Genomic DNA, 111,892 nt, shown 5'->3' with positions numbered 1-111,892 from the left:
ATGGTAGCGTCGGACGCGGTACCTACACCGGCATCGACCAGCACCGGCACCTTGGACTCTTCCAGGATGATCTGCAGGTTGTAGGGGTTGCAGATACCCAGGCCGGTACCGATCAGGCCAGCCAGCGGCATGACCGCGATGCAGCCGGCTTCGGCCAGCTGGCGGGCGATGATCGGATCGTCACTGGTGTAGACCATCACGTCGAAACCGTCCTTGACCAACACTTCGGCGGCCTTGAGGGTTTCGATCACATTGGGGAACAAGGTTTTCTGGTCGGCCAGCACTTCCAGCTTGACCAGGTTGTGGCCATCCAGCAGTTCACGGGCCAGGCGGCAGGTGCGCACGGCTTCGACTGCGTCGTAGCAACCAGCGGTGTTCGGCAGGATGGTGTAGCGGTCCGGTGGCAACACGTCGAGCAGGTTCGGCTCGCCCGGGTTCTGGCCGATGTTGGTGCGGCGCACGGCAACGGTGACGATCTCGGCACCCGAAGCCTCGATGGCCAGGCGGGTTTCTTCCATGTCACGGTACTTGCCGGTACCGACCAGCAGGCGCGACTGGAAAGTACGCCCGGCCAGGGTGAAGGGCTTGTCGCTACGAACGTTGCTCATGGTTGTTCCTCGGGAATAGGTTGCTGGGCTTGCAGGTGAATCGCCGGCCGGAATCAGCCGCCACCGATGGCGTGGACCACTTCGACCTGGTCACCGTCGTTCAACAGCGTACTGTCGTGCTGGCTACGCGGCACGATATCCAGGTTCAGCTCCACCGCGACGCGGCGCCCGGTCAGTTCCAGGCGGGCCAGCAGGGCCGCGACGCTTTCGCCAGCGGGCAATTCGTAAGGTTCACCGTTCAGTTGAATGCGCATGCGCACGGCCACCATTGTTCTTTGGGGGCCCGCATTCTAGCGCCGAACCGCCCTGCAACCCAAGGGCGGTGCACGCCATTAGTCGCGATTGTGGACCACATGGTCAACCGAGCCGCCAGGCTGCAAGGCCCAGGCACAACCAGCCGGCGAGGAAGCACAGGCCACCAATCGGGGTGATGATGCCAAGCTTGCCCAAGCCACTCAGGGTCAGCAGGTACAGGCTACCGGAGAACAGCACTATCCCCAGGGCAAACAGGCCGCCAGCCCAGCCGACCAGGCGCCCCGGCAGGTGCACCGAGAGCACGGCGACGGCGAAGATCGCCAGGGCATGCACCAACTGGTAGGACACACCGGTCTGGAAGATTGCCAGGTAGTCGGCCGTCAGTCGGCTTTTCAGGCCGTGGGCGGCGAAAGCCCCCAGAGCGACACCGGTGAAGCCGAAAAAGGCGGCAAGCATCAGGAAGCTGCGAAGCATGGGACGACTCCTTGGATCGGGTCTGTATAATGGCCCCTTCAACCCGTACGGCCAAGCCATCGTCATGCTGCCAACCCTTCTCCGCCGCCTCTCCCGCGCCCTGCTCTGGTTCGCTGCCGGCAGCATCGTGCTGGTGCTGGTGTTCCGCTGGGTGCCACCACCCGGTACCGCGCTCATGGTCGAGCGCAAGGTGGAGTCCTGGGTGAATGGCGAGCCGATCGACCTGCAGCGCGACTGGGAGCCGTGGGAGAACATCTCCGACGATCTCAAGGTCGCGGTCATCGCTGGCGAGGACCAGAAGTTCGCCAACCACTGGGGCTTCGACATCCCGGCCATCCAGGCGGCACTGGCCTACAACGAGCGCGGCGGCAGCATTCGCGGGGCCAGCACCCTGACCCAGCAGGTGGCCAAGAACCTGTTCCTGTGGTCCGGGCGCAGCTGGTTCCGCAAAGGGCTGGAAGCCTGGTTCACCGCATTGATCGAGCTGTTCTGGTCGAAGGAGCGGATTCTCGAGGTCTACCTGAACAGTGCCGAATGGGGCAAAGGTGTGTTTGGCGCCCAGGCTGCAGCGCGCTATCACTTTGGCGTCGATGCCAGTCGACTCAGCCGACAGCAGGCGGCGCAGCTGGCAGCGGTGCTGCCGAGCCCGATCAAGTGGAGTGCCAGTCGGCCGAGTGCCTATGTGGCCAGCCGGGCCGGCTGGATCCGCCGGCAGATGAGCCAATTGGGTGGGCCCAGCTACCTGATGCAGCTCGACACTTCACGCAAGCTTTGAGGGCCTCTTCGCGGGCACGCCCGCCCTCATAGAACTGCACATGACTCATTGAATTAGCAGGGGCCCTGTGGGAGCGGGCGCGCCCGCGAAGAGGCCGGCAAAGCCAACACCAATAAAAAAGCCGCTCGCCCTATCCGGGCCAGCGGCTTTTCTTTGCAGGCAGGGCTCGATCAGACCGCGATCAGCGCCTTGACCTTGTTCATCGCATTTTTCTCCAGCTGGCGAATCCGCTCAGCCGAAACGCTGTACTTGTCCGCCAGCTCATGCAACGTGGCCTTCTCTTCCGCCAACCAGCGCTGGTAGAGAATGTCACGGCTACGTTCGTCCAGACCTTGCAGCGCTTCGTGCAGGTTGCTGGTGGAGTTGTCGCTCCAGTCGGCATCCTCCAGCTGCACCGCCGGGTCGTAACGGTGGTCTTCCAGGTAATGCGCAGGCGACTGGAAAGCGCTGTCGTCGTCAGCTTCCGCTGCCGGATCGAAGGCCATGTCCTGGCCGCTGAGGCGGCTTTCCATCTCGCGAACTTCACGCGGCTCCACGCCCAGGCTTTCCGCCACGCGGTGCACTTCGTCGTTGTTCAGCCAGGCCAGACGCTTCTTCTGGCTGCGCAGGTTGAAGAACAGCTTGCGCTGGGCCTTGGTGGTAGCCACCTTGACGATGCGCCAGTTGCGCAGGATGAACTCGTGGATCTCTGCCTTGATCCAGTGCACGGCGAACGACACCAGGCGCACGCCCATTTCCGGGTTGAAGCGCTTGACGGCTTTCATCAGGCCGACATTGCCTTCCTGGATCAGGTCAGCCTGGGCCAGCCCGTAGCCGGCATAGCTACGGGCGATATGTACGACGAAACGCAGGTGGGCCATCACCATTTGACGAGCGGCCTCGACATCCTGCTCATAATAGAGACGCTCGCCCAGATCACGCTCCTGCTCGACAGTCAGCAGCGGGATGCTGTTGACCGTGTGCACGTAGGCTTCCAGGTTTGCACCGGGCACCAGGGCATAGGCAGGTTGCAACGATGTGGTCATTCAAGAACCTCCGACTTACAAAACTCGCGCCTTGTGGGCGCTGCCAACATTGACCTGGAACGACGGTACAAGTTCCGTAGTGAAGAATTTGTCAATGCTGGCAGGTAAAAACTATCGCGGCGCCAGCTCGTTCAGGTGGCGGGCCACTGCGATCCATGCACCGATATACCCCAACAGCACCGCCCCGATCAAGAGGGACAGACCATCGGACGCCGGTACCCCGCCCAGGGCGAAGTCGCTGCCGTACAGCCCGGAAAGCCCTACCACCGCCTCGTTCAGCCAGTTCAGGCCAAACGCCAGGATGCCCCATGCGATCACGCCTGCACCCAGGCCATACAGCGCGCCCATGTACAGGAAAGGCCGGCGCACGTAGGCGTCGGTGCCGCCGACCAGCTTGATCACTTCGATCTCGGTGCGGCGGTTTTCAATGTGTAGACGAATTGTGTTACCGATTACTAACAGCAGCGCAGAAATCAGCATCACGGCCAGGCCGAAGACGAAGCGGTCACCCAGCTTGAGGATGGCCGCCAGGCGCTCGACCCACACCAGGTCGAGCTGCGCCGTTTCCACCCGTGGCAGCTCCGACAAGCGCTGACGCAAGGCTTCCAGGGCTGGTTTGTCGACCTCGGTCGGGGTCACCACCACCACGCCAGGCAGCGGGTTGTCGGGCAGTTCACGCAGGGCTTCGCCCAGGCCGGACTGCTGCTGGAACTCCTCCAGCGCCTGCTCGCGGCTGACATACTGCGCGTCGGCCACACCAGGCATGCCCTTGATCTCGTCGCGCAGCGCCTCGCCTTCGCGGCTGCCGGCATCGAGCTTGAGGTACAGCGAAATTTGCGCGGCGCGCTGCCACGAGCCGCCAAGCTGCTCGACGTTCTTCAGCAGCAACGACAGACCCATGGGCATGCTCAGCGCCACCGCCATCACCAGGCAGGTGAAAAAGCTGCCGATCGGCTGCTTGCCCAGGCGACGCAGGCTGTCGGCCATGCTGGCACGGTGGCTTTCCAGCCAGGCATGCAGCAGCGTGCGGAAATCCGGGCCGTCATCGTCGTCGCGCTTTTTCTTCGCCGGTTGCGGGTCGGCCGGTTTCGGCGCAACCCGCTCGGAAACCTTCGGCGTACGTGTAGTGCTCATTGCCCGGCCTCCCCATCGCCGATCAAGCGGCCGCGCTGCAAGGTCAGCATGCGGTGGCGCATGCGCGCAATCAGTGCCAGGTCGTGGCTGGCGATCAATACCGTGGTACCCAGGCGGTTGATGTCCTCGAACACGCCCATGATCTCCGCGGCCAGGCGTGGGTCGAGGTTACCGGTGGGCTCGTCGGCCAGCAGCAGGGCTGGCTGGTGAACGATGGCGCGGGCGATACCCACCCGCTGCTGCTGCCCGGTGGACAGGTCGGCCGGAAACAGCTCGCCCTTGTCGGCCAGCGACACACGCTCCAGCGCCGAGTCCACGCGCTTGGCGACCTCGGCCTTGGACAGGCCGAGAATCTGCAGCGGCAAGGCGATGTTGTTGAACACCGTGCGATCGAACAACAGCTGGTGGTTCTGGAACACCACGCCGATCTGCCGGCGCAGGAACGGGATCTGCGAATTGCTGATCTGGCCCAGGTCCTGCCCGGCCAGCATCAGCTTGCCGCTGGTCGGGCGTTCCATGGCCAGCAGCAGGCGCAGCAAGGTGCTCTTGCCCGCGCCCGAATGGCCGGTGACGAACAGGAATTCGCCCCGGCGCGCCCGGAAACTCAGCTCATGCAAACCCACATGACCATTGGGGTAGCGCTTGGCAACCTGTTCGAATCGGATCATGGTCAGTCTCGCTCGGCGAACAGAGCCTTGACGAACGGCTCGGCTTCGAAGGTACGCAGGTCGTCGATGCCTTCACCGACACCGATGAAGCGGATCGGCAGCTTGAACTGCTTGGCCAGGGCGAAGATCACACCGCCCTTGGCAGTGCCGTCCAGCTTGGTCAGGGCCAGACCGGTCAGCTCAACGCTCTGGTTGAAGTACTTGGCCTGGCTGATGGCGTTCTGGCCGGTGCCGGCATCGAGCACCAGCAGCACCTCGTGCGGCGCCTCGGCGTCGAGCTTGCCGATGACCCGGCGGACCTTCTTCAGCTCTTCCATCAGGTTGTCTTTGGTGTGCAGGCGGCCAGCGGTGTCGGCGATCAGCACGTCTACACCACGGGCCTTGGCGGCCTGTACGGCATCGAAGATCACCGAAGCGGAGTCGGCACCGGTGTGCTGGGCGATCACCGGGATCTGGTTACGCTCGCCCCACACCTGCAACTGCTCGACCGCAGCGGCACGGAAGGTGTCACCAGCTGCCAGCATCACTTTCTTGCCTTCAAGCTGCAGCTTCTTGGCCAGTTTGCCGATGGTGGTGGTCTTGCCGGCGCCGTTCACACCGACCACCAGGATCACATAAGGCTTGTTCTGCGCCTGTACCACCAGCGGCTGCTCGACCGGGCGCAGCAGCGCAGCCAGCTCTTCCTGCAGCGACTTGTACAGGGCATCGGCGTCGGCCAGCTGCTTGCGTGCAACCTTCTGGGTCAGGTTCTGGACGATGGTCGAAGTGGCTTCCACACCAACGTCGGCGGTCAGCAGGCGGGTTTCGATTTCGTCGAGCAGGTCGTCATCGATGACTTTCTTGCCCAGGAACAGGCTGGCCATGCCCTCGCCGATGCTGGCGCTGGTCTTCGACAGGCCCTGCTTGAGGCGGGCGAAGAAGCCGGGCTTGGCCTGTTCGGCCTGCGCGGCGACCGGGGCCGCAGCCACAGGGGCAGCAGGCGCTGGTGCAGGGCGCTCCGGGATGGCGGGCGGCGCTTTCGGCTCCAGGTCCGGCACCAGGGCCACGGGCTCTTCGGCAACCGGCAGCACCAGGTTGCTGACCGGCGCGACCGGCTCGACGACCGGGGCCGCCTCGACAGGGGCCGGTTCGACCAGGGCTGCCTGCAAGGGCATCGACGCGACCGGTTGCGGTGCAGGTGCCACCAACGGCCGGGACGCGACCGGTTCGGGCTCAGGGGCCTGCAACGGCTGGGAAGCAACCGGTTCGGGAACGGGGGCCTCGACTACCGGGGACAGGGCTGGTGCGGGGACCTGCTGCGGTTCAGTCAGCTGTGGGGCCGCAGGGGCCTGAACGGGCTCGGGGGCCTGTGCCACTTCGGCGGTAGATCCCTCGACCGGAGCGGCTGCAGGCTGCTCGACGGCGGGGGCTTCATTCGCGGGCACGCCCGTTGCCACAGGTTGCTGCGGTTTCTTGCGGAACCAGCTGAACAGGCCTTTCTTTTCGCCAGCCTCGGCCGGCGCTTTTTTGTCGTCGTTGGAACCAAACATGGAAGACGGCTATCTCAGGGTAGCGATGGGCCAGCTATGGCGCATCAGGAATTCTCTCTACGCAGAACAGACTATCTTGAAGCCGGCTGGTTCATGCGCAACGTTTTGTCTTAGTGTCCTGCGGGCCAGAACGGCGACAGGCATGGTCGCCAGGCAACCGGATCAGTATCCTAGCACCTCCTGGCCCGCCGACGCTAAACCCAGCGGGCCGTCGAACAGGTTAAACACCGTATGAATGCTCTAGCCCGCCGCGCCGCTGGCCTGTTGCTTGGCACGCTCTGCCTGCCACTCACGGCCTTCGCCGCCGATGTGCAACCCACCCACGAATTCATCCTCGACAACGGCCTGAAAGTGGTCGTGCGCGAGGACCATCGCGCCCCGGTGGTGGTCTCGCAGATCTGGTACAAGGTTGGCTCCAGCTACGAAACCCCGGGCCAGACCGGCCTGTCCCACGCGCTGGAACACATGATGTTCAAAGGCAGCGCCAAGGTCGGCCCCGGCGAGGCCTCGCGCATCCTGCGTGACATTGGCGCCGAAGAAAACGCCTTCACCAGTGATGACTACACCGCCTATTACCAGGTACTGGCCCGCGACCGCCTGCCGGTGGCCCTGGAGCTGGAGGCCGACCGCCTGGCCAGCCTGCGCCTGCCCGCCGACGAGTTCAGCCGCGAAATCGAGGTTATCAAGGAAGAACGCCGCCTGCGCACCGACGACCAGCCCAACGCCAAGGCGTTCGAGCTGTTCCGCGCCATGGCCTACCCGGCCAGCGGCTACCACACCCCGACCATCGGCTGGATGGCCGACCTGGAGCGCATGAAGGTCGAGGAACTGCGCCACTGGTACGAAGCCTGGTACGCCCCCAATAACGCCACCCTGGTGGTGGTCGGCGATGTCACCGCCGATGAGGTCAAGGGCCTGGCGCAAAAGTACTTCGGCAGCATCCCCAAACGTGCCGTGCCGCCGGCCAAGTTGCCGCTCGAACTGCCCAAACCAGGCCAGCGCCAGCTGACCCTGCATGTGCGCACCCAGTTGCCGAGCCTGATCTACGGTTTCAACGTACCTGGCCTGCCCACTGCCAAGGACCCGCGTACAGTGCATGCCCTGCGCCTGATCTCGGCGCTGCTCGACGGCGGCTACAGTGCCCGCATGCCGGCACGCCTGGAGCGTGGCCAGGAGCTGGTGGCCGGCGCTTCGTCCAGCTACAACGCCTTCACCCGTGGCGACAGCCTGTTCCTGATCTCGGCCACCCCGAACGTGCAGAAGCAGAAAAACCTCACCGATGTCGAGAAAGGCGTCTGGCAGCTGCTGGATGAGCTCAAGACCACCCCACCCAGCGCCGAAGAGCTGGAGCGCGTACGCGCCCAGGTCATTGCCGGCCTGGTCTACGACCGCGACTCCATCAGCAGCCAGGCCACCACCATCGGGCAACTTGAAACCGTCGGCCTGTCCTGGAAGCTGATCGACAGCGAGCTGGACGAACTCAGGCGCGTTACCCCGCAGGACATCCAGAACGCCGCGCGCACCTACTTCACCCGCGAACGCCTGAGCGTTGCCCATGTACTGCCCGAGGAGTCCGCTCATGAGTGATCGCCGCGCACCACGCCCAACCCTGCTGGCCACGGGCATCCGCGCACTGGCGCTGGCAGCGGTGCTGGCCACTCCGGTCATGGCCGACAACGCCGCCAAGGCCGACAGCAACGCGGCTCGCCCGGCCAACACCTTGCAGTCGCTGGCCGAGCTGGATGGCAAGGCGCCCAGCCGGCGCCAATTGAACATCCAGCACTGGAACACCGCCGAAGGCGCCCGGGTGCTGTTCGTCGAAGCCCGCGAACTGCCGATGTTCGACCTGCGCGTCACCTTCGCCGCCGGCAGCAGCCAGGATGGCGGCACCCCAGGCCTTGCCGCCCTGACCAACGCCATGCTCAACGAGGGCGTGGCCGGCAAGGACGTGACTGCCATCGCCGAAGGCTTCGAGGGCCTGGGCGCCGACTTTGGCAACGGTTCCTACCGCGATATGGCCGTGGCTTCGCTGCGCAGCCTCAGCGCCAGGGACAAGCGCGAACCGGCGCTCAAGCTGTTCACCGAGGTGGCCGGCAAGCCGACCTTCCCCGAAGACGCCCTCAAGCGCATCAAGAACCAGATGCTGGCCGGCTTCGAGTATGAAAAGCAGAACCCCGGCAAGGTCGCTGGCAAGGCCCTGTTCGCCAAGCTCTACGGCGACCACCCCTACGCCCACCCGAGCGACGGCACCGCCGAAAGCATCAGCGGCATCACCCTGGCACAGCTTCGCGCCTTCCACGCCAAGGCCTACACCAGCGGCAACGCGGTCATCGCCCTGGTCGGCGATCTCAGCCGCGCCGAGGCCGAAGCCATCGCCGCCCAGGTATCAGCTGGCCTGCCCAAGGGCCCCGCGCTGGCCGCACCGGCCCAACCCGGCGAAGCCAAGGCAGGCCTGACCCACATCGACTTCCCGTCCAAGCAGACTCACCTGATGCTGGCCGAACTCGGCATCGACCGCCAGGACCCGGACTGGCCGGCCCTGTCATTGGGCAACCAGATTCTCGGCGGCGGTGCGTTCGGCACCCGGCTGATGAGCGAGGTGCGTGAAAAGCGCGGCCTGACCTACGGCGTGTACTCGGTGTTCAGCCCGATGCAGGTGCGCGGCCCGTTCATGATCAACCTGCAGACCCGTGCCGAACTCAGCGAGGGCACGCTCAAGCTGGTGCAGGATATTCTCGCCGACTACCTCAAGGCCGGCCCCACCCAGCAGGAGCTGGACGATGCCAAGCGCGAACTGGCTGGCAGCTTCCCGCTGTCCAATGCCAGCAACGCCAGTATCGTCGGCCAACTGGGTGCCATTGGCTTCTACAACCTGCCGCTGACCTGGCTGGAGGACTTCATGCAGCAGTCCCAGGCCCTCACCGTCGAACAGGTAAGAACGGCCATGAACAAACACCTGTCAGCCGATAAACTGGTGATCGTCACCGCTGGCCCGAAAGTGCCGCAAAAACCGCTGCCAGCACCCACTGACAAGCCCTCCGAGCAGCCGCTCGGGGTACCGGAGCACTAATGCCAAGATCCACCCCTCCCGCCCGCCCGCAACCGGGCCAAAGCAAGGGCCAGGGCCACCTGCGCATCATCGCCGGCGAATGGCGCAGCCGCCGTCTGGCGGTGCCGGAAGGCGAAGGCCTGCGGCCAACGCCCGACCGCGTGCGCGAAACCCTGTTCAACTGGCTGGCACCCTATATCGAGGGTGCCCGCGTGCTGGACGCCTTCACCGGCAGCGGCGCCCTGGTGCTCGAAGCCCTGTCCCGCGGGGCCGAGGACGCCGTGGCGCTGGACAGCAACCCGGCGGCCATCGCCAACCTGAAGAACAACCTCGAGATCCTGCGCTGCCCGCGTGGGCAAATCCTGCAGACCGACGCCCTGCGCTATCTGCAAGGCCCGGCCAAGCAGCAGTTCGATGTGGTGTTCCTCGACCCGCCGTTCCACCAGGACCTGCTGGCTGACACCTGCAACCTGCTGGAACAGAACCAGTGGCTTCGCGAACAGGCGTGGATCTACACCGAAAGCGAGGCAGCGCCATCGACCTTGCAGTTGCCGGGCAACTGGCGCCTGCACCGTGAGAAGAAGACCGGCCAGGTGCACTACGCACTTTGGCAACGGGGTTGATCCGGTAACCCAGGGTTGCCGTATTTGGTTACCACAAACCTGCCCCCCATGGCTGAAGCTGCTCCTTCGTTTCCTGCAGGAGCACTTCAACCATGACCGCGCGCCCCCTCCCCACCTGCGCCAGCAGGCTTGGTCCACGCCACCACCGACCAATAGCGCAGGTACAGTGCCGCTGTTTCATGGCACTCTAGGCAGGCACATCACGAGTCGCCCAGCATGCCCAGCCCCAGCGCCACATTCCGCCCGGCCATCGGCCTGTCCAACCCCCACCTGCAAACCCTGTGGGGGCCACTGTGGCGCAAGCTGCCCGAACTGCAGCGCAACCGCGAGCGGCTGTGGCTGGCCGATGGCGACTTCATCGACCTGGACTGGCACGGCCCGCACCAGCCGCATGCGCCGCTGGTGCTGGTGCTGCACGGGTTGACCGGTTCGTCCAACTCGCCCTACGTCAAAGGCTTGCAGCAAGCGCTGCAAGGCCGCGGCTGGGCCAGCGTGGCAGTGAACTGGCGCGGTTGCTCGGGCGAGCCCAACCTGCTGCCACGCAGCTACCATTCCGGCGCCAGCGAAGACCTGGCGGAAATAGTCAACCACCTGCGCGCCCAGCGGCCGTTGGCGCCTTTGTATGCGGTGGGTTATTCGCTGGGCGGCAATGTGCTGCTGAAATACCTGGGCGAAAGCGGAGTCGCCAGCCAGTTGCAGGCGGCAGTGGCAGTGTCGGTGCCATTTCGCCTGGACCACTGCGCCGACCGTATCGGCCAGGGCTTTTCAAAGGTGTACCAGGCGCATTTCATGCGCGAGATGCTGGCGTATGTGCAACTCAAGCAGCGGCACTTCCACGACAAGGGCCAGCATGAACGGCTGGCGACGCTGCAACGGCTGGGGCCGCTGGGCAACCTGCGCACCTTCTGGGACTTCGACGGCAAGGTTACCGCACCACTGAATGGCTTTCGCGATGCCCACGATTACTACCGCCGTTCATCGAGTCATTTCTTCCTCGGCCAGAACCGCACGCCGACGCTGATCATCCATTCCAGCGATGACCCTTTCGTCGCCGGCCACAGCCTGCCAACTGCCCGCGAACTGGCGCCGCAGACCCGCTTCGAACTGCACAGCCGCGGCGGCCATGTGGGCTTTGTCGATGGCAGCCTGCGTAACCCGGGGTACTACCTGGAGCGGCGGATTCCACAGTGGCTGTTGGAAGGCACATAAACGATTGTTTTGCAGGAGCTCTGTGGAAGCGGGTGCGCCCGCGAACACCGGCGCAGCCGGTGCCAGCCACCGCGTTGCATGCTTCGCGGGCTCGCCCGCTCCCACAGGGCCTGGGCGATCTTCTACAGGATTTGACCGGCTTATTCGCCAGTGGCTACGCCATGCTGCGGATCGTTGATCCACTCACTCCACGACCCGGCATACAGCTTGCCCAGCGGATACCCGGCCAACGCCAGGGCAAACAGGTTATGACACGCCGTCACCCCTGACCCGCAATACGCCACCAACTGCTCCGGCGCCCGCCCGGCCAGTTTCTCGGCAAAGCGCTGTTTGAGCTGATCCGCCGGCAAAAAGCGCCCATCATCCCCCAGGTTGTCGGTAAACGCCGCACACTGCGCCCCGGGAATATGCCCCGCCACCGGGTCGATCGGTTCCACTTCGCCACGGAAGCGCGGCAAGGCACGCGCATCGATCAAGGTCAGGTCTGCGTCACCCAGGCGCTTGGCGAGGTGCTCGGCATCGATCAGCAGCTTGCCGTCCGGCTCACCGTTGAAGGTGCCTTCCCGCTTGAGCGGCGGGTCCAGGCTCAGCGGCAGGTGCGCCGCATGCCAGGCCTTCAGGCCACCGTCGAGGATCGCCACGCCGCTGCGCTTGCCCAGCCAGGCCAGCAGCCACCAGGCACGGGCGGCATAAGCGCCGGGGCCGTCATCGTACAGCACCACCTCGCTGTCGTCGTCCAGGCCCCACTCGCGCAGGCGCTCGACCAGCCGACGCGGATCCGGCAACGGGTGGCGCCCGGTGCGCCCCTTGCTCACCGGCCCGCTGAGGTCACGCTCCAGGTCGGCAAAATGCGCCCCGGCAATATGCCCCAAGGCATAGCTGCGTTGGCCATAGTCCACATCCTCGAGGGCAAAGCGGCAGTCGAGAATCACCAACTTGGGCGAGCCCAGACGCTCGGCCAACTGCTGCGGGGTGATCAATTGCGCAAGGGGCATGACAATCTCCTGATCGATGGCACTATCGATAGCACTGGGGCCCCGGGCTAGTGCTCCAGGGCCTGGTTGAACGGTACATGGAATTCCTGGCACAGGGCGTCCACGGCATTGCGGGCGTTATCGGTGACGAAGCCGAGCTCCAGCACCAGTACCTGGTAGACGCCACGCTTGAAGGCTTCTTCACCCAGGTGCGCGGAATGCTCCCGCGTGGTACTGAGAAAACGTACCCAGGACGTCAGCACGATCCAGGCGTTGATGGTCAGCGATTCGATCTGCGCCGGCGCCATGGCCAGGATGCCCGCCTCGACGAAGCCACGGTAGATCGCCTGGCCCTGGCGCAGGCAGCGCTCGGAAAAGCGCCGGTAACGAGCGGCCAGCTCCGGGTCGCTGTCCAGCAGGTGCTCCAGGTCGCGGTGCAGGAAGCGGTAGTTCCACATCGCCGCCAGCAACGCCTTTAGGTAGAAGCGCTTGTCCTCCACAGTCGGCGCACGGCCTTGTGGCGGGCGCAGGAAGCTGTCCACCAGTTCTTCGTACTGGCTGAACAACAGGGCAATGATCGCCTGCTTGTTGGGGAAGTGGTAATACAGGTTGCCGGGCGAAATTTCCATGTGCGCGGCAATGTGGTTGGTACTGACGCTGCGTTCGCCCTGCTGGTTGAACAGCTCCAGGCTGTTCTGCACGATGCGCTCTCGGGTCTTCATGCGCGGGGCCATGCTCAGCTCCCAGTCTGCGGGCCTTCATCAAAGGGTCATCTTACGGCGTATTGGCGGTGGAATGCACCGCTCGACAGCGCGGAAAAATTCGCACCATCGTACAAATTAGAGTATAGGCTCTAGGGATTCCCTGCCCGGACTCGAAGCCGCCATGAACTCGCCCAGTGCCTTGCCCCCTGTGCAATTCGACCTCGACCTTGCGGCGACGTTCGCCGCCCAGCGCCAGGCCTTTGCCGGCAACCCATTGCCGCCGGCCGCGCAGCGGCGCCAATGGCTGAAAAGCCTGCGTGCAGCCTTGCTGGCCAGCCAGGCCGAACTGATCGAGGCCATCGGCGAGGACTTTGAAGGGCGCAGCGCCGACGAGACCCTGCTGGCCGAACTGCTGCCCTCGGTGCAAGGCCTGCGCCACGCCGAAAAGCACCTGCAACGCTGGATGCGCGCCAGTCGGCGCAGGGTCGGCCTGGCCTTCCAGCCGGCCAGCGCACAGGTACGCTACCAACCCCTGGGCGTGGTCGGCATCATCGTGCCGTGGAACTACCCGCTGTTCCTTGCCATCGGCCCACTGACCTGTGCCCTGGCCGCCGGCAACCGGGTCATGCTCAAGCTCAGCGAAGCCACGCCTGCCACTGGCCTGGCGCTTAAGCAGTTGCTGGAGCGGGTGTTCCCCTGTGACCTGGTCAGCGTGGTGCTCGGCGAGGTTGAGGTAGGCCAGGCCTTTGCCCGCCTGCCGTTCGACCACCTGCTGTTCACCGGCGCCACCAGCGTGGGTCGCCAGGTAATGCTGGCTGCAGCGCACAACCTGACCCCGGTCACCCTGGAACTGGGTGGCAAGTCACCGGCCATAGTCTCGGCCGACGTACCGCTGGACAGTGCCGCCGAGCGCATCGCCTTCGGCAAGACCCTCAACGCTGGCCAGACCTGCGTTGCCCCCGATTACGTGCTGGTGCCGCGCGAGCGGCTGGAGGCCTTCAGCGACGCCTACCAGCGTGCCGTCCGCCGTCTGTACCCGCGCATCGCCGACAACCCCGACTACACCGCCATCATCAACCCGCGCCAACTGCAGCGTTTGCAGCACCTGCTGGACGATGCCCACGCCAAAGGGGCGCAGGTGCTCGACCTGTACCCCGGCGAAACCCGCCAGGGCCGGCGCCTGCCGCCGCACCTGCTGCTGGACGTGAACGACGGCATGCAGGTGATGCAGGATGAAATCTTCGGCCCGCTGCTGCCGCTGCTGCCCTACGACAGTCTTGAGCAGGCACTGGCCTACATCAACCAGCGCCCCCGCCCGCTGGCGCTGTACTACTTCGGCCATGACCGCGCCGGCCAGGAGCAGGTGTTGCGCCACACCCACTCCGGTGGAGTGTGCCTGAACGACACCCTGCTGCACGTCGCCCAGGACGACTTGCCATTCGGCGGCATCGGCCCTTCAGGCATGGGCCATTACCATGGCCATGACGGGTTCCTGACCTTCAGCAAGGCCAAGGCGGTACTGGCCAAGCAGCGCTTCAACGCTACCAGGCTGGTCTACCCGCCTTATGGCAAAGCCTTGCAGCGCCTGGTCTTCAAGCTGTTCATCCGCTGAGGGCCAGCCCATGCACCGCCGCGAACTGCTGCGCTTCAGCCTTGGTGCCAGCGTCTTTCTGGCCGGTACCAGCCTGGTCGGCTGCAGCGCACAAACAGCCGCGACCGGCTACCAGGTATTGCGCAACGACGACCTGCCGCTGTTGCGCGCGTTGATCCCGGTGGTACTGGCCGGTACGCAGGCCGCCGAGACCCTGGTGCTGCACAGCCTCGACCACAAGCTGGCGGCGCTGTCGCCGGAAATGCTCAAGCTCACCCGGCAGTTGTTCGACGTGCTCAGCCTGCCGCTCACCCGTGGTCCCCTGACCGGTGTCTGGGGCGCCTGGGACCAAGCCAGCGCCGCGCAGGTCACGGCCTTCCTGCAACGTTGGCAGGACAGCTCGCTGAACCTGCTGCGCATGGGCCACGCCTCGCTGCTGCAGTTGCTGCAGATGGCCTGGTACGAACGCCCCGAATCCTGGGCCGCCTGCGGCTACCCGGGGCCACCGAAAATCTGAAAACAATCAAGAGCAGCGCCAATGCCTGTCCCCGACCCGTTTCGCCAAGGCCTGGAAAGCGGCTGGATCACCCATGACGCCTCGCGCCTGACACACGATCTCACGCTGGAAGCCGACGTTGCCGTGATCGGCAGCGGTGCCGGTGGCGCTACCAGCGCGCAGATGCTCAGTACTGCCGGCTTCAAGGTATTGCTGATCGAAGAAGGCCCGCTGAAGACCAGCAGCGATTTCCACCTGCTGGAAAACGAAGCCTATGCCAGCCTGTACCAGGAAGGCCTGGGCCGCATGAGCAAGGACGGCGCCATCACCATCCTCCAGGGCCGCGCCGTGGGCGGCACCACGCTGGTCAACTGGACCTCGAGCTTTCGTACCCCGCCACAGACCTTGACGCACTGGGCCACGGCCCACAACGTGACGGGCCTGGGCGAGGCGCAAATGCGCCCCTGGTTCGAACGCATCGAGCAGGAGCTGGGCATCACCCCCTGGGCCCTGCCACCGAATGCCAACAACGACGTGCTGCGCCGTGGCTGCGAACAGCTGGGCTACCGCTGGGCGGTGATCCCGCGCAACGTGCGCGGCTGCTGGAACCTGGGCTACTGCGGCATGGGTTGCCCGGTAAATGCCAAGCAATCGATGCTGGTAACCCGTATTCCCGCCACCCTCGAACAGGGCGGCGAGCTGCTGTACCTGGCACGGGCCGAGCGCTTCGAACACAACGGCGAGCGCATCCAGGGCCTGACCTGCCAGGCGCTGGATCCCCAGGGCATACACCCCACAGGCCGGCTGGTTCGTGTTCGCGCGCGTCACTACATCCTCGCCGGTGGCGGCATCAACAGCCCGGCCCTGTTGCTGCGTTCCGACGCGCCCGACCCGCATGGCCGCCTGGGCAAACGTACCTTCCTGCATCTGGTCAACTTCAGCGCAGCACGCTTCAACGAGCGTATCGACCCCTACTACGGCGCCCCGCAGTCCATCTATAGCGACCATTTCCAATGGCAAGGCGGCAGCGACGGCCCGATCGGCTACAAGCTGGAAGTACCGCCCTTGCACCCGGCCTTGGCCAGCACCCTGCTGGGCGGGCACGGCCACGAGAATGCCCTGCGCATGGCCGAACTGCCGCATACCCACGTGATGCTGGCACTGCTGCGTGACGGGTTCCACCCGCAAAGCCAGGGCGGGGCCGTGGAGCTGCGCGGCGATGGCTCACCAGTGCTCGATTACCCGGTCACCGACTACCTGCGCGACGGCCTGCGCCGCGCCTACCGCAGCATGGCGCAGATCCAGTTCGCCGCCGGCGCCACCCAGGTTACCCCCGTGCACAGCGATGCCAGCGCCTCGTCCAGCCTGGAACAGGCCTTGGCCATGATCGACAAGTTGCGCCTGGAGCCGTTCCGCACACGCCTGGGCAGCGCCCACGTGATGGGTGGCTGCGCCTTCGGCGACGACCCGCGCCAGGCGGTGTGCGACAGCCTGGGCCGCCATCACCAGCTGGAAAACCTGTCGATTCACGACGGTTCGCTGTTCCCCACCAGCATTGGTGCCAACCCGCAACTGTCGGTGTATGCCATCAGCGCCAGGCTCACCGAAGCACTGGTCGCCCGCCTGGCACACAGCGCATGACAAGCAACTGGGCCCCTGTCTATAGTGCCATCAGCCGACCGCATGACTTGGCCGGGGCGCCGTCGCTGCGCTACCATCCGACTCCCCAACGCACTCCAGCCAGGATGACGCGATGAACCGAGTGTTGTACCCGGGTACTTTCGACCCCATTACCAAAGGCCATGGCGACCTGGTCGAGCGCGCCTCGCGGCTGTTCGACCACGTGATCATCGCGGTGGCGGCCAGCCCCAAGAAAAACCCGCTGTTCCCGCTGGAACAACGGGTGGAGCTCGCCCGTGAGGTCACCAAGCACCTGCCCAATGTCGAAGTCATCGGCTTCTCCTCGCTGCTGGCGCATTTCGCCAAGGAACAGGGCGCGAACGTCTTCCTGCGCGGCCTGCGTGCGGTGTCCGACTTCGAGTACGAGTTCCAGCTGGCGAACATGAACCGGCAACTGGCGCCCGACGTCGAGAGCCTGTTCCTCACGCCTTCGGAGCGCTACTCGTTCATTTCCTCGACCCTGGTCCGGGAAATTGCCGCGCTGGGGGGGGATATCAGCAAGTTCGTCCACCCGGTGGTGGCCGATGCGCTGACCGAACGCTTCAAGAAGTAATCTTTAGCGGCTGATCATCGCGCCCGCGTGCACTGCGGGCGCGAATGCGGCACAATTGTGCCCACTGCGTTGAACATGCCCGGGCGCTGAGCCCCGGCCGGAGTCCCCATGTCCCTGATCATCACCGACGATTGCATCAACTGCGACGTCTGCGAACCCGAGTGCCCGAACGAGGCCATCTCCCAAGGCGAAGAGATCTACGTGATCGACCCTAACCTGTGCACCCAGTGCGTAGGCCATTACGACGAGCCGCAATGCCAGCAGGTCTGCCCGGTCGACTGCATCCCGCTGGATGAGGCGCACCCGGAAACCGAAGAAGAGCTGATGGCCAAGTACCGCCGGATTACCGGCAAGGCCTGATCGCTGCCTGACCGCCTCCACGCGGTCCCTGTGTGGGAGCGGCCTTGCGTCGCGATGGGGCGCGAAGCGGCCCCAGGATTTCAGCTTCGCAGCAGAAACTGCGGGGGCCGCTGTGCGGCCCTTTCGCGACGCAAGGCCGCTCCCACAAGGGGTTCCGCGTAACTTGCCTTAGCGCTGGCAGCGCGGGCAATACACACTCGCCCGCTGCCCCAGCTTCACCTCGCGCAACTCCGTGCCGCACACCTTGCATGGCTGCCCGCCCCGCCCGTACACGAACAATTCCTGCTGGAAGTACCCCGGCTGCCCGTCGCCACCGATGAAGTCGCGTAGCGTGGTGCCGCCCTGCTCGATCGCCGCCGCCAGCACGCGCTTGATCTCGATCGCCAACTTCAGATAGCGCGCCCGGGAAATCCCGCCCGCTTGCCGACGGGGGTCGATGCCGGCGGCAAACAGCGCCTCGGTGGCGTAGATGTTGCCCACCCCCACCACCACCGCGTTGTCCATGATGAACGGCTTGACCGCCATCGACCGCCCACGGGACAGCTGGAACAGCCGCTCGCCGTCGAACAGGTCGGTCAGCGGCTCCGGCCCCAGGCGCAGCAGCAGTTCGTGGTTGAACGGGTCCAGGCTCCACAGCATCGCGCCAAAGCGGCGCGGGTCGGTGTAACGCAGCATCAACCCCGATTCCAGCTCGATATCCACGTGCTCATGCCTGGCTGCGGGCAAGCCCAGCTCGACCAGGCGCAGGTTGCCCGACATGCCCAGGTGACTGATCAGGGTACCGACCTCGGCATTGATCAACAGGTACTTGGCACGCCGCTCGACACTGACGATGCGCTGCCCTGACAGACGTACATCCAGGTCTTCCGGAACCGGCCAGCGCAGGCGCCGGTCACGCACCACTACCCGGCTGACACGCTGGCCTTCCAGATGGGGCGCAATACCGCGCCGGGTGGTTTCTACTTCAGGTAATTCCGGCATGTGTCAGTGCCCGCCCAACTCGCGAATGTTCTGCTTGAGGTTTTCGAAATCGTATTCCGACAAGCCAATGTAATCGAGCACCAGCGGGCCGACCACATTCCATTCGTGGTCCTCGGCCTGGTTACCCAGCACCCGGTAGGACGCGCAGATGTGCTCGGCCATCTTCAGCACCGCCAGCAGGTTTTTCAGCTGGCTCTGGGTATTGCGCGAGCTCTCGTCGCGGAACACCGCCAAGGCGTTGTGGTGGTTGGCGATGGCCGCGCTGAGGTGCTCGGGCAGGCGCCAGGACTTGGCAGTGAAATAGCCGACCACCGAATGGTTGGTGTTGAACACGCGGTTTTCGCTGTCGACCACGCGGGTTTCCTCGTCGGCCTTGGCATAGGCCTCCTCTAGCACATCCATGTAGTCGGGGAAGCGCTTGAGCATCAGCGGCACGCCACAGTCATGGAACAGGCCGAGGGTGTAAGCCTCGTCCGCCGCCTGGATGCCGGTGCGCTTGGCCAGGGTCAGACAGGTCATCGCCACATCCTGGGCGGTGTCCCAGAAGCGGTTGAGGGTGACGATGGTCTCGTCAGTCATCTCGCCCTTGATCGACTGGGCGTTGATCAGGTTGATGATCGAACGGCTGCCCAGCAGGTTCACCGCCCGCTGGATCGAGCCGATCTTGTTGGAAAGGCCGAAATGCGGGGAGTTGACCAGCTTGAGCAAGGCCCCCGAGAGGCCCGGGTCCTGGGAAATCAGCTTGGCGATGGTTTCCAGGTCCGGGTCAGGCATGTACTGCTCGAACTGCAGGTCGACCATGATCTGCGGTTGCGGCGGGATGGTGATGCCTTGCAAGGCTTGCTGGATCTGTTCGGCGCTGAGTTCCTGGGACATACGTACACACTCTTTTGGGACCCGCGATTCTAACCCTCTAACGCGGAATGGGACCAACCACTGAATGGTTGCAGCGATTTTTTACTTCACCGGCACAGGCCTGCGCGGATGTTGTGGGAGCGGCCTTGCGTCGCGATTGGCCGCAAAGCGGCCCCGGCAATCCATGCAGCGCCGCTGAAACCCTGGGTCTGCTGCGCAGCCCTTTCGCGACACAAGGCCGCTCCCACAACGGGCGCGCGGCCAGGCAACAGGTTATAATCCCGCTCTTTTTTCCCGGAGCGACGTCATGTCCCTGCCCAGCCTTCGCCTCAAAGCCAATGCCGACCGCCGCCTGCGCGCCGGCCACCTGTGGGTCTACAGCAACGAAGTCGACGTTACCGCGACCCCGCTGCAAGGCTTCCAGGCCGGCCAGCAGGCCGTTCTCGAGGCGGCCAACGGCAAGCCACTGGGTATCGTCGCACTGAGCCCGAACAACCTGATCTGTGCCCGCCTGCTGTCGCGCGACGCCAAGCTGCCGCTGGACAAGTCGCTGCTGGTGCACCGCCTGAACGTTGCCCTGTCGCTGCGCCAGCGCCTGTTCGACCAACCATGCTACCGCCTGGTCTATGGCGACTCCGACCTGCTGCCAGGCCTGGTGGTCGATCGCTTCTTCGACATCCTCGTGGTGCAGTTGGCCTCGGCCACCATGGAAGCGCACAAGGATGACGTGATTGCAGCCCTGGTACAGGTACTCAAGCCAAGCGGCATCCTGTTCAAGAACGACTCCTCCGCGCGTGACGCCGAAGGCCTGCAGCGCTATGTCGAGACCGTCTATGGCGAAGTGCCGGACTGGGTGCCGCTGGAAGAGAACGGTGTCAAGTTCGAAGCCCCGGTGCGTGAAGGCCAGAAAACCGGCTGGTTCTACGACCACCGCATGAACCGTGCACGCCTGGCGCCGTACGTGAAAGGCAAGCGCGTGCTCGACCTGTTCAGCTACATCGGTGGCTGGGGCGTGCAGGCCGGTGCCTTCGGCGCCAGCGAAGTGTTCTGCGTCGATGCCTCGGGCTTTGCCCTGGACGGCGTGGAGCGTAACGCCGCGCTGAACGGCATCAGCGAGAAGCTGACCTGCATCGAAGGCGACGTGTTCGAAGCCCTGCGCGAGCTCAAGGCCGCCGAAGAGCGCTTCGACGTGATCATTGCCGACCCACCCGCCTTCATCAAACGCAAGAAAGACCTGAAAAACGGCGAAGCGGCCTACCGCCGCCTGAACGAGCAGGCCATGCGCATGCTGACCAAGGACGGCATCCTGGTCAGCGCCTCGTGCTCCATGCACCTGCCCGAGGACGACCTGCACAACATCCTGCTGACCAGCGCCCGCCACCTGGACCGCAACATGCAACTGCTCGAGCGCGGCGGCCAAGGCCCGGACCACCCGGTACACCCGGCCATCGCCGAAACCCGCTACATCAAGAGCATCACCTGCCGGTTGCTGCCCAACAGCTGACCGAGAAGCAAACGGCCTGCACCGGCCCCATCGCCGGCAAGCCAGCCCCCACAGGATCACCACAGCCCTCGAGACCTGTGCAGTACCTGTGGGAGCTGGCTTGCCGGCGATGAGGCCGGTGAAACCAGCACGAGACAGTGTCAGATCCCCAACACCTGCGTCGCTATCCCGAAATACACCAGCACCCCCGCCGCATCGGCAATCGATGTGATCAGCGGCCCACTGGCCGTGGCCGGGTCCAGCTTGAAGCGGCTGAGCAGGAACGGCAGGCTCATGCCGATCAGGCTGCCTACCAGCACGATCACCACCATGCTGCTGGCAACAATCAAGGCGATTTGCGGCCCGCCGCGCAGCACTCCCAAAGACGCCACTGCAATGGCCATGGTTACGCCCAACGCCAGCGCCACGCCGAATTCACGCCCCAGCATGCGCCACCAGTCACGCATCACCACGTCCCCTGTGGCCAAGCCACGTACCATCAGCGTCGCCGACTGGGCGCCGGCATTGCCGCCACTGTCCACCAGCAACGGCAGGAAGAACACCAGGGCGATGTGTGCGGCTATGGTTTCCTCGAATGCGGCAATACCCGCCCCGGAAAACAGGTTGCCAAACACCAGCACCACCAGCCATAGCACACGCTTGCGGTAAAGCAGCCCAAGGGTTGCATCCCGCAGGTTTCCAACATGGTTGGTGATCGAAGCGCCTTTGTGAAAATCCTCGGTCGCTTCGCGCCGCTGCGCCTCAAGGGCTGCGTGGGTCTCCGGTTGAAGGATGTTTTTATCGATTTGATTTTGCATGAAGTTCTCCAGGCGCCGACCCAGGCGCCCACAGACTTCAGCCTTGCGGACTCAAGCCTTCGGCAGCCCTGGCGGCGGCGCGCTCAGTGCCAGATTGCAGGTTCGTGCGGAACCGGTAACTGGGAAGGTCCATTGAGGGGTATCTCGTGAAACCGCACATGCGGCGGCCGCATAATAGTTGTTCGAGGCGGGCCGGTCAGCCCCTTGGCCGCCGTTTCGGAAGCGTCCTACAAGTACCAGCCGTTAGGCCAAAGCCACCGCCTGGACACATCGCCATTCCCTCGCCGCGCCAGCGGTGTAGAATCGGCCTATTCATCGCCAGTCATCCCCGGCGGGTTTATGAGCTCTGCCCAAGCACGCGGCGATCCCGCGCGGTCTTCGGCCCCATCCGTGCCAGTGGCAACCGGCCTGCGGCGCAAAGGACAAGTGAAGCTCACTCCCCTTTTTGTGACCTGATTAAGCCGCCAGGAGTGTTTCATGCCTGATTATCGTTCCAAGACTTCCACCCAAGGCCGCAACATGGCCGGCGCCCGTGCCCTGTGGCGCGCCACCGGGATGAAGGACGAAGACTTCAAGAAACCGATCATCGCCATCGCCAACTCGTTCACCCAGTTCGTCCCGGGCCACGTGCACCTGAAGGACCTGGGCCAGCTGGTCGCCCGCGAAATCGAACGCGCCGGTGGCGTGGCCAAGGAATTCAACACCATCGCGGTCGATGACGGCATCGCCATGGGCCACGACGGCATGCTCTACTCGCTGCCAAGCCGCGAGATCATTGCCGACGCCGTGGAGTACATGGTCAACGCCCACTGCGCCGACGCCATCGTGTGCATCTCCAACTGCGACAAGATCACCCCCGGCATGCTGATGGCCGCCCTGCGCCTGAACATCCCGGTAATCTTCGTGTCCGGCGGCCCGATGGAAGCCGGCAAGACCAAGCTGGCCAGCCACGGCCTGGACCTGGTCGACGCCATGGTCATCGCCGCCGACTCCTCGGCTTCCGACGAAAAAGTCGCCGAATACGAGCGCAGCGCCTGCCCGACCTGCGGTTCGTGCTCCGGCATGTTCACCGCCAACTCGATGAACTGCCTGACCGAAGCCCTGGGCCTGGCCCTGCCGGGCAACGGTTCGACCCTGGCCACCCACGCCGACCGCGAGCAGCTGTTCCTCACCGCCGGCCGCACCATCGTCGAGCTTTGCAAGCGCTACTACGGCGAAAACGATGAGTCGGTACTGCCGCGCAACATCGCCAACTTCAAGGCGTTCGAGAACGCCATGATGCTCGACATCGCCATGGGCGGCTCGACCAACACCATCCTGCACCTGCTGGCCGCCGCCCAGGAAGCCGAGGTGGCGTTCGACCTGCGCGACATCGACCGCTTGTCGCGCAAGGTGCCGCAGCTGTGCAAGGTTGCGCCGAACATCCAGAAATATCACATGGAAGACGTGCACCGTGCCGGCGGCATCTTCAGCATCCTCGGCTCGCTGGCCCGTGGCGGCCTGTTGCACACCGACCTGCCGACCGTGCACAGCCGCAGCATGGAAGAAGCCATCGCCAAGTGGGACATCACCCAGACCGATGACGAAGCCGTGCACACCTTCTTCAAGGCCGGCCCTGCCGGCATCCCGACCCAGACCGCGTTCAGCCAGTCGACCCGCTGGCCGAGCCTGGACCTGGACCGCGCCGAAGGCTGCATCCGCAGTGTCGAGCATGCCTACTCGCAAGAAGGCGGCCTGGCCGTGCTGTACGGCAACATCGCGCTGGATGGCTGCGTAGTGAAAACCGCCGGTGTCGACGAGTCGATCCTGGTGTTCGAAGGCACCGCGAAGATCTTCGAGAGCCAGGACAGCGCCGTACGCGGCATCCTCGCCGACGAAGTGAAGGCCGGCGACATCGTGATCATCCGCTACGAAGGCCCGAAAGGTGGCCCGGGCATGCAGGAAATGCTGTACCCGACCTCGTACCTGAAGTCCAAGGGCCTGGGCAAGGCCTGCGCCCTGCTCACCGACGGCCGCTTCTCGGGCGGTACCTCGGGCCTGTCGATCGGCCACGCCTCGCCGGAAGCCGCTGCTGGTGGCGCCATCGGCCTGGTGCGCGACGGCGACAAGGTGCTGATCGACATCCCGAATCGTTCGATCAACCTGCAAGTCAGCGACGCAGAGCTGGCCGAGCGCCGTGTCGAGCAGGACAAGAAGGGCTGGAAACCGGCTGAAGTACGCCCACGCAAGGTGACCACCGCGCTGAAGGCCTATGCCCTGCTGGCGACCAGTGCCGACAAGGGCGCCGTGCGTAACAAGGCCATGCTGGAAGGGTTGTAAGGCTTTCTGGCGTTTGAAAAAGCCGGCGCCTTGTGCGCCGGCTTTTTTATGGCGCTAGAGAAATGCTGAGTCAAAGCTCCCCCCTCGAAGCACATTGGCGCAATTGCGCCAGCAGCAGGGCAACTGAGCGCTTCGGCTTCGCCACCGAGGTCAAAATGAACTGCGCTTGAGGAAGGGATGGCAGCGTTGGCACTTCCTGTAAACCTGCAGCCAGTGCGGACGACCGGGTGACTGGCGTTACACCCAGCCCACCACTGACAGCGGTTATCAGCCCCCCGGCACTTGGGCTCTGGCAAACGATCCGCCATTGTCGCCCCGCACGCGCCAGGGCTTCGATGGCGGCGGCACGGTAGGGGCATTGTTCGGAAAACACCGCCAAGGGTATTGGAGTGGTTGCATCATCGGTGGGCAGCGCAACCGGCCCTCTCGCCCAGACCAACGGCTCGGACCAAAGCAGTTCGCCACGTTCTTCGTCGCCGCAGCGGCTCCCCAACACGATATCGAGCCCACCCGATTGAACAAGTGCAAGCAGCTCGCCGGTCAGGCCGACTTTCAGGGAAACCCCTACATCGGGATGCGCCACCGAGAATCGACGCAGGCAGTCGATGATGGGGGCTTTCACCATCTCCTCGCTCAAGCCCACAAATACCATGCCTGAAACCCGACGGCCTACGCCAAGGCTCGCGCGAGCATCATCATGCAACGCCAGGATAGTGCGGGCATAACCTGCCAGCCGGGCGCCCGCTGGCGTCAGGCTGACCGAACGGGTCGTGCGCTCCAGCAATTTGTGCCCAGCTTCACTCTCCAGCCGCCTGATGTGAGCGCTGATCGCCGACTGCGTTAGATGCAGCCTCTGCGCCGCGCGCGTGAAACCACCGTTGTCGGCAACGGCAAGCAAGCTACGCAAAAGCACAGTATCGAACACAGATTAATCACCTATCTCACTCAATATGCAGAACATACGTCATTTCTATAAACAATCATTCTGAATCAGACTTTGCGCCAAGCACCTGTGCAGTCGAACGCCAGGGGAAGTGTCACCAACGCTGCCAAGGAGAAGCCCCATGGTTGAACGTATCTTGTATGTTTGTGCCTCACCGAGAGGAGAGCGGTCCGTTTCCACTCAGATTGCAGAAGTGTTCCTGACGGCATTGGCCGAGCGCAAAGCCGTGGTGATTGACTGCCTTGACCCTTGGGAATGCGAGCTCCCCGAAGTGGATGGCGCTTTGCTCGCGGCAAAGTACGCAGGGCTTGCCGATGCCCCACTGTCAACCGCCCAGGCTGCAGCATGGGGGCAGATCAAGGCACTCGCTGAACGGTTCCACCGGGCTGATACCTTGGTGTTCAGCGTACCGCTGTGGAATTTCGGCATCCCGTACAAGCTCAAGCATCTGATCGACGCAATTTCGCACAAAGGCGTCCTGTTCACCTTCGATGAGCAAGGGTTGAATGGCATGCTGGGCGGACGTCGGGCTGTTGCAATCTACTCCCGTGGACTTGGTTACGGCTCTGACTCACAGACACCCGACCAGGCTTTTGGCCTGGAAAAGCCCTTCATCGATACGTGGTTCCGCTTCGTCGGGATTAACCAGGTGCACAGTGTCGTGGTCGAACAGACGCTTGGCCCGGTGGGGGCCAGCGTCCGTGCAAGCGCCATCGAAGCAGTGACCTTGTTGGCACAGAACATCGATCAGGAAGCGGCCCGGACTCTCATCGTGGGCCGCAACGGCTGACAGGCCTCGTTACTGGATCTGCTCCGGTGTCACGATCACCCAGTTCTTGTCCGCTGTCACCGGCAACCCTTCCTTGGCCTGCGCCGCGGCATTCCGAGCAATCATCCCGTTCATCTGGTCCATGTACTTGGCCTTGCGGTTTATCCACAGGTGGATGCCGCCCTTGCTCACATCCACGCCATGGAACTGCATGTAGCCGTCGCTGGTTGGCGTATCGCCGCCCACCAGCACCGGCTTCTTCCACTCATCGATATAGGTCAGGATCGCCGCCTGCTTGCCCGCCATCCAGGTGGCAGGGGTCCACAGGTACGGTGTCAGCTCCAGCCCCAGGTTGGCCTTGGCATCATAGTGCCCGGCACTGATCTGCTTGCGCGCGGTGGTCAGCTGGCCGCTGGCGCGGTCCTTCAGCAGCAAGCTCACGCCAATCACATTCTGCGGCTTCACGTTGTAACCGTACTTGGGGTCCGAGGCGACCATGCGCACCAGCTCTTCGGAGGCCGCCGAAATCACATACACCTCGATACCGTTCTCCATCAGCTTGTTGTACAGCTCGGCCTGGCCCTTGAAGACCTTGGGTGGCTGCACCTCGATGGTCTTGACCTGGTCGCCTTCGTAGTAGGTGCTGGGGATCGGCTTGCCGGAAGCCATCAGTTCATCCACCTGCACCTTCAACTCCTGCAGGGTAAAGCCGGAGAACACCTGGGCTACCCACGGGTAGCAGACCATGTCGTCGACTTCGCACAGCCGGTAGTAGTAGCTGAACAGGCTTTCCTTGTGCTCGGCGGTGTCCTTGAACGGCATCAGCTTCAGCGAGGGGTCGAGCTTGTCGCGGCTCAACAACCCCTTGTTTTCCATGAACGGCAGCAAAGCCTCTTCAAGGTCATAACGGTAACTGGTGTTGTCCATGTCGAACACCGCGTAGTTACCCTTGTTGGCATTGGCGGCGATCATGCTGTCGAGCTGTCTGGCAGCCTCGGCAGGCCAGTGTTTGAGCTCGGTGGCGAAGGTTTCGATACTGAACAGCAGGGACAGGCCGATGGCGACGGCTTTCGGAGCGAATTTCATGCACGGATCTCCTGAAATGACCCACAAACGCTAGTGCAACACCCCCTACCGACAGCCCTCGATAACGACCTCCATGCAGTTGCAAACGCCGTGTTCATTGCAATCCGCGACACGCCGTTATTCCATAAACGACTATGCACATGCCATTTGGGTATAAATTCGTTTGTTTTCAGGCTGTTAGCATTTCCGTTCGCATTCGCTCACAGAGGCGATGCCTCTTTTGCCTTTACCGCTGGAGCTTCAATGAACCTGCCGCTGTCCCTTAACCTGCTGGCGTTCCTGGCCCTGTTGCTGGGCCTGGCACAAACCCGCCGCACCGACTGGAGCCTGGCCAAGAAAGTATTGCTGGGCCTGGTGCTGGGCGTGGTGTTTGGCCTGATCCTGCATACCGTCTATGGCGCCGGACACCCCGTACTCAAGGCCACCATCGCCTGGCTCGACCTGGTCGGCAACGGCTATGTCGGCCTGTTGCAGATGATCGTCATGCCGCTGATCTTCGCCTCGATCCTCAGTGCCGTGGCACGCCTGCACAATGCCTCGTCGCTGGGCCGTATCAGCGTGCTGAGCATCGGCACCCTGCTGCTGACCACCGCCATTGCCGCATTGATCGGCATCGTCCTGACCAACCTGTTCGGCCTCAGCGCCGAAGGCCTGGTGGCTGGCGCCCAGGAAAGCGCACGCATGCAGGTTATCCACAGCGACTACGCCGGCAAGGTCGCCGACCTCAACATCCCGCAGCTGCTGCTGTCGTTCATCCCCAGCAACCCGGTGGGTGACCTGGCGCGGGCCAAGCCGACCTCGATCATCAGCGTGGTGATCTTTGCCGTGTTCCTTGGCCTGGCTGCACTGCAGCTGATCAAGGACGATGCCGAGAAGGGCGAGCGCGCGCTGTCGGCCATCGACACCCTGCAGGCCTGGGTGATGCGCCTGGTGCGGGTGGTGATGAAGCTGACCCCGTATGGCGTACTGGCGCTGATGACCAAGGTGGTGGCCAGCTCGAACATGGAAGACATCCTCAAGCTGGGCAGCTTCGTGGTGGTGTCGTACCTGGGTCTGGCGCTGATGTTCGTGGTGCACGGCGTTATCCTCGCCGCCACCGGCGTGAGCCCGCTGCGCTTCTTCCGCAAGGTGTGGCCGGTGCTGACCTTCGCCTTCACCAGCCGCTCCAGCGCTGCCAGCATTCCGCTGAACATCGAAGCGCAAACCCGCCGCCTGGGCGTACCGCAGTCGATTGCCAGCTTCAGCGCATCGTTCGGTACCACCATTGGCCAGAACGGCTGCGCCGGCCTCTATCCCGCCATGTTGGCGGTGATGGTGGCGCCGGCGGTGGGCATCGATACCTTCGACCCGCTGTGGATCGCCACCCTGGTGGCCATCGTCACCCTGAGTTCGGCAGGGGTTGCCGGCGTAGGTGGTGGTGCGACATTCGCCGCGCTGATCGTGTTGCCGGCCATGGGCCTGCCGGTGGAACTGGTGGCATTGCTGATTTCGGTGGAACCGCTGATCGACATGGGCCGTACGGCGTTGAACGTGAACGGTTCGATGACCGCAGGGGTGGTGACCAGCCAGTTGTTGAAAGAGACCGACAAGGAAGTGCTGGCTGGCGATGAACATGCCGAGCTGAGCCATTCCTGATAAGGAAGGGGTCGCTATGCGGCCCCAATATCCAGTAACGCAATGGCATGGGAAGCAAGCAAGAGCTGGCTATTGGCGTTGCTATACTGACAGCCGGGCTAGCGAATGCGCCGATGGAAAGGAACCACCATGCAGCAGTACGACATGACCCAGGCAGAAGCCGAAAAAATCCGCATTGAGGTTGCCAAGATCCGCGTCGAAGTGGATAAGTTGATGGCCGAGACACGCAAGCTGAATGCTGAAGCCGGCAAAATGACCCGCGAAACCTTCTGGTACCCGGTTGCCATCGCCGTCGGTTTCGTCACCACGGTGGCTACTGTCACCGCATTGATCATCAAGCTGCTCACCTGAGCGCCGGACCGGTCGGAAAGGGCTGCAAGGCAGCCCCGGCAATCTCAAACCTTGTTCCAGACCTCGAAGTGATACCGAGGCTTGCCTTCCTCAGCCTGCGCCTCGCTCGACACCAGCTTCCACTGCCCCCGATCGAACTCAGGGAACCAGGCATCCCCCTCCGGCGACAACTCGACCCGCGTCAGGTACATGCGGCTGACCAGCCCTTTCTCCAGCGCCTGCCCATACAGCTGCGCCCCGCCAATCAGCATCAGCTCATCGACGCCCTGCTCACGCGCCCACTGCTCGGCCCGCACCAGCGCCTCTTCCAGCGAACCAAACACCTCGGCCCCCGCCAGTTCCAGCCCTGCCTGCCGGCTGACCACGATATTCAACCGCCCGGGCAAGGGCCTGCCCAGCGAGTCCCAGGTCTTGCGCCCCATGATGATCGGCTTGCCCAGGGTAGTGGCCTTGAAGTACTTGAAGTCCCCCGGCAAATGCCAGGGCATGGAGTTGTCGATGCCGATCACGCGGTTCTCGGCGTGAGCCGCGATCAGGCTGAGGGGGAGTGATGTATTCATGCCAGCGAGGATAGCACCGGGCGTGTGGGTTATGCTTCTGCCCTGACCTGTGCAATGGAAGACCTTGTGACTGCACCGACTTCACTGGACAAGCGCTGGCTCACCGAAGCGGTACGCCTGCGCGAGGAACATGCCGGCCCCCTGGAGGACCAGGAAGCCAACCGCCGCGCCCGCCAGGCAGGCGGTGACCTGGCCGCTCGCATCGAAACCCGTGCGCTGTTCCTGGCCGAACGCGACGGTATCAGCACCGCCCTGCGCCACTGGAAGCAGGGCGCACGCCTGGCGCTGCTGGCCTTGCTGCTGCTGGCCGTGCTCAGCGGCGCGGGGCTGGCACTGGCCGCCCTGGGCGACGGGCAACGCCCGGTGAATGTGTTCTGGGCGCTGGGCAGCCTGCTCGGGCTGAACCTGCTGATGCTGCTGGGCTGGGCCATCGGCTTTGCCGTGAGCGGCGAGCATGGCGCGGGGCTGGGCCGCCTGTGGCTGTGGCTGAGCGAGCGCTTTGCCCGTGATGCCAAGGCCGCGCATCTGGCACCGGCGCTGCTGGTGCTGCTGCAACGCCAGCGCCTCAACCGCTGGCTGCTCGGCCTGCTGGTGCACGGCCTGTGGCTGCTGGCGATGATCAGCGCGCTGGGCATGCTGCTGGCCTTGCTGGCGACCCGGCGCTATGGCTTTGTCTGGGAAACCACCCTGCTCGCCGCCGACCCGTTCATCCACCTGACCCAGGCCCTGGGCGCCCTGCCCTCGTTACTGGGCTTCACGGTACCCGACGAGGCCATGATCCGCGCCAGCGGCGACAGCCAGCCGGCCCTGGACCTGGCACGCCAGGCCTGGGCCAGCTGGCTGCTTGGCGTGGTGCTGGTGTACGGCCTGCTGCCACGCCTGCTGCTGGCCGCGCTGTGCCTGTGGCGCTGGCGCCAGGGCCGCCAACGCCTGTCGCTGGACCTCAGCCTGCCCGGCTACGCGCAGCTGCGTGAAGCGCTGATGCCGCGCAGCGAACGCATCGGCGTGCAGGATGCCGCGCCCGAAACCTTGCCGCAGTTTGCCGCAGGCCAGCTGGAAAGCGGCAGCAGCGGTGCCCTGCTGGTCGGCCTGGAGCTGGACGACCAGCAACCCTGGCCACCCGCCCTGCCGAAAAGCGTGACCAGTGCCGGCGTGCTCGACAGCCGCGAATCGCGCAACCGCCTGCTCGAACAGCTCAGCCGCTTCCCCCCGGCACGCCTGGCCATCGCCTGCGACCCGCGCCGCTCGCCCGACCGTGGCAGCCTGGCGCTGCTCGCCGAACTGGCACGCAACGCCGGTGCGACCCGCATCTGGCTACTGCAGCCCGCACCAGGCGAGGCCCTGGACGCCCAACGCCTGGGCGACTGGCACGAAGCCCTCGACCGCCTTGGCCTGGTGCATGCCGATACCTCGCCGCTGACCTGGCTGGAGCATGGTCATGACTGAGCCACTGAAACTGGCCGTGGTCGGCCACACCAACGTCGGCAAGACCTCGCTGCTGCGCACCCTGACCCGCGACGTCGGCTTTGGCGAAGTCTCCCACCGCCCCAGCACCACCCGCCATGTGGAAGGTGCGCGGCTGTCGGTGGACGGCGAACCCTTGCTGGAGCTGTACGACACTCCGGGCCTGGAAGACGCCATCGCCCTGCTCGACTACCTCGAACGCCTGGAGCGCCCGGGCGAGCGCCTGGACGGCCCGGCCCGCCTGGAGCGCTTTCTGCAGGGCAGCGAAGCGCGCCAGCGCTTCGAGCAGGAGGCCAAGGTGCTGCGCCAGCTGCTGGCCAGCAATGCCGGCCTGTATGTGATCGATGCCCGCGAGCCGGTACTGGCCAAGTACCGCGACGAACTGGAAGTGCTGGCCAGCTGCGGCAAGCCGCTGCTACCGGTGCTCAACTTCGTCGCCAGCCACCAGCACCGCGAACCGCAATGGCGTGAAGCCCTTGCCAGGCTTGGGCTTCACGCGTTGGTGCGGTTCGACAGCGTGGCGCCGCCAGAGGACGGCGAGCGTCGTTTGTACGAAAGCCTGGCGCTGCTGCTGGAAGACGCCCGCCCGGCCCTGCAGCGGCTGATCGACGACCAGCAGGCACAGCGCCTGGCACGCCGGCACAGCGGCAAGCGCCTGATTGCCGAGCTGCTGCTGGACTGCGCCGCCTGCCGGCGCAGCGTCGAGGCCGAACCGGCTGCCGAAGCCCGGGCCGTCGAGGCCTTGCGGCAAGAGGTGCGCCAGCGCGAACAGCGCTGCGTCGAGGCATTGCTCAAGCTGTATGCCTTCCGCCGCGAGGACGCCCATGCCACCGATCTGCCTTTGCTGGATGGCCGTTGGGGCGATGACCTGTTCAATCCCGAGACCCTGAAACTGCTGGGCGTGCGCTTGGGCAGCGGTGTAGCGGCCGGTGCGGCGGCGGGTGCCGGGGTCGACTTGCTGGTCGGCGGCCTTACGCTCGGTGCGGCGGCGCTGGCCGGGGCGATTGCCGGCGGCGCGCTGCAGACGGCGCGCAACTATGGTTCGCGGTTGATGGGCAAGCTCAAGGGCAAGCGCGAACTGACTGTGGACGACACGGTGCTGCGCCTGCTGGCCTTGCGTCAGCAGCAGTTGATGGTGGCGCTGGAAAACCGCGGGCATGCGGCGCAGGACAGCATTCGGCTGGGGGAACTGGACGAGAAGGCCTGGCGGGAGGGCAAGTTGCCGGAGGCGCTGGTGAAGGCACGGGCGCATCCGCAGTGGTCCACGTTGAACCCTGGGGCGAAGCTGAACCAGGCTGAGCGTCAGGAGCAGCTGGAGGCGCTGGTTTCACAGTTTTGATCAAGCAGGTCTGGCCTCTTCGCGGGTAAACCCGCTCCCACAGGTATCTCACATTCCTTGAGATGTGCACTATTCCTGTGGGAGCGGGTTCACCCGCGAAGAGGCCGGCACAGGCAGCCCATCTCTCAAAGCAGTGCCAAAGCCTTCTTCTTCAACCCATCCAGGTCAATCACCGGCACCCCGACCACTTTCGCCTGCTCATCCCACTCCCGCATCCGCAAGCTCACCTCGAACAGCGGGTCCCGCTCGAACGCATCCGCCTCGGCCTCGCTCATCACACCCCCCTGATACTCCAAGGTTCTCCGGCTCGCCTCGCTCAGCCGTTGGTAATACCCCGCCTGCCGCAAAGTCAGGTAACGCTTGGCCTCCACGTGATACTGCACCAGCCGCGCCATGCGCTCGCCAAAACCACAACGGCGCAAATACTCGGCCCCGATGCGTTCATGGCTGACCACACCGTAGCCGCCCATGCTGGCGTCACCGCCGCACAGGTGGCCAATGTCGTGGAAAAACGCCGCCAGCACCACTTCATCGTCGAAGCCTTCGGCCATGGCCAGTTGTGCGGCCTGGGACATGTGTTCGAGCTGGGTGATGGCTTCGCCGATGTAATCGCCGCTGCCGTGGCGTTCGTACAGCGCGAAGGTACTGTCGATGATCTGGGCTGGGGTGGGCATCACTGTCTTCTCCTGGCTGGATTGCAGCAGTGGCTTCTTCGCGGGCATGCCCGCTCCCACAAGGATTGCGCACAGTTGAAGGACTGCGCGGTACCTGTGGGAGCGGGTTCACCCGCGAAGAGGCCGGTGCAGGTTACTGTTGAGCCACCTTCTCCGACTTGCCGTCATAGCGCTTGCGCCACTCGGCCAGGATCTGGTCACGGTTCTTCGAGGCCCAGGCAAAGTCGTTCTTGATCAGGCGCTGTTCATAATCCGCCGGCAGTTCGGTCTGCGGCTTGGCAATGCCCGGCGCGGCCAGCACGGCGAAGTTCTCCTTGTACAGCTCCATGGCCGCCGGGCTTGCCGAGAAATCAGCCAGGCGCTTGGCCGCGTCCGCCTTGGGCGAACCTTTGATCACCGCAGTCGCTTCGATCTCCCAACCCAGGCCTTCCTTCGGCAGCACGATGTCCAGCGGCGCACCCTGGCGCTTGAGCTGCACGGCCGGGTACTCGAACGAGATGCCAATCGGGAATTCACCCGCTGCTGCCAGCTTGCACGGTTTGGAACCAGAGTGAACGTACTGGCCGATGTTCTGGTGCAGCGCATCCATGTACGCCCAACCCTGCGGCTCGCCAAAGGTCTGCAGCCAGGCGCTGACATCCAGGAAGCCGGTGCCGGACGAGGCCGGGTTCGGCATGACGATCTTGCCCTTGTACTCGGGCTTGGTCAGGTCCTGCCAGCTGACCGGCTTGCTCAGGCCCTGCTTCTCGGCCTCGATGGTATTGAAGCAGAGAGTCGCGGCCCACACGTCCATACCGACCCAGGCTGGCGGGTTGGCAGCATCGCGGTAGTTGCCGGCAATCTTGCCCAGGTCCTTCGGTGCATAGGCTTCGAGCATGCCGTTCTGGTCAAGGATGGCCAGGCTCGACGCGGCCAGGCCCCACACCGCGTCGGCTTGCGGGCGGTCTTTCTCGGCCAGCAGCTTGGCGGTGATGATGCCGGTGGAGTCACGGACCCACTTGATCTCGATGTCCGGGTTGGCCTTCTCGAAGGCCTGCTTGTAGCTCTTCAGCTGTTCGGCTTCCAGGGCGGTGTAGACCGTCAGCTGGGTACCAGCGGCCGAAGCCTGCAGGCTGAACACGGCGGAAACGGCAGCGGCAAGTGCAAGGTGCTTGTACATGGGTAGGTTCCTTACAGGTCAGACGGTCGCGGCGCGTTGGCGCCAGGCTTGGGAGCGGCGCAGCAGGCCGCGTGAGGCTGCGGCCAGCAGCAGTGAAGCGCCGGCACTGGTCAGCAGGATCAGGGTGGACATGGCGGCGGCACCACCGACGTTGCCGGCGTCGTCCATGTTCAGCACGGCGACGGCAGCCAGGATGGTGTCGGGGCTGTACAGGAAGATCGCCGCCGACACGGTGGTCATCGCCGAGACGAACAGGTAGCGAATGATGTCCAGCAGCGCCGGCAGGCAGATCGGCACGGTCACCCGCAGGAAGTGCCTGTACAGCGGCGCCTTCAGCGACAGCGCGGCAGCCTCGAATTCACCGTCGAGCTGGCGCAGGGCGGTGCTCGCGGTCATCTGCGCGGTGGTCAGGTAGTGGGCGATTGTGCACACCACCAGCAGCCCCATGCCGCCGTAGAACACATGCAGCGGGTTGCCGTTCAGGTTGAAGAAGAATACGTAACCCAGGCCCAGCACCAGGCCCGGCACGGCCATGGGGATGAAGCTGAGCAGGCGCAGCGCCTGGTTGAGCAGGCGTTGGCCCTGGGTCTTCTCCATCAGGTAGGCGCCGGTGAAGATCACCATGCTGCCGATCAGCGCGGTGCCGATGGCCATGGTCACGCTGTTGCGGTAGGCCAGCCAGCCGCCACCGGCGGTGTCCTCGAACATGTAGTGACGCAGCGACAACGCCAGGTTGTAAGGCCAGAAGGTGACCAGCGACGAGTACACAGCCATACCGATCACCAGCAGCAACGCCGCGCACACCAGCAGCACGATGGCCAGGAAGCAGGCATCGCGACCGCGTGATGGCTTGGGCTCGAACACCTGGGCACGGCCGCTCATGGCCTCACCCTGGCGCCGGCGCAGCCAGGCATCGACGGTAAAGCTGAACAGCGCCGGCAACAGCAGCACCATGCCGATCAGCGCGCCACGGCCGAATTGTTGCTGGCCGACCACCGCCTTGTAGGCTTCCAGCGCCAGCACCTGATAATCGCCACCGACCACGACCGGTACACCAAAATCGGTGATGGTCAGGGTGAAGACCAGGCAGAACGCCGCGAACACCGCCTGGCGAGTGGCCGGCCAGGTGATGCTGGAGAACGCCCGCCAAGGGCCGGCACCCATGCTGGACGCCGCGTCGAACAGGCGTGCATCGGCCAGCGACAGCGCCGACAACAGGATCATCAGGGCATGTGGGAAGGTATAGATGACCTCGCCCAGCACGATCCCCCAGAAGCCATAGATGTTGTCGCTGAGCAACCCGCGCAGCAGCCCCTGGTTACCGAACAGGTAGACCAGGGCGATGGCCGGCAGCATCGACGGTGCCAGCAGCGGCAGCAGCGAAATCCCCCGCCACAGGCCCTTGGCCGGAATCAGCGTGCGTTGCAGGGCATAGGCGAACAGGTAGGCCAGCGGAACCACGATGGCCGCCACCGTGAAGGCCACCGACAGGCTGTTGCCCAATAGCCAGTGGAAGTTTTCACTGGCGAACAGTTCGCGGGCCGCCAGCAGGCCGCCACCCTGGCCCGCTTCGGCACTGAAGCCGCGCCAGAAGATCGCCAGCAGCGGCAGCAGCACCGCCAGCACCAGAAGGATCAGCAGCAGGCTCTTGCCGCCGACGACGAACAACCGGTCACCCAGGGCGACGCCAGCACGCGGCGCGGCTTTGGCCTGGCTCAACGGCAGGGACATTGGCGCGGCCATCTCAGGCAAACACCTGCAGGCGCTGCGGCGGCAGCGCCACCCAGATGTCCTGCGAGCCCAGGCGCGGCATGGCCTCGGGGGCCAGCTCCGCCAGCAGTGCATGGCCTGGCAGGGCCTTGAGCTCGAAGCTCATGCGGCAGCGGTTACCGAGGAAGGTGATTTCGCGGACCCTGGCCGGGAACAGGTTTTCTTCGTGCACCACCGGGTTGACCGTGATCGCCTCCGGGCGGCAGAACAGCCGGCCGCTGCTGGCCCGGGCCGACCCCGGCGCCAGGCGCATGCTCATGCCGCCAACCTGGGCATGGCTGTCGCTGCTGCGCTGGAACGGCAGCCAGTTGCCCTGGCCGACGAACTCGGCAACGAACGGCGTGGCCGGCTGGTCGTAGATTTCCTGCGGGGTGGCGTACTGCTCGACCTGGCCGTTGTTCATCACCGCAATGCGGTCGGCCATCAGCATGGCTTCGTCCTGGTTGTGGGTGACCATCAGCGTGGTGATTCCCAGCTGGCGCTGCAGTTGGCGCAGTTCGGTGCACAAGTGCTCGCGCACCCGGGCATCCAGCGCCGACATGGGCTCGTCGAGCAGCAGCAGCGATGGCGACGGTGCCAGCGCGCGAGCCAGGGCAACACGCTGCTGCTGGCCGCCGGAAAGCTGGCCTGGGTATTTCTTCTCGCTGCCGGCCAGGCCCACCAGTTCGAGCATGTCGGCCACCCGCTGGCGGGCCTGCTCGCGTCCGCTGCCGGTCAGGCCGTAGGCGATGTTGGCTTCGACGGTAAGGTTGGGGAACAGCGCGTAGGACTGGAACAGGATGCCGTAGTCACGGGCCTGGGGTGGCAACTCGGAGATGTCGCGCTCGCCGATGTACAACGTACCCCGGTCCTGGCGCTCCAGGCCGGCGATGCAGCGCAGCAACGTGGTCTTGCCGCAGCCGGACGGGCCGAGCAGGCACACCAGTTCGCCGGCGGCGATGTCCAGCGAGACATCGTTGAGCGCCGTGAAGGCACCGAAGCGCTTGTGGATATTGCGCACTGTCATCTGTGCGCCGGGGGTGGTGTGGTTCATGGCTGGGCCTCATCGAAGAGATGGGGGCCATGCTAGGAAGGCTGTGCGAAGGTTCTGTGGCTTTAGGGCAAAAGCGGGTGATAGTGGTATAGGCAGATTTTGTAGTGCCCTGAGAGGGCCTCTTCGCGGGTAAACCCGCTCCCACAGGGATCGCGTCGCCTCTGAAGGCTGTGCAGTACCTGTGGGAGCGGGTTTACCCGCGAAGAAGCCAACACAAATCTAGAGGTGTGAACCGGCCACTTCCTGCGCCACCCCAAGGAAGGCCGCCGGCAACCGGGCCTGGCGCCTTTCCTTCAGGCAATACAGGTACTCATGCATCACCGGCGCGTTCTCCAGCGCCAGCACCCGCAAGTCGGGGTTATGCGGCACCTCATGGCGGGCAATCACGCTGATGCCGATATTGCGCAGCACCGCCTCGCGGATCGACTCGCGGCTGCCAATCTCCAGCAACGCCCCGGCCTTTACCCCGGCCTCCTGCATCATCTGCTCGGTCAGCTTGCGTGTGGTCGAGCCCTTCTCGCGCATCAAAAGGCAGTGCCCGGCCACCACCTCGATCGATACCGCCTGGCGATGGGCCAACGGGTGGTTGCGATGCACCGCCACCACCAACGGGTCAGTCCCCAGCACCCGCCGCACCAGCCGCGCGTCTTCCACCAGTTGCGACGAAGCGGCGATATCCACCCGGTAGTCCTCAAGCATCTCCAGCACCTGCTGCGAATTACCGATTTCCACCGCCACTTCCACCTGCGGCAGGCGTTCGCGGTAGATCTTCACCAGGTCGAGAATGTAGTAAGGCGCCGTTGCCGCAATGCGCAGGCTGCCCTGGGCCTGGCCGCTGTTGCGCAGTTCGAACTCGATGTCGGCCTCCTGCTGCAACAGTGCCTTGACCATCGGCAGCAGGCGCACGCCCTCCTCGCTCAGCACCAGGCGCCGCCCGCCGCGGTAGAACAGCTCCACGGCGTACTGGCTTTCCAGGTTGCGGATCTGCGTGGTCACCGTGGGCTGGCTGAGCCCGAGCTTCTTCGCCGCCAGGGTGATGCTGCCCAAACGGGCCACCATGTAGAAGGCTTTCAGCTCCGAACTCAGCATGCACGTCCTCTATTTGCGCAACAGGCGCAAGCCGTTGAACACCACCAGCAGGCTCACGCCCATGTCGGCGAACACCGCCATCCACATGGTGGCCATGCCGGCAAAGGTGATCGCCAGGAATATCGCCTTGATGCCCAACGCCAGAACGATGTTCTGCATGAGGATCGCCGCACTTTGGCGCGACAGCCTGACGAAGGCCGGGATTTTCCGCAAGTCGTCGTCCATCAGCGCCACATCGGCGGTCTCGATGGCGGTGTCGGTACCGGCCGCCGCCATGGCAAAACCGATCTCGGCGCGGGCCAGCGCCGGGGCGTCGTTGATGCCGTCACCGACCATGCCCACCCGATGGCCCTGTGCGTACAGGGCTTCGATGCTCTTGAGCTTGTCGGCAGGCAGCAGGTTGCCTTCGGCGCGGTCGATACCCACCACAGTGGCGATGGCCTGGGCGGTATGTGGATTGTCACCGGTCAGCATGACAGTCTTGATGCCCAACTCGTGCAGCTCGGCGATGGCATGGCGACTGCTTTCCTTGACCGTGTCGGCCACGGCGAACAGCGCCAACGGGCCGGAGCGGTCGAGCAGCAGCACCACGGTCTTGCCCTGGCGCTCCAGCGCATCCAGCTGGGCCTCGAGCTCGGGCGAGCACAGCCCCAGCTCCTCGACCAGACGGTGGTTACCCAGGTGGTAAACCTCACCCGCGATGGTGCCGCGCACGCCGCGCCCGGCCAGGGCGGCGAAGTCATCGACCTCGCTCAAGGCCAGGCCTTGCTCCTTGCCGAACTGGGCAATGGCGCGGGAAACCGGGTGGTCCGAACGCTCGCCCAGGCTGGCGGCCAGGGCTTGCGCGCGGCCTTCGAACAGCGGCTCCAGTACCTTGGCGTCGGTCTGCACCGGCTTGCCGTGGGTGATGGTGCCGGTCTTGTCCAGGGCCAGGAAGTCCAGCTGGCGCCCGCCTTCCAGATACACGCCCCCCTTGATCAGGATGCCCTTGCGCGCGGCGGCGGCCAGGCCGCTGACGATGGTCACCGGGGTCGAGATCACCAGGGCGCATGGGCAGGCCACCACCAGCAGCACCAGGGCGCGATAGACCCAGTCGAACCAGGCGCCGGCCATGAACAGCGGTGGTATCACCGCCACGGCCAAGGCAATGGCGAACACCACGGGGGTGTAGATGCGCGAGAAACGGTCGACGAAACGCTGGGTAGGTGCGCGCGCGCCTTGCGCCTCCTCGACGGCCTTGATGATACGCGCCAGGGTCGATTGACCGGCAGCAGCGGTAACGCGAAATTCCAGCGCCCCTGCCTGGTTGATGGTGCCAGCGAACAGCTTGTCGCCCACGCCCTTCTCCATGGGTAGGCTTTCGCCGGTGATCGGTGCCTGATCGACGCTCGATTGCCCGCTAGTCACTTCACCGTCCAGGCCAATGCGTTCGCCGGGGCGTACCCGCACCAAGGCACCGATGGCCACCTCCCGCACCTCAACTTCCCGCCACTGGCCATCAGCCTGGCGCACGGTGGCCATGTCCGGGGTGAGCTGCATCAAGCCACCAATAGCGTTGCGCGCGCGGTCCAGCGAGCGGGCTTCGATCAGCTCGGCAACGGTGAACAGCACCATCACCATGGCCGCTTCCGGCCATTGGCCGATCAGCACCGCGCCCGTCACGGCAATGCTCATCAGCGCGTTGATGTTGAGGTTGCGGTTTTTCAGGGCGATCCAGCCCTTCTTGTAGGTACCCAGGCCACAGCCAAGGATCGCTGCCAACGCCAGCGCCGCCACCACCCACTCCGGGGCGAGCGCGGCAAAGTGCACGATTTCGGCGGAGATCGCGGCAATACCGGACAGCGCCAGCGGCCACCAACGGGTCTTGACCACTTGTGGTGCGCTCCCGGTGCCATCGTCTGCGGCGCCAAGCGGCTCGGCTTTCATGCCCAGGCTGTCAATGGCCTGCTCGATTTCGGCGGTGCCACCCAGGGTGTGGCGAACGCCAAGCACACGGTTGATCAGGTTGAATTCCAGCTGCTCGATGCCAGCCAGCTTGCCCAGCTTGTCCTGGATCAGGGTCTGCTCGGTCGGGCAGTCCATGGCCTCGATGCGGAAACGGCTGAACTGGGCGTGGCTGCTGGCCTTTTCGCTCAGCTGGACCAGGGCTGGCGCAGCAGCGCCGCCACAGCAGCTGTGGGCGTGGTGATCGTGCTTGTGTTCGTGGCTGACAGGCTGGTTCATGGGGTCGTCCTTAATTTGCGCCTGTTGCCAAGTGAACACCCTGTAGCCACTATAGGGTCAAGCCACTTGCTGGAGAATTTCGTGATGAAGATCGGAGAACTGGCCAAAGCCACCGACTGCGCGGTGGAAACCATCCGCTACTACGAGCGTGAACAGCTGCTGCCGGAACCGGCGCGTAGCGACGGTAACTACCGGCTGTACACCCAGGCCCATGTCGAGCGGCTGACCTTCATCCGCAACTGCCGCACCCTGGACATGACCCTGGATGAAATCCGCAGCCTGCTACGCCTGCGCGACAGCCCCGACGATTCGTGCGGCAGCGTCAATGCGCTGATCGACGAGCATATCGAGCATGTGCAGGCACGGATTGATGGGTTGGTGGCGTTACAGGAACAGCTTGTGGAGCTACGGCGGCGCTGCAATGCACAGGGGGCTGAGTGCGCGATCCTGCAGCAACTGGAGACGAACGGGGCGGTATCGGTGCCGGATACCGAGCATTCGCATGTGGGGCGGAGCCACGGGCATTAGCCCAAAGCTTCGCGGGTAAACCCGCTCCCACAGGTACTGCACAGGCCTGAGCTTTGTGCGGTCCCTGTGGGAGCGGGTTTACCCGCGAAGAGGCCGGTACAGGCAATAGTGATCTGTCAGACCGCCATCGGCGCCGTCATCGGGGCATGGTGCTCATACCCTTCCAGCCAGAAATCGCTCGGCTCGATCTTCTCCAGCCACTCCGGCTCGTACTTGCCCGTCTCGGCAAACGCCGGCACGCGGTCGCTGATCACCAGCTTCGGTGCTTCGAGCGGCTCACGCTTGAGCTGCTCGTTGAGCATGTCCAGGTGGTTTTCATACACATGGGCATCGCCGATGAAGTAGGTGAACCAGCGCGGGGTGTAGCCGGTCAGGCGGCCGAACAGCGACAGCAGCGCCGCGCCTTCGGTGAGGTTGAACGGCGTACCCAGGCCCAGGTCGTTGGAGCGGATGTAGAGGGTCAGGGAAATCTCCCTGGTCTCCACATTCGGGTGGAACTGGTACAGCAGGTGGCACGGCGGCAGGGCCATTTCGTCCAGCTGCGCGCAGTTCCAGCCGTGGAACAGGATACGGCGGCTGCCCGGGTCGTTGGCAATGGTGTCCAGGCACTGGCGCACCTGGTCGATGGCCTTGTACAGGATGACGAACGCGACGCCGTTCTCCTCGTCCTGGGCGATGCGGCGGAAGCCCGCCTTCTCGGCCATTTCGATGGCCGCCGGGTTGCTCAGCGGGATGCGCTTGTAGCCCGGCCACTGGCGCCATTGCACGCCGTAGATCTCGCCCAGGTCGTCATGGCCCTGGCGGAACGGGTTGGCCAGCCACTGGGCGTTCTCGTTGGCGTTCTGGTCCCAGACCTTGCAGCCCAGCTCGCGGAATTCACCGGCGTTCTTCACGCCACGCAGGAAACCGACCATTTCGCCGATTGCCGACTTGAACGCCAGTTTACGAGTAGTGATGGCGGGGAAGCCCTTCTGCAGGTCAAAACGCAGCATGGCGCCCGGCAGGCTGATGGTGCGGATGCCGGTGCGGTTGCCCTGCAGCGTGCCGTTTTCGATGACGTCGCGGACCAGGTCCAGATACTGTTTCATGGCTTACCTGTAGCAAAAACGGCAGGGGGATCGCCCCTGCCGTGGGATTAATCAGGCGGGTTTCGCCGTAGGCTTGCGATTATAAGCCCACCAGATCAGGCCAAGGCCAGCCAGGATCATCGGTACGCACAGAATCTGACCCATGGTCAGCCAGCCCCAGGCCAGGTAGCCAAGCTGGGCATCAGGTACGCGGACGAATTCGACGATGAAGCGGAAGATGCCGTAGAACAGCGCGAACATGCCGGATACCGCCATGGTCGGCCGCGGCTTGCGCGAGAACGCCCAGAGGATCAGGAACAGCGCCACACCTTCAAGCGCGAACTGGTAAAGCTGCGACGGGTGACGCGGCAACTGCGCCGGGTCGCTGAACGGCGGGAAGACCATCGCCCATGGCACGTCGGTGGCCTTGCCCCACAGCTCGGCGTTGATGAAGTTGCCGATGCGCCCGGCCCCCAGGCCGATCGGCACCAGTGGGGCGACGAAGTCCATCAGCTCGAAGAACGACTTGTTGTTGCGCTTGCCGAACCACAAGGCCGCCAGCATCACGCCGATGAAGCCGCCATGGAACGACATGCCGCCCTTCCAAACCTCGAAGATCAGCGTCGGATTGGCCAGGTACTGGTGCAGGTCATAGAACAGCACGTAGCCCAGGCGACCACCGACGATCACCCCCATCGACAGCCAGAACACCAGGTCGGAGAGCTTTTCGCGCGTCCAGGTGGGGTCGAAGCGGTTCAGCCGGCGCGAGGCGAGCAGCCAGGCACCGCCGATGCCGACCAGGTACATCAGGCCGTACCAATGGATTTTCAGCGGCCCGATGGCCACGGCCACGGGGTCTATCTGCGGGTAAGGCAGCATGGAACTTCCTCTCGATTCAAATCAAAAAGCTGAGGCCGACACAGAACAGCAGGGCTGCGAACAGGCGTTTCAACAAACGTGGCGACAGCTTGTGCGCCAGGCGCGCGCCGAAGCGGGCGAAAAACATGCTGGTCACGGCAATGCCGACCAGCGCCGGCAGGTACACGTAACCCAGGCTGTGGGCCGGCAGGTGCTCCGCGTGCCAGCCCAGCAGCATGAAACTCAGGGCACTGGCCACGGCAATCGGCAGACCACAGGCCGAGGACGTGGCCACTGCCTGCTGCATGGGCAGGCTGCGCCAGGTCAGGAACGGCACGGTCAGTGAGCCGCCGCCGATGCCGAAAATGGCCGAGGCCCAGCCGATCACACCACCGGCACCAATCAGCGCAGGCTTGCCGGGGATGCCACGACTGGCCTTGGGCTTGAGGTCCAGGGCCATCTGCGCGGCGATGACCAGGGCGAATACGCCGATGATCTTTTGCAGCAGCGGCCCCTGGATCAGCGAGGCGGTCTTGGCGCCGACACCGGCCCCAAGCAGGATACCGAGGGTCATCCAGGCGAAGATCGGCCACTGCACCGCGCCCTTGCGCTGGTGCTCGAGCACGGCGTTGATCGAGGTGAAGACGATGGTTGCCAGCGATGTACCGACTGCCAGGTGGGTCAGCACCGAGGCATCGAAACCCTGCAAGGTAAAGCTGAACACCAGCACCGGCACGATGATGATACCGCCGCCCACACCGAACAGCCCGGCCAGCACACCGGCGCAGGCGCCCAACAGCAGATAGAGCACGAATTCCATTCGTCTTCCCCGAGAAAACAATGCGGCATGGTAACGGAAGCCGGGCTCGGGGCTCTAGTGAACTGTGTGTCAGGTTGGATCCGCCCTGCCGGAGTGGGTACAGTGGAAAAAACCCAGAGGCCCGACCGATGTGCCTGATCGTATTCGCCTGGCGGCCGGGGCATGCCCTGCCGCTGATCGTGGCGGCCAACCGCGATGAGTTCTATGCCCGCCCCACCCAGGCCTTGGCGGCCTGGGAGGATGCGCCCGGGATCTATGCCGGGCGCGACCTGGAAGCTGGAGGCACCTGGCTGGGCGTGGGCCCGCAGGGGCGGTTCGCGGCGCTGACCAATATCCGCGACCCGGGGCAGGCGTTGGGCCCGCGTTCGCGGGGTGAACTGGTGGCGGCGTATCTGCAGGGTGCGCTTGGGGTCGAGGCTTACCTGGACCAGGTGGCCAGCCACAGCAGGCACTATTCGGGGTTCAACCTGCTGGTGGGCGACGGGCGGCAGCTGGGTTACCTGCATGCCCGGGACGCGGCGCCGCGCCTGCTGGAGGCCGGAGTTTACGGGCTTTCCAATGCCGGGCTGGATACGCCGTGGCCGAAGCTGGTGAAGGCGCGTAGTGGGCTGGAAGGATTGCTGGAAACGCCGGAGCCGCAGCGCTTGCTGGCGTTACTGGCTGATGCCGAACCGGCGCCGGAGGGCGAGTTACCGGAGACGGGCGTTGGGTTGGCGACCGAGAAGCTGCTGTCGAGTGTGTTCATTGCCAGCCAGAACTACGGGACCCGGGCGAGTACGGTGCTGATTGTGGATGATCAGGGAAGAAGGCGGCTGGTTGAGCGCAGTTTCGGGCCCTTTGGTGGGCATTTGGGGGAAGTTGAGTTGCTTGTCTGATAATTTGATGTTGCTGGTTCCGGCCTCTTCGCGGGTAAACCCGCTCCCACACGTACTTCGCCGCATCTGAAGGCTGCGCTGTACCTGTGGGAGCGGGTTTACCCGCGAAGAGGCCGGAACAGGCCACCTCATATTCAGAGGGTTTTATTGGCCCCGGGCCCGATCATCCGCGCCAGCCCAAGGTTCTTCAGGGCCAGTTGCAGCGAGCTGTGGATAACCTGCGGGTTGTCATGGCTCAGGGCCTCGGCCAGCAGTTCCTTGGCCTTGCCCAGGTTGATCTGGCGCAGCATCCACTTCACCTTCGGCAGGTTGGTGGCGTTCATCGACAGGCTGTCGAAGCCCATCGCCATCAACAGGATCGCCGCCGCCGGGTCACCGGCCATCTCGCCGCAGATACTCACCGGCTTGCCTTCACCATGGGCATCGCGCACCACCGTGTTCAGCGCCTGCAACACCGCCGGGTGCAGGTAGTCGTACAGGTCGGCGACCCGCGGGTTGTTGCGGTCCACCGCCAGCAGGTACTGGGTCAGGTCGTTGGAGCCGACCGACAGGAAGTCCACCTGCCGCGCCAGCTCCTTGGTCTGGTACACCGCCGCAGGAATTTCCACCATCACGCCAACCGGCGGCATCGGCACATCGGTGCCTTCGTCACGCACCTCGCCCCAGGCGCGGTGGATCAGGTGCAGCGCCTCTTCCAGCTCGTGGATGCCGGAAATCATCGGCAGCAGGATGCGCAGGTTGTTCAGCCCCTCGCTGGCCTTGAGCATGGCGCGTGTCTGCACCAGGAAGATTTCCGGGTGGTCGAGGGTGACGCGGATGCCGCGCCAGCCGAGGAACGGGTTTTCTTCCTTGATCGGGAAGTACGACAGCGACTTGTCGCCGCCGATGTCGAGGGTGCGCATGGTCACTGGCAGCGGGTGGAAGGCCGCCAGCTGCTCGCGGTAGATGGCCAGCTGCTCCTTCTCGCTGGGGAAGCGCTGGTTGATCATGAACGGCACTTCGGTGCGGTACAGCCCTACCCCTTCGGCACCGCGCTGCTGGGCACGGGCCACGTCAGCGAGCAGGCCGGTGTTGACCCACAGCGGCATGCGGTGGCCGTCCGGGGTAACGCACGGCAGTTCGCGCAGGGCATCCAGGCCCTGGGCCAGCTGGCGCTCCTCCTCGACCACGTCGCTGTACTGCTTGCGCAGCACTTCGCTGGGGTTGGTGAACACCTCGCCCTTGTAGCCGTCGACGATCATCTCGATGCCGTCGACCTTGGAATACGGCAAATCGACCAGGCCCATCACCGTGGGGATGCCCATGGCGCGGGCCAGGATGGCGACGTGGGAGTTGCCCGAGCCCAGGACCGAGACCAGGCCGACCAGCTTGCCTTCCGGTACTTCGCCGAGCATCGCCGGGGTCAGCTCTTCACTGACCAGAATGGTGTTGTCGGCATACACCAGCGACTGTGCGCGAGCTTCCTGCAGGTAGGCCAGCAGGCGCCGGCCAAGGTCCTTGACGTCGGAGGCGCGCTCGCGCAGGTAGTCATCGTCCATCAGCTCGAAGCGGTTGACGTGCTCGCCCACCACCTGGCGCAGGGCGCCCTGGGCCCACTGGCCGGTCTTGATGACTTCGGTCACCTCACCGCCCAGGGCCGCGTCTTCAAGCATCATCAGGTACACATCGAACAGTGCACGCTCTTCCGGGCGCAGTTGGGTGGCCAGCTTGGCCGACAACTTGCGCATATCGTCGCGCACACCTTCGAGGGCGTTCTGGAACAGCTTCAGTTCGGCGTCGATGTCATCGACGGTCTTGTCCGGTACCACTTCCAGGTCAGCCGGCGGCAACATCACCACGGCGCGCCCCACGGCGGCGCCAGGCGAGCCCGGTACGCCGACGAAGCGCGCTTCCTGGATGCCCTTGCCCTGGCGGCCCAGGCCACGGATCGAGCCGGTGGCCTCGGCGTGGGCGATAACCCCGGCGAGCTGGGCGCTCATGGTGACCAGGAAGGCTTCTTCGCCCTCGTCGAACTGGCGACGCTCCTTTTGCTGGATGACCAATACCCCGACCACACGGCGGTGGTGGATGATCGGCGCACCGAGGAAGGAGGCGAATTTTTCTTCGCCGGTTTCGGCAAAGTAGCGATAACGCGGGTGGTCGGCGGCGTTTTCCAGGTTCAGCGGCTCTTCCCGGGTACCGACCAGGCCGACCAGGCCTTCGTTGGGGGCCATGCTGACCTTGCCGATGGAACGCTTGTTCAGGCCTTCGGTGGCCATCAGCACGAAGCGGTTGGTTTCCGGGTCGAGCAGGTAGACCGAGCAGACCTGACTGCCCATGGCCTCCTTGACACGCAAGACAATGATCCCCAACGCCGACTTGAGATCTTTGGCGGAGTTTACTTCCTGGACGATCTTGCGCAGCGTATTGAGCATGGCTCGGGGTCGAACTCCGTCGTCAGTCGCGCGTCAGCAGACGCGGTGCTAGCTCTTTCAGGGCGCGTCGGTAGACCTCGCGCTTGAATGTCACAACCTGGCCCAGCGGGTACCAATAGCTGACCCAGCGCCAGCCGTCGAATTCCGGCTTGCCGGTCAGGTCCATCCGCACCCGTTGTTCGTTGCTGACCAGACGCAGCAGGAACCATTTCTGCTTCTGGCCGATGCACAGCGGCTGGCTATGCGTACGCACCAGTCGCTGGGGTAAACGATAACGCAACCAGCCACGGGTGCAGGCAAGAATTTCCACATCATCGCGTTCAAGGCCAACTTCTTCGTTCAGCTCGCGGTACAGGGCATCTTCCGGCGTCTCGTCAGGGTTGATGCCACCCTGTGGAAACTGCCAGGCATCCTGGTTGATCCGGCGAGCCCATAGCACCTGCCCGGCATCATTCGTGAGAATGATCCCGACATTGGGGCGAAAACCATCCGGGTCGATCACGGCAGCAACCTCGCAAACGCATGTCACCGCATTGTTCCACAAAGCTTGCGAGCGCAGCAACGCGCCCGCCAAGCTTATGTGCAGCCGCGTGAAAACTCCGTATTCTGCCGGCCTACCCTGTGGCTGATGCGAGTGACCTCGATGCGTCTGGCTTTATTCGACCTGGACAATACCCTCCTCGGTGGCGACAGCGACCATGCCTGGGGTGACTACCTTTGCCAGCGCGGCATCCTCGACCCGGTTGCCTACAAGCAACGCAACGATGGCTTCTACCAGGACTACCTGAACGGCACCCTGGACCTGCAGGCCTACCTGGCCTTTTCCATGGAAATCCTTGCAGCAACACCGTTAGCCCGGCTAGACGAGTTGCACCGCGACTTCATGCGCGACTGCATCGAGCCGATCATCCTGCCCAAGGCGCTGACCTTGCTGCAGCAGCACCGCGAGGCCGGCGACCAGCTGGTGATCATCACCGCCACCAACCGCTTCGTCACCGCACCGATTGCCCGGCGCCTGGGGGTTCGCGTGTTGCTGGCGACCGAATGTGAGACGCGTGATGGCCGCTATACCGGGCGTAGTACCGATATACCGTGTTTCCGTGAAGGCAAGGTGACGCGACTGGAACGCTGGATGCTGGAGAACGGCTTTGATCTTGCGGACAGCTACTTCTATAGCGACTCTATGAACGATCTGCCGTTGTTGCAGCGGGTGGCGCATGCGGTAGCGGTGGATCCCGACCCGAACCTGCGGGCGGAGGCCGAGCAACGTGGGTGGCCGGTGGTTTCGTTGCGAGATTGAGGTTTTCCTGTAGCGGCCTCTTCGCGGGTAAACCCGCTCCCACAGGTACTGCACAGCCATCAAGCCTTGCACAGGTCCTGTAGGAGCGGGTTTACCCGCGAAGAGGCCAGCACATACAGCACAAGGCTTTCAGACCGGCTTGGCGCCCATAAGCCCGGCAATGGACAGGAAGCAAACCCCACTGAATACCGCCAGTGCCAGGGTAAAGCGCAACCCCACCACCTCGGCCTTGCGCAGCCGGTTCAGCCGGATCAGCAGCCACCACACGGCAAACGCGCCCAGCGTATAAATGACACTGGACGCCAGCACCCAGGTCTGTCCCAGCGGCCAGCCCACCAGATGTACCAGCCACCAGCCGGTGAACGGCATGCTCACCAGGCACAGGCCCATCACCAGCCAGACGAACACCAGCGGGCGACGCAGCAGCTTGGCGTAAGCCTCGGCATCGCCCTGGCGGCGGGCACGCACGGTCCAGAGCGCCAGGCCCAGGGCGCCCAGCAGCAGGAGCGCGGTGGCGATGATGTGCAGGGTCTTGAAGGTGGTCAGGTGTTCCATGTCTCTATTGTCCTTGAGCAGGCCATTTTGCAGTGGCTTCTTCGCGGGTGAACCCGCTCCCACAGGTACTGCACTGACCTCGAGACTTGTGCAGTACCTGTGGGAGCGGGTTTACCCGCGAAAGGGCCATCAGCCCCAAGCTTAGCCGCTCAGCCCAGGAACAGCTTGTAAGCCGGGTTGTCAGTCTCGTCCCAGTACGGGTAGCCGATCTTCGCCAGCGCCGTCGGCACCAGGTGGCGCTCGTCCTCCGGTACCTGCAATCCGGCCACCACGCGGCCGTCAGCCGCGCCATGGTTGCGGTAGTGGAACATCGAGATGTTCCAGCGCCCGCCCAGCTTGTTGAGGAAGTTGAACAGCGCCCCCGGCCGCTCGGGGAATTCGAAGCGCAGCACCATTTCGTCACTGGCACCAGCCGAATGGCCGCCGACCATGTGGCGAATATGCAGCTTGGCCAGCTCGTTATCGGTCAGGTCGGTAACCGGGAAGCCCTGATCGGTCAGTTGCTGCACCAGCGCCGCCCGCGGGTCGTTTTCCGGGTGGGTCTGCACGCCGACGAAGATATGCGCCTCGTCGGAGGTGTGCTTGCGGTAGTTGAACTCGGTGATCTGGCGCTTGCCGATAGCCTCGCAGAAGGCCTTGAAGCTGCCTGGGCGCTCGGGAATGGTCACGGCGATGATCGCCTCGCGCTTTTCACCCAGCTCGGCACGCTCGGCCACATGGCGCAGGCGGTCGAAGTTGACGTTGGCACCGGAATCGATGGCCACCAGGGTCTGCCCGGTGACGCCGTACAACTCGACGTACTTCTTGATGCCCGCCACGCCCAGGGCACCGGCAGGTTCGGTGATCGAGCGGGTATCATCGTAGATATCCTTGATCGCCGCGCAGATCTCGTCGGTACTGACGGTGACCACTTCATCCACATGATGGCGGCAGATATCGAAGGTGTGCTGGCCGATCTGCGCCACCGCCACGCCATCGGCGAACAGCCCGACCTGCGGCAGCACCACACGCTCACCGGCCGCCATGGCCGCCTGCAGGCAGTTGGAATCGTCCGGCTCGACGCCAATCACCTTGATTTCCGGACGCAGGTATTTCACGTAGGCAGCAATGCCGGCGATCAGGCCGCCGCCGCCCACCGGTACGAAGATCGCGTCCAGCTGGCCAGGGTGCTGGCGCAGGATTTCCATGGCCACCGTGCCCTGCCCGGCGATGGTGTGCGGGTCGTCATAGGGGTGGACGTAGACGAAGCCCTTTTCATCGACCAGTTTCAGCGAATAGGCCAGCGCCTCGGGGAACGAGTCGCCATGCAGCACCACCTTGCCGCCCCGCGAACGCACGCCTTCGACCTTGATCTCCGGGGTGGTCTTGGGCATCACGATAGTGGCCTTGATGCCCATCTCGCGTGCGGCCAGGGCCAGGCCCTGGGCATGGTTGCCCGCCGAGGCGGTGACCACGCCACGGGCCAGTTCTTCCGGGGTCAGTTGGGCCAGTTTGTTGTAGGCCCCGCGGATCTTGAACGAGAACACCGGCTGCAAGTCTTCGCGCTTGAGCAGAATCTGGTTGCCCAGGCGCTTGCTCAGTTGCCCGGCGCTCTGCAGCGGGGTTTCGACCGCAACGTCGTAGACGCGCGAGGTGAGGATCTTCTTGACGTACTGTTCGAGCATCGGGAAAGCATCACTGGGCCGCGGGACAAGGGCTGGGAGTCTACCCCAGCGCTACGTCGGGCGACCACAGCAAAGCCGCCCGAGCCGTTATACTAGGCTCTTTTCAAAACCGCCCTGCCCCTCTCGGAGCCCGCATGACCCAGGACCAACTCAAACAGGCCGTCGCCCAGGCCGCTGTCGACTTCATTCTGCCCAAGCTGGATGAAAAGAGCGTCGTCGGCGTCGGTACCGGTTCGACCGCCAACTTCTTCATCGACGCCCTGGCTCAGCACAAGACTGCCTTCGACGGCGCGGTCGCCAGCTCCGAAGCCACCGCCCAGCGTCTGAAGGGCCATGGCATCCCGGTCTACGAGCTGAACAGCGTCAGCGAACTGGAGTTCTACGTGGACGGCGCCGACGAGAGCGACGCGCACCTGAACCTGATCAAGGGCGGCGGCGCAGCCCTGACCCGCGAGAAGATCGTCGCCGCCGTGGCCAAGACCTTCATCTGCATCGCCGACGCCAGCAAGCTGGTACCTGTGCTGGGCGCCTTCCCACTGCCGGTCGAAGTGATCCCGATGGCCCGCAGCCACGTGGCTCGCCAGCTGGTCAAGCTGGGCGGCGACCCGGTGTACCGTGAGGGTGTGGTGACCGACAACGGCAACGTGATCCTCGATGTGCACAACCTGCAGATCACAAACCCGGTGGAGCTGGAGGCGCAGATCAACGCCATCGTTGGCGTGGTGACCAACGGCCTGTTCGCGGCGCGTCCGGCGGATTTGCTGCTGCTGGGTACCGCTGAAGGCGTGAAGAGCCTGAAGGCCGAGTAATCTTCTTCGCGGGCACGCCCGCTCCCACAGGAACTGCACGGGGTCTGAAACCTGTGGCGTATGTGGGAGCGGGCATGCCCGCGAATAGGCCCTCCCAGGCAATCAATCCGCCGGCTGTTTGAACACATAGAACAGGTTCGGCTCACTGACCAGATAGATGGTCCCCGCCTCATCCATCGCAATCCCCTCCGCCTGCGGCACCGTCGCCTGCAACCCCTGGAACCCCTTGCGCAACGACAAGGTACTCAGCGGCCGACCCTCCACATCCAGTTCCAGCACCAGCCGCGACTCGTCCGACAGCGCCAGCAGGTGCCCGCTGCGCTCATCGAACTGCAAGCTCGACAGGTCCCGCACGAACAGCCGCGAATCGCGCTTGCGGTCCTGTACCACATGCACCGCATAGGGCTGCTCCGGGTTGTCGTGCGGGAAGCCATGCACCTCGTAGATCAGCATCGGGTCACGTTCCTTGGCCACGAACAGGCGCTTGCCCGCCGAATCGTAGGCCAGCCCCTCGAAGCCCTTGTTGCCATTCAGGCCAATGCCAAGGGTCAGCTGCTCGGCATCGCCGGCATCGAGGAACATCGTGTCGTCCTCCAGGCGCACGCGAATCAGCCGCTGCTGACGCTCATCGGTAATCACATAGCTATTGGGCCCGACGTACTCCACGGCTTCCGGGTCGCCGAAGCCGGTCAGCGGTACCCGGCGCAGGATGCGGCCGTCCAGCGACAGTTCGATCAGTTCCGAGCGGGCATTGGTGACGGTAAACAGGGTCTTGCGGTCCGGGTCGTAGGTCAGCGCCGAAATGTCGTCATCCAGCCCCTCGATCGGCTGCGCCTCCACCACCACCCGGTAACGGTCCAGGCCGATGCTCTGCTCGGCGGGCTGCCACCAGGCCTTGAGATTGAACCAGACACGCTCGAACAGGCGGAACTCCTGCCCGGCCAAGCCGAGCAGGATCAGGCCGATGACGGCCAGAACAGGAAACGGGCGAACAAAACGGCGCATGAGGGCAGACTCGACATAGGGGTGGCGAATCTAACCATGAACAACTGAAGTAAAGCTTAATGCCAGCATCCGAAAAATCGGATATTGGGGTCAGTTCTTTCTGAAGCGATAGAACAGAGCCGGCTCGCTGACCATGTACAGGTTGCCCTTGTCGTCCATGGCCACCCCTTCGGCACGCGGGATGGTGCCCTGCAGGCCGTTGAAACCACCCAGCAAGGTCATGAAGCTGACTTGCTGGCCCTGCTCGTCCAGCTCCAGCAGCATGTTGGAATCGGACGACAGCACCAACAGGTGGCCGGTACGCGGATCGACGCTAAGCGCCGAGAGGTTGCGCAGGTCCAGTTCATCGCTGGGCAGCAGCTTTTTTTCACCGGTGAGCGGGCTGCGGCCATCAGTATTCCAGGTATACAGCTTGGGCGGGCGCTCCTCGCCGATGACCAGGCGCTGGCGCAGCGGGTCCCAGGCCACCGCCTCGAAGCCCTTGTTGCTCTTCACCGACTGGCCCAGGTCGTGGCTCTGGAAATCATCATGGTTCAACGCGGTGGTCTGCGCATCCACCTTGACCACGGTCAGGTCGTGCAGGCGCTCGTCGGTGATTGCCAGGTAGCCGTCTTCCAGCACGGCGACGCCTTCCGGGTTGTTCCAGCCGTTGAGCGGGATCTTGCGCAGTACATCGCCATCCAGGCTCAGCTCGACCAGGATCGGGTTCTTGCCCATGACTGCGAACAGGGTGCGGGTACGCGGGTTGAAAGCCACGTCCGAGGCTTCATCGTCGTCCATGCCTGGCAGCGGCTTGGCATCGATGTCGACCTGGTAGTCCGGCAGCCATACGCTTTCGCTGCGCTCGGCGGTGCTTTCGAAGCTTTCCTTGACCCACAGCGCACCGCGGTCATCCCAGTGCATGGCCACGGCCACGCCATAGCCGATTACCGCTGCCACGGCCAGGCCGAAGGGCCAGCGCAGGAAGAAACGACGCTTGGGGGTTGCCGGGGCGCTGGAGGGAGATGGCATGCAGGGGTCCTGGGGAAATGGGCGTAGATCCGCGCATTATCCGGATCAGGTGTGAAAAATCGGTAAACAGGTCTGGCCTCTTCGCGGGTGAACCCGCTCCCACAGGCATAGCGCCGCCCTTGAGAGTTGCGCAGTTCCTGTGGGAGCGGGTTTACCCGCGAAGAAGGCGATACGGTTCCAGCTCAAAGCACCCGGCTTTCGAAGCGGCTCACACCCGGCAGCTCAAGCACCAGTTCGTCACCGACATGGAACGGCCCTACGCCAGCCGGAGTACCGGTGAGGATCACATCCCCCGCCTGCAGCGAGAAATGCGCAGCCATGTACTGGATCATCGGCACGATCGGGTTGAGCATCATCGCGCTGTTACCGTCCTGGCGCACCTCGCCGTTGACGGTCAGGCGCACCGGGATGTCGGTCACGTCCTCGAAGCTGGCGGCCGACACGAACGGCGGCAGTACGCAGGCGCCGTCAAAGCATTTGGCCAGCTCCCATGGCAGGCCCTTCTCTTTCAGCTTGGCCTGCACATCGCGCAGGGTCAGGTCCAGCGCCGGGGCATAACCGGAAATGGCGTCCAGCACCTCTTCCTCGCTCGGATGAGTCGACAGCGGCTTGCCCAGCAGCACGGCAATTTCGGCCTCATAGTGCACAGAGCCGCGCTCGGTCGGGATCTTGAAGCCACCTTCGGCCGGCACCACGCAACTGCCCGGCTTGATGAACAGCAATGGTTCGGTGGGGATCGGGTTGTCCAGTTCCTTGGCATGCTCGGCATAGTTACGGCCGATGCACACCACCTTGCCCAGCGGGAAGTGAATGCGCGTGCCGTCTACGTACTGGTGCTGGTAACTCATGGCCGACTCCTCTGGATACTGCTTTCTATTCAGGTGCGAAGATCTTACCCGGATTCATGATGCCGTTAGGGTCGAACACGGCCTTTATTGCCTTCATGCAGGCGATTTCTTCGGGCGAGCGGCTGTAGCCCAGGTAGTCGCGCTTGGTCATGCCCACGCCGTGCTCGGCCGAGATCGAGCCGTTGTAGCGTTTGACGATATCGAACACCCACTTGTTGACCTTGGTGCACGAGGCAAAGAACTCATCCTTGTTCATGTGCTCGGGCTTGAGGATGTTCAGGTGCAGGTTGCCGTCGCCAATGTGGCCGTACCACACCACTTCGTAATCCGGGTAATGTTCGGCGACGATGGCATCGATATCGCGCAGGAACGCCGGCACTTTCGACACGGTGACGGAAATGTCGTTCTTGTACGGGGTCCAGTGCGAGATGGTTTCCGACAGGTACTCGCGCAGTTTCCACAGATTTTTCAGCTGGGTCTCGCTCTGGCTCATCACCCCGTCCAGCACCCAGCCCTGCTCGACGCAGTGCTCGAAGGTGGCCAAGGCTTCGTTGGCCACCTCCTCGGTGCTGGCCTCGAACTCCAGCAGCGCATAGAACGGGCAGGCGGTCTCGAACGGTGCCGGCACGTCGCCGCGCGCCAGGATCCTGGCCAGGCCCTTGTCGGAGAAGAACTCGAAGGCGGTCAGGTCCAGCTTGGCCTGGAAGGCATGCAGCACCGGCATGATCGAATCGAAGTCCGGGGTGCCCAGCACCATCGCGGTGAGGTTGCGCGGTGCACGGTCCAGCCGCATGGTGGCCTCGACCACGAAGCCCAGGGTACCTTCGGCGCCGATGAACAGCTGGCGCAGGTCATAGCCGGTGGCGTTCTTGATCAGGTCCTTGTTCAGCTCCAGTAGCTCACCCTTGCCGGTGACCACTTTCAGCCCGGCCACCCAGTTGCGGGTCATGCCGTAGCGAATTACCTTGATCCCGCCAGCATTGGTGCCAATATTGCCGCCAATCTGGCTGGAACCGCTGGAGGCGAAGTCCACCGGGTAATAAAGGCCCTGCTCTTCGGCACAGGCCTGCAGCTGGCGGGTAATCACCCCGGGCTGGCAGACCACGGTGCGGTCGAAGGCATTGAAGCCGAGAATCTGGTTCATGTAGTCGAAGGCGACCACCACTTCGCCATTGGCCGCCACGGCGCCTGCAGAAAGCCCGGTACGCCCACCAGACGGCACCAGCGCCACCTTGTGGGTATTGGCCCAGCGCACGATCGCCTGCACCTGCTCCACCGTTTTGGGAAACACGATGGCGCTGGGCGCCGGTGGGTAATGCTTGGTCCAGTCCTTGCCATAGGCTTCCAGGGAAGCTGCGTCGGTCAGGACCTTGCCAGGGTCGACAAGGGTCATCAGTTCATCAATAACAGCGGGGTGAGTCATCGCTGGAACTCTCGACTTATTCATAGTCACCCTGAGCACACTTCACCTGTCGGGATAAGCTCAGATTGTGTCGCGTATGCTAGCATAGCCCTCCCGCTGTTCATGCTAAGGCTGCCTTCGCGCCTGGCATCACCCTCGCCATTTTTTCTCCGGGATACAGGTTTACGCAGATGAGCAAGACTTCTCTCGACAAGAGCAAGATCCGGTTCCTTCTTCTTGAAGGTGTGCACCAGAACGCGGTCGATACCCTCAAGGCCGCCGGCTACACCAACATCGAATACCTCACTGGTTCGCTGCCGGAAGCCGAGCTGAAGGAAAAGATCGCCGATGCCCACTTCATCGGCATCCGTTCGCGCACCCAGCTGACCGAAGAGATCTTCGACTGCGCCAAGAAACTGGTCGCCGTCGGCTGCTTCTGCATCGGTACCAACCAGGTCGACCTGGAAGCTGCCCGCGAGCGCGGTATCGCCGTGTTCAACGCGCCCTACTCCAACACCCGTTCGGTAGCCGAACTGGTACTGGCCGAAGCCATCCTGCTGCTGCGCGGCATCCCTGAGAAGAACGCTTCCTGCCACCGTGGTGGCTGGATCAAGAGCGCGGCCAACTCGTTCGAGATCCGCGGCAAGAAACTGGGCATCGTCGGTTATGGTTCGATCGGTACCCAGCTGTCGGTATTGGCCGAAAGCCTGGGCATGCAGGTCTACTTCTTCGACCCGCTGACCAAGCTGCCACTGGGCAACGCCGTACAAGTCACCAGCCTGCACGAGCTGCTGGGCCTGGCCGATATCGTTTCGCTGCACGTGCCTGAGTTGCCATCCACCCAGTGGATGATCGGCGAGAAGGAGATTCGTGCCATGAAGAAGGGCTCGATCCTGATCAACGCCGCCCGTGGCACCGTGGTCGAACTGGACCACCTGGCCGCCGCCATCAAGGACAAGCACCTGATCGGCGCCGCCATCGACGTGTTCCCGGTCGAGCCACGTTCCAACGACGAAGAGTTCGAAAGCCCGCTGCGCGGCCTGGACAACGTGATCCTGACCCCGCACATCGGTGGTTCCACCGCCGAAGCCCAGGCCAACATCGGCCTGGAAGTGGCCGAGAAGCTGGTCAAGTACAGCGACAACGGTACCTCGGTGTCCTCGGTCAACTTCCCGGAAGTTGCCCTGCCGGCACACCCAGGCAAGCACCGCCTGCTGCACATCCACGAAAACATCCCGGGCGTACTCAGCGAGATCAACAAGGTCTTCGCCGAGAACGGCATCAACATCTCCGGTCAGTTCCTGCAAACCAACGAGAAAGTCGGTTACGTGGTGATCGACGTTGACGCCGAGTACTCCGACCTGGCGCAAGAGAAGCTGCAACAGGTCAAGGGCACCATCCGTTCCCGCGTCCTGTTCTAAGTTCGCTGGCGACATGAAAAAGGGAGGCCCTGGTGGCCTCCCTTTTTTTGCCTGTGACATTGGTGTCGCCTGCTTCGCGGGTAAACCCGCTCCCACAGGATCACCACAAGCTTCAGACCTGTGGGATCCCTGTGAGAGCGGGTTTACCCGCGAAGAATCCAACACCTATTTCACGTCAACCGTGATCTTCTGCGACACGACGCTCGGCTTGAACGGCACGTGATACTGGTCACCCAGCACCAACTGCAGGGTGTGCTTGCCCGGGGTCAGGGTAATGCTGGTTTCGGTCTGCGCCTTGCCGAAGTGCAGCACCTGCGGGCCCGCCGGCAGCGCGGTGCCGCTCTGTGGCATCTGGCTGACTGGCAGCGCCATGTCGGCCATGGGTTCCTTGTCCACATCCACCAGCAGGTGGTGGTGCCCGGTGTGCGGGGTATTGTCACCCGCGGGCTTGAGCGCCATGCCCTCGATGCCGAACTTGACGGTGAAGGTCTGGTCGACCGTAGCGCCATCGGCGGGGGAAACGATGAAGACCTTGGCCTCCTTTGGCGGTTCCTGGCTCTTCAGGGCATCTGTGGCACTGGCGAACACCGACGCTCCCATCAACAGACCGGCAACGGCAGCACGCGAAAATAGGCTGTTCATTCACTTCTCCTGTGATTCACTTATTGACCGCCGCCAATATTCCAGTGGCGGCGGTGGTTCACCTTAGTTGATATGTGCGCCCAGATGTTCACATCGTCAGGCAGAAATATTTCAATCAAGGTTAAACAATGCCGAGGCTTCAAGGTCATAGGCTGCGCTCGACCACGGCGAGGAAAAAAGCCGTGGCGAAGGTTATTCATTTGCCAAAGAAGAAAGGGGCTTTCATGCGTTCGACCATAGGGGTATTGCTGGCGGTACTGATCACGCCATTGGCTCAGGCCGAGCTGATAGATGAAATCGCCGACCGGGGCGAACTGCGCATCGCCGTGCAGGCCGACAACTCACCGTACGCCTTCAAGGAAAATGACCACCTGACCGGTTTCGAGATCGAGTTCGGCCAGGACCTGGCCAGGGAGCTGGACCTGCGCGCCGAATTCATCGAAGCCCCCGCGACAGAGGTACTGCCCGGTGTCGAGAGTGGCAAGTACGACATCGCGCTGACCCCGTCGAGCGAATCGCCCAAAGGTGACGGCCAGCTCGATGTAAGCCTGCCGTTTGGCGAGAAGCAGCTGGTGATCCCGTTCCAGAAGGACAACCCGGCGTTCGAGAGCGCGGTGAACAATGCACTGCAGCGGCTCAAGGACAGCGGACGGACTGCCGAGCTTGAGCAGAAGTGGTTCAAGGGTGTGCCTGAGACTGCGGACGGGCAATAGGATTTTTACTGCCTGTACCGGCCTCTTCGCGGGTGAACCCGCTCCCACAGGGACATCACAAGCCTTGAGGGCTGTGGAGAACCTGTGGGAGCGGGTTCACCCGCGAAGAGGCCGGTACAGGCTTAAGCTGAAAGCCCAGCCAGCGCCTGCTGTGCCTCGTCCAGCTCCAGCTCGCTGAACACCAGCACCCCCGCCCGCCGCAGCAATGCCGTGGTCACCCCTTCCCCCGCCACCTTCACACCACTGAACGTGCCGTCATAGGTCAACCGGTTGCCACACGAAGGGCTACCCGCCTTCAGCACCGCCACGCGAATGCCGTGCCGGCGCACCAGCTCCAGCGCCCGTTGCGCCCCGGCCAGGAACTCGGCGCTGACATCCTCGCCCGTCACCGTCAGCACCTGCGCGCCACCGTCGAGCACCTCACCACCCTGCCCGCCCGGTATCTCTGCCGGCGGCCGTGGTGTCGGCAAGCCACCGGCCACTTCCGGGCACAACGGCACCACGCGCCCTTCGGCCTGCCAATGCTGCAAAAGGTCGGGGTGGCCACTGGCGCGGCCATCATAGCGCACTGGCTGCCCCAGCAGGCAGGCGCTGACCAGCACCTTGGGCAGGTCAGAACAGGTCATTGCCACGGCGCCGGAACCACCCGGTCAACGAAAGCCGCTCACGCCCGGCCGGCAGCACCTCATGGGGCACCTCGCCCGACAGGAAAACTACCAGGCAGCCCGCTACAGGCTGTACATCGTGCTCGACACCGCCCGCCAGGAACATGCGCAACTGGCCACCGTCCTGCGGCTGCCAGTCTTCATTCAGGTACAGCACCGCCGACACCATGCGACGGTCATCGTCACGGAAGCGGTCCAGGTGCCGGCGATAGAATGCCCCCGGTGGGTACAGGGCAAAATGGCACTCGAAGTCCTCCAGGCCGAGGAACAGGCCCTGGTTGATGGCCTGGCGCAGTTGGTCCATGGCGGCCAGGTACTGGTCGCAGGCCTCGGCCTGACCGGGGTCGATCCACTGGATCTGGTCGCCGCGGATGGCCTCGCGTACCTCCTGGGCAGCACCGCGCCCAACCCCCGCGGGGTTGAGTTCGCCTTCGGCATCACGGCGCCGGCACTCGGCCGCCAGCGCGCGCACCAGGTCGGCAGGCAGAAACAGCGCCTGCTGGGACCAGCCATGGGTGGCCAGATCGTCGACGACGGCCGCAAGCATCGGGTGTTCAGGGGAGATGTGCATGGCGCGCATCATATCCATTAGCCATGCCGGCGCACAGCGCCACTTGGCCGAGAAGCTCGCGGATATCTCGACAAACCGGCGCCCGGCCAAGGACAATAGCCACCTGCCGACAGGAGTCCTGAATGCGCCGTCTGTTTTCCCTGATTCTGCTGATGATCTGCACCGTGCCTGTCTGGGCAGACAACCTGGATCAACTGTACAAGGCCGCCGGCTGGCCCGACCAGCGCGCCCATTTCAACGATGCCCTGACCGCCGCCCAGGAACGCTACCGCAACAGTTTGCCACCCGCCGTGTACCAGGCGCTGGTCAACAACAGCAACCAGCGTTTCCAGGCCCAGGCGGTGGACCGGCGCGCCCAGGCGCAGCTGCGCGCAACCTTGGCCAACCCGGCACCGGCGCTGGCCTTTTTCCGCTCGCCGCTGGGCCGCAAGGTGGTAGCCGCCGAGCTCAAGGCCACACGCAAGGATGAACTGGCCAGGAATGCCAAGGGCCTGCCGAAAATCCAGGCCAGCGACGACCGCCTGCTGATCATCGGCCACCTGGCCCAGGCTCTGCCGGCGCGCGAAGCCGGCGCCGAAGTGAGCCTGGCCATCGCTGGAGTGGCGGCCGATAGCCTCAGCTCGATGATCCCCGGCCTGTTCGGCAGCGGCCAGGCCCAGGGCCTGCTCGACGGCCAGCGCCAACGCCTGATGAACCAGATCGGCGAAGACCTCAACAACACCTTGCTGTATGTCTACCGTGACCTGTCCGATGCCGAGCTGGAAGAGTTCGCCACCTTTGCCGAGTCGCCAGATGGCAAGGCTTACTACCAGGCCGCCCTGGCCGCAGTGCGCGCAGGCCTGGCGGTTGGCCAGAGCACCAACGACCTGAAGTGATCAGCCCAGGCGCTGGTCGATGAAGTCGAAGTAGCGCTGGCGAATGCCCGGTAGCTCGTTGGCCAGGTGGTGACGGGCCTCAGGCAGCATCAATATCTGTGGCTCGGCAAACTTGGCCTTGAGTACTTCAAGGTTGTACGGCCAGTCCACTGTGCCATCCGCCTCTCCTTGCACGATCAACGGCCGCCGCGTACTGCGCGGCGCGGCCTCGATGCGCTTGACCCAGGCAATCAAGGCGCCCACCCAGGCCGTTGGCAGGCGGCGCGGTTGCAGCGGGTCGGCTTCCAGAAACGGCAGAAAGGCCGGGTCATTGGTGTTCTCACTGAAACGCCGTTCGATGCCGTTCACGAAGTGACGCAGCACGCGATAGCTCAGCTTCGACCAGCGCCAGGCACAGGGCCGCACCAGCGGTGCCAACAGGATGACCTGGCCATCGATGGGGCTGCGCGCGCCCTGGTTCAACAGGTGGTCCACGGCGATGGCGCCACCGGTGCTTTGCCCGCACAAGTGCCAGGGGCGCGGCAGTTGCAGCGTGCGCGCCTGTTCGAACAATGCCTCCAGCACCTGCTGGTACACCGCGAAATCACTGATGCTGGCCCGCTCGCCGCTGGACAGACCGTGGCCGGGCAGGTCGCAGCTGATCACGGCGAAACCCTGTTTGAGCGCCCAATCGATCACATGCCGGTAGAGGCCCATATGGTCGTAATAGCCGTGCAGCAGGAACAGCGTCGCGGTCGGCTGTTCGGGTAGCCAGACCTGCCCGACCAGGTCGAACCCGGCAGCCTGAAAGCCACCCAGCCAGCTATGTGCCGGCAGGTTCAGGCCATAGAAGCGCTGATAGTCCTGCGCCTGCGCCGACAACGGCTGGCGAGCGGTCAGCGGCGCCAGGCTGGTGCGCAGGAGGTCAGGGTGAAAGGCAGCGGGCATCGGGTACATCCACAGTGAAGCAAGTATTGATCTGGGATATTCAGCTCTGGCTGGCGTCGTGGCAAGCTTGCTCACCTTCGAACCACCAGCACCGCTCCTACAGGGACCGCGGAAACTTCATGAAGACTCGGCTCATCAAACCGCTGTGCACGGCAATCACCCTTCTGGTCGGCGTGACCATCCTCTGGCAGGCCTACACCACCTTCCAGGCCCGCTACCTGCGACCGTTCGACAACCAGGCGACGCTGTTCGATGGTAGCCAGCTGCGACTGCCCACCGAACTGGCTGGCCCCGGCCCGATCCGGGTAGTGCATTTCTGGGACCCGGCCTGCCCGTGCAACGTCGGCAACCAGCAGCACCTGGGCGACCTGGTCAGCCAGTTCGCCAGCCAGGGCGTGATCTTCCACGTGCTGCAAAAGCCCGGCAGCCACGGCCAACTGCCCGCCAACCTCACCGCCCTCAAGCCACTCGCCGGCCTGCCCGGCAGCGAACACCTGCCCGCCTCCCCGGCGGTGGCTATCTGGGACCGGCAAGGCCACCTCGCCTACTTCGGCCCCTACAGTGAAGGCGCGGTGTGCAACGCCAGCAACAGCTTCGTCGAACCGATCCTCAAGGCGCTGCTCGACGGCCGCCAGGTGAGCGCCTCCAATACCCTGGCGGTGGGCTGCTACTGCTCTTGGGCCGGCTGACGCACCCGAGCCGGGTTGCCCACGACTACCGCGCCCGCCGGCACGTCACGGGTGACCACGCTACCGGCACCCACCACGGCGTTGTCACCGATGGTCACCCCCGGCAGGATGATCGCCGCGCCGCCGATCCACACGTTGTTGCCGATGGTCACCGGCCGACCGCTCTCCAGCCCGGTGCGGCGCACCTCGGGGTCGAGCGGGTGGTCGGCGGTATAGATCTGCACGTTGGGGCCGATCTGGCAGTCGTCACCGATACGCACCGGCAGCACGTCGAGGATCACGCAGCTGAAATTCATGAAGGTATTGCGGCCGACGCTGATGTTGTAGCCATAGTCGCAATAGAACGGCGGGCGGATCACCGCGCCTTCACCGACCTGGCCAAAGTGCTCTAGCAGCAGCCCGTGACGTGCGTCGTTGAGCAACTCGACACTGCTGTTGTAGCGGTGCATCCAGTGCTTGTTGGCGATCTGCTCGGCCTGCAGCTCGGGGCAGCCAGCGTGATAGAGCTGGCCTGTAAGCATTTTCTGTTTTTCGCTAAGGGACATGGAAACTCCTTCCTGGGGCTATGCTCTGTTCGCGAATCCGCCGATCATCGGACCACATTTTTCGCTTGAACGCACAAGGAGCCTGCATGAAGCGCAGCCTGACCCTGTTGGCCGTGGTAGTTGCCGTGGCCGCCGGCGCCGGATACTGGTATGTGCAGGGCAAGCTGCCACAACGCGAGGGCGAGGTGGCCATCGCTGGCCTGCAGGCCCCGGTCAGCGTGCGCTACGACGCCCGCGGCGTACCGCACCTGCAGGCGCAGAGCGAACCGGACCTGTACCGTGCCCTCGGTTACGTGCATGCCCAGGACCGGCTGTTCCAGATGGAGATCCTGCGCCGCCTGGCCCGGGGCGAGCTGGCCGAGGTGCTGGGTGACAAGCTGCTGCCCACCGACACCCTGTTCCGCAGCTTGCGCATTCGCGAGCAGGCAGCACTGATGGCCAAGCGTCAGGACCGGCAAGCGCCCGCCTGGCAAGCCCTGCAGGCCTACCTTGAGGGGGTGAACAGCTGGCAGGCCAGCCACCCCAAGCCCATGGAGTTCGACCTGCTGGGCATCACTGCGCGCCCGTTCAGCGCCGAAGACACCCTGAGCATCGCCGGCTACCTTGCCTACAGCTTTGCCGCCGCGTTTCGCACCGAGCCCGCGCTGACCTACATTCGCGACCAGTTGGGCCCCGAGTACCTGAACATCTTCGATCTCGCCTGGCAGCCCGAGGGCGCCTTGGGTACACCGCTGGCCGCTGCCGACTGGCAAAGCCTGGAAGCCCTCGCCCGCCTCAGCCATGAAGCACTGGGTGACGCGGGCATCCCGCAATTCGAGGGCAGCAACGCCTGGGCCGTGGCCGGTAGCCGTACCCGCAGTGGCAAGCCACTGCTGGCCGGCGACCCGCACATCGGTTTCGCGGTGCCGGCGGTGTGGTACGAGGCCGAGCTGTCGGCGCCCGGTTTCAACCTGTATGGCTACTTCCAGGCGCTCAACCCGTTCGCCCTGCTCGGCCACAACCGCGACTTTGGCTGGAGCCTGACCATGTTCCAGAACGACGACGTCGACCTGATCGCCGAACGCACCAACCCGGCCGACGCCAACCAGGTGATGGTCGATGGCAAATGGCAGGCGTTGGAGAAGACCGAGCAGCAGATCGCCGTCAAAGGCGAAGCACCGGTCACCCTCAGCCTGCGCCGCTCGCCCCACGGCCCGATCGTCAACGACGTGCTGGGCGCCACCGCCGGGCCCACGCCTATCGCCATGTGGTGGGCGTTCCTGGAAACCGAAAACCCGATTCTCGACGGTTTCTACCAGCTCAACCGCGCCAATACCCTGGGCAAGATGCGCGAGGCCGCGGCCAAGGTGCATGCGCCGGGGCTGAACCTGGTCTGGGCCAATGCCCGTGGCGATATCGGCTGGTGGGCGGCGGCGCAGTTGCCGATCCGCCCCGACGGCGTCGATCCCGCGTTCATCCTCGACGGTGGCAGTGCGCAGGCCGACAAGCTCGGCTTCTATCCATTCAGCGTCAACCCGCAACAGGAGAACCCGGCGCGCGGCTACATTGTCTCGGCCAACTACCAGCCGCCGGCGGTGGTGCCGGTACCGGGCTATTACAACCTGCCGGACCGTGGCCGCCAGCTCGACCGCCACCTGGCCGACCCCGAGGTGAAGTGGGACACCCAAAACAGCCAGGCGCTGCAACTGGACACTGCCAGCGACCATGGCCCGCGCACCCTTGCACCACTGCTGGCAACGCTACGTGCAGTGGCCGAAGGTGACGAAGAGAAAGAGCTGGTCGAGCAACTGGCAGCCTGGGGCGGCGACTACCCGCTCGACTCTACCAGCGCCACACTGTTCAACCAGTTCCTCTACGAACTGGCATTCGCGGCCCTGCATGACGAACTGGGCGACACCTGGTTCCCGGTGCTGATCAGCACCCGCGCCATCGACGCCGCCCTGCCGCGCCTGGCGGCGGATGCCGATTCGCCCTGGTGGAGCACTCGCGGAGGCAACCAGCGCACCGACCGTACCGCCGTGGTACGCACGGCGTGGCAGAACAGCTTGAAGCACCTGCGGGAGACTGTGGGCAGTGACCCGGCCAGCTGGCAGTGGGGCAAGGCGCATACCCTGACCCACAACCACCCGCTGGGGGTCAAAAAGCCGCTGAACCTGCTGTTCAACGTCGGCCCGTTCGCTGCACCGGGCACCCATGAAGTGCCGAACAACCTCTCGGCGAAAATCGGCCCGGCGCCATGGCCGGTGACCTATGGGCCGTCGACTCGGCGGCTGGTCGACTTTGCCGATGCCGGGCAGGCGCTGACCAGCAACCCGGTCGGCCAGAGTGGTGTGCCGTTCGACAGGCATTTTGCGGATCAGGCCGAAGGGTATGTGCAGGGGCAGTACCAGAAGGCGCAGATGGGGGTGATTCCGGCGCAGAGTACCTTGCGTCTGGTGCCAGTACCGTAGGGCTGCAAAGCGGCCCTCGACAATTTCGAATACCCTACAGCACTCCCGGCCGAGACCCATTCCATGCAAAGACACTTCATCGAAATCGACGGCGCCCGCATGAGCTACATCGACCAGGGCCAGGGTTTCCCGGTCCTGCTCGGCCACAGCTACCTGTGGTCCGCCGAGATGTGGCAGCCACAAATCGAGGCCTTGTCAGCACACTTCCGCGTCATCGTCCCCGAACTGTGGGGCCACGGCGGCTCCGATGCTCCGCCTGCCACGACCATCGACATGAGCGCCCTGGCCCGCCAGCATCTGGCACTGCTGGACGCCCTGGACATTGGCAAATGCCATTTGGTCGGCCTGTCGGTCGGCGGCATGTGGGGCGCGCAACTGGCCCTGGAACACCCCGAGCGGGTAGACCGCCTGGTGCTGATGGACACTTACCTCGGCGCCGAGCCGGAGGCGACCCGGCTCAAGTACTTCGGCCTGCTCGACGCCGCCAGTGCTGCGGGGCTGTTCCCGGAGCCATTGTTGGATATCGTCGTGCCGATCTTCTTCCATGCAGGCGGGCAGACTGTGCCGGAAGTGCGCGAAGGCTTCCGCGCAGCATTGAAGGCGAACAGCGCCGAGGTGATTCGGCACAGTCTCGATCCGATGGGGCGGGTGATCTTTGGCCGGCCAGACCTGTTGTCACGGCTGGGAGAACTGGCCAGTGAGCGGACCATCGTTGTCTGTGGCGACCAGGACATCCCACGGCCGCCGGAAGAGTCCAATGAAATGGCACGGATCATTGGCTGCCTGGCGGCGCAGATTCCGTTTGCGGGGCATATCTCCAGCCTGGAGAACCCGCGGGTGGTGAATGAATTCCTGTTGAACTGGCTGCCGCGCAACCAGTGATATTGCCGGGGCTGCCTTGCAGCCCTTGTGGGAGCGGGTTCACCCGCGAAGCAGGCAACTCGGTGTATGGCACCGGCTTTGCCGGTGTTCGCGGGTGAACCCGCTCCCACAACGGCCCCATTTACCCGACTAACCCTGCCACTTGCCCCCTTCCACAATCACGCTTTCCGGCTTGGTGTCATCGCTCAGTTCCTTGCGTACATACTGGTCATACAGCTTCAGCAGAAACTTCTCCTCCCCCAGCTTGGCCAGCTCGGCATTCACCCAGTCACGCAGCTCGGTGTTGCCCTTCTTCACCGCCGGTGCAATCGGGGCTTCTTCACCCAGCAGCTCAGGCAGCACGCGGTAGCCCGGGTTCTGCTTGGCCCAGCTGAACAGAATCAGGTTGTCCTGTGCATAGGCATCGCCACGGCCGGTGGCCAGCGCTTGTAGCGACTCGCTGTTCTTCTCGAACTTGAGCAGTTTCCAGTCCGGATGGTTCTTGGTCAGCCAGATATCAGCGGTAGTGCCGGTGGTGACGATGATGGTCTTGTCGGCCAGGTCGTCGAGCTTCTGCACCGGGCTGCCATCCGCGACGATGGCCTGCACGGCAACGCGCAGGTTGGGGTTGGTGAAGTCCACCGCGTCCTTGCGCTCCGGGGTCACGGTCATGTTGGCGAGGATCAGGTCGACCTTGTCGCTCTGCAGGAACGGGATACGGCTGGCCGGCTCCACGGCAACGAACTCGACCTTGTTTTCATCGCCCAGCAGGTCCTTGGCCAGGCGCCGGCCGATGTCGGTATCAAAGCCCACGTAGCGGCCCTTTTCATCGACGAAACCGAACGGTGGCTTGTCGGTGAACACCCCGACGATCAGCTTGTCACGGGCCTTGATGGTTTCCAGGTAGCTGGTGGACGGCGAGGCCGCCGCGGGCTTGGGTGGTTCTTCAGCCTTGTTGCAGCCGGCCAGCAGGGCCAGGCCGAACAGCGGCACCAGCAGTTTGGTGAGGTTGGCAGTTTTCATGACAGTTCCTTGTGCAGTGTCTTCGGCAGGCTTTCTACGAAGGAGAATTTCTCCAGGAACTGCTGCGCGCGTGCGGTCCGCGGTCGGGTGAAGAAGCTCTCGGGGTCACCCTGTTCAAGGACCCTGCCGGCCTCCATGAACACGATGCGGTCGGCCACCGCGCGAGCGAAGGCCATTTCGTGGGTAACGATGAGCAAGGTCATACCGTCGCGGGCCAGGCCCTGGATCACCTGCAGCACCTCCTTGACCATTTCCGGGTCGAGGGCCGCGGTAACCTCGTCGAACAGCATCACCTCGGGGTTCATGCACAGCGAGCGCACGATGGCGATGCGCTGTTGCTGGCCCCCGGACAACTGCCGGGGAAAGGCGTCGCGCTTGTCCAGCAGGCCGACCCGCGCCAACAGCGCCTCGGCCTGGGCCTGCGCTTCGGCGCGCTCGCGCTTTTGCACCTTGAGCGGGCCAAGCAGCAGGTTGTCGATCACGCTCATGTGGCCGAACAGGTGATAGCTCTGGAACACCATGCCGACCCGCTGGCGGATTTCGCGCCAATCGGTGCGCGGGTCGAGCAGCTCCTGCCCGGCCAGGCGCAAGTGGCCGCCGTGGGCCTGCTCCAGGCCGTTGAGGCAGCGCAGCAGCGTGCTTTTGCCACAGCCGCTGGGGCCGAGAATGACTACCACCTCGCCGGCCGCCACCTGGAGGTCGACGTCCTTGAGCACCTGGTGCTCGCCAAAGAACTTGTTGAAACCCTGGAATTCGATCAATGCGCTCATGAGTGGGCCCAGCGGCGTTCCAGCACGCGTGAAGCGGCGGACAGCGGATAACAGACGATGAAGAAGAACAGGAACAAGGCACCGTAGATCAGCACCGACTCGTAGGTGCGTTCGATGATCTGCTGGCCGGCCTTGATCACCTCGACCACGCCGATCAGCACCGCCAGCGAGCTGGTCTTGATGATTCGCGTGTAGATGTTGATGGTCGGCGGGGTCATGCGCTTGAGCGCCTGTGGCAACAGCACGTAGCCAAACAGCTGCCAGCCGGCCAGGCCGATCGACAGCCCCGCCTCGCGCTGGCCGCGCGGCAGCGAACGTAGCGCGCCTCGCACCACCTCACCCACCTCGCTGGCGCCCCACAGGCCCAGCACCAGCACCGCGCACCAGAAGCTGGGGATGCTCAGGGCAAAGAAGATCGGCAGGCCGAAGAACACCAGGTACAGCCAGACCAGCACCGGGATGGCACGGAACAGTTCCAGGTACACCTGCAAGGCGATATTCAGGGCCCGGTTGCCCAAGGTTGCCAACACACCATAAAGCACACCGCCCAGCGTCGCGAAGAGGATGCCCAGCGCGGAGATGGCCAGGGTCTGCGCCGCACCGCCTGCCAGCTGCGGCAACGCCTGCAACAGCAGTTCAGACGCCGAACTGGGCATGTTGCAGCCTCCTTTCGACATGGCGCAGCAGCAACGACAGCGGCAGGAACAGCAGCACGCAGAGCAGGGTCAGCACGGTGAGCATTTCATAGGTCTTGTAGTACAGCGCGATGTAGTTCTTGGTGGTGTAGAGGATTTCCGGCACGGCCACCGCCGACACCACGGTGGTTTCCTTGAGCAGGAAGATAAAGTTGGCGAACAGCGCCGGCAGGCTGAGGATGCCGGCCTGCGGCAGCACCACGTGGCGCAGCAGCTGGCCTTCGGACAGGCCGATGGAGCGCCCGGACTCCAGCTGGGCACGGGGCACGGCCTCGATGCCGGCGCGCAGCACTTCGGTCAGGTAGGCACCGCCCATGAAAGTCATGGTGATGATTGCCGCGGCAAAGCCGGAAATCTTCAGGCCCAGGCTGGGCAAGGCGAAGTAGACGAAGAACAGCTGGATCAGCAGCGGCGTGTTGCGCGCCAGCTCCACGTAGGCTTTTACCAGGCGCCACAGGTACGGGGTGCGCAATACCAGCAGTGTGGCGTTGACCAGGGCGACCAGCAGCGAGGTGACGATGGCGATCAGGCCGACCTGCAGGGTCACGCCCACTGCCTTGAGGAAGGCGGGCAGCGTGCTGAGGATGAATGCGGTGTCGAGGGTCATGGGTAAAGCAGGTCTGCAGGGTGCGCGTGGGCACGATAGATAGACTCTAATGATCTAAAAACTTTTTAGTAAATACCTTTATAGAATATTCATATCACCGAGACGTCACGCAGTACCCTGTGGGAGCGGGCGCGCCCGCTCCCACAGGGTACTGCGCCCACAAGCAAAAACGCCGACACGTGGTGTCGGCGTTGGGTCATGCAAGGTAATGCAAGCGCATCAGAACGCCGGCAGCACCGCACCCTGGTACTTCTTGGCGATGAATTCCTTCACTTGCGGGCTGGTCAGGGCCTTGGCCAGTTTCTGGATGGCTTCGCTGTCCTTGTTGTCCGGGCGGGCGACCAGGAAGTTCACGTATGGCGAGTCGCTGCCTTCGATCACCAGCGCGTCCTTGGCCGGGTTCAGGCCGGCTTCCAGAGCGTAGTTGGTGTTGATCATGTCCAGGTCGACCTGGTCCAGCACACGCGGCAGCATGGCCGACTCAAGCTCGCGGAACTTCAGCTTCTTCGGGTTCTCGGCGATGTCCTTGGGGGTGGCCAGGGCGTTCTTCGGATCCTTCAGGGTGATCAGGCCAGCCTTCTGCAACAACAGCAGGGCGCGGCCGCTGTTGCTGCCCTCGTTAGGGATGGCAACGGTGGCGCCTTCCTTCAGTTCGCTCAGGCTCTTGACCTTCTTCGAGTAACCACCGAAGGGTTCGACGTGCACGCCGATCACGGTATCCAGGTGGGTGCCCTTGCCTTCGTTGAAGTTCTGCAGGTACGGCAGGGTCTGGAAGTAGTTGGCGTCCAGGCGCTTCTGGTCAACCTGCACATTCGGCTGCACGTAGTCGGTGAAGACCTTGATCTGCAGGTCCACACCTTCCTTGGCCAGGGTCGGCTTGATCAGCTCGAGGATTTCGGCGTGCGGTACCGGGGTGGCGGCAACTACCAGTTTCTCGGCGGCGGCAGCCAGGCCGGCGAACGACAGGGCAGCGGCCAGGGCAGTGGTCAGCAGGGTCTTCTTCATGGTGGTCCTTGTTCTGGTTCTGGGCCATCGACGATGGCGAATCGGGTGCCCAACCGGTTCACCAGCGGGCGTGAGGCGGACAATACCTAGATTTTTTATTCCGTAACAATATCTTTTATTTAGCTGCTTATTCCAAAAACAGACTGCCATCAGCCACGTTGCTTATGAGCTGTGTCTAGCGCGCGGGGTCGGGCAGGTCGAGGTCCTCGGCCAGGATCTCTTCGCCGTCATTCACCAGCAAGGCAAAGTGGATGACGTTCTCCAGTTCACGGGTGTTGCCGGGCCAGGGGTGCGCCTCCAGCACCTGCTGCGCCGCCTCGCTCACCAGCGGCACAGGCCGCTGCAGGCGCACGCTGTAGATGCCCACGAAGTACTCGGCCAACGGCAGGATATCGCCCGGCCGCTCGCGCAGCGGCGGCAGTTCCAGCGCCCCCTCGCGCAGGTACTGGTACAGGCGCTCGTTGAAACGCCCCGCACGCACCACCCGCGCCAGGTCGATACTGGTGGCGGCCACCAGGCGCACGTCCACTGGTTGCGGCTGTTGCGCGCCCACCCGGGTTACCTCGCGGTTCTCCAGGGCGGCCAGCAGCTTGCCCTGGATGGCCAGCGGCAAGTCGGCGATTTCGTCCAGGTACAACGTGCCGCCGTTTGCCGAGCCGAACCAGCCGGCACGGCTGCTGGCTGTACCGCCCTGGCTGCCGGCGCTGTAGCCGAACAGCTCGGCATCGGCATAGGTAGGGCTGATGCCTGCGCAGTTGACCGACACGAACAGCCCGCTGCGGTCGCTGGCCCGGTGGATCTGCCGGGCCAGCAGTTCCTTGCCGGTGCCGGTTTCGCCACGGATCAGTACCGGCAGGGGTTGCGGCGCCAGCTGCTCCAGCTCTGCGCGCAACTGCTGCGAACGCGGGTCGATGAACACCAGCGCCTTGGCGCGGATGCTCAACGGGCTCTTGTCCAGCTCGGGGAAGGTCAGCAACGGCTGGCCGAAGGGGTTTTGAAAAGTCATGACGAACTCCCGCCCCAGGCCTGCAGTGGCCGGGCGTCAGGCAAACGGTAAACAGTAAGGGCGATCAGGCGCGGCGCAGTGCGCGCTGCTCGACCCGGCTTTGCAAGCGATACAGGTAGGCGAAGCCTTGTTCCCAGCGCTCATGGCCGGACTTGACGTTGATATGCCCGGCGTTGGTCAGCAGCCCTGCTTCGGCGCCCCATACCTGGGCCAGGTACAGCGCCCTTGGCACGCTCACGGCCGGGTCGTTGTCGGAGCTGACCACCTGGCTTGGGAACGGCAGTGCCTCGGTCGGGATCGGCGCGAAGTTGCGCAGGGCTGGCGCGCAGGTCGGCCGCTCTACATCAGCGGGTGCCACCAGTAGCGCGCCGCGTACACGCCGCAGCAGGGCCGGGCTGGCTTGCGCGGCCCAATGAGCGACGGTGATGCAACCCAGGCTGTGGGCGATCAGAATCACCGGCGAGCGCTCGGCGGCAATCGCCTGCTCCAGCGCTTGCACCCAGTCCCGGCGTTGCGGGGTCAGCCAGTCGTGCTGCTCGACCCGGGCACTGTTGGGCAGGGTGCGCTGCCAGTGACTCTGCCAATGGTTGTCTGGCGATCCTTGCCAGCCCGGCACAATCAGGTAGCGAATCGACTCATTGCGCATGGGGACGCCTCCAGTGAGTTTGCGTGCTTGGAGACAAGTATAGGGAGGGAGTTATATCAGTAAAGGAATAAGAAGCTATTTGTTAATAACCAAAATTCAATCCCTGTGGGAGCGGGTTTACCCGCGAATGCGTCGGTGACGCCTACATCGCATTCGCGGGTAAACCCGCTCCCACAGGGGGCATCGATATCAATGAAATCCAGGCAAAAAAAGGGGCCATCCCCTGCCAAGAGATATGGCCCCTAAGCACTTGCCTGAAGAGAAGTGGCAGGTTTAGCGCGCGGTAATCACCGCCAGCTTGCTGATCCCCGCACGTTCGATAGCCGCCATGGCCCGCGCCACCTCGCCGTAGTTCACGCCGTCATCAGCCTGCAGCTGTACACGCACGTCCGCGTCCTTGTCCTTGGCAGCCTTGAGGCTGGTTTCCAGCAGGTCGGGCTGGATTTCGTCCTTGTTGATGAACAACTTGCCGCCACCATCGATGCTGACCACCAGCGGGTCCTTCTGCTCCACCGGGGCCACGGCCTCGGTCTTGGGCAGGTTGATGGGGATGGCATTGGTCAGCAGCGGCGCAGTGACGATGAATACCACCAGCAGCACCAGCATGACGTCCACCAAGGGCGTGACGTTGATTTCACTGAGGACTTCGTCGCTGTCCTGGGTAGAAAAGGCCATGTCAGGACGCCTCCTTCACCGGCTGGGTGAAGCCGGCCTGGGGCCTGTGCACCGCCGGGTGCACCAGCACGCGGAAGGCACTCTTCTGCGCCAGGCTGTAGAAGTCGTGGGCGAAGTCATCGAGGTCGGCGGCGGTGAGCTTGAGGCGGCGCAGGAAGTAGTTGTAGACCAGCACCGCCGGCACCGCGACGGCGATACCCACGCCGGTGGCCACCAGTGCCGCGCCAATCGGCCCGGCCACGGTTTCCAGGCTGGCGGAGCCGGCCGCGCTGATGCCCTTGAGCGCTTCCATGATGCCCCACACGGTGCCGAACAGGCCGATGAAGGGCGAGGTGCTGCCGATACTGGCGACCACCGCCAGGCCGGTTTCCAGCGAGCGGCGCTCACGCACGATCTGCTGGCGCAGGGCACGCTCCAGGCGGTCCTGGTGGTTGATGGCGTGGCTCAGGTCGTTGGCCTGGCTGTCACCGACAGCGATGGCGGCGTAACCGGCCTGGGCAACGCGTGCGGCCGGGCCAGGCAGTTCGTGGCTGGGCTCGGCAGCCGAGTCCAGGCTCGAGGCGGCCCAGAATTGCTGGTGGAAGCGCTTGTCCTGATGCTTCAGCCGCACGAACTGCACGACCTTGACCAGGGCCAGGCCCCAGGTGACGACAGAAAAACCGACCAGCAGCCAGATGACTGCGCTTTCAACGGATTCGAGGGGGGATGCCAGCAGGCTCATGATGATGTCTTCCTGTGTTCTGCGAGAAAGTTAGCGAAGCTTGAAATCGATCGGTACGCTGACCCAGCCGGTCTGGGCCACGTCGCCCTGCTTGGCAGGCACGAAGCTCCAGCGCTTGACCGCGGCCAGTGCGGCAGCGTCGAGGGCATCGCGGCCGCTGCTCTTCTGGATCTGGATCTGCCCGGGCTTGCCGCTGGGCAGCACCTCGACGCGCAGCAGTACGGTGCCTTCCCAACCGCGGCGCTGAGCCATCTGCGGGTACTCCGGCGCCGGGTTCTTCAGGTACGCCGCGTTGGCCGAGGCCGGGGTGACCGGGGCCGGCGCGGGTGGCGCTGGCGGTGCCGGGGCGGCCACAGGGGCTGGCGGCGGTGCCTCGACCGGCTTGGGCTGTGGCTTGGGCTGTTGCTTGACCACCGGCTTGGGTACGGGTTTTGGCTTGGGTTTGGGCTTGGCGGCCAGTTCGTCGACCACAGGCGGCGGTGGCGGCTGGACCACCGGCGGTGCCGGGGCTGGTGGCGGTGGCTCGACTACAGGCGGCGCCGGCGCGGCGAACTCGATGGTCATGGGCGGTACTTGCGGTGGCACCACCGGCAGCTCGGGCGTTGGTGCCTGGCTGACCCAGTACGCTGCAGCGCCATGCAGGGCCAGCACCAGCAGGCTCAACACCAGCTTGTCGCGGCGCTTGAGCCCACTGACGGGCGTGCGTTGCAGGCGCAGCTGGCCAAGCGGAAGGCGAAGCGTGCGTCCAAGGTCGACCAGGTCGCCCGGGGCCGGGCGCCATGGCTGGTCGTAGGCCCTGACGGCCGACTGGACATTACCCATTGATCAAACTCCTGGGGTCTCGATTCAGGTGTGTGGCTGAATCATCGCGGTCAGGGGCTTATCTCTTAAAGTAATGTTTAAAATTATAGTTAGAACTTTACTGAATATACACTTTGGCGAGTTTTCTCAACGCCGCGAGTTTCGCGGGATGTAGCAGAGCGAGCCATGAATCATGCTTTGCACGCATTCAAAATATTCGCGCAAGGCATGAGATTGCCGCGAGGGCCGCGCCGGCGATGGGCTGCAAAGCNNATCTCCCAGGCAATAAAAAACCCGGGACCAACCCCGGGCTTTTCATCATCAAAGGCGACTCAGATATCCGCCACCTTCTGCCAAACCTTCGGCCGGAAGAACAACGTCTCCCCTCGCGCCAACCCGGTCAGGCTGTCATGGTCCTTGACCACCTCGGCCTCGATCAGCTCGCTCTGCCCTTCCACCTTCAAGGTTACCCGCGTGGTCGCGCCCAACGGGCGGATATCGCGCACCTCGGCCGCATGGTGCCCTTCGGTCTCGTGCCGCGACAGCGACACTTCGTGCGGGCGGAACAGCACATGATGCCCTTCGCTCAGGGCCAGGCGGTTGGAGTCACCGAGGAAGTGGTAGACGAAATCGTTGGCCGGGTGCTCGTACACCTCGCCCGGCGAGCCGATCTGCTCGATCACGCCCTTGTTCATCACCACGATGCGGTCAGCCACCTCCATGGCCTCTTCCTGGTCGTGGGTGACGAACACCGACGTCAGGTTGATGTCCTCGTGCAGGCGCGCCAGCCAGCGGCGCAGCTCCTTGCGCACCTTGGCATCCAGCGCACCGAACGGCTCGTCCAGCAGCAGCACCTTGGGTTCCACCGCCAGGGCGCGGGCCAGGGCGATACGCTGGCGCTGGCCACCGGACAACTGCTCGGGGTAGCGGTCGGACAGCCAGTCCAGTTGCACCATGTTCAGCAGTTCATGCACCTTCTCGGCAATCTTGCTCTCGCTCGGGCGCTCGCCCTTGGGCTTCATGCGCAGGCCGAAGGCAACGTTGTCGAACACACTCATGTGGCGGAACAACGCGTAGTGCTGGAACACGAAACCGACGTTGCGGTCGCGCACGTCATGGCCGGACACGTCCTCGCCATGGAACACGATATTGCCCTGGTCCGGGGTTTCCAGGCCGGCGATGATGCGCAGCAGGGTAGTCTTGCCGCAGCCGGACGGGCCAAGCAGGGCCACCAGCTCGCCGCTGTTGATGTCCAGGTTGATGTTGTCCAGGGCCTGGAAGCTGTTGAAGCGCTTGCTGACGTTACGAACTTCGATCGACATGAATCATTCCTCCGCGGCGCTGTGGCGCAGGCGGTTAATACGGTTCTCGCTCCACTGCTTGAGCAGCAGGATGAAGAGCGCCAGGATCAGCAACAGGCTGGCCACGCTGAAGGCCGCGACGTGGTTGTACTCGTTGTAGAGGATCTCCACGTGCAGCGGCAAGGTGTTGGTCACGCCGCGGATGTGGCCCGACACCACCGACACCGCGCCAAACTCGCCCATGGCCCGCGCGGTGCACAGCACCACGCCGTAGATCAGGCCCCATTTGATGTTCGGCAGGGTCACGTGCCAGAACATCTGCCAGCCATTGGCGCCGAGCAGGCGCGCGGCCTCCTCTTCCTGCGTGCCCTGCTCCTGCATCAGCGGGATCAGCTCACGGGCCACGAACGGCACGGTGACGAAGATGGTGGCCAGGACGATGCCCGGCAGGGCGAACACGATCTGGATATCGTGGTCCTGCAACCACGGCCCGAACAGGCCTTGCGCGCCGAACATCAGCACGTAGACCAGGCCGGCGATCACCGGCGATACCGAGAACGGCAGGTCGATCAGGGTGACCAGGATGCTCTTGCCACGGAAGGTGTACTTGCTCACGCACCAGGCGGCGCTGACGCCGAACACCAGGTTCAGCGGCACCGAAATGACCACGGCCAGCAGGGTCAGCTTCAGCGCCGACAACGCGTCAGGCTCGAAGATCGCCTCGAAGAAGGTGCCAAAGCCGTTCTTCAGCGCCTGCGACACCACGATTACCAGCGGCAGCAGCAGGAACAGCGCGAACACCAGCCAGCCAAGGCCGATCAGGATGCGCCGCGATGTGGCGCTGCCCCGGCGGGCGGCATTGGCGGCGGCGGTTGCATTCAGGGATGTACTGGACATGCCGGCCTCCTTCAAGGGGTTTCGATACGGCGCTGCAGCAGGTTGATCAGCAGCAGCAGGATGAAGGAAACCACCAGCATCAGCACGCCGATGGCGGTCGCGCCGGTGTAGTCGTACTGGTCGAGCTTGACCATGATCAGCAGTGGCAGGATCTCGGTCTTCATCGGCATGTTGCCGGCAATGAAGATCACCGAACCATACTCGCCCACGCCGCGGGCGAAGGCCAGGGCAAAGCCTGTCAGCCAGGCAGGCAGCAGCGCTGGCGCCAGCACGTGGCGGAACACCTGCAGCGGCTTGGCGCCCAGGCAGGCGGCGGCCTCCTCCACTTCACGCGGAATGTCAGCCAGTACCGGCTGCACCGTCCGCACCACGAACGGCAGGGTGACGAAGGTCAGCGCCAGGGTGATGCCAAGCGGGGTGTAGGCGATCTTGAAGCCCAGGTCGGTGGCGAACTGGCCGACCCAGCCCGAGGGCGCATACAGGGCGGTCAGGGCGATACCGGCTACGGCCGTGGGCAGGGCGAACGGCAGGTCGATCATCGCATCGATGATCTTGCGCCCGGGGAAGGTGTAGCGCACCAGCACCCAGGCCAGCAGGGTACCGATCACACCGTTGATGACGGCGGCGAACAGGGCGGTGCCGAAACTCAGCTTGAGCGCGGCGATCACCCGCGGCGCACTGATGACGTTCCAGAACTGCTCCCAGGTAAGCTGCGCGGCATGCACGAACATGGCGGCCAGCGGTATCAGCACGATCAGGCTGAGGTACACCAATGTGTAGCCCAGCGTCAGCCCGAAGCCGGGTATGACGGGGGAAATGCGGCGTGACATAAATATCCCTGGTTGAACGCACGAAGCCCGGAATCAATCCCGGGCCGGTGCAGGCTTCTGAATCTTGGGGCTGCTTTGCAGCCCAATCGCGACGCAAGGCCGCTCCCACAGGAGATTGCGGTTCCTTGTGGGAGCGGCCTTGCGTCGCGAATGGGCCGCATAGCGGCCCCGCTTTTCCTTGGCGATTACTGTGCCTGATAGATCTGGTCGAACACACCGCCATCGTTGAAGAATTTCGGTTGTGCAGTTTTCCAGCCACCAAAGTCCTTGTCGATGGTTACCAGGTCAAGTTTCGGGAACTGCTTGCCGAACTCGGCTGCGACCTTCTCGTCACGCGGGCGGTAGAAGTTCTCGGCGGCAATCTTCTGCCCGGCCGGGCTGTACAGGTGCTTGAGGTATTCGGTGGCAATCTCGGTATTGCCCTTCTTCTCGGCGTTCTTGTCCACCACCGCCACCGGCGGTTCGGCCAGGATCGAAAGCGACGGCACGACGATCTCGAACTTGTCGGCACCACCGTCTTCCTTCAACGCCAGGAAGGCTTCGTTTTCCCACGCCAGCAGCACATCGCCCTGGCCGTTGTTGACGAAGGTGATGGTCGAGCCACGGGCGCCGGTGTCCAGCACCGGCACGTGCTTGAACAGCTCCTGCACGTATGCCTTGGCCTTCTCTTCGCTACCGCCGGTCTTCAGGCCATAGGCCCAGGCAGCCAGGAAGTTCCAGCGGGCGCCGCCGGAGGTTTTCGGGTTGGGGGTGATGACCGACACGTCTTTCTTGATCAGGTCGCCCCAGTCCTTGATGCCTTTCGGGTTGCCCTTGCGCACCAGGAACACGATGGTCGAGGTGTACGGGGTGCTGGCATCCGGCAGGCGGGTCTGCCAGTTGTCCGGCAGGGTCTTGCCGAGCTTGGCGACTTCGTCGATGTCACCGGCCAGGGCCAGGGTCACCACGTCGGCACGCAGGCCGTCGATCACCGCACGGGCCTGCTTGCCCGAACCACCGTGGGATTGCTGGATCTTCACCTTGTCGCCCGGGTGGGCCTGCTGCCAGTGCTTGATGAACTCGGCGTTGTACTGCTGATACAGCTCGCGGGTCGGGTCGTAGGACACGTTCAGCAGTTCGTAGTCCTTGGCGATGGCGGAACCGGCAAAAACAGCACTGGCCAGGGCGGCAAGCGCATAACGGCGGATGGACATGGTGAAGCTCCCGATTGGCATTTTTCTAGTTTTGGATGTGTGGCGCGATCAGCCGGCCTTGTTGCCGGGCTGCTGCAGGCGGAACTTCTCCTTGCGCTCGATCTGTACGACCTGAGCGTTGTGCACAGTGATCTCCACCGCACCGAATCGCAGGTCGCGCAGAGCGCTCTGGATTTCACGCAGAATGGTGGCTTCGTCCTGACCGTCGATGCTACGCAGAGATGCACTCATGCTCGTTCTCCTTGGAGTGAGATGCCGGGCAGGGGTTTGAAGGGGATTTATTGCCTGGCTTGAGGGCAATAGTAGTGAGGCGGAGTTATTCTTAAAAATACTGTTTAAGAATGTTTATATAACCAAAAACAAACGCTCATCCTGAAGACAACAGAAGGCCCCGTGGGAGCGGGTTTACCCGCTCCCACAGGGTTCACTGCACGGCTTCAGGAATGTTTCTGTGGCTCGCGGATCTTGTACCAGGCCACATACAAGGCCGGCAGGAACAGCAGCGTCAGCAGGGTCGCCACGATGATCCCGCCGATCATGGCGTAGGCCATCGGCCCCCAGAACACCTCGCGGGCAATCGGGATCATGCCCAGGCTCGCCGCCGCCGCGGTCAGCAGGATCGGCCGGCGCCGATGGTTGGTGGCTTCCACCACCGCATCCCACGGCGACAAGCCCTGGGCTTCGAACTCGTCGATCTGGGTCACCAGGATCACCGAGTTACGAATGATGATGCCCGCCAGCGCGAGAATGCCGAGAATCGCCACGAAGCCCATCGGCGTACCCGTGGGTACCAGCGCAATGATCACGCCAATCAACCCCAGCGGCGCCACGCTGACCACCAGGAACAGCTTCTGCACGCTGTGCAGCTGGATCATCAGGAACGTCGCCATCAGGAACAGCATCAGCGGGATGACCTTGCGGATCGGCCCCTGGGCCTTGGCGCTCTCCTCCACCGTACCACCGGTGGCCACTTCGAAGCCCACCGGCAGCTTGCTGGCGAATTCGTCGATCTTCGGCTTCAACTGCGCCACCAGGTCGGTGGGCTGGATATCGCCGTTGACCGAGGCCTTGATGGTGATGGTCGGCTTGCGGTCACGGCGCCATACCAGCGGCTGCTCCAGTTCGTAGCGCACGGTGGCGAACGACAGCAGCGGGATCGAGGTGCCGTTGGGCGTGAGGATCTGCAGGTTCTGCAGGGTATCGGGTGACCCCCGCTCGCTGTCTTCGGCACGGGCGACCACGTCGACCAGATAGATGTTGTCGTTGACCTGGGTAATCTGCACGCCGCTGACGATGCTGTTCATCACATTGGCCACATCCTCCGACGACAGACCAAGCTGGCGAGCCTTGTCCTGGGCGATTTCCACGCGTAGCACCTTACCCGGCTCATTCCAGTCGTAGATCATCTCGCCAATATGCTCGTTCTGGTCGAGCAAGGTGGCCAGCTCGATGGCGTGCTTGCGTACCTCGTCGATATTGGCGCCGCTGACCCGATACTGGATCGGCCGGCCCACCGGCGGGCCCATTTCCAGCGACTGCACGTTGGTGCCGACGCCAACGAACTCTTCGTGCAGGATCTTCTGCAGCCGGTCCATCATGCCCTGGCGTTCTTCGAAGCCCTTGCTGACGATCACCAGCTGCGCGTAGTACGGGTTCTGCAACTGCTGGTCGAGGGGCAGGTAGAAGCGGATAGCGCCCTGGCCGATGTAGGTACTCCAGTGCACCAGGTCCGGGTCGTCCTTGATCCGCGCCTCGAAGCGGTCGACCACCTTGCGCGTCTCCTCGATCGACGCGTTCTGCGGCAGGTTGAGGTCGACGAGGATTTCCGGGCGGTCCGAGGACGGGAAGAACTGGTTCTGCACGAAGCGCTCGCAGAAGATCGCCAGGGCGAACAGCGCCACGGTGCCGATGATGGTCAGCCAGCGGTTGCGCATGCACCACAACAAACCATGCTCGAAGATTCGGCCGACACGGCCCGGCTCTGCTTCATGGGGCTTGAGCTTGGCACTGCTGAGAATGTGCACGCCGAGCACCGGGGCGAAGAACACCGCCACCACCCACGACACCATCAGCGCCACGGCAATCACCGCGAACAGCGTGTAGGTGTACTCGCCCGCTGAACTGGCGTTGAGGCCGATCGGCACGAAACCGGCCACCGTCACCAGGGTACCGGTTAGCATGGGGAAGGCCGTTGAGGTATAGGCAAAGGTCGCCGCCTGCTCCTTGCTTTCGCCCATTTCCAGCCGCGTGACCATCACCTCCACGGTGATCATCGCATCGTCCACCAGCAAGCCCAGGGCGATGATCAGCGCCCCCAGCGAAATCCGCTGCATGGTGATGCCACTGTATTCCATGAACACGAACACCATGGCCAGCACCAACGGGATCGAGCAGGCCACTACCAGCCCGGCACGCACGCCGAGGCTGACGAAGCTCACCGCCAGCACGATCACCACCGCCTCGAACAGCGCACTGGTGAAGCCGCCGACCGCTTGCTTGACCACCACGGCCTGGTCGGAGACGGTGTGTACCCCGACGCCCACCGGCAGGTCTTCGACCACTTGATCCATGCGCTTTTTCAGCGCCGCACCAAACACCTGGATATTGCCACCGGCCTTCATGCCGATGGCCAGGCCCAGCGCCGTCTGGCCGTTGTAGCGGAACATCGGCGAAGGGGGATCGACGTAGCCGCGCTCGATATCGGCGATATCGGCCAGGCGGAAGAAGCGGTCGTTGATCTTCAGGTTGACGGTTTGCAGGTCCTTTTCCGAAGTGAACTGCCCGGAGGTACGCACCGAGATACGCTCCGGTCCGGCCTCGATCACCCCGGCTGGGGTCACGGCGTTTTGCGATTGCAGGGCCTGCATGACCTGGCGCTGGTCGATGCCCAGGGCTGCCAGCTTGCGGGTGGAGAAGTTCAGGTACAGCACTTCGTCCTGGGTGCCGATCAGCTCGATCTTGCCGATGTTGGGTACATCGCGCACTTCGGCCCGCGCCTGTTCCACGTAGTCGCGCAGCTGGCGCAGGGTCAGCCCGTCGGCAGTGAAGGCGTAGATCGAACCGAACACATCGCCGAATTCATCGTTGAACCCGGGCCCCTGGATACCCGCCGGGAATTCACCACGAATGTCCTGGATCTTCTTGCGCACCTGGTACCAGATTTCCGGGATGTCCTTGGCCTTGGTGGTATCGCGCAGGTAGACGTAAACCGTGGATTCGCCTGGGCGGGTGTAGCTTTTGGTGTAATCGAGGGAGTCGAGTTCCTCGAGCTTCTTCTCGATACGGTCGGTGACCTGGTACAGGGTTTCGTCCTGGGTCGCGCCGGGCCAGCGGGTCTGGATGACCATGGTCTTGATGGTGAACGACGGGTCTTCCTCACGGCCCAGGTTGAAGTAAGAGAAAATCCCCATCAGCAGGCCAACGAACATCAGGTACCAGACGAACGATTGATGCTTGAGTGCCCAGTCGGACAGGTTGAAGCTTCCTTTCATTGCGCATCCTCGTCGAAGGTGACCTTCTGGCCAGGCTTGAGGCTGTTGACGCCGGCGGTGACCACACGCTCGCCGGGCTGTACGCCAGCGGTCAGCACGATGCTGTCGGCGGTGCGGTCGATCAGGGCCACGTCACGGGTGGCCACGGTCTTCTGTTGCGTATCGATCACCCACACCTGGGTCTTGCCGTCACGCTCGAGCAAGGCACTCAAGGGCAGTTCGCTGCGCGGCGACACCTGCGAACTCAGGGTCACGCTGATGGCAGTGCCCAGGTGGAAGGCCGCCGGTGTGCTGGCCAGGGTCAGGCGGGCGCGGCGGGTGCGGGTGGTGGCGTCGGCCTGGGGCTCCAGCTCGCGCAGGCTGGCGGTGGTGTTGATGGTCGGGTCCAGCTGCGAAGCAACGGTGAAGGTCAGGCCTTTGCTCAACTGCTCGGCCAGGCCGATCGGCAGGTCGATCACCGCTTCCTTCACATCCGGCCGGGCCAGGGTTACCACGGCCTGGCCGGCGGTGACGGTTTGCCCGGCTTCGGCCTTCCAGGCGGTGATTACCGCGGCGTGGTCGGTGCGCAGGGTGCTGTAGTCGAGCTGGTCACGTGCCTGGCTGAGTGCAGAGCGCGCCTGCTCCAACGCCGCACTGGTGGTTTTCAGGTTGGTCTGGGCGATATCCAGCTGGGCCTGGGCGCCTACGCCACGGTCGTACAGCTGTTGCTGGCGGCGGGCATCGGCCTGGGCGTTGATCCACTGCGCCTGCACCTTGGCCAGGTCGCCTTCGGCGGCGCGCAGCTGGTTCTGCTGGTCGGTCGGGTCGAGCGTGGCCAGGATGTCACCCGGTTTCACCTGGGCGCCCACATCCAGCCAGCGCCGGGCAATACGTCCGGAAACCCGGAAACCCAAGGTGCTTTCGAAACGTGCCTGGATACTGCCGGCGAAACGGCCCAGCTGCGACTGCACCTGGGGTTCGACCTTGACCGACAGCACCGGCCGAATCGGCTCTGGTACCTCGTCCTCGCTACTGCAACCGGCCAGCAGCACGCCAGCCGACAGCATCAGCAGCAGGCGCTTCATAGCTCACCCCCTTGGGCCTTGGCGTCGACCTTCTGCACCTGCATGCCGGGGTGCAGCAACTGCCCGCCATTGACCACCACGGTTTCGCCGCCCTTCAGGCCACTGGCGACCACGATCCTGCCGGTGAGGTAACGGCTGACTTCGACCTTGCGCAGCTCTACCTTGTCGCCCTCGCCCACTACCCAGACGGCAGGCTCATGCAGGGCCTTGGTCAGTGCCGACCATGGCAGCTCGACACTTGGCCGGCCCTGGGCATTGGTGGTGGCGGTAACCGGTGCACCCAGTTGCATCCCTGGCGGCACATCCCTCAGCCCGACCTTGACCTGTACCGTGCCGCTTTGTGCGGACACCGTGGGGGTGATTTCGCGCACGAAGCCACGGGCCTGGACCTTCGGGTCATCCAGCAGGCTGACGATCACGCCGGCATCGCTGGGCGGGGCCACCAGCAGCGATTCGTAGACGTTGAACACCGCGTCGCGGTCGCCATCGGTGGCCAGGCTGAAGATCGGCATGGTCGCCTGCACCACCTGGCCGACCTCGGCCTGGCGCTCGGTGATGACACCATCAGCCTCGGAGACCAGCGCGGTATAGCTCAGTTGTTCGTTGGCGTTGGCCAATTGCGCCTGTGCGGCCTTGAGCGCGCTCTGGTTGCTGCGCAGCGCGGCTTCGGCGGAATCGTATTCGCTCTGACTGGTGTAGCCCTTGGGCAGCAGTTTTTGCTGGCGCACGAAGGCGGCGCTGGTCTGGGTGACCCGCGCCTGCGCGGCGAACACCTCGGCCTTGGCCGAGTCGACATTGTTCTGCAGGTCTTTCGGGTCCAGCCGCGCCAGCACCTGGTTGGCCTTGACGTGATCGCCCACATCGACGCTGCGCGAAATGATCTTGCCGCCGACGCGGAACGACAGGTCGGTCTGCACCCGTGCCTGCACATCGCCGGTCAGGGTGACCCTGGCAGCGAAATCGGTGGGTGATACCTGTTGCACGCCTACGCGTGGCAGTGTTTCGGTGGTTTCTTCCTTACTACAGCCCGACAGCAGGGACACAAGCCCCAGGCAGACGACCAACAGCGGACGTATCAACGTCATGCAGGCTCCTTGCTTGCGCGCAAATGATTCGTGGGATGCGACTGTCAGCGTAGTTCAGGGTTGGACAAACGGCACTGGCCATATGCGCAAGGGAGGCATACCGAATGCTGGCGACACAGGGCAGGTTCGGCACAAGGTTTTCGTTGAAAACCTGGCATTTCTGCCAGTAGCCGATTATCGCCAGGGCATTACATAGTGTCCCCAACCGGTCGCCCCGACAGTGGCACCACAGAGAGGCATTTTTCTGTTCCCCCTTGAACCCTCGGAGGCCCCATGGCCGCTGCAAAAAGTTTACGCCGCTTCTACCAGAACGGCCGTGTTTCCACCGAACTCGGCGGGTCTGTATCACGCTCCATCTTCCGGCATCAGGGTAGCCTCCTGGCGCAATGCACGTCAGGTGCTGAGGTATCGCGCTCAATCATGACGGTGAACAATACCAACACCGTCATGAGCGAATTTGGACACGCCGGTAAGGTGCAGTTCGCTTATACCCCCTATGGCCGACGCCCGGCCCAGAGCGAAGCGAACAACCCCTTGGCATTCAACGGCGAGCAACTGGACACGGCAACAGGCGGTTACTTGCTAGGCAATGGCTATCGCCTGTTCAGCCCCACGCACAAGAGGTTCTGTAGCCCAGATAATTCAAGCCCGTTTGATGAAGGTGGCCCGAACGCTTATGCGTACTGTGCCGGGGATCCGGTAAATAGTACTGATCCTACGGGGCACTTTTCCCGTCGGGCACTCTTGTTAGCTACTTCAGCAGCCTTGGGGACAACATTAGTAGCAGTCGTTGCAGCGGTCGCTACGAAGTCCAAAACAGCCGAAATTATTGCAGGCGCTGCATTTGCTGCTACTTCTATTTTGGATGCTTATACTGCTCTGAAGTCAAACAATATACGGCCACTAGTTGCACAGCTCTCGCAGCGCAGGCAGCGAACAGCAGTTGAACCCCCTCCCTACAACACACTCTTCCCCGAAGTTCCACCTCCGTCTTACGCGAATGCAACCCGTTCCACGGATATTGAAATGACCACATTCGCTAATATTGGAGACAGCCCGAGAGTCAGCATTCCCGGAGCTGCACCTCCCCCTTACCAGGTGGCTATGTCCGCTAGTAATGTTCGCAACCCGGAATGAAGTTCAGGGTTCAATGACGGAGATCAGTTCGGCATTTTCAGCGCCTGCGCGGGCCTTTTCGCGGGTGAACCCGCTCCCACAGGTATTGAGCAAACCCTGAAGGCTGCAGATGATCCTGTGGGAGCGGGTTTACCCGCGAAGGGGCCGGTACAGGTCAGAGCTGCACTGAAGCCTTGTTCAGTCCCAGTTCAATGTCATCAATCAATGCGTTGGCAAAGCCACTGAGAATTCTCGCGGCGCTGCCGGCCAGGCGGTCATTTTCCATCTCGGCTTCAGTCGTCAGGTGATTGATGCACCCGAGCATTACGGAGAGTTCGGAGAAGGCATGGTTGAAGGGGATGTTGGCCTGGACGCGGAACAGGTCCATGCAGGTTTCGCGGCCGACGGTGCTGCTGTTTTTTGGGTGATTTGGAACGTGCGTTGTCATGGTCGGAATCCAATGTCGTTTATGGAACCGCCAGCTCATCTTTCTCACGGATAAGGGGTGGCAGCCGTACGCGGGGTGAGAAAACCGAGGACATTGAACCCGGCCAGGCCGAGGCCTGCCCACGCAAGGCCGCCATGACAGGAAGCCTGTTCAACATCGAGCGGGTTTCTCACACCCGGTCACCTTGGTTGGCGACTCGACGACGTTATCCCTGGGGCATTTCCCCAGCAACAGAGCAGCTTCCACACGGCTCGTAGGATAATTCCCAAGCCAATCCAACTGAAGCCTTTGGTTTGAGTTGATGAAAAGTCGTACGCCTTGAGGGCCCCTTCGCGGGTGAACCCGCTCCCACAGGGTTATGTGCAGCCTTCAGGACCTGTGCAATACCTGTGGGAGCGGGTTTACCCGCGAATGGGCCGGTACTGCCATCCACAAATCTCTGCCATATCCAGAAACCATCATCTACATAGCACCTGCATCTCAGCCACTACCCTTGAGAGGTCACCCGCTTTTCAAGGAAGAAGCCAATGTCGCGAGCCCAGTCTCACCTGCTTCGCCGTGGTCGCTATTCAGAACTTGGCCGGCTCTATCTGCTGACCACCGTCACCCACCAGCGCAAGCCACTGTTCCATGACTTCCACCATGCCCGGTTGGTCATTCACCAACTGCGGCAATCAGACCAGGAACACGCCTGCCGATCACTGGCTTGGGTGCTAATGCCGGACCATCTGCATTGGCTGATCGAGTTGAACGGTACGACGTTGGCCACCTTGATGCGCAGGTTCAAATCCAGGTCCAGTCTGGTTTTGCATCAGGCGGGGGTTGAGCAAGATCCGGTATGGCAGCCTGGGTATCAGGACCGGGCATTAAGAAGGGAAGAAAGCATGGTGCATGTCGCCAGGTACATTGTGGCCAACCCCTTGCGGGCAGGCCTGGTCAGGAGTGTCAGGGACTATCCACATTGGGATGCAGTCTGGCTTTGAATCGGTGTTGCGGCCTTCGCGGGTAAACCCGCTCCCACAGGGATCACCACTGACCTGAAGGCAGTGATGTCCTTGTGGGAGCGGGTTTACCCGCGAAGAGGCCGGGTCAGGCCGACGCAGCAACCTGCGCCGGGCGCTTGACCTGCGGCTGCGACGCGTTGGCCGCTGCACCCTCTTCGATGGCCTGCTGAATCGCCTTGCGACGGCGCTCTTCAGCCTGGCGGCTGAAGTACCAGACGAAGAAGGTCACCAACGACACCGACAGCAGGATCAGGCTGGCCACGGCGTTGATCTCCGGCTTCACGCCCAGGCGCACCGCCGAGAACACTTCCATCGGCAAGGTGGTCGAACCCGGGCCCGACACGAAGCTGGCCAGCACCAGGTCATCCAGCGACAGCGCGAACGACATCATGCCGCCCGCCGCCAGCGATGGCGCAATCATCGGGATGGTGATCAGGAAGAACACCTTCCACGGCTTGGCACCCAGGTCCATCGCCGCTTCCTCGATCGACAGGTCCAGCTCACGCAGGCGTGCCGACACCACCACCGCCACATACGCCGCACAGAACGTGGTGTGGGCGATCCAGATGGTGACGATGCCGCGCTCCTGCGGCCAGCCGATCATCTGCGCCATGGCCACGAACAGCAGCAACAGCGACAGGCCGGTGATCACCTCGGGCATTACCAGCGGTGCGGTGACCAGGCCACCGAACAGCGTGCGGCCCTTGAAGCGGGTCACCCGGGTCAGCACGAACGCCGCCAAGGTACCCAGCGCCACCGCAGCCACCGCCGTGTAGCAGGCGATTTCCAGCGAACGCATCACCGAACCCATCAGCTGGGTGTTGTCGAGCAGGCCGACATACCACTTCACCGACCAGCCACCCCATACCGTCACCAGCTTGGAGGCGTTGAACGAGTAGATCACCAGGATCAGCATCGGCAGGTAGATGAACAGCAAGCCGAGCACCAGCATCAGCTTGGAGAAACTGAAGCGCTTCATGCCCTGCCCTCCATTTCTTTGGCCTGGCTGCGGTTGAACAGCAGGATCGGCACAATCAGGATCGCCAGCATTACCACCGCCAGCGCAGAGGCCACCGGCCAGTCACGGTTGTTGAAGAACTCTTGCCACAGCACCTTGCCGATCATCAGGGTTTCCGGGCCGCCGAGCAGTTCAGGAATCACGAACTCGCCCACCACCGGGATGAACACCAGCATGCAGCCGGCGATGATGCCGTTCTTCGACAGCGGCACGGTGATCTTCCAGAAGCTGTTGAAGGTGCTCGAACCCAGGTCCGAAGCGGCCTCGAGCAGACTCGGGTCGTGCTTCACCAGGTTGGCGAACAGCGGCAGGATCATGAACGGCAGGTACGAATAGACCACGCCGATGTACACCGCCAGGTTGGTATTGAGGATCTGCAGCGGCTGGTCGATCAACCCGGTCCACAGCAGGAAGCCGTTGAGCAGGCCGTTGTTGCTGAGGATGCCCATCCAGGCATAGACGCGGATCAGGATCGCGGTCCAGGTCGGCATCATGATCAGCAACAGCAGGACTGTCTGCGTCTCCTTCTTGGCGTTGGCAATGGCGTAGGCCATCGGGTAGCCGATCAACAGGCACAGCAGGGTGCTGAAGAAGGCCATCTTCAGCGAGCCCAGGTAGGCCGAGATATACAGTTCATCCTCGGTCAGCAAGCCGTAGTTGGCCAGGTTGAGTACCAGCTGCAGCTTGTCTTCGACGTAGCTGTAGATCTCGGTATACGGCGGGATCGCCACGTCGGCTTCGGCGAAGCTGATCTTCAGCACGATGAAGAACGGCAGCATGAAGAACAGGAACAGCCAGATGAACGGCACGCCGATCACCAGATGCCGCCCCTCCGGGATGATGCGCTGGAGTGCTCGCTTGAGCTTGCGAGGTTTCATGACCGCAGTACCACGCCGCTGTCGTCTTCCCACCACACGTACACTTCATCGCCCCAGGTCGGGCGTGTGCCCTGGCGCTCGGCGTTGGCGACGAACGACTGGACGACCTTGCCGCTCGGCAGCTCGACGTAGAACACCGAATGGCCGCCCAGGTAGGCGATGTCGTGGATCTTGCCGCGCGACCAGTTGTGCTCGCAGGTCGGTTGCTGGGTGGTGACCAGCATCTTCTCCGGGCGCAGGGCGTAGGTGATGTGCTTGTCTTCCACCGAAGTGGTGATGCCGTGGCCGACATAGATCTTGCGCTCCAGCTCCGGGCTGGCAATGATCGCGTGGCCTTCGGCGTCGTCAACCACTTCACCTTCGAACAGGTTGACGCTACCGATGAACTCGCACACCAGGCGGCTGGTGGGGGTCTCGTAGATGTCCACTGGCGAGCCGATCTGGGCGATCCAGCCCAGGTGCATGATGGCGATGCGCTGGGCCATGGTCATGGCCTCTTCCTGATCGTGGGTCACCATCACGCAGGTCACACCCACGCGCTCGATGATCTCCACCAGTTCCAGCTGCATCTGCGAACGCAGTTTCTTGTCCAGTGCGCCCATCGGCTCGTCGAGCAGCAGCAGCTTGGGGCGCTTGGCCAAGGAGCGGGCCAGAGCCACGCGCTGGCGCTGGCCGCCGGACAGCTGGTGCGGCTTGCGCTTGGCGTACTGGGTCATGTGCACCAGCTTGAGCATCTCGGCCACGCGGGCGTCGATCTCGGCCTTGGGCATCTTGTCCTGCTGCAGGCCGAAGGCGATGTTCTGCGCCACGGTCATGTGCGGGAACAGCGCGTAGGACTGGAACATCATGTTGATCGGCCGCTCGTAGGGCGGCATGTCGGTGATGTCGACGCCATCGAGGAGGATCCGCCCTTCGGTCGGGCGCTCGAAGCCGGCCAGCATGCGCAGCAAGGTGGACTTGCCAGAACCGGAGCCACCCAGCAGGGCGAAGATCTCGCCCTTGCGGATTTCCAGGGACACATCGTCCACGGCTACCGTTTCGTCGAACTTTTTCGTAACCCGGTCGATCTTGACCAGCACCTGCTTGGGTTGCTGGCCACCCTCGAGGGCTTTTTTATAGGCACCGGAGGCAACTGCCATGAGTGAAACTCCCAACAAGATTTTTGTGCCCGGGAGCCCTGTTCTACAGGTGCCGCCGCGGGCCTGGATTTTTACTTGCCCGACTTGACCTTGGTCCAGCTACGGGTCATCAGCCGTTGCACCTTGGGTGGCAACTCTGAATTCACGAACATCTTGTTCAGCACTTCCTGCGGTGGGTAAACCGCGGCGTCAGTCCTCACGGCCTGGTCCATCAGGTCGCCAGCCTTGGGGTTCGGGTTGGCGTAACCGACGTAATCACTGACCTGGGCGATAACCTCAGGCTTCAGCAAATAGTTGATGAAGGCATGCGCCTCTTTGACGTTCCTGGCGTCCTTGGGAATCGCCAGCACGTCGAACCAGAGGTTGCCGCCTTCCTTGGGAATGGCGTAGGCCAGGTTCACGCCCTTCTTCGCCTCTTCAGCGCGGGCCTTGGCCTGGAACACATCACCCGAGAAGCCCGCCGCGACGCAAATGTCGCCGTTGGCCAGGTCGGTGATGTACTTGGACGAGTGGAAGTAGGTCACGTACGGGCGTACCGCCAGCAGTTTCTTCTCGGCGGCCTGATAGTCCTTGGCATTGGTGCTGTTGGGGTCCAGCCCCATGTAGTTGAGCACCGCCGGCAGCATTTCGTCCGCCGAGTCGAGGAAAGCCACGCCGCACTTGGCGAGCTTCTTCATGTTCTCGGGTTCGAACAGCACTGCCCAGGAGTCGATGGTGTCCACGCCCAGCGCGGCCTTCACCTTGTCGACGTTGTAACCGATGCCGTTGGTGCCCCACAGGTAAGGCACGGCGTACTGGTTGCCCGGGTCGTTCCTTTCCAGACGCTTCATCAGCGCCGGGTCCAGGTTGGAATAATTGGGCAGCAGGTTCTTGTCGAGCTTCTGGAACGCGCCCGCCTTGATCTGCTTGCCGAGGAAATGGTTGGACGGCACCACCACGTCATAGCCGGTATTGCCAGCCAGCAGCTTGCCTTCCAGGGTTTCGTTGGAGTCGAACACGTCTTGCACGGGCTTGATGCCCGTGGCTTTCTCGAAGTCCGCGAGTGTGGTCGGGCCGACGTAGTCGGACCAGTTATAGAAGTGCACCGTAGGCGCCGCTTGGACGCTGCATGCCAGCGTCAGGCCCGCTCCAGCCATCAAGGCCTTGCGGAATACAGAAATGGACAAGTGGGTGGTCCTCACAATCAGTGCCTGGGTAGCGACAATGCTGCCGCACACGCAAAACCGGCGCGCAACTTACCTTCGCAGCTTCGATGCCGCAATCATCAATTGCCTTTCACTGGCTCTGGGCCGGGAACCCCGGCCCAGAGGTGCCGCATCGGGCTTATTTGCCCGACTTGATCTTGGTCCAGCTACGGGTGATCACACGCTGGGCAGACGCCTCAGGCGCAGCGATCGCGTACAGCTGCTTCTTCACTTCAGCAGGCGGGTAGATGCTCGGGTCGCTGGTAATCTCTTTGTCCACGAACTGGGTGGCGGCAGCGTTGCCGTTCGGGAAACGCACGGCGTTGGTGATTTCAGCCATGATTTCCGGTTGCATCAGGAAGTTCATGAACTGGTAGGCAGCGTCTTTATGCTCGGCATCTTTAGGGATAGCGACCATGTCGTAGAAGGTACCAGCACCTTCCTTCGGAATGACGTAGTCCACTTTGACCTTGTCGCCGGCTTCGTGGGCACGGGCCTTGGACTGCTCCAGGTCACCCGAGTAACCGACGGCTACGCAGATGTTGCCGTTGGCCATGTCGCCGATGTACTTGGACGAGTGGAAGTAGGTGATCGAAGGACGAATCTTGAGGAACAGGTCCTCGGCGGCCTTCAGGTCTTCCTTCTTGGTGCTGTTGCTCGGCAGGCCCAGGTAGTGCAGCGCAGCCGGCAGCATTTCGGTCGGGGCATCCAGGAAGCTCACGCCGCAGCTCTTGAGCTTGGCGATGTTCTCAGGCTTGAACACCACGTCCCACGAGTCGATCTTGTCCACGCCCAGCGCGGCCTTGACCTTCTCCGGGTTGTAGCCGATGCCGATCGAGCCCCACATGTACGGGAAGGCGTGCTTGTTGTCCTTGTCGCTGGCATCGCCAACGGCCTTGAGCAGGTCGGTGTCGAGGTTCTTCCAGTTCGGCAGCTTGGAACGGTCCAGTTCCTCGTACACGCCAGCCTTGATCTGCTTGGCCAGGAAGTTGTTGGACGGCACCACGATGTCGTAGCCCGACTTGCCGGCCAGCAGCTTGGCTTCGAGGGTTTCGTTGCTGTCGAAGACGTCGTACTTGACCTTGATGCCCGACTGCTTCTCGAACTTGGCGATGGTGTCCGGAGCGATGTAGTCCGACCAGTTGTAGACGTTCAACACCTTGTCTTCAGCCTGAACAGCGGTAGCCATGGCACCCATCAGGGCGGCGGCCAGCAACGTCTTGCCCATTTTATTCATGCGTATTGCTCCAGAATTTTTTATTTAGCCATCTGTTCAGCAGCCAGGACCTACGGTGCAGAGCGCGCGGCGACTGAAACAGTCGCTAGTCTGGCAAGTTACAAGGCTCTGTTTCAAGGAAAGCAGGGCCTTGTAACGACTTAATGTCACATCGCTAGCCTAGCAAACTGTCAGCGGATCGCTTCGAGCGTCAGATCAAGGCATTTACGTGCCTTTTCCACCAGTTCGTCGATCTCCGCGTGGCTGATCACCAGCGGTGGCGCGATGATCATGGTGTCCCCCACCGCGCGCATGATCAGGCCGTTGTCGAAGCAGAAGGTACGGCAGATCATGCCCACGCCCTTGCCTTCGTAACGGCTGCGGGTGGCCTTGTCCTTGACCAGCTCGATCGCGCCGAGCAGGCCCAGGCCGCGTACCTCGCCCACCAGCGGGTGGTCCTGCAGTTCACGCAAACGCTTTTGCAAATACGGTGCCGCTTCGGTGCGCGCCTTCTCGACGATTTTCTCGTCGCGCAGGATGCGCAGGTTTTCCAGGCCCACCGCCGCCGCTACCGGGTGGCCGGAGTAGGTGAAGCCGTGGTTGAAGTCGCCGCCTTCGCTGAGTACCTGGGCCACGGTGTCACGCACGATCACACCGCCCATGGGGATGTAACCGGAAGTCAGGCCCTTGGCGATGGTCATCAGGTCGGGCTTGAGGTCGTAGTAGTCGGAGCCGAACCACTCGCCGGTGCGGCCGAAACCGCAGATCACTTCGTCGGCGACGAACAGGATCTCGTACTTGGCGAGGATCTCCTTGACCTTCGGCCAGTAGGTTTCCGGCGGGATGATCACGCCACCGGCACCCTGGATTGGCTCGGCGATGAAGGCAGCGACGTTGTCTTCGCCGACTTCGAGGATTTTCTTCTCCAATTGCTCGGCCGCCCACACCCCGAATTCATCCGGGGTCATGTCGCCGCCTTCACCGAACCAGTACGGCTGCGGGATATGCACGATGCCCGGAATCGGCAGGCCGCCCTGCTCGTGCATGCCGCTCATGCCGCCCAGGCTGGCACCGGCCACGGTGGAACCGTGGTAACCGTTGATGCGGCCAATGATGGTCTGCTTCTGTGGCTTGCCTTTCAGCGCCCAGTAATGGCGGACCATGCGCAGCACGGTGTCGTTGCCTTCGGAGCCGGAGCCGGTGAAGAACACATGGGTCATGCCTTGCGGCGCCACGTCGGAGATCGCCTTGGCCAGCTCCAGCGCAGGCGGGTGGGCAGTCTGGAAGAACAGGTTGTAGTACGGCAGTTCGCGCATCTGCTTTTCTGCCGCCTGCACCAGTTCTTCACGGCCATAACCCACCGCCACGCACCACAGGCCAGCCATGCCGTCGAGGATCTTGTGCCCCTCGCTATCCCACAAATGCACACCCTGGGCCTTGGTGATGATGCGCGGCCCCTTCTCCTTCAGCTGCTTGTAGTCGCTGAAGGGCGCGAGGTGATGCTCCCCGCTCAGGGTTTGCCATTCACGGGTTTGCGGGTTGTTGACGCTCATGTGCTTCTCCGTTGTTCGACAGCCGCGTCCTGCGGCACCAAGGTTGATCAGACAGCAAACAGCAGGAACTCACGCTCCCAGGAGCTGATGACTCGCTTGAAGTTCTCGTGTTCGGCGCGCTTGGTGGCGACGTAGCCGGTAATGAACTTCTTGCCCAGGTACTGCACCAGCGCACGGCTGTTTTCCATGCGTTCCAGGGCATCTTCGATGGTCAGTGGCAGGCGCAGGTTGCGGCGTTCGTAGCCACGGCCCTGCACCGGCGCGCTGGCGTCGATGCCTTCGACCATGCCGATGTAGCCGCACAGCAGGCTGGCGGCAATGGCCAGGTAAGGGTTGGCGTCGGCGCCCGGCAGGCGGTTCTCGACCCGGCGGCTTTGCGGGCCGGCGTCTGGCACGCGCAAGCCGACAGTACGGTTTTCTTCGCCCCACTCCACGTTCACCGGCGCCGAGGTGTCGGGCAGGAAGCGGCGGAACGAGTTGACGTTGGGCGCGAACAGCGGCAGCGCCTCGGGGATGAACTTCTGCAGGCCACCGATGTGGTGCAGGAACAGTTCGCTCATGCTGCCATCGTCGTTGCTGAAGATATTCTTGCCGGTGGCCACGTCGACCACGCTCTGGTGCAGGTGCATGGCACTGCCTGGCTCGCCGGTCATGGGCTTGGCCATGAAGGTGGCGGCCACGTTGTGCTTGAGCGCAGCCTCGCGCATGGTGCGCTTGAACACCAGGATCTGGTCGGCCAGGTGCAGGGCGTTGCCATGCCGGAAGTTGATCTCCATCTGCGCCGTGCCGTCTTCATGGATCAGCGTGTCGAGGTCCAGCTGCTGCAGTTCGCACCAGTCGTAGACGTCTTCGAACAGTGGATCGAATTCGTTGGCGGCTTCGATCGAGAACGACTGGCGGCCGGTTTCCGGGCGGCCCGAACGGCCTACCGGGGGCTGCAGCGGGAAGTCCGGGTCTTCGCTGCGCTTGGTCAGGTAGAACTCCATCTCCGGCGCGACGATCGGCTGCCAGCCCTTGTCGGCATAGAGCTTGAGGACTTTCTTCAGCACGTTGCGCGGCGACAGCTCTACCGGGTTGCCCTTCTTGTCGTAGGTGTCGTGGATCACCTGGGCGGTCGGCTCGATGGCCCATGGCACCAGGAACACGGCGTTCTCGTCGGGGCGGCAGATCATGTCGATGTCCGCCGGGTCGAGCAGTTCGTAATAGATGTCGTCGTCGACGTAGTCGCCGGTCACGGTCTGCAGCAGCACGCTCTCGGGCAGGCGCATGCCTTTTTCGGCGATGAATTTGTTGGTAGGCGAAATCTTGCCGCGCGTGATGCCGGTCAGGTCACTGATCATGCATTCGACTTCGGTGATCTTGTGCTCTTTCAACCAATCGGTGAGCTGGTCGAGGTTGTTACTCATAAATACCTCAGGAGGTAAGGTGGTCCGCGCACTGATTCTGGATGGAGTACATTGCTAAAGCAAAAACCCCCGCGCAGAGCCACAGTGGATACACTGAAAACAGGTGCGTCCGTAATGAGTTCGAAAGGCAGAAAGACGAAACGAAGGGCGGCAAGCCGCTACGAGGGCAGGTCCGGGAGCGCCAAACGTCAATTATTGCGGCCAGGGCGGCCACGCCATTGACGAAGCTTGCAAAAATGACGGATGTACCTGATGGCACCGCGCAGGCAGTGCTTTCAGGTCGCGGCAAGCGGACCATGTGACCCTCGTATTATTGTGTTCTGGGTTGAGACCGAGCTTAGCCTTGTTCATTTTTTTACACAACACCTCCGTAAAAAATAAAACACGGCTTGTCGGAGATAGCCCTTTCCGCGGGAAATAGCGGATAATGGCTTGCCCCGATATGCAGCAAATCTGCCGTCGATGTGCCATTTCAGGGCATCATGGGGTTGGCTTGACATCAGTTTGTCTTTTCGATTGACTGGTCTTGCAAGCCCCCCTTGATTGATATTTTTGACAACAAAGGTGTTGCATCATGTCGGTACCCCCGCGTGCCGTTCAGCTTAACGAAGCGAACGCGTTCCTTAAGGAACATCCTGAGGTTCTCTACGTTGACCTTCTGATTGCAGATATGAATGGTGTGGTGCGTGGCAAGCGCATAGAGCGCACCAGCCTCCACAAGGTTTACGAGAAAGGCATCAACCTGCCTGCCTCCCTCTTCGCCCTGGATATCAACGGTTCCACCGTCGAAAGCACCGGGCTGGGCCTGGACATCGGCGATGCTGACCGCATCTGCTATCCAATCCCTGACACACTCTGTAACGAGCCGTGGCAAAAGCGCCCTACCGCCCAGTTGCTGATGACCATGCACGAACTCGAAGGCGAGCCGTTCTTCGCCGACCCGCGTGAAGTGCTGCGTCAGGTGGTGAGCAAGTTCACCGAGATGGGCCTGACCATCTGCGCCGCGTTCGAGCTGGAGTTCTACCTGATCGACCAGGAGAACGTGAACGGCCGTCCGCAGCCGCCGCGCTCGCCAATTTCGGGCAAGCGCCCGCAGTCGACCCAGGTGTACCTGATCGACGACCTCGACGAATATGCCGACTGCCTGCAGGACATCCTGGAAGGCGCGAAGGAGCAAGGCATCCCGGCCGACGCCATCGTCAAGGAAAGCGCCCCGGCGCAGTTCGAAGTCAACCTGCACCACGTGGCCGACCCGCTCAAGGCCTGCGACTACGCGGTACTGCTCAAGCGGTTGATCAAGAACATCGCCTACGACCATGAAATGGACACCACCTTCATGGCCAAGCCCTACCCGGGCCAGGCTGGCAACGGCCTGCATGTACACATTTCCGTGCTGGACAAAGATGGCAACAACATCTTCACCAGCGAGGATCCCGAGCAGAACGCCGCGCTACGTCACGCTGTCGGCGGTGTGCTCGAGACCCTGCCCGCGTCCATGGCGTTCCTTTGCCCGAACGTCAACTCGTACCGCCGCTTCGGTGCGCAGTTCTATGTACCGAACGCGCCAAGCTGGGGCCTGGACAACCGCACCGTGGCCCTGCGCGTGCCGACCGGTTCGCCGGACGCCGTGCGCATCGAGCACCGCGTGGCTGGTGCCGACGCCAACCCGTACCTGATGATGGCTGCCGTACTGGCCGGCGTGCACCATGGCCTGACCAACAAGGTCGAGCCGGGTGAGCCGATCGAAGGCAACTCGTACGAGCAGCTGGAGCAGAGCCTGCCGAACAACCTGCGCGATGCCCTGCGCGAGCTGGACGACAGCGAGATCCTGAACAAGTACATCGATCCGAAGTACATCGACATCTTCGTCGCGTGCAAGGAGAGCGAGCTGGAGGAGTTCGAGCATTCGATCTCCGACCTCGAGTACAACTGGTACCTGCACACCGTGTAAACGAAAACGCCGCCCACAAGGGCGGCGTTTTTGTTCGAGATCGGTGTCGCCTGCTTCGCGGGTAAACCCGCTCCCACAGGGACCGCGCCGGCCTCAGGTCCGGTGAAGATCCTGTGGGAGCGGGTTCACCCGCGAAGAGGCCGGTACAGGCTTACAAGGGCTTCTCGAAAATCTTCGAATTGCGCTGGTAGTTGTACAGCGAAGCCCGCGCCGCCGGCAGCCGCTCGACCCCGCTCGGCGCAAACCCGCGTTCGCGGAACCAGTGCGCGGTACGCGTCGTCAGCACGAACAGGGTGTTCAAGCCCAACTGCCGCGCCCGGCTTTCGATGCGCTCCAGCAGCTCGTCGCCACGCCCGCCATGACGGTACTCCGGGTTCACCGCCAGGCACGCCAGCTCGCCGGCGTCGGAATCGGCAATCGGGTACAACGCCGCACAGGCGATGATCATGCCCTCGCGCTCGACCACGCTGAACTGCTCGATCTCCCGCTCCAGCACCTCACGCGAACGGCGCACGAGGATGCCCTGCTCTTCCAGCGGGCTGATCAGCTCCAGCAAACCGCCCACGTCCTCGATGGTCGCCTCGCGCACCACTTCGAACTGCTCCTGCGACACCAGCGTGCCGCCACCACCACGGGTGAACAGTTCGGTCAGCAAGGCGCCGTCCTCGGCATAGCTGACGATATGGCTGCGCGCCACGCCGCCTTTGCAAGCCTCGGCCGCGGCGTCCAGCAGCTCGCCCTGGTAATCGCTGCCCAGGCGCTGCAAATGCGGGGCAACCTGCTGTGGGCGCAGTTCGCGCACCAGCTTGCCGTCCTCGTCCAGCAGGCCCGGCTCGGCGCCGAACAGCAGCAGCTTGTCGGCCCCCAGTTCGATGGCGGCGCGGGTGGCCACGTCTTCGCAGGCCAGGTTGAAGATTTCCCCCGTGGGCGAGTAGCCCAGCGGCGACAACAGCACGATGGAGCGCTCGTCAAGCAGGCGGCTGATGCCCTTGCGGTCGACCCGGCGCACTTCGCCGGTGTGGTGGTAGTCCACGCCTTCGAGCACGCCGATCGGCCGCGCCGTTACCAGGTTGCCGGACGCCACGCGCAGGCGCGAGCCCTGCATCGGCGAAGCGGCGATGTCCATCGACAGGCGTGCCTCGATGGCCAGGCGCAAGGCGCCGACGGCATCGATCACGCAGTCCAGGGTGGCGGCATCAGTGATGCGCATGCCACGGTGGTAGTGCGGGGTCAGGCCGCGATCAGCCAGGCGGCTTTCGATCTGCGGGCGCGAGCCATGCACCAGCACCAGACGCACGCCCAGGCTGTGCAGCAGCACCAGGTCGTGGACGATGTTGCCGAAATTAGGGTGTTCCACCCCATCGCCAGGGAGCATGACCACGAAGGTGCAGTCGCGATGGGCATTGATGTACGGGGAGGCATGACGCAGCCAGTTGACGTAGTCGGGCATGACAGGGCCTGTGGATAAGTGGACGGAGAACGGCGATACAGGGGGCGTTCAGGATCATCGTCGGAACAGGCTTGCGGTCACGCGCGGTCTCCTCTAGGCAGGAACGAATCAGTCCGGTTGACGTTTAGTTCAGGCAATAGTGCCGGATCAGGTCACGCAATAGACGCACGGTAGGCTCGATTCGTGACATTTCAAGGTATTCGCCGGGCTGGTGGGCACAGGCGATGTCGCCGGGGCCCAGCACGATGGTCTGGCAGCCCAGTTGCTGAAGATAAGGCGCTTCGGTGCCGAACGCCACCGCTTCGGCGCGGTGGCCGGTAAGGCGTTCCGCCACTTGCACCAGCTCGGAGTCGGCAGCCTGCTCGAATGGCGGCACCTCCGGGAACAACGGTGCATAGTCGATGCGCACCTCAAAGCGCTCTGCCACGGGCACCAGCTTGGCGCGGATGGCCGCGCGCAGTTGCTCCACGTCCATGCCTGGCAGCGGGCGCAGGTCGAATTCCAGGGCGCACTGGCCGCAGATACGGTTGGGGTTGTCGCCGCCATGGATGCAGCCGAAGTTCATGGTCGGGGTCGGCACGGTGAATTGCGGGTTGCGGTAGGTCTGCTGCCATTGCTGGCGCAAACCCATCAGCTCGCCCATCACTGCGTGCATGGCCTCCATGGCGCTGCGGCCCAGGCTTGGGTCCGAGGAGTGGCCGCTGCGCCCGAGGATGTCGATGCGGTCCATGAGGATGCCCTTGTGCATGCGGATCGGCCGCAGCCCGGTGGGCTCGCCGATCACCGCCGCACGGCCGAGCGGCTGACCGGCCTCGGCCAGGGCACGGGCGCCGGACATGGAGCTTTCTTCGTCACAGGTGGCAAGGATCAGCAGCGGCTGCTTGAAATCGTGCTCCAGCAGTGGGATGACCGCCTCGATGACCAGGGCGAAGAAGCCCTTCATGTCGCAACTGCCCAGGCCGACCCAGCGGCCGTCGGTTTCGGTCAGTTTCAGCGGGTCGCTGGCCCACAGCTGTTCGTCATAAGGCACGGTGTCGCTGTGCCCCGCCAGCACCAGGCCACCCGGGCCAGTGCCACGGCTGGCCAGCAGGTTGAACTTGCCGGGGCTGACCTGGCGAATGTCGCAGTTGAAGCCAAGGTCACCCAGCCAGCCGGCCAGCAGGTCGATGACCAGACGGTTTGACTGGTCCAGCGCAGGCTGGGTGCAACTGACCGAGGGCGCGGCGATCAGGGCGGCGAACTGGTCTTTCAGCGTCGGCAACGGCATGCGCGTACTCCTCGGAAGCGTTGCCCATCATAGCAATGCCGTCCAACCGTGTGGGCTTCTTCGCGGGTAAACCCGCTCCCACAGGGAAAGCGCCGCACCTGGGGGCAGCACAGTACCTGTAGGAGCGGGTTTACCCGCGAAGAAGCCACCACGATCCAACAGACGAGAGCCGACTCCTGTAGACTGCTGGGCAACCACGCCCCCTTCTTCGAGCCTGTGATGCACAAAGAAACCGAACTCAAGCTCCGCGCCAGCCGCGAGACCCTTGCCGCCCTGCGCGAGCACCCTCTGCTGAAAAAGCGCAACAAGTCCGGCTGGCAGACCCGCGAACTGCTCAACCAGTACTTCGACACCCCGGAGCGCGAGCTCTCCGCTGCCCGTGTCGCCCTGCGCCTGCGCCGCGATGGCGAGGCCATCATCCAGACCCTCAAATGCCGCGGCACCAGCGTGGCCGGCCTGTCCGAGCGCAACGAGCACGAATGGCAGCTGGACAAGGTCAAGCTCGACCTGAAGAAGCTCGACGACAGCTGCTGGCCCGCGCAACTGGCCAACCTGGACAAAAAGACCATCAAGCCGCTGTTCACCACCGACTTCAGCCGTGAATACGCCGAAATCGCCTGGGGCCGTGGCAAGAGCAAGGTGGTGATCGAGGCTGCACTGGACCAGGGCTTCGTGATCGCCGGCAAACGCAAGGAAGAAATCTGCGAGCTGGAACTGGAACTGCGCGAAGGTGAACCGCAGGCCCTGCTGGAACTGGCCGCCGAGCTGGCCGCCAGCCTGCCGCTGATGCCATGCGACATCAGCAAGGCCGAGCGTGGCTACCGCCTGCTGGAGCCGGACAGCTACGAGCTGGGCCTGCCGCACACCGAGCTGGAAGCCGAAATGGCCGTGGATGACGCCTACGCCGCACTGGCCTGGCAACTGCTGGGCAGCAGCCAGCGCCTGGCCGAGCAATACCGCCACAACGGCCACTGGCGCCTGCTGCAGGACTGGGTCGAGTGCCTGAGCGAACTGCGTGCGATTACCGCCAGCCTGGGCCAGGCCGCGCCGCGCGCCACCACCCGAGACCTGCGCAACAGCCTCGACGCCCTGCTCGAAGACTGGCGCCCGCTGGTGCAGGCCGGCAACGAAGACGAAGACATCCGCCGCGCCGCCCCAGAGCAGTTCGCCGAAGAGCTGGAAGACGTACGCTGGGGTCAGTTCTCGCTGGAAACCTCGCGCTGGCTGCTGGCCCGTGCCTGGACCGTGGAACGCAAAGGCCGTGGCGAGCGTCAGGGCAAGGCGCAACTGGCCAGCTGGCTGGCGCACCTGCTGGGCGAGGAAGGCCGAGCATTGAAGCTGCCGCTGTACACCCAGCGTCCGGAAGACCTGGCCGAGCAGCTGCCGCGTATCGAACAGCTGCTGGCCTGGCTGCACCATGCCCGTCAGGTGCTGGAAGCGCCGCAGATGGACCGCCTGTATGGCGACCTGAAGAAGCTGCATGAGCTGGCCGAGCAGCCAATCAGCGATGAAGTGCTGGAAGCACGTATCGAACAGGCCCGGGCGGTGGATCAGAGCCGCGGCTGGAAGCACCTGCTCAAGGCTTGATACCGCGTCGTTTTCTTCGCGGGTAAACCCGCTCCCACAGGGCTCGCGCTGCTCTCTGGCTCACTGATATCCCTGTGGGAGCGGGTTTACCCGCGAATGCCTCAACGCGACAGTGGCAGGCTGGTGGTGGACTTGATCTCCGACAACGCCACGATCGAGTTCACCTCCTGAATCCCCGGCACGTTCGACAGTTTTTCGAAGAAGAACCGTTCATAAGCCTCGATATCCGGGGTGACGATGCGCAATAGAAAGTCCACCGACCCCATCAGCACATAGCACTCCAGCACCTCTGGAAACCCGCGGATCGCCTCGGTGAACTCGGTGAAGTTGGAACGCCCATGGGCGTTCAGTTTTACCTCGGCGAAAATCTGCGTGTTCAGGCCGACCTTCTTGCGATCCAGCAAGGTCACCTGCCCGCGAATCACCCCCTCCTCCTTCAACCGCTGGATACGCCGCCAGCACGGCGATTGCGACAACCCCACGCATTCGGCGATCTGCGCGCTGGACAGCGAAGCGTCCTCCTGCAGCAGTTCGAGGATACGGCGGTCGTAGGCGTCCAGCTCGCTTTGCATTAATAATTCTCCTTGGCAGCACCGCACGAATAGAACAATTCGCCAATAAAGCGAAACGATCAAATCATAGCGAAAAAATACCGCCACCAACGTGCAAGAATTTCTCCCACACTTGCGGAGACCGACATGAACGCACAGCCTCGTACCGACGCCTGGGCCGCCAGCAGCGCCCACAGCACCGTGCACTATCGCCTGCAGGCCGAGGCCGAGCCTGACAGCCTGTGCCGGGTGCTCAACCTGTTTGCCCTGCAGTTCCTGACCCCACACAGCGTGCAGGTCAGCCAGCAGGATGACTGGCTGGATATCGAAGTTGGCATCGGTGGCCTTAGCTGGCACCGGGCCGAGGTGATTGCGCAGAAACTGCGTAACCTGGTGTGTGTGGGCGAGGTGAGCCTGAGCAACCTGCAGCGGGTGGAGCTGGCGGTGGTCTGAACCATGCTCGGTGCTTTTCCCGGCCTCTTCGCGGGTAAACCCGCTCCCACAGGTACTGCACAACATTCAGGTTTGTGCGGTCCTGTGGGAGCGGGTTTACCCGCGAAATGGCCGGGACAAGCAAAGCAAAATCCCGAAACCCTTCATCCATATTGACCCTCCCTCGCCCGGCTACCCTTGATCAGCACTCCCCTATCAGGCACGGACGCCAACCATGCACACCCCCGACAACCCGGCACTCGACCTCAAACGCGTGCTCCAGGCCCTGCTCATGGACGAGCACCTGCACGCCAACGACACCCTGCAGGTACTCGAACACGCCGCCACCCACCCAACCACTCACCCGCTGGAGCAGATCGCCGCCTGCGCCCTGGAAGACCGCAGACAACCTGGTCAGCCCCTGGACCTGGACCGCCTCTGCCAATGGCTGGCCAACAAGGTCGGCCAGCCCTACCTGCGCATCGACCCGCTGCAACTGGACCTGCCCCAGGTCACCGGCCTGATGGCCCCGGCCTTCGCCCAGCGCCATGGCATCCTCATCGTCGCCGCCGACACCTCCAGCGTCACCGTCGCCAGCGCCCAGCCCTACCAGGATGACTGGCAGGCCGATCTCTCCCGCAGCCTGGGCCGGCCGATCCATCGCGTGCTGGCCAGCCCGCTGCAGATCCGCCAGGCAGGGCAGTCGTTCCACCGCCTGGCCCAATCGGTAAAGAGCGCGCAATCCCAGCAGTCAGCCAGCCTGGGCGAACTCCAGCAGCTGCTGGAGCTGGGCAAGCGCCAGGCCGAGGCCAGCGCGGACGACGCGCACATCGTGCATATCGTCGACTGGCTGCTGCAGTACGCCATCGAGCAGCGCGCCAGTGATATCCACCTGGAGCCACGCCGCGAGCAAGGCCAGCTGCGCTACCGCATCGACGGCCTGCTGCACAGCATCTATGCCTTTCCCGTCGGGGTAACCCTGGCGCTGGTCAGCCGCCTGAAACACCTGGGGCGCATGGATGTCGCAGAAAAACGCCGGCCGCAGGATGGCCGGCTGCTAAGCCGCCTGCCTGGCGGTGGTGAAGTAGAACTGCGGCTGTCGACCCTGCCGACCCCGTACGGCGAAAAACTGGTGCTGCGCCTGTTCGACCCTCATCAGTTGCAGGAAGGCTTCGAACGGCTCGGCCTGGAAGGGCCACAACTGGACCAGTGGCAAGGCCTGCTGCGCCAGCGCCAGGGCATCATCCTGGTCACCGGCCCCACCGGTTCCGGCAAGACCAGCACGCTGTACGCCAGCCTCAAGCTGCTGGCCACGCCGCAAGTCAACCTGTGCACCATCGAAGACCCGATCGAGCGCCTGGAACCCGCCTTCAACCAGTTGCAGGTGCAGCCCGCCCTCGACCTGGGTTTTGCCAACGGGGTGCGGGCCATGCTGCGCCAGGACCCGGACATCATCATGATTGGCGAAATCCGCGACCGCGAAACTGCCCTGGTGGCGGTGCAGGCGGCCCTGACCGGGCACCTGGTGCTGTCGACCCTGCATACCAACGACGCCTGCGGTGCAATCACCCGCCTTCAGGAACTGGGTGTGGCCGACTACCTGATAAAGGCGACGCTGGTCGGGGTCATGGCCCAGCGGTTGGTGCGCACACTGTGCGCGGATTGCCAGGGTGAGGCAGCGGTGCCCGGTGGCCAGCCGTGCCGCACCTGTCGCGGCACCGGGTTCCACGGCCGCACGGGGTTGTTCGAGCTGCTGGTGCCCAGCGACAGCCTGCGCGCCTAGATAGGCCCGGGCAGCGAGCTGGCCAGTTTGCGGCGTCAGGCCGTAGCTGATGGATTGCTTGATCTGCGCCGCTGCGGCGAGGCCAAAGTGGCCAGCGGGCAGACCTGTGCAGAGGAAGTGCTACGGGCTTGTTCCTGAGCAAAAATCCTTTGTATTCAAGGAACTTGCAGCCCTGTAGCAGGATCAAACCGCGCATCTTCAACCCTCACCCTTCGAGGTGTTTCAACATGCGTGTCAAAACCGCCATCGCTGCTGCTGCCTTGCTTTCGCTACCTATCGGCTCGGCCATGGCCGATACCTTCTGGCGTAACGTGATGACTACCGGTGCTACCACGGCATCGAGCTATCTGACCTCCGGGGATCACAAGCTGGTGATGGCGGCGCAGGATGACGCCGGCAGCTTCGTGGCCAGCGAAGGCGCAATCCGCGGGCCGTTCCTTGAAGCGGCGATTCGCCAGGCCCGCGCGGAGAACCCGGGGATGCAGGCTTCCGACATGGAACTGGCCAATGCCATCCTGGCCAAGAATGCGGTAGCCGAGTAACCGCGTCGCCTGCTTCGCGGGTGAACCCGCTCCCACAGGTATTGCGCAGTACTCAAAACTTGTACAAGCCTTGTGGGAGCGGGTTTACCCGCGAAGAGGCCGGCAAAGGCAAATTACAATTAGCGATAAGCCTCCACCGGCACACAAGCACAGAAGAGATTCCTGTCCCCATACACGTTGTCGACCCGGTTCACCGCTGGCCAGTACTTGTGCTGGCGCACGTGAGCACTGGGCGCCACCGCCTGCTCCAGGCTGTAGGGCCTGTCCCACACCGCCAGCACATCGGCCAGGGTATGCGGCGCATGCTTGAGCGGATTGTTCTCCGCCGGCCAGTTGCCCTCCTGCACTTCGCCAATTTCCGCCCGAATCGCCAGCATTGCCTCGACGAAACGGTCCAGCTCGGCTTTCGATTCACTCTCGGTCGGCTCGACCATCAGCGTGCCCGGTACCGGGAACGACATGGTCGGCGCGTGGAAGCCATAGTCCATCAGGCGCTTGGCCACGTCCTCTTCGCTGATGCCGGTCAGCTCCTTCAGCGGCCGCAGGTCGAGGATGCACTCATGCGCCACCCGCTGGTTGCGCCCGCGGTACAGCACCGGGAAGGCACCCCCCAGCTGGCTGGCCAGGTAGTTGGCCGAGAGGATCGCCACCTCGCTGGCATCGGCCAGCTGCGGGCCCATCATGGCTATGTACATCCAGCTGATCGGCAGGATGCTCGCACTGCCCCAGGGCGCGGCGCTGACCGCGCTGTTGTTCGGGTCCAGGCCGGGCACCGGCACCACCGGGTGGCTGGCGACGAACGGCTTGAGGTGCGCGCCGATACCGATCGGGCCCATGCCCGGGCCACCACCGCCGTGGGGGATGCAGAAGGTCTTGTGCAGGTTCATGTGCGAAACGTCGGCGCCGATATCCGCCGGCCGTGCCAGCCCCACCTGGGCATTGAGGTTGGCGCCGTCCATGTACACCTGGCCACCGTGCTGGTGGACCACTTCGCAGATTTCGCGAATACCCTCTTCATACACGCCATGGGTCGACGGGTAAGTGACCATCAGGCACGACAAACGGTCCCCGGCCGCGTGAGCCTTGGCCTTGAGGTCTGCCAGGTCAACGTTGCCATCATCGTCGCAATCGACAATCACCACCTCCATGCCGGCCATTTGCGCCGACGCCGGGTTGGTGCCGTGGGCCGACGACGGGATCAGGCACAGGGTACGTTGCGGCTGGTGGCGGCTGCGGTGGTAGCGGGTAATGGCCATCAGGCCGGCGTACTCACCCTGGGCACCAGAGTTGGGCTGCATGCAGATGGCATCGAAGCCGGTAATGGCGCACAGCCAGCTTTCCAGTTCGTCGATCATCGCCTTGTAGCCGGTGGCCTGGGCCGCCGGAGCAAACGGGTGCAGCTGGGCAAAGCCAGGCCAGGTGATAGGGATCATCTCGCTGGTGGCGTTGAGCTTCATGGTGCAAGAGCCCAGCGGGATCATCGACTGGTTCAGCGCCAGGTCCTTGTTCTCCAGCTGCTTGAGGTAGCGCAGCATCTCGGTTTCGCTGTGGTGCAGGTTGAACACCGGGTGGGCCAGGAACGGCGTGCGCCGCACCAGGCTGGCAGGGATGCCTTCGGGCAGGGCCAACTGGTCGAGTGCAGCGATATCCAGGCCGTGGTCCACCCCCAGGAAGATGTCGAACAGGCGCAGCACCGTCTGCTCCGAGCAGGTCTCGTCCAGGCTCACGCCCAGGTGCCCGCGGCCGAGGATGCGCAGGTTGATCTGCGCGGCTTCGGCACTTTCGATGATGGCCGCCTGGGTGCCGCCGACGTCCAGGGTGAGGGTGTCGAAGAAATGCTGGTTGAGGCGCTTGATGCCCTTGGCTTCGAGGCCGGCGGCCAGGATGAAGGTCAGCCGGTGCACACGCTGGGCAATGCGCTGCAGGCCTTCCGGGCCGTGGTACACCGCGTAGAAGCCGGCAATGTTGGCCAGCAGCACCTGAGCCGTGCAGATGTTGGAGTTGGCCTTCTCGCGGCGAATATGCTGCTCGCGGGTCTGCAGGGCCATGCGCAGCGCGGTGTTGCCACGGGCATCGCGCGACACGCCGATGATGCGCCCCGGCATGGCCCGCTTGTAGTCATCGCGGCAGGCGAAATAGGCCGCGTGGGGGCCGCCATAGCCCATCGGCACGCCAAAGCGCTGGGTCGAGCCCAGCACCACATCGGCGCCCAGCTCCCCGGGCGGTGCCAGCACCACCAGGCTGAGCAGGTCGGCGGCGACGCAGGCCAGGGCATGCTGGCTGTGCAAATGGTCGATCAGCGGGCGCAGGTCGCGTACCTCGCCGTGGGTGTCCGGGTACTGCAGCAAGGCACCGAAAACTGCGTGTTTGCCAAGGTTATCCACAGAGTCGACGATCAGCTCGAAGCCAAAGCCCTCGGCGCGGGTCTTGAGTACTGACAGGGTCTGCGGGTGACAGTGTTCGTCGGCGAAAAAAGCGTTGCTCTTGTTGCGCGCCACTCGCTTGGCCAAGGCCATGGCCTCGGCGGCGGCGGTGGCTTCGTCGAGTAGCGAGGCATTGGCCAGGGCCAGCCCGGTGAGGTCGATGACCATCTGCTGGAAGTTCAGCAGCGCCTCCAGCCGGCCTTGGGCAATTTCGGGCTGATAGGGGGTATAGGCGGTGTACCAGCCGGGGTTTTCCAGCACGTTGCGCAGAATGACCGTGGGGGTGATGGTGCCGTGGTAGCCCATGCCGATCAGGCTGGTCCAGACCTGGTTCTGCCCGGCGTAGCCGGCGAGCTTGGCCAGGGCGGCCTGTTCGTCCAGCGCCGGCGGCAGGTCGAGGGGGCGATTGAGGCGGATGTCTGGCGGTACGGTCTGCTCGATCAGCTCACTGCGGCTGGCGACACCCAGCGCGTTGAGCATGGCCTGCTGCTCCGCGGCATCGGGGCCCAGATGGCGACGCAGGAAAGGGTTGAGCTCTTGCAGTTGATGCAGGGATGGCGACTGGGACATGACGACGCTCTCTTCCTGGAACAGCTCTCATGGAGACTTACAAGTCTAGGAAGGGATTGCCGATTTTGCGGGGAAAGTTGCTTGCAGGCCCGGCCTCTTCGCGGCTAAAGCCGCTCCCACAGGGACCGCACAGGTATCAGACGCTATGCAGTACCTGTGGGAGCGGCTTTAGCCGCGAAGAAGGCGACGCGGTCTTACTCGCCGATCAAAGCCTTGTAGCCAGCAGCATCCAGCAGCTTGTCCAGCTCGGCCGGGTTGCTTGGCTTGAGCTTGAAGATCCACGACTCGTAAGGTTCTTCGTTGAGCAGTTCAGGGCTGTCGGCCAGCTCTTCGTTGACCGCGATCACTTCGCCGGCGACCGGGGCATAGATGTCCGAAGCGGCTTTGACCGACTCGACCACACCGGCAGCATCGCCAGCGCCAAACACCTTGCCGACTTCGGCCAGCTCGACGAACACCACGTCACCCAGGGCTTCCTGAGCGTGGTCGCTGATACCCACGGTCACGGTGCCATCGGCTTCCAGGCGAGCCCACTCGTGGCTTTCGGCAAAACGCAGGTCGGCGGGGATATTGCTCATGTCTTGAATTCCTCGATTGGCTCAGCGGTACGCCCGCCGGTTAAAAATTGTTCAGATCAGGATCTTGCCGTGGCGCACGAAGGTCGGTTTGACCACCCGCACCGGGTACCACTTGCCGCGGATTTCCACCTCGGCCCGGTCGCCGGTGGCCATGGGCACGCGGGCAAGGGCAATGGACTTGCTCAGCGTAGGCGAGAAACTACCACTGGTGATCTCTCCTTCGCCAATCCCGGCCACACGCACCACCTGATGGGCACGCAGCACGCCGCGCTCCTCCAGCACCAGGCCGACCAGTTTTTCCTGCACGCCCTGTTCGATTTCCGCCAGCAGACCGGCGCGACCGATGAAGTCACGCTCGGCCGGCTCCCAGGCGATGCTCCAGCCCAGGTTGGAGGTGAGCGGGGTGTGAGTTTCGTCGATATCCTGGCCGTACAGGTTCATGCCAGCTTCCAGGCGCAAGGTGTCGCGGGCGCCCAGGCCGCTGGGGGCGATGCCTGCGCCGACCAGGTCGTTGAAGAAGGCCACGGCCTGCTCGCCCGGGAGCATGATTTCCAGGCCATCTTCACCGGTATAGCCGGTGCGGGCAATGAACCAGTCACCTTCGGCAACACCTTCGAACGGGCGCAGTTCGCGGATCAGCGCCGCGCGCGCGGGGCTGAGCAGGGCCGCGACCTTTTCGCGGGCATGCGGGCCCTGGATGGCAAGAATGGCCAGGTCGGAGCGGACCTGGAAGTCCACGGCAAAGCCCTCGCGCTGCAGTTGCAGCCAGTCGAGCACTTTGGTCCGGGTGGCAGCGTTGGTGACCAGGCGGTAGCCGAGTTCCGTGCGGTAGACGATCAGGTCGTCGATCACCCTGCCCTGTGCCTGCAACAGCAGGCTGTACAGCGCCTTGCCGGTGTCGTCGAGGCGGGCCACGTCGTTGGCCAGCAGACGCTGCAACCAGACAGTGGCGTCGCAGCCATCGACATCGATCACGGTCATGTGGGAAACATCGAACACCCCACAATCGCTGCGCACCTGATGGTGCTCCTCGACCTGCGAGCCATAGTGCAGGGGCATGTCCCAGCCACCGAAATCGACCGTTTTGGCGCCAAGCGCCAGGTGCAGGTCATACAAAAGCGTGCGCTGTCCCATGGGTTTCTCCTTCCGGGCGTGGCGAAGCGGCGGCGGTCGATGACATTGGGTCGTCAGCTTTTCTTATCAGCTTTTGTTGCAGACACCCGCCGCGCGAGTGCCGCGCATTGTAGCCGCAAGGGCGCCAGCTGGCACCCTCAGTGACTGTGACCGGGTCGACGTGCCGAACGGCGGATCAGGCCGATGACCGGCAGCAAGCCCACCAGCACCAGGGTCAGGGCCGGCAGCGATGCACGCGCCCACTCACCCTCGCTGGTCATCTCGAATACCCGTACCGCCAGGGTGTCCCAGCCGAACGGGCGCATCAGCAAGGTGGCCGGCATTTCCTTGAGCACGTCGACGAACACCAGCAAGGCGGCGCTGAGGGCGCCAGGCACCAGCAGCGGCAGATACACCTTGAAAAACAATCCCGCGCCACCGACGCCCAGGCTACGGGATGCCTCGGGCAATGACGGGCGGATACGCTCCAGGCTGCTCTCCAGCGGCCCGTAGGCCACTGCGATGAAACGCACCAGGTAGGCCAGCAGCAAGGCGGCCAGGCTGCCCAGCAGCAGCGGTTTGCCGGCACCACCCAGCCAGCTGGACAGCGGGATGACCAGATGATTGTCGAGGTAACTGAAGGCCAGCATGATCGACACCGCCAGCACCGAGCCGGGCAAGGCATAGCCCAGGTTGGCCAGGCCGACCCCGGCGCGGATCCCGCCCGTCGGCGCCTGGCGCCGGGCAAAGGCCAGCAGCAACGCCACGCACACCGTGACCAGCGCCGCCATGCCGCCCAGGTACAGGGTGTGCAGCACCAGGCCGACATAGCGCTCGTCCAGGTCATGCCGGCCGCGCTGCCAGAACCACGCCAGCAGTTGCAGCAACGGGATGACAAAGGCACAGGCAAACACCAGCAGGCACCAGCCACTGGCCAGCAATGCCTTTACCCCGCGCAGGTGATACAGCGCCTGCCCGCGCGGCCGCTCGTTGCCGCTGCGGCTGGCCCCCCTGGCGCGGCGCTCGCCATACAGCACCAGCATCACCGCCAGCAGCAACAGGCTGGCCAGCTGGGCCGCGCTGGACAGGCTGAAGAAGCCGTACCAGGTCTTGTAGATGGCCGTGGTGAAGGTGTCGAAGTTGAACACCGCCACCGCGCCGAAGTCGGCCAGGGTTTCCATCAGGGCCAGGGCAATACCGGCACCGACCGCAGGCCGAGCCATGGGCAGGGCCACGCGCCAGAACGCTTGCAGCGGGGACAGCCCCAGCACCCGCGCCGCTTCCATCAGGCCCTTGCCCTGGGCCAGGAATGCGGTGCGCGCCAGCAGGTAGACATACGGGTAGAACACCAGCACCAGGACGACGATCACCCCGCCGGTGGAGCGCACCCGCGGCAGGCGCATCGGCCCGAACACCTCGCGCAGGGCACTTTGTACCGGGCCGGCAAAATCGAGCAGGCCGACGAAGACGAACGCCAGCACGTACGCTGGGATGGCGAACGGCAGCATCAGCGCCCAGTCCAGCCAGCGCCGGCCGGGGAACTCGCAGAGGCTGGTGAGCCAGGCCAGGCTGACGCCCAGCACGGTGACGCCAATGCCCACGCCTGCTACCAGGGTCAGGGTATTGCCCAGCAGGCGGCTCATCTGGGTGTCGAGCAGGTGCGACCAGATCTGCAGGTCGATCGATTGCCAGGACAGCAGCAGTACGCTCAGGGGCAGGAGCACCAGGGCGGCGATCAGGGCGACCGGGAGGTACCAGCGGCGTTGGGGGGTGTGGGGCAAGGCTTGATTCTCGATTGCGATGGCGACCGCTGCGCGGTCGTTCGCGGGTGAACCCGCTCCCACAGGACCTGCACTGCCTTTGAGTGTTGTGCGGTCCTGTGGGAGCGGGTTTACCCGCGAAAGGGCCCTTGCAGGCCCCGGAAGGATAAAGCCTGGCGCTTAGTTCCAGCCAGCCCGATCCATCAAGCGAATCGCTTCAGCCTGGCGCTTGCCGGCAATTTCCACCGGAATGCTGTCAGCCTTGAAGCTGCCCCACGCCGCGACTTCGTCCGATGGCTTGACCTTCGGGTTGGCCGGGAACTCCTGGTTGATGTCGGCGAACAGCTTCTGTGCTTCCTCGCCTGTCATCCACTCCACCAGCTTTTTCGCCGCCTCCGGGTGTGGCGCATGCTTGGTCAGGCCGATGCCCGACAGGTTCACGTGCACGCCGCGGTCACCCTGGTTGGGCCAGAAGATCTTCACCGGCAGTTTCGGGTTCTGGTTGTGCAGGCGGCCGTAGTAGTAAGTGTTGACCACGCCCACGTCGCACTGGCCGGCTTCGATGGCCTGGATCACCGCGTTGTCGTCGGAGAATACGTCGGTGGACAGGTTGTTGACCCAGCCTTTGACGATCTGCTCGGTCTTCGCCTCGCCGTGGGTCTCGATCAGGGTGGCGGTCAGCGACTGGTTGTACACCTTCTTCGCCGTGCGCAGGCACAGGCGGCCTTCCCACTGCTTGTCAGCCAGGGCTTCGTAGGTGCTCAGCTCTTGCGGCTTGACCCGTTCGGTGGAGTAGATGATGGTGCGGGCGCGCAGGCTCAGACCGGTCCAGTCGTGGGACGAGGCACGGTACTGCGGCGGGATGTTCTGGTCGATGATGTCGGACTTGATCGGCTGCAGGATGCCCATTTGCTCGGCCTGCCACAGGTTGCCGGCATCGACGGTCAGCAGCAGGTCGGCCACACCGTTGTCGCCCTCGGCCTTGATGCGCTGCATCAGTGGGGCTTCCTTGTCGGTGATGAACTTGATCTTGACCCCGGTCTTGGCGGTATAGGCATCGAACACCGGCTTGATCAGCTCGTCGATGCGCGAGGAGTACACCACCACTTCGTCCGCTGCCTGGGCGGTGCCGCCGAACAGGGTCAGGGCCAAGGCGGCCAGTAGGGGCTTGCGTGGCAACATGGAAAGCACTCCTCGGATCGTATGAGAGGCGCAAATGGTAGTGAATCCCATTTTCCGACTCATCTACATAGGCGTTACCGGATGTTGCAGAGGGGGCTGCTGTGCAGCCCATCGCGACACAAGGCCGCTCCCACAAGAGTGAGGTGCGCCCCATTTGT

General features: G+C 63.7%; 105 protein-coding genes and 1 pseudogene (1 of these 106 cut by a window edge). 35 read left to right on the top strand and 71 right to left on the bottom strand.

The features are described from left to right. From M2S36_RS14645 to M2S36_RS14635, 3 genes are all read right to left on the bottom strand, one after another. A protein-coding gene (locus M2S36_RS14645; protein ID WP_013974625.1) for a thiazole synthase crosses the window boundary here: on the bottom strand, positions 1-608 show its 5' portion. Its footprint begins 187 nt before the window's first position; the window shows 608 of its 795 coding nt (coding positions 1-608); it begins with the start codon at positions 606-608; its stop codon lies beyond the left edge, outside the window. Positions 609-661: 53 nt separating this feature from the next. Then, positions 662-862, bottom strand: coding sequence for a sulfur carrier protein ThiS (gene thiS, locus M2S36_RS14640; RefSeq protein ID WP_003257817.1), 201 nt, complete (start codon positions 860-862; stop codon positions 662-664). A gap of 103 nt (positions 863-965) precedes the next feature. After that, on the bottom strand, positions 966-1,337 hold the full coding sequence (locus M2S36_RS14635; protein ID WP_144175501.1) for a DUF423 domain-containing protein: 372 nt from the start codon (positions 1,335-1,337) through the stop codon (positions 966-968). 64 nt (positions 1,338-1,401) lie between these two features. On the opposite strand from M2S36_RS14635, the gene mtgA reads away from it, so the two are divergent. Beyond that, positions 1,402-2,112, top strand: a complete 711-nt coding sequence (gene mtgA, locus M2S36_RS14630) for a monofunctional biosynthetic peptidoglycan transglycosylase (protein ID WP_207828242.1) — start codon at positions 1,402-1,404, stop codon at positions 2,110-2,112. Between the two features lie 170 nt (positions 2,113-2,282). Here the strand turns inward: mtgA and rpoH are convergent, their stop codons facing one another. From rpoH to ftsY, 4 genes are all read right to left on the bottom strand, one after another. Next, positions 2,283-3,137, bottom strand: a complete 855-nt coding sequence (gene rpoH / locus M2S36_RS14625; protein ID WP_015272155.1) for an RNA polymerase sigma factor RpoH — start codon at positions 3,135-3,137, stop codon at positions 2,283-2,285. A 111-nt stretch (positions 3,138-3,248) separates the two neighbouring features. Next, on the bottom strand, positions 3,249-4,271 hold the full coding sequence (gene ftsX / locus M2S36_RS14620; RefSeq protein WP_207828240.1) for a permease-like cell division protein FtsX: 1,023 nt from the start codon (positions 4,269-4,271) through the stop codon (positions 3,249-3,251). Then, positions 4,268-4,939: a cell division ATP-binding protein FtsE gene (ftsE, locus tag M2S36_RS14615; RefSeq protein WP_013974630.1), complete on the bottom strand. Its 672-nt coding sequence runs from the start codon at positions 4,937-4,939 to the stop codon at positions 4,268-4,270. Before ftsE ends, ftsX begins: the two co-directional genes overlap by 4 nt. A 2-nt stretch (positions 4,940-4,941) precedes the next feature. Further along, positions 4,942-6,468, bottom strand: coding sequence for a signal recognition particle-docking protein FtsY (gene ftsY / locus M2S36_RS14610; protein WP_207828231.1), 1,527 nt, complete (start codon positions 6,466-6,468; stop codon positions 4,942-4,944). Between the two features lie 231 nt (positions 6,469-6,699). Between ftsY and M2S36_RS14605 the strand changes: the two genes are divergently transcribed. From M2S36_RS14605 to M2S36_RS14590, 4 genes are all read left to right on the top strand, one after another. Further along, entirely contained in the window at positions 6,700-8,055 is a 1,356-nt protein-coding gene (locus tag M2S36_RS14605) for a M16 family metallopeptidase (RefSeq protein WP_333957353.1), read from the top strand. Then, entirely contained in the window at positions 8,048-9,538 is a 1,491-nt protein-coding gene (locus M2S36_RS14600; protein ID WP_333957352.1) for a M16 family metallopeptidase, read from the top strand. Before M2S36_RS14605 ends, M2S36_RS14600 begins: the two co-directional genes overlap by 8 nt. Continuing rightward, on the top strand, positions 9,538-10,140 hold the full coding sequence (rsmD, locus tag M2S36_RS14595) for a 16S rRNA (guanine(966)-N(2))-methyltransferase RsmD (RefSeq protein ID WP_233688146.1): 603 nt from the start codon (positions 9,538-9,540) through the stop codon (positions 10,138-10,140). Before M2S36_RS14600 ends, rsmD begins: the two co-directional genes overlap by 1 nt. A 216-nt stretch (positions 10,141-10,356) precedes the next feature. Then, on the top strand, positions 10,357-11,349 hold the full coding sequence (locus tag M2S36_RS14590) for a hydrolase (protein ID WP_233694066.1): 993 nt from the start codon (positions 10,357-10,359) through the stop codon (positions 11,347-11,349). 140 nt (positions 11,350-11,489) lie between these two features. Here M2S36_RS14590 and M2S36_RS14585 read toward each other — a convergent pair whose 3' ends face one another. Both M2S36_RS14585 and M2S36_RS14580 read right to left on the bottom strand, forming a co-directional pair. Then, positions 11,490-12,344 (bottom strand): sulfurtransferase, encoded by an 855-nt coding sequence (locus M2S36_RS14585; protein ID WP_233694065.1) that lies wholly within the window; start codon positions 12,342-12,344, stop codon positions 11,490-11,492. A gap of 47 nt (positions 12,345-12,391) precedes the next feature. Continuing rightward, the gene (locus M2S36_RS14580; RefSeq protein ID WP_233688143.1) at positions 12,392-13,057 is read right to left on the bottom strand and encodes a TetR/AcrR family transcriptional regulator; all 666 of its coding nucleotides are present in this window, start codon (positions 13,055-13,057) and stop codon (positions 12,392-12,394) included. 151 nt (positions 13,058-13,208) lie between these two features. On the opposite strand from M2S36_RS14580, the gene M2S36_RS14575 reads away from it, so the two are divergent. From M2S36_RS14575 to M2S36_RS14555, 5 genes are all read left to right on the top strand, one after another. Then, positions 13,209-14,639: a coniferyl aldehyde dehydrogenase gene (locus tag M2S36_RS14575; protein WP_233688142.1), complete on the top strand. Its 1,431-nt coding sequence runs from the start codon at positions 13,209-13,211 to the stop codon at positions 14,637-14,639. A 10-nt stretch (positions 14,640-14,649) separates the two neighbouring features. Beyond that, complete coding sequence (locus M2S36_RS14570; protein WP_233694063.1) at positions 14,650-15,135, top strand: twin-arginine translocation pathway signal protein; 486 nt, start codon at positions 14,650-14,652, stop codon at positions 15,133-15,135. Positions 15,136-15,156: 21 nt separating this feature from the next. Next, positions 15,157-16,755 carry a GMC family oxidoreductase gene (locus tag M2S36_RS14565; protein WP_333957351.1) on the top strand — a complete coding sequence of 533 codons (1,599 nt, stop codon included), beginning with the start codon at positions 15,157-15,159 and terminating at the stop codon, positions 16,753-16,755. Between the two features lie 112 nt (positions 16,756-16,867). After that, positions 16,868-17,347, top strand: coding sequence for a pantetheine-phosphate adenylyltransferase (gene coaD, locus M2S36_RS14560; protein ID WP_003249065.1), 480 nt, complete (start codon positions 16,868-16,870; stop codon positions 17,345-17,347). Between the two features lie 108 nt (positions 17,348-17,455). Continuing rightward, positions 17,456-17,707: a YfhL family 4Fe-4S dicluster ferredoxin gene (locus tag M2S36_RS14555; protein WP_013974644.1), complete on the top strand. Its 252-nt coding sequence runs from the start codon at positions 17,456-17,458 to the stop codon at positions 17,705-17,707. A gap of 168 nt (positions 17,708-17,875) precedes the next feature. On the opposite strand, the gene mutM is transcribed toward M2S36_RS14555, so the two are convergent. Beyond that, positions 17,876-18,688 carry a bifunctional DNA-formamidopyrimidine glycosylase/DNA-(apurinic or apyrimidinic site) lyase gene (mutM, locus tag M2S36_RS14550; protein ID WP_233694061.1) on the bottom strand — a complete coding sequence of 271 codons (813 nt, stop codon included), beginning with the start codon at positions 18,686-18,688 and terminating at the stop codon, positions 17,876-17,878. A 3-nt stretch (positions 18,689-18,691) separates the two neighbouring features. Next, on the bottom strand, positions 18,692-19,510 hold the full coding sequence (locus M2S36_RS14545; RefSeq protein ID WP_233688159.1) for an HDOD domain-containing protein: 819 nt from the start codon (positions 19,508-19,510) through the stop codon (positions 18,692-18,694). A 340-nt stretch (positions 19,511-19,850) separates the two neighbouring features. On the opposite strand from M2S36_RS14545, the gene M2S36_RS14540 reads away from it, so the two are divergent. Beyond that, positions 19,851-21,047 carry a class I SAM-dependent rRNA methyltransferase gene (locus M2S36_RS14540; RefSeq protein ID WP_233688138.1) on the top strand — a complete coding sequence of 399 codons (1,197 nt, stop codon included), beginning with the start codon at positions 19,851-19,853 and terminating at the stop codon, positions 21,045-21,047. A gap of 140 nt (positions 21,048-21,187) precedes the next feature. Here the strand turns inward: M2S36_RS14540 and M2S36_RS14535 are convergent, their stop codons facing one another. Continuing rightward, positions 21,188-21,844, bottom strand: a complete 657-nt coding sequence (locus M2S36_RS14535) for a magnesium transporter (protein WP_233688137.1) — start codon at positions 21,842-21,844, stop codon at positions 21,188-21,190. Positions 21,845-22,321: 477 nt separating this feature from the next. Here M2S36_RS14535 and ilvD point away from each other — a divergent pair, with 477 nt between their 5' ends. Beyond that, entirely contained in the window at positions 22,322-24,163 is a 1,842-nt protein-coding gene (ilvD, locus tag M2S36_RS14530) for a dihydroxy-acid dehydratase (RefSeq protein WP_063912093.1), read from the top strand. Between the two features lie 70 nt (positions 24,164-24,233). On the opposite strand, the gene M2S36_RS14525 is transcribed toward ilvD, so the two are convergent. Then, the gene (locus M2S36_RS14525; protein WP_333957349.1) at positions 24,234-25,088 is read right to left on the bottom strand and encodes a LysR family transcriptional regulator; all 855 of its coding nucleotides are present in this window, start codon (positions 25,086-25,088) and stop codon (positions 24,234-24,236) included. Positions 25,089-25,227: 139 nt separating this feature from the next. Here M2S36_RS14525 and M2S36_RS14520 point away from each other — a divergent pair, with 139 nt between their 5' ends. Next, entirely contained in the window at positions 25,228-25,896 is a 669-nt protein-coding gene (locus M2S36_RS14520) for an FMN-dependent NADH-azoreductase (RefSeq protein WP_333957348.1), read from the top strand. A gap of 9 nt (positions 25,897-25,905) precedes the next feature. Here the strand turns inward: M2S36_RS14520 and M2S36_RS14515 are convergent, their stop codons facing one another. Beyond that, the gene (locus tag M2S36_RS14515) at positions 25,906-26,961 is read right to left on the bottom strand and encodes a haloacid dehalogenase-like hydrolase (RefSeq protein WP_233688135.1); all 1,056 of its coding nucleotides are present in this window, start codon (positions 26,959-26,961) and stop codon (positions 25,906-25,908) included. Between the two features lie 243 nt (positions 26,962-27,204). Between M2S36_RS14515 and M2S36_RS14510 the strand changes: the two genes are divergently transcribed. Next, positions 27,205-28,596 (top strand): L-cystine transporter, encoded by a 1,392-nt coding sequence (locus tag M2S36_RS14510; RefSeq protein ID WP_063912096.1) that lies wholly within the window; start codon positions 27,205-27,207, stop codon positions 28,594-28,596. 144 nt (positions 28,597-28,740) lie between these two features. Beyond that, positions 28,741-28,947: a hypothetical protein gene (locus M2S36_RS14505; RefSeq protein ID WP_333957370.1), complete on the top strand. Its 207-nt coding sequence runs from the start codon at positions 28,741-28,743 to the stop codon at positions 28,945-28,947. A gap of 44 nt (positions 28,948-28,991) precedes the next feature. Here the strand turns inward: M2S36_RS14505 and M2S36_RS14500 are convergent, their stop codons facing one another. Further along, positions 28,992-29,507 carry a dihydrofolate reductase gene (locus M2S36_RS14500; RefSeq protein ID WP_087499771.1) on the bottom strand — a complete coding sequence of 172 codons (516 nt, stop codon included), beginning with the start codon at positions 29,505-29,507 and terminating at the stop codon, positions 28,992-28,994. A gap of 54 nt (positions 29,508-29,561) precedes the next feature. Between M2S36_RS14500 and M2S36_RS14495 the strand changes: the two genes are divergently transcribed. Beyond that, positions 29,562-30,953 carry a DUF2868 domain-containing protein gene (locus M2S36_RS14495; protein WP_333957347.1) on the top strand — a complete coding sequence of 464 codons (1,392 nt, stop codon included), beginning with the start codon at positions 29,562-29,564 and terminating at the stop codon, positions 30,951-30,953. Further along, positions 30,946-32,310: a GTPase/DUF3482 domain-containing protein gene (locus M2S36_RS14490; RefSeq protein ID WP_241106070.1), complete on the top strand. Its 1,365-nt coding sequence runs from the start codon at positions 30,946-30,948 to the stop codon at positions 32,308-32,310. The genes M2S36_RS14495 and M2S36_RS14490 overlap by 8 nt, the downstream gene beginning before the upstream one ends. Positions 32,311-32,435: 125 nt before the next feature. On the opposite strand, the gene M2S36_RS14485 is transcribed toward M2S36_RS14490, so the two are convergent. The 6 genes from M2S36_RS14485 to M2S36_RS14460 form a co-directional block, all read right to left on the bottom strand. Further along, positions 32,436-32,984 carry a phosphonate degradation HD-domain oxygenase gene (locus M2S36_RS14485; protein WP_233688131.1) on the bottom strand — a complete coding sequence of 183 codons (549 nt, stop codon included), beginning with the start codon at positions 32,982-32,984 and terminating at the stop codon, positions 32,436-32,438. Positions 32,985-33,117: 133 nt separating this feature from the next. Further along, positions 33,118-34,143, bottom strand: coding sequence for a putative 2-aminoethylphosphonate ABC transporter substrate-binding protein (locus M2S36_RS14480; RefSeq protein WP_233694057.1), 1,026 nt, complete (start codon positions 34,141-34,143; stop codon positions 33,118-33,120). An 18-nt stretch (positions 34,144-34,161) separates the two neighbouring features. Next, on the bottom strand, positions 34,162-35,886 hold the full coding sequence (locus M2S36_RS14475) for a putative 2-aminoethylphosphonate ABC transporter permease subunit (protein ID WP_333957345.1): 1,725 nt from the start codon (positions 35,884-35,886) through the stop codon (positions 34,162-34,164). Between the two features lies 1 nt (position 35,887). Next, the gene (locus tag M2S36_RS14470) at positions 35,888-36,946 is read right to left on the bottom strand and encodes a putative 2-aminoethylphosphonate ABC transporter ATP-binding protein (RefSeq protein ID WP_233688128.1); all 1,059 of its coding nucleotides are present in this window, start codon (positions 36,944-36,946) and stop codon (positions 35,888-35,890) included. A gap of 219 nt (positions 36,947-37,165) precedes the next feature. Continuing rightward, positions 37,166-38,035: a LysR family transcriptional regulator gene (locus tag M2S36_RS14465; RefSeq protein ID WP_333957344.1), complete on the bottom strand. Its 870-nt coding sequence runs from the start codon at positions 38,033-38,035 to the stop codon at positions 37,166-37,168. A 9-nt stretch (positions 38,036-38,044) separates the two neighbouring features. Further along, on the bottom strand, positions 38,045-40,258 hold the full coding sequence (locus M2S36_RS14460) for a heavy metal translocating P-type ATPase (RefSeq protein WP_333957343.1): 2,214 nt from the start codon (positions 40,256-40,258) through the stop codon (positions 38,045-38,047). An 84-nt stretch (positions 40,259-40,342) separates the two neighbouring features. Between M2S36_RS14460 and cadR the strand changes: the two genes are divergently transcribed. Next, entirely contained in the window at positions 40,343-40,786 is a 444-nt protein-coding gene (gene cadR / locus M2S36_RS14455) for a cadmium resistance transcriptional regulator CadR (RefSeq protein ID WP_016712550.1), read from the top strand. A 116-nt stretch (positions 40,787-40,902) separates the two neighbouring features. Here cadR and M2S36_RS14450 read toward each other — a convergent pair whose 3' ends face one another. The 3 genes from M2S36_RS14450 to M2S36_RS14440 are packed head-to-tail and all read right to left on the bottom strand — an operon-like array spanning position 40,903 to position 43,531. Continuing rightward, positions 40,903-41,874 carry a thymidylate synthase gene (locus M2S36_RS14450; RefSeq protein WP_233688359.1) on the bottom strand — a complete coding sequence of 324 codons (972 nt, stop codon included), beginning with the start codon at positions 41,872-41,874 and terminating at the stop codon, positions 40,903-40,905. A gap of 51 nt (positions 41,875-41,925) precedes the next feature. Beyond that, positions 41,926-42,732, bottom strand: a complete 807-nt coding sequence (gene lgt / locus M2S36_RS14445) for a prolipoprotein diacylglyceryl transferase (protein WP_063912108.1) — start codon at positions 42,730-42,732, stop codon at positions 41,926-41,928. A 16-nt stretch (positions 42,733-42,748) separates the two neighbouring features. Beyond that, on the bottom strand, positions 42,749-43,531 hold the full coding sequence (locus M2S36_RS14440) for a sulfite exporter TauE/SafE family protein (protein WP_233688358.1): 783 nt from the start codon (positions 43,529-43,531) through the stop codon (positions 42,749-42,751). 128 nt (positions 43,532-43,659) lie between these two features. Here M2S36_RS14440 and M2S36_RS14435 point away from each other — a divergent pair, with 128 nt between their 5' ends. After that, the gene (locus tag M2S36_RS14435) at positions 43,660-44,406 is read left to right on the top strand and encodes an NRDE family protein (protein ID WP_233688357.1); all 747 of its coding nucleotides are present in this window, start codon (positions 43,660-43,662) and stop codon (positions 44,404-44,406) included. Positions 44,407-44,540: 134 nt separating this feature from the next. Here the strand turns inward: M2S36_RS14435 and ptsP are convergent, their stop codons facing one another. Continuing rightward, positions 44,541-46,820 carry a phosphoenolpyruvate--protein phosphotransferase gene (gene ptsP / locus M2S36_RS14430; RefSeq protein ID WP_087499782.1) on the bottom strand — a complete coding sequence of 760 codons (2,280 nt, stop codon included), beginning with the start codon at positions 46,818-46,820 and terminating at the stop codon, positions 44,541-44,543. Positions 46,821-46,842: 22 nt separating this feature from the next. Further along, the gene (locus M2S36_RS14425) at positions 46,843-47,322 is read right to left on the bottom strand and encodes an RNA pyrophosphohydrolase (protein ID WP_003249017.1); all 480 of its coding nucleotides are present in this window, start codon (positions 47,320-47,322) and stop codon (positions 46,843-46,845) included. A gap of 141 nt (positions 47,323-47,463) precedes the next feature. Here M2S36_RS14425 and M2S36_RS14420 point away from each other — a divergent pair, with 141 nt between their 5' ends. After that, positions 47,464-48,120 carry an HAD family hydrolase gene (locus M2S36_RS14420; protein ID WP_207838151.1) on the top strand — a complete coding sequence of 219 codons (657 nt, stop codon included), beginning with the start codon at positions 47,464-47,466 and terminating at the stop codon, positions 48,118-48,120. A gap of 129 nt (positions 48,121-48,249) precedes the next feature. Here M2S36_RS14420 and M2S36_RS14415 read toward each other — a convergent pair whose 3' ends face one another. Beyond that, a complete protein-coding gene (locus tag M2S36_RS14415; RefSeq protein ID WP_225779645.1) occupies positions 48,250-48,675 on the bottom strand; it encodes a DUF2269 domain-containing protein in 426 nt (141 codons plus the stop codon). 149 nt (positions 48,676-48,824) lie between these two features. Beyond that, positions 48,825-50,339 carry a threonine ammonia-lyase, biosynthetic gene (gene ilvA, locus M2S36_RS14410; RefSeq protein ID WP_063912114.1) on the bottom strand — a complete coding sequence of 505 codons (1,515 nt, stop codon included), beginning with the start codon at positions 50,337-50,339 and terminating at the stop codon, positions 48,825-48,827. 134 nt (positions 50,340-50,473) lie between these two features. On the opposite strand from ilvA, the gene rpiA reads away from it, so the two are divergent. Further along, the gene (gene rpiA / locus M2S36_RS14405) at positions 50,474-51,148 is read left to right on the top strand and encodes a ribose-5-phosphate isomerase RpiA (protein ID WP_063912115.1); all 675 of its coding nucleotides are present in this window, start codon (positions 50,474-50,476) and stop codon (positions 51,146-51,148) included. A 102-nt stretch (positions 51,149-51,250) separates the two neighbouring features. On the opposite strand, the gene M2S36_RS14400 is transcribed toward rpiA, so the two are convergent. From M2S36_RS14400 to M2S36_RS14385, 4 genes are all read right to left on the bottom strand, one after another. Then, positions 51,251-52,153 (bottom strand): SdiA-regulated domain-containing protein, encoded by a 903-nt coding sequence (locus M2S36_RS14400; protein WP_233694054.1) that lies wholly within the window; start codon positions 52,151-52,153, stop codon positions 51,251-51,253. Positions 52,154-52,243: 90 nt separating this feature from the next. Continuing rightward, positions 52,244-53,164, bottom strand: a complete 921-nt coding sequence (locus M2S36_RS14395; protein ID WP_233694053.1) for an SdiA-regulated domain-containing protein — start codon at positions 53,162-53,164, stop codon at positions 52,244-52,246. A gap of 182 nt (positions 53,165-53,346) precedes the next feature. Further along, the gene (locus tag M2S36_RS14390; RefSeq protein ID WP_333957333.1) at positions 53,347-54,012 is read right to left on the bottom strand and encodes a fumarylacetoacetate hydrolase family protein; all 666 of its coding nucleotides are present in this window, start codon (positions 54,010-54,012) and stop codon (positions 53,347-53,349) included. Positions 54,013-54,037: 25 nt separating this feature from the next. Continuing rightward, positions 54,038-55,435 carry an FAD-binding oxidoreductase gene (locus tag M2S36_RS14385; protein ID WP_233688356.1) on the bottom strand — a complete coding sequence of 466 codons (1,398 nt, stop codon included), beginning with the start codon at positions 55,433-55,435 and terminating at the stop codon, positions 54,038-54,040. 170 nt (positions 55,436-55,605) lie between these two features. On the opposite strand from M2S36_RS14385, the gene serA reads away from it, so the two are divergent. Further along, positions 55,606-56,835, top strand: a complete 1,230-nt coding sequence (serA, locus tag M2S36_RS14380) for a phosphoglycerate dehydrogenase (RefSeq protein ID WP_207838165.1) — start codon at positions 55,606-55,608, stop codon at positions 56,833-56,835. A gap of 165 nt (positions 56,836-57,000) precedes the next feature. On the opposite strand, the gene M2S36_RS14375 is transcribed toward serA, so the two are convergent. Beyond that, positions 57,001-57,477 carry a DUF4399 domain-containing protein gene (locus M2S36_RS14375; RefSeq protein ID WP_207838168.1) on the bottom strand — a complete coding sequence of 159 codons (477 nt, stop codon included), beginning with the start codon at positions 57,475-57,477 and terminating at the stop codon, positions 57,001-57,003. Positions 57,478-57,701: 224 nt separating this feature from the next. Here M2S36_RS14375 and M2S36_RS14370 point away from each other — a divergent pair, with 224 nt between their 5' ends. Further along, positions 57,702-58,190 carry a substrate-binding periplasmic protein gene (locus M2S36_RS14370; protein ID WP_207838171.1) on the top strand — a complete coding sequence of 163 codons (489 nt, stop codon included), beginning with the start codon at positions 57,702-57,704 and terminating at the stop codon, positions 58,188-58,190. A 122-nt stretch (positions 58,191-58,312) separates the two neighbouring features. Here the strand turns inward: M2S36_RS14370 and M2S36_RS14365 are convergent, their stop codons facing one another. Both M2S36_RS14365 and M2S36_RS14360 read right to left on the bottom strand, forming a co-directional pair. Next, positions 58,313-58,816, bottom strand: coding sequence for a DUF523 domain-containing protein (locus M2S36_RS14365; protein WP_233694050.1), 504 nt, complete (start codon positions 58,814-58,816; stop codon positions 58,313-58,315). Continuing rightward, entirely contained in the window at positions 58,803-59,435 is a 633-nt protein-coding gene (locus M2S36_RS14360; protein WP_333957369.1) for a 2OG-Fe(II) oxygenase, read from the bottom strand. The genes M2S36_RS14365 and M2S36_RS14360 overlap by 14 nt, the downstream gene beginning before the upstream one ends. 113 nt (positions 59,436-59,548) lie before the next feature. On the opposite strand from M2S36_RS14360, the gene M2S36_RS14355 reads away from it, so the two are divergent. Then, positions 59,549-60,301 carry a DUF2059 domain-containing protein gene (locus M2S36_RS14355; protein WP_063912124.1) on the top strand — a complete coding sequence of 251 codons (753 nt, stop codon included), beginning with the start codon at positions 59,549-59,551 and terminating at the stop codon, positions 60,299-60,301. Here the strand turns inward: M2S36_RS14355 and M2S36_RS14350 are convergent, their stop codons facing one another. After that, positions 60,302-61,228, bottom strand: a complete 927-nt coding sequence (locus M2S36_RS14350; RefSeq protein WP_207837508.1) for an alpha/beta hydrolase — start codon at positions 61,226-61,228, stop codon at positions 60,302-60,304. Between the two features lie 119 nt (positions 61,229-61,347). Between M2S36_RS14350 and M2S36_RS14345 the strand changes: the two genes are divergently transcribed. Next, positions 61,348-61,917: a DUF6436 domain-containing protein gene (locus tag M2S36_RS14345; RefSeq protein WP_207837506.1), complete on the top strand. Its 570-nt coding sequence runs from the start codon at positions 61,348-61,350 to the stop codon at positions 61,915-61,917. Here M2S36_RS14345 and M2S36_RS14340 read toward each other — a convergent pair. Beyond that, positions 61,896-62,462, bottom strand: a complete 567-nt coding sequence (locus M2S36_RS14340; protein WP_087499796.1) for a sugar O-acetyltransferase — start codon at positions 62,460-62,462, stop codon at positions 61,896-61,898. The two genes, M2S36_RS14345 and M2S36_RS14340, sit on opposite strands and share 22 nt — an antisense overlap. 86 nt (positions 62,463-62,548) lie before the next feature. Here M2S36_RS14340 and M2S36_RS14335 point away from each other — a divergent pair, with 86 nt between their 5' ends. Together M2S36_RS14335 and M2S36_RS14330 are read left to right on the top strand one after the other, a co-directional pair. Continuing rightward, positions 62,549-64,912, top strand: a complete 2,364-nt coding sequence (locus M2S36_RS14335; protein WP_207837504.1) for a penicillin acylase family protein — start codon at positions 62,549-62,551, stop codon at positions 64,910-64,912. 63 nt (positions 64,913-64,975) lie between these two features. After that, positions 64,976-65,794: an alpha/beta fold hydrolase gene (locus M2S36_RS14330; RefSeq protein WP_207837502.1), complete on the top strand. Its 819-nt coding sequence runs from the start codon at positions 64,976-64,978 to the stop codon at positions 65,792-65,794. A 129-nt stretch (positions 65,795-65,923) separates the two neighbouring features. Here the strand turns inward: M2S36_RS14330 and M2S36_RS14325 are convergent, their stop codons facing one another. The 18 genes from M2S36_RS14325 to M2S36_RS14240 all read right to left on the bottom strand — a co-directional run bounded on the left by M2S36_RS14325 (position 65,924) and on the right by M2S36_RS14240 (position 83,583). Next, entirely contained in the window at positions 65,924-66,796 is an 873-nt protein-coding gene (locus tag M2S36_RS14325) for a transporter substrate-binding domain-containing protein (protein ID WP_333957328.1), read from the bottom strand. Continuing rightward, positions 66,793-67,566, bottom strand: coding sequence for an amino acid ABC transporter ATP-binding protein (locus M2S36_RS14320; protein WP_207837498.1), 774 nt, complete (start codon positions 67,564-67,566; stop codon positions 66,793-66,795). The genes M2S36_RS14325 and M2S36_RS14320 overlap by 4 nt, the downstream gene beginning before the upstream one ends. After that, positions 67,563-68,222 carry an amino acid ABC transporter permease gene (locus tag M2S36_RS14315; protein ID WP_207837497.1) on the bottom strand — a complete coding sequence of 220 codons (660 nt, stop codon included), beginning with the start codon at positions 68,220-68,222 and terminating at the stop codon, positions 67,563-67,565. Before M2S36_RS14315 ends, M2S36_RS14320 begins: the two co-directional genes overlap by 4 nt. Beyond that, on the bottom strand, positions 68,203-68,868 hold the full coding sequence (locus tag M2S36_RS14310) for an amino acid ABC transporter permease (protein WP_241106079.1): 666 nt from the start codon (positions 68,866-68,868) through the stop codon (positions 68,203-68,205). The genes M2S36_RS14315 and M2S36_RS14310 overlap by 20 nt, the downstream gene beginning before the upstream one ends. Positions 68,869-69,087: 219 nt before the next feature. Then, the gene (locus M2S36_RS14305) at positions 69,088-69,873 is read right to left on the bottom strand and encodes a MetQ/NlpA family ABC transporter substrate-binding protein (protein ID WP_063912133.1); all 786 of its coding nucleotides are present in this window, start codon (positions 69,871-69,873) and stop codon (positions 69,088-69,090) included. Between the two features lie 175 nt (positions 69,874-70,048). Continuing rightward, entirely contained in the window at positions 70,049-70,879 is an 831-nt protein-coding gene (locus M2S36_RS14300; protein WP_207837492.1) for a sigma 54-interacting transcriptional regulator, read from the bottom strand. A 64-nt stretch (positions 70,880-70,943) separates the two neighbouring features. Next, positions 70,944-71,525, bottom strand: a complete 582-nt coding sequence (locus M2S36_RS14295; protein WP_207837490.1) for an alpha/beta hydrolase — start codon at positions 71,523-71,525, stop codon at positions 70,944-70,946. Positions 71,526-71,798: 273 nt separating this feature from the next. Next, positions 71,799-72,200, bottom strand: coding sequence for an ExbD/TolR family protein (locus M2S36_RS14290; RefSeq protein WP_063912136.1), 402 nt, complete (start codon positions 72,198-72,200; stop codon positions 71,799-71,801). A 1-nt stretch (position 72,201) separates the two neighbouring features. Continuing rightward, a complete protein-coding gene (locus M2S36_RS14285; protein ID WP_063912137.1) occupies positions 72,202-72,921 on the bottom strand; it encodes a MotA/TolQ/ExbB proton channel family protein in 720 nt (239 codons plus the stop codon). A 30-nt stretch (positions 72,922-72,951) separates the two neighbouring features. Next, positions 72,952-73,743 carry an energy transducer TonB gene (locus tag M2S36_RS14280; RefSeq protein ID WP_333957325.1) on the bottom strand — a complete coding sequence of 264 codons (792 nt, stop codon included), beginning with the start codon at positions 73,741-73,743 and terminating at the stop codon, positions 72,952-72,954. Positions 73,744-74,054: 311 nt separating this feature from the next. Next, a complete protein-coding gene (locus tag M2S36_RS14275) occupies positions 74,055-75,044 on the bottom strand; it encodes a sulfate/molybdate ABC transporter ATP-binding protein (RefSeq protein ID WP_013974693.1) in 990 nt (329 codons plus the stop codon). 3 nt (positions 75,045-75,047) lie between these two features. Continuing rightward, a complete protein-coding gene (gene cysW, locus M2S36_RS14270; RefSeq protein ID WP_063912139.1) occupies positions 75,048-75,920 on the bottom strand; it encodes a sulfate ABC transporter permease subunit CysW in 873 nt (290 codons plus the stop codon). Between the two features lie 11 nt (positions 75,921-75,931). Continuing rightward, on the bottom strand, positions 75,932-76,750 hold the full coding sequence (gene cysT / locus M2S36_RS14265) for a sulfate ABC transporter permease subunit CysT (RefSeq protein ID WP_063912140.1): 819 nt from the start codon (positions 76,748-76,750) through the stop codon (positions 75,932-75,934). 185 nt (positions 76,751-76,935) lie between these two features. Further along, positions 76,936-77,943, bottom strand: coding sequence for a sulfate ABC transporter substrate-binding protein (locus M2S36_RS14260; RefSeq protein WP_207837484.1), 1,008 nt, complete (start codon positions 77,941-77,943; stop codon positions 76,936-76,938). A 48-nt stretch (positions 77,944-77,991) separates the two neighbouring features. Beyond that, on the bottom strand, positions 77,992-78,174 hold the full coding sequence (gene oscA, locus M2S36_RS14255) for a sulfur starvation response protein OscA (protein WP_016712582.1): 183 nt from the start codon (positions 78,172-78,174) through the stop codon (positions 77,992-77,994). 206 nt (positions 78,175-78,380) lie between these two features. Then, positions 78,381-81,434: an efflux RND transporter permease subunit gene (locus tag M2S36_RS14250; protein WP_333957323.1), complete on the bottom strand. Its 3,054-nt coding sequence runs from the start codon at positions 81,432-81,434 to the stop codon at positions 78,381-78,383. Beyond that, complete coding sequence (locus M2S36_RS14245) at positions 81,431-82,498, bottom strand: efflux RND transporter periplasmic adaptor subunit (protein ID WP_207837480.1); 1,068 nt, start codon at positions 82,496-82,498, stop codon at positions 81,431-81,433. Before M2S36_RS14245 ends, M2S36_RS14250 begins: the two co-directional genes overlap by 4 nt. After that, positions 82,495-83,583: an efflux RND transporter periplasmic adaptor subunit gene (locus M2S36_RS14240; RefSeq protein WP_333957322.1), complete on the bottom strand. Its 1,089-nt coding sequence runs from the start codon at positions 83,581-83,583 to the stop codon at positions 82,495-82,497. The genes M2S36_RS14245 and M2S36_RS14240 overlap by 4 nt, the downstream gene beginning before the upstream one ends. A 273-nt stretch (positions 83,584-83,856) precedes the next feature. Between M2S36_RS14240 and M2S36_RS14235 the strand changes: the two genes are divergently transcribed. Beyond that, a complete protein-coding gene (locus M2S36_RS14235; protein ID WP_333957321.1) occupies positions 83,857-84,720 on the top strand; it encodes an RHS repeat-associated core domain-containing protein in 864 nt (287 codons plus the stop codon). 154 nt (positions 84,721-84,874) lie between these two features. On the opposite strand, the gene M2S36_RS14230 is transcribed toward M2S36_RS14235, so the two are convergent. Next, positions 84,875-85,147 (bottom strand): DUF3077 domain-containing protein, encoded by a 273-nt coding sequence (locus M2S36_RS14230; RefSeq protein WP_333957320.1) that lies wholly within the window; start codon positions 85,145-85,147, stop codon positions 84,875-84,877. 527 nt (positions 85,148-85,674) lie between these two features. Between M2S36_RS14230 and M2S36_RS14225 the strand changes: the two genes are divergently transcribed. After that, positions 85,675-86,130 carry an REP-associated tyrosine transposase gene (locus M2S36_RS14225; RefSeq protein ID WP_207837475.1) on the top strand — a complete coding sequence of 152 codons (456 nt, stop codon included), beginning with the start codon at positions 85,675-85,677 and terminating at the stop codon, positions 86,128-86,130. Between the two features lie 106 nt (positions 86,131-86,236). On the opposite strand, the gene M2S36_RS14220 is transcribed toward M2S36_RS14225, so the two are convergent. From M2S36_RS14220 to M2S36_RS14190, 7 genes are all read right to left on the bottom strand, one after another. Further along, a complete protein-coding gene (locus tag M2S36_RS14220; RefSeq protein ID WP_003258560.1) occupies positions 86,237-87,130 on the bottom strand; it encodes an ABC transporter permease subunit in 894 nt (297 codons plus the stop codon). After that, complete coding sequence (locus M2S36_RS14215) at positions 87,127-88,008, bottom strand: ABC transporter permease subunit (RefSeq protein WP_172827500.1); 882 nt, start codon at positions 88,006-88,008, stop codon at positions 87,127-87,129. Before M2S36_RS14215 ends, M2S36_RS14220 begins: the two co-directional genes overlap by 4 nt. 35 nt (positions 88,009-88,043) lie before the next feature. Continuing rightward, positions 88,044-89,186, bottom strand: coding sequence for a polyamine ABC transporter ATP-binding protein (gene potA, locus M2S36_RS14210; protein WP_207837473.1), 1,143 nt, complete (start codon positions 89,184-89,186; stop codon positions 88,044-88,046). 71 nt (positions 89,187-89,257) lie between these two features. Beyond that, a complete protein-coding gene (locus M2S36_RS14205; RefSeq protein ID WP_207837471.1) occupies positions 89,258-90,352 on the bottom strand; it encodes a polyamine ABC transporter substrate-binding protein in 1,095 nt (364 codons plus the stop codon). Positions 90,353-90,509: 157 nt separating this feature from the next. Beyond that, on the bottom strand, positions 90,510-91,607 hold the full coding sequence (locus M2S36_RS14200) for a polyamine ABC transporter substrate-binding protein (protein ID WP_063912148.1): 1,098 nt from the start codon (positions 91,605-91,607) through the stop codon (positions 90,510-90,512). 170 nt (positions 91,608-91,777) lie between these two features. Then, on the bottom strand, positions 91,778-93,139 hold the full coding sequence (locus M2S36_RS14195; RefSeq protein WP_063912149.1) for an aspartate aminotransferase family protein: 1,362 nt from the start codon (positions 93,137-93,139) through the stop codon (positions 91,778-91,780). A 47-nt stretch (positions 93,140-93,186) separates the two neighbouring features. Then, complete coding sequence (locus M2S36_RS14190; RefSeq protein ID WP_013974708.1) at positions 93,187-94,545, bottom strand: glutamine synthetase family protein; 1,359 nt, start codon at positions 94,543-94,545, stop codon at positions 93,187-93,189. Positions 94,546-94,586: 41 nt separating this feature from the next. On the opposite strand from M2S36_RS14190, the gene M2S36_RS14185 reads away from it, so the two are divergent. Together M2S36_RS14185 and M2S36_RS14180 are read left to right on the top strand one after the other, a co-directional pair. Further along, positions 94,587-94,847 carry a hypothetical protein gene (locus M2S36_RS14185; RefSeq protein WP_207837469.1) on the top strand — a complete coding sequence of 87 codons (261 nt, stop codon included), beginning with the start codon at positions 94,587-94,589 and terminating at the stop codon, positions 94,845-94,847. Positions 94,848-95,119: 272 nt separating this feature from the next. Continuing rightward, the gene (locus tag M2S36_RS14180) at positions 95,120-96,496 is read left to right on the top strand and encodes a glutamine synthetase family protein (RefSeq protein ID WP_063912151.1); all 1,377 of its coding nucleotides are present in this window, start codon (positions 95,120-95,122) and stop codon (positions 96,494-96,496) included. Positions 96,497-96,647: 151 nt separating this feature from the next. Here the strand turns inward: M2S36_RS14180 and argA are convergent, their stop codons facing one another. Both argA and argE read right to left on the bottom strand, forming a co-directional pair. Further along, on the bottom strand, positions 96,648-97,946 hold the full coding sequence (gene argA, locus M2S36_RS14175) for an amino-acid N-acetyltransferase (protein WP_063912152.1): 1,299 nt from the start codon (positions 97,944-97,946) through the stop codon (positions 96,648-96,650). 124 nt (positions 97,947-98,070) lie between these two features. Next, positions 98,071-99,213, bottom strand: coding sequence for an acetylornithine deacetylase (gene argE / locus M2S36_RS14170; protein WP_333957318.1), 1,143 nt, complete (start codon positions 99,211-99,213; stop codon positions 98,071-98,073). Positions 99,214-99,432: 219 nt separating this feature from the next. Between argE and M2S36_RS14165 the strand changes: the two genes are divergently transcribed. Then, a complete protein-coding gene (locus M2S36_RS14165; RefSeq protein ID WP_207837464.1) occupies positions 99,433-100,800 on the top strand; it encodes a CYTH domain-containing protein in 1,368 nt (455 codons plus the stop codon). Positions 100,801-100,901: 101 nt separating this feature from the next. On the opposite strand, the gene M2S36_RS14160 is transcribed toward M2S36_RS14165, so the two are convergent. After that, positions 100,902-101,372 carry an Lrp/AsnC family transcriptional regulator gene (locus M2S36_RS14160; protein WP_333957317.1) on the bottom strand — a complete coding sequence of 157 codons (471 nt, stop codon included), beginning with the start codon at positions 101,370-101,372 and terminating at the stop codon, positions 100,902-100,904. Between the two features lie 126 nt (positions 101,373-101,498). On the opposite strand from M2S36_RS14160, the gene M2S36_RS14155 reads away from it, so the two are divergent. The 3 genes and pseudogenes from M2S36_RS14155 (at position 101,499) to M2S36_RS14145 (ending at position 104,108) form a co-directional block, all read left to right on the top strand. After that, entirely contained in the window at positions 101,499-101,804 is a 306-nt protein-coding gene (locus M2S36_RS14155; protein WP_003259353.1) for a hypothetical protein, read from the top strand. Positions 101,805-102,018: 214 nt separating this feature from the next. Then, positions 102,019-103,704 (top strand): annotated as a pseudogene (locus M2S36_RS14150) (GspE/PulE family protein). Positions 103,705-103,793: 89 nt separating this feature from the next. Next, positions 103,794-104,108 carry a DUF2388 domain-containing protein gene (locus tag M2S36_RS14145; RefSeq protein ID WP_063912157.1) on the top strand — a complete coding sequence of 105 codons (315 nt, stop codon included), beginning with the start codon at positions 103,794-103,796 and terminating at the stop codon, positions 104,106-104,108. A gap of 119 nt (positions 104,109-104,227) precedes the next feature. On the opposite strand, the gene gcvP is transcribed toward M2S36_RS14145, so the two are convergent. The 5 genes from gcvP to M2S36_RS14120 all read right to left on the bottom strand — a co-directional run bounded on the left by gcvP (position 104,228) and on the right by M2S36_RS14120 (position 111,734). Beyond that, a complete protein-coding gene (gcvP, locus tag M2S36_RS14140; protein ID WP_333957314.1) occupies positions 104,228-107,101 on the bottom strand; it encodes an aminomethyl-transferring glycine dehydrogenase in 2,874 nt (957 codons plus the stop codon). Between the two features lie 194 nt (positions 107,102-107,295). Then, positions 107,296-107,679 (bottom strand): glycine cleavage system protein GcvH, encoded by a 384-nt coding sequence (gcvH, locus tag M2S36_RS14135; protein WP_207837456.1) that lies wholly within the window; start codon positions 107,677-107,679, stop codon positions 107,296-107,298. A 51-nt stretch (positions 107,680-107,730) separates the two neighbouring features. Continuing rightward, positions 107,731-108,813 carry a glycine cleavage system aminomethyltransferase GcvT gene (gene gcvT / locus M2S36_RS14130; protein ID WP_207837452.1) on the bottom strand — a complete coding sequence of 361 codons (1,083 nt, stop codon included), beginning with the start codon at positions 108,811-108,813 and terminating at the stop codon, positions 107,731-107,733. Positions 108,814-108,950: 137 nt separating this feature from the next. Continuing rightward, entirely contained in the window at positions 108,951-110,573 is a 1,623-nt protein-coding gene (locus M2S36_RS14125) for an ABC transporter permease (protein ID WP_233694035.1), read from the bottom strand. A gap of 159 nt (positions 110,574-110,732) precedes the next feature. Continuing rightward, entirely contained in the window at positions 110,733-111,734 is a 1,002-nt protein-coding gene (locus M2S36_RS14120) for an extracellular solute-binding protein (RefSeq protein ID WP_063912162.1), read from the bottom strand. Positions 111,735-111,892: the final 158 nt, after the last annotated feature.

Origin of the sequence: Pseudomonas sp. SF2 (assembly GCF_036858055.1) — a bacterium.
Lineage (GTDB): Bacteria > Pseudomonadota > Gammaproteobacteria > Pseudomonadales > Pseudomonadaceae > Aquipseudomonas.
This window is presented reverse-complemented; position numbering and strand designations above follow the sequence as displayed.

What these genes read in the sequence shown, in the direction of transcription:
- thiS (WP_003257817.1), bottom strand. Translation starts at nt 862, where the DNA reads ATGCGCATTCAACTGAACGGTGAACCTTACGAATTGCCCGCTGGCGAA.
- M2S36_RS14635 (WP_144175501.1), bottom strand. Translation starts at nt 1,337, where the DNA reads ATGCTTCGCAGCTTCCTGATGCTTGCCGCCTTTTTCGGCTTCACCGGT.
- mtgA (WP_207828242.1), top strand. Translation starts at nt 1,402, where the DNA reads ATGCTGCCAACCCTTCTCCGCCGCCTCTCCCGCGCCCTGCTCTGGTTC.
- rpoH (WP_015272155.1), bottom strand. Translation starts at nt 3,137, where the DNA reads ATGACCACATCGTTGCAACCTGCCTATGCCCTGGTGCCCGGTGCAAAC.
- ftsX (WP_207828240.1), bottom strand. Translation starts at nt 4,271, where the DNA reads ATGAGCACTACACGTACGCCGAAGGTTTCCGAGCGGGTTGCGCCGAAA.
- ftsE (WP_013974630.1), bottom strand. Translation starts at nt 4,939, where the DNA reads ATGATCCGATTCGAACAGGTTGCCAAGCGCTACCCCAATGGTCATGTG.
- ftsY (WP_207828231.1), bottom strand. Translation starts at nt 6,468, where the DNA reads ATGTTTGGTTCCAACGACGACAAAAAAGCGCCGGCCGAGGCTGGCGAA.
- M2S36_RS14605 (WP_333957353.1), top strand. Translation starts at nt 6,700, where the DNA reads ATGAATGCTCTAGCCCGCCGCGCCGCTGGCCTGTTGCTTGGCACGCTC.
- M2S36_RS14600 (WP_333957352.1), top strand. Translation starts at nt 8,048, where the DNA reads ATGAGTGATCGCCGCGCACCACGCCCAACCCTGCTGGCCACGGGCATC.
- rsmD (WP_233688146.1), top strand. Translation starts at nt 9,538, where the DNA reads ATGCCAAGATCCACCCCTCCCGCCCGCCCGCAACCGGGCCAAAGCAAG.
- M2S36_RS14590 (WP_233694066.1), top strand. Translation starts at nt 10,357, where the DNA reads ATGCCCAGCCCCAGCGCCACATTCCGCCCGGCCATCGGCCTGTCCAAC.
- M2S36_RS14585 (WP_233694065.1), bottom strand. Translation starts at nt 12,344, where the DNA reads ATGCCCCTTGCGCAATTGATCACCCCGCAGCAGTTGGCCGAGCGTCTG.
- M2S36_RS14580 (WP_233688143.1), bottom strand. Translation starts at nt 13,057, where the DNA reads ATGGCCCCGCGCATGAAGACCCGAGAGCGCATCGTGCAGAACAGCCTG.
- M2S36_RS14575 (WP_233688142.1), top strand. Translation starts at nt 13,209, where the DNA reads ATGAACTCGCCCAGTGCCTTGCCCCCTGTGCAATTCGACCTCGACCTT.
- M2S36_RS14570 (WP_233694063.1), top strand. Translation starts at nt 14,650, where the DNA reads ATGCACCGCCGCGAACTGCTGCGCTTCAGCCTTGGTGCCAGCGTCTTT.
- M2S36_RS14565 (WP_333957351.1), top strand. Translation starts at nt 15,157, where the DNA reads ATGCCTGTCCCCGACCCGTTTCGCCAAGGCCTGGAAAGCGGCTGGATC.
- coaD (WP_003249065.1), top strand. Translation starts at nt 16,868, where the DNA reads ATGAACCGAGTGTTGTACCCGGGTACTTTCGACCCCATTACCAAAGGC.
- M2S36_RS14555 (WP_013974644.1), top strand. Translation starts at nt 17,456, where the DNA reads ATGTCCCTGATCATCACCGACGATTGCATCAACTGCGACGTCTGCGAA.
- mutM (WP_233694061.1), bottom strand. Translation starts at nt 18,688, where the DNA reads ATGCCGGAATTACCTGAAGTAGAAACCACCCGGCGCGGTATTGCGCCC.
- M2S36_RS14540 (WP_233688138.1), top strand. Translation starts at nt 19,851, where the DNA reads ATGTCCCTGCCCAGCCTTCGCCTCAAAGCCAATGCCGACCGCCGCCTG.
- M2S36_RS14535 (WP_233688137.1), bottom strand. Translation starts at nt 21,844, where the DNA reads ATGCAAAATCAAATCGATAAAAACATCCTTCAACCGGAGACCCACGCA.
- ilvD (WP_063912093.1), top strand. Translation starts at nt 22,322, where the DNA reads ATGCCTGATTATCGTTCCAAGACTTCCACCCAAGGCCGCAACATGGCC.
- M2S36_RS14520 (WP_333957348.1), top strand. Translation starts at nt 25,228, where the DNA reads ATGGTTGAACGTATCTTGTATGTTTGTGCCTCACCGAGAGGAGAGCGG.
- M2S36_RS14515 (WP_233688135.1), bottom strand. Translation starts at nt 26,961, where the DNA reads ATGAAATTCGCTCCGAAAGCCGTCGCCATCGGCCTGTCCCTGCTGTTC.
- M2S36_RS14510 (WP_063912096.1), top strand. Translation starts at nt 27,205, where the DNA reads ATGAACCTGCCGCTGTCCCTTAACCTGCTGGCGTTCCTGGCCCTGTTG.
- M2S36_RS14505 (WP_333957370.1), top strand. Translation starts at nt 28,741, where the DNA reads ATGACCCAGGCAGAAGCCGAAAAAATCCGCATTGAGGTTGCCAAGATC.
- M2S36_RS14500 (WP_087499771.1), bottom strand. Translation starts at nt 29,507, where the DNA reads ATGAATACATCACTCCCCCTCAGCCTGATCGCGGCTCACGCCGAGAAC.
- M2S36_RS14495 (WP_333957347.1), top strand. Translation starts at nt 29,562, where the DNA reads ATGGAAGACCTTGTGACTGCACCGACTTCACTGGACAAGCGCTGGCTC.
- M2S36_RS14490 (WP_241106070.1), top strand. Translation starts at nt 30,946, where the DNA reads ATGACTGAGCCACTGAAACTGGCCGTGGTCGGCCACACCAACGTCGGC.
- M2S36_RS14485 (WP_233688131.1), bottom strand. Translation starts at nt 32,984, where the DNA reads ATGCCCACCCCAGCCCAGATCATCGACAGTACCTTCGCGCTGTACGAA.
- M2S36_RS14480 (WP_233694057.1), bottom strand. Translation starts at nt 34,143, where the DNA reads ATGTACAAGCACCTTGCACTTGCCGCTGCCGTTTCCGCCGTGTTCAGC.
- M2S36_RS14475 (WP_333957345.1), bottom strand. Translation starts at nt 35,886, where the DNA reads ATGGCCGCGCCAATGTCCCTGCCGTTGAGCCAGGCCAAAGCCGCGCCG.
- M2S36_RS14470 (WP_233688128.1), bottom strand. Translation starts at nt 36,946, where the DNA reads ATGAACCACACCACCCCCGGCGCACAGATGACAGTGCGCAATATCCAC.
- M2S36_RS14465 (WP_333957344.1), bottom strand. Translation starts at nt 38,035, where the DNA reads ATGCTGAGTTCGGAGCTGAAAGCCTTCTACATGGTGGCCCGTTTGGGC.
- M2S36_RS14460 (WP_333957343.1), bottom strand. Translation starts at nt 40,258, where the DNA reads ATGAACCAGCCTGTCAGCCACGAACACAAGCACGATCACCACGCCCAC.
- cadR (WP_016712550.1), top strand. Translation starts at nt 40,343, where the DNA reads ATGAAGATCGGAGAACTGGCCAAAGCCACCGACTGCGCGGTGGAAACC.
- M2S36_RS14450 (WP_233688359.1), bottom strand. Translation starts at nt 41,874, where the DNA reads ATGAAACAGTATCTGGACCTGGTCCGCGACGTCATCGAAAACGGCACG.
- lgt (WP_063912108.1), bottom strand. Translation starts at nt 42,732, where the DNA reads ATGCTGCCTTACCCGCAGATAGACCCCGTGGCCGTGGCCATCGGGCCG.
- M2S36_RS14440 (WP_233688358.1), bottom strand. Translation starts at nt 43,531, where the DNA reads ATGGAATTCGTGCTCTATCTGCTGTTGGGCGCCTGCGCCGGTGTGCTG.
- M2S36_RS14435 (WP_233688357.1), top strand. Translation starts at nt 43,660, where the DNA reads ATGTGCCTGATCGTATTCGCCTGGCGGCCGGGGCATGCCCTGCCGCTG.
- ptsP (WP_087499782.1), bottom strand. Translation starts at nt 46,820, where the DNA reads ATGCTCAATACGCTGCGCAAGATCGTCCAGGAAGTAAACTCCGCCAAA.
- M2S36_RS14420 (WP_207838151.1), top strand. Translation starts at nt 47,464, where the DNA reads ATGCGTCTGGCTTTATTCGACCTGGACAATACCCTCCTCGGTGGCGAC.
- M2S36_RS14415 (WP_225779645.1), bottom strand. Translation starts at nt 48,675, where the DNA reads ATGGAACACCTGACCACCTTCAAGACCCTGCACATCATCGCCACCGCG.
- ilvA (WP_063912114.1), bottom strand. Translation starts at nt 50,339, where the DNA reads ATGCTCGAACAGTACGTCAAGAAGATCCTCACCTCGCGCGTCTACGAC.
- rpiA (WP_063912115.1), top strand. Translation starts at nt 50,474, where the DNA reads ATGACCCAGGACCAACTCAAACAGGCCGTCGCCCAGGCCGCTGTCGAC.
- M2S36_RS14400 (WP_233694054.1), bottom strand. Translation starts at nt 52,153, where the DNA reads ATGCGCCGTTTTGTTCGCCCGTTTCCTGTTCTGGCCGTCATCGGCCTG.
- M2S36_RS14395 (WP_233694053.1), bottom strand. Translation starts at nt 53,164, where the DNA reads ATGCCATCTCCCTCCAGCGCCCCGGCAACCCCCAAGCGTCGTTTCTTC.
- M2S36_RS14390 (WP_333957333.1), bottom strand. Translation starts at nt 54,012, where the DNA reads ATGAGTTACCAGCACCAGTACGTAGACGGCACGCGCATTCACTTCCCG.
- M2S36_RS14385 (WP_233688356.1), bottom strand. Translation starts at nt 55,435, where the DNA reads ATGACTCACCCCGCTGTTATTGATGAACTGATGACCCTTGTCGACCCT.
- serA (WP_207838165.1), top strand. Translation starts at nt 55,606, where the DNA reads ATGAGCAAGACTTCTCTCGACAAGAGCAAGATCCGGTTCCTTCTTCTT.
- M2S36_RS14375 (WP_207838168.1), bottom strand. Translation starts at nt 57,477, where the DNA reads ATGAACAGCCTATTTTCGCGTGCTGCCGTTGCCGGTCTGTTGATGGGA.
- M2S36_RS14370 (WP_207838171.1), top strand. Translation starts at nt 57,702, where the DNA reads ATGCGTTCGACCATAGGGGTATTGCTGGCGGTACTGATCACGCCATTG.
- M2S36_RS14365 (WP_233694050.1), bottom strand. Translation starts at nt 58,816, where the DNA reads ATGACCTGTTCTGACCTGCCCAAGGTGCTGGTCAGCGCCTGCCTGCTG.
- M2S36_RS14360 (WP_333957369.1), bottom strand. Translation starts at nt 59,435, where the DNA reads ATGCGCGCCATGCACATCTCCCCTGAACACCCGATGCTTGCGGCCGTC.
- M2S36_RS14355 (WP_063912124.1), top strand. Translation starts at nt 59,549, where the DNA reads ATGCGCCGTCTGTTTTCCCTGATTCTGCTGATGATCTGCACCGTGCCT.
- M2S36_RS14350 (WP_207837508.1), bottom strand. Translation starts at nt 61,228, where the DNA reads ATGCCCGCTGCCTTTCACCCTGACCTCCTGCGCACCAGCCTGGCGCCG.
- M2S36_RS14345 (WP_207837506.1), top strand. Translation starts at nt 61,348, where the DNA reads ATGAAGACTCGGCTCATCAAACCGCTGTGCACGGCAATCACCCTTCTG.
- M2S36_RS14340 (WP_087499796.1), bottom strand. Translation starts at nt 62,462, where the DNA reads ATGTCCCTTAGCGAAAAACAGAAAATGCTTACAGGCCAGCTCTATCAC.
- M2S36_RS14335 (WP_207837504.1), top strand. Translation starts at nt 62,549, where the DNA reads ATGAAGCGCAGCCTGACCCTGTTGGCCGTGGTAGTTGCCGTGGCCGCC.
- M2S36_RS14330 (WP_207837502.1), top strand. Translation starts at nt 64,976, where the DNA reads ATGCAAAGACACTTCATCGAAATCGACGGCGCCCGCATGAGCTACATC.
- M2S36_RS14325 (WP_333957328.1), bottom strand. Translation starts at nt 66,796, where the DNA reads ATGAAAACTGCCAACCTCACCAAACTGCTGGTGCCGCTGTTCGGCCTG.
- M2S36_RS14320 (WP_207837498.1), bottom strand. Translation starts at nt 67,566, where the DNA reads ATGAGCGCATTGATCGAATTCCAGGGTTTCAACAAGTTCTTTGGCGAG.
- M2S36_RS14315 (WP_207837497.1), bottom strand. Translation starts at nt 68,222, where the DNA reads ATGCCCAGTTCGGCGTCTGAACTGCTGTTGCAGGCGTTGCCGCAGCTG.
- M2S36_RS14310 (WP_241106079.1), bottom strand. Translation starts at nt 68,868, where the DNA reads ATGACCCTCGACACCGCATTCATCCTCAGCACGCTGCCCGCCTTCCTC.
- M2S36_RS14305 (WP_063912133.1), bottom strand. Translation starts at nt 69,873, where the DNA reads ATGAAGAAGACCCTGCTGACCACTGCCCTGGCCGCTGCCCTGTCGTTC.
- M2S36_RS14300 (WP_207837492.1), bottom strand. Translation starts at nt 70,879, where the DNA reads ATGACTTTTCAAAACCCCTTCGGCCAGCCGTTGCTGACCTTCCCCGAG.
- M2S36_RS14295 (WP_207837490.1), bottom strand. Translation starts at nt 71,525, where the DNA reads ATGCGCAATGAGTCGATTCGCTACCTGATTGTGCCGGGCTGGCAAGGA.
- M2S36_RS14290 (WP_063912136.1), bottom strand. Translation starts at nt 72,200, where the DNA reads ATGGCCTTTTCTACCCAGGACAGCGACGAAGTCCTCAGTGAAATCAAC.
- M2S36_RS14285 (WP_063912137.1), bottom strand. Translation starts at nt 72,921, where the DNA reads ATGAGCCTGCTGGCATCCCCCCTCGAATCCGTTGAAAGCGCAGTCATC.
- M2S36_RS14280 (WP_333957325.1), bottom strand. Translation starts at nt 73,743, where the DNA reads ATGGGTAATGTCCAGTCGGCCGTCAGGGCCTACGACCAGCCATGGCGC.
- M2S36_RS14275 (WP_013974693.1), bottom strand. Translation starts at nt 75,044, where the DNA reads ATGTCGATCGAAGTTCGTAACGTCAGCAAGCGCTTCAACAGCTTCCAG.
- cysW (WP_063912139.1), bottom strand. Translation starts at nt 75,920, where the DNA reads ATGTCCAGTACATCCCTGAATGCAACCGCCGCCGCCAATGCCGCCCGC.
- cysT (WP_063912140.1), bottom strand. Translation starts at nt 76,750, where the DNA reads ATGTCACGCCGCATTTCCCCCGTCATACCCGGCTTCGGGCTGACGCTG.
- M2S36_RS14260 (WP_207837484.1), bottom strand. Translation starts at nt 77,943, where the DNA reads ATGTCCATCCGCCGTTATGCGCTTGCCGCCCTGGCCAGTGCTGTTTTT.
- oscA (WP_016712582.1), bottom strand. Translation starts at nt 78,174, where the DNA reads ATGAGTGCATCTCTGCGTAGCATCGACGGTCAGGACGAAGCCACCATT.
- M2S36_RS14250 (WP_333957323.1), bottom strand. Translation starts at nt 81,434, where the DNA reads ATGAAAGGAAGCTTCAACCTGTCCGACTGGGCACTCAAGCATCAATCG.
- M2S36_RS14245 (WP_207837480.1), bottom strand. Translation starts at nt 82,498, where the DNA reads ATGAAGCGCCTGCTGCTGATGCTGTCGGCTGGCGTGCTGCTGGCCGGT.
- M2S36_RS14240 (WP_333957322.1), bottom strand. Translation starts at nt 83,583, where the DNA reads ATGACGTTGATACGTCCGCTGTTGGTCGTCTGCCTGGGGCTTGTGTCC.
- M2S36_RS14235 (WP_333957321.1), top strand. Translation starts at nt 83,857, where the DNA reads ATGGCCGCTGCAAAAAGTTTACGCCGCTTCTACCAGAACGGCCGTGTT.
- M2S36_RS14230 (WP_333957320.1), bottom strand. Translation starts at nt 85,147, where the DNA reads ATGACAACGCACGTTCCAAATCACCCAAAAAACAGCAGCACCGTCGGC.
- M2S36_RS14225 (WP_207837475.1), top strand. Translation starts at nt 85,675, where the DNA reads ATGTCGCGAGCCCAGTCTCACCTGCTTCGCCGTGGTCGCTATTCAGAA.
- M2S36_RS14220 (WP_003258560.1), bottom strand. Translation starts at nt 87,130, where the DNA reads ATGAAGCGCTTCAGTTTCTCCAAGCTGATGCTGGTGCTCGGCTTGCTG.
- potA (WP_207837473.1), bottom strand. Translation starts at nt 89,186, where the DNA reads ATGGCAGTTGCCTCCGGTGCCTATAAAAAAGCCCTCGAGGGTGGCCAG.
- M2S36_RS14200 (WP_063912148.1), bottom strand. Translation starts at nt 91,607, where the DNA reads ATGAATAAAATGGGCAAGACGTTGCTGGCCGCCGCCCTGATGGGTGCC.
- M2S36_RS14195 (WP_063912149.1), bottom strand. Translation starts at nt 93,139, where the DNA reads ATGAGCGTCAACAACCCGCAAACCCGTGAATGGCAAACCCTGAGCGGG.
- M2S36_RS14190 (WP_013974708.1), bottom strand. Translation starts at nt 94,545, where the DNA reads ATGAGTAACAACCTCGACCAGCTCACCGATTGGTTGAAAGAGCACAAG.
- M2S36_RS14185 (WP_207837469.1), top strand. Translation starts at nt 94,587, where the DNA reads ATGGAGTACATTGCTAAAGCAAAAACCCCCGCGCAGAGCCACAGTGGA.
- M2S36_RS14180 (WP_063912151.1), top strand. Translation starts at nt 95,120, where the DNA reads ATGTCGGTACCCCCGCGTGCCGTTCAGCTTAACGAAGCGAACGCGTTC.
- argA (WP_063912152.1), bottom strand. Translation starts at nt 97,946, where the DNA reads ATGCCCGACTACGTCAACTGGCTGCGTCATGCCTCCCCGTACATCAAT.
- argE (WP_333957318.1), bottom strand. Translation starts at nt 99,213, where the DNA reads ATGCCGTTGCCGACGCTGAAAGACCAGTTCGCCGCCCTGATCGCCGCG.
- M2S36_RS14165 (WP_207837464.1), top strand. Translation starts at nt 99,433, where the DNA reads ATGCACAAAGAAACCGAACTCAAGCTCCGCGCCAGCCGCGAGACCCTT.
- M2S36_RS14160 (WP_333957317.1), bottom strand. Translation starts at nt 101,372, where the DNA reads ATGCAAAGCGAGCTGGACGCCTACGACCGCCGTATCCTCGAACTGCTG.
- M2S36_RS14155 (WP_003259353.1), top strand. Translation starts at nt 101,499, where the DNA reads ATGAACGCACAGCCTCGTACCGACGCCTGGGCCGCCAGCAGCGCCCAC.
- M2S36_RS14145 (WP_063912157.1), top strand. Translation starts at nt 103,794, where the DNA reads ATGCGTGTCAAAACCGCCATCGCTGCTGCTGCCTTGCTTTCGCTACCT.
- gcvP (WP_333957314.1), bottom strand. Translation starts at nt 107,101, where the DNA reads ATGTCCCAGTCGCCATCCCTGCATCAACTGCAAGAGCTCAACCCTTTC.
- gcvH (WP_207837456.1), bottom strand. Translation starts at nt 107,679, where the DNA reads ATGAGCAATATCCCCGCCGACCTGCGTTTTGCCGAAAGCCACGAGTGG.
- gcvT (WP_207837452.1), bottom strand. Translation starts at nt 108,813, where the DNA reads ATGGGACAGCGCACGCTTTTGTATGACCTGCACCTGGCGCTTGGCGCC.
- M2S36_RS14120 (WP_063912162.1), bottom strand. Translation starts at nt 111,734, where the DNA reads ATGTTGCCACGCAAGCCCCTACTGGCCGCCTTGGCCCTGACCCTGTTC.